The sequence below is a fragment of the Pseudomonas fluorescens genome (assembly GCF_902497855.1).
GTDB classification, from domain to species: domain Bacteria; phylum Pseudomonadota; class Gammaproteobacteria; order Pseudomonadales; family Pseudomonadaceae; genus Aquipseudomonas; species Aquipseudomonas fluorescens_BI.
On record NZ_CABVHU010000002.1, the window covers coordinates 288,358 to 403,700 of the forward strand.

The following is a 115,343-nucleotide window of genomic DNA, read 5'->3' on the forward strand; positions in this document are numbered from 1 at the left end:
TACTGAATGATCTCGCGGTAGCTGTCGATGGCGATGCGCTCGGCGACCAGGTCTTCATAGACCATCTCTTTGAGCGAGTTGCCAGCCACGTACTGTGCGTGGGAGTTTTTCGACAGCAGGTCGGGGTTGAACTCGGGTTCGCCACCCAGTTGTACGATGCGTTCGGCCAGGCGGTCGGCGTGTTGGGCCTCCTGGGTGGCGTGCTCGAGGAATTCGTCGGCGGCGACCTGGGCTTTCAGGCCGTTGGCCATGAAGTAATGGCGCTTGTAGCGCAACACGCAGACCAGTTCGGTGGCCAGCGATTCGTTGAGCAGGCGCAGTACTTCTTCGCGGTCGGCGCTGTAGCTTTCGGTCACTGCGCCGTTTTCGACGTTTTTGCGGGCACGTTCGCGCAAGGTTGTTACATCAGACAAATGCATGTCGCTCATATCGATCTCCTGGAGGCTAATCCGGTTGGCGCCACGCCTCTGAGGACGTGATCGCTACTTAAGGTGTGAGTGACGGGCGCGGCGAAAAGTTTTATGCAAATGATCAATCGCAAAAAACCGAAGTAGAGGGATGTCATAGACTGGTCGTCCAGTTGTCACCTTCGATGTCGAAGCTTGGCGGATGTATTGCATCGCGCCTTGCTTCATCTCACCGATCACAAGGATGTTTGCCCATGTCGCAAGGTTCTGCCACGCGCTATCCGTTGGTCCTGGTACCGGGAATGCTCGGATTTATCCGTCTGCTGCTCTATCCGTACTGGTACGGGATTGTTTCGGCGCTGCGCCGGGATGGGGCAACGGTGATTGCGGTGCAGGTCTCGCCGCTCAACTCGACCGAGGTGCGCGGTGAGCAACTGCTGGCACGGATCGAGGAGATTGTGCGGGAGACCGGGGCCGAGAAAGTCAATCTGATCGGCCATAGCCAGGGCTCGCTCACCGCCCGTTATGCCGCCGCCAAACGCCCGGATCGAGTTGCCTCGGTCACGTCGGTGGCGGGGCCCAATCACGGTTCGGAGCTGGCGGACTACCTGCACCAGCACTACCCGGCAGACAGTGCCAAGGGGCGCCTGCTCGCTGTTTTGCTGCGACTGGTCGGCGCGGTGATGAGCCTGCTGGAAACCGGCTACCGCGGGCCGAAGCTGCCGGTGGATATCCCGGCCTCGCATCAATCGCTGACCACTGAAGGCGTGGCGCTGTTCAATCAGCATTATCCGCAGGGGCTGCCGCTGACCTGGGGCGGGCAGGGGCCTGAAGTGGTCAACGGCGTGCGTTATTACTCCTGGTCCGGAACTTTGCAACCGGGGAAAACCGATCGGGGGACCAACCTGTTTGATGGGACCAATCGAAGTTGCCGATTGTTTGCCAGGACCTTCGTGCGTGAGGTCGGGCATTGCGACGGGATGGTCGGGCGTTACAGCTCGCATCTCGGGACGGTGATTGGCGATGAGTACCCGCTGGATCACTTCGACATCGTCAACCAATCGCTGGGATTGGTCGGCAAGGGCGCGCAACCGGTCCGGTTGTTTGTCGAGCATGCGGCGCGGTTGAAAGCGGCCGGGGTTTAGCAGGTCGATAGAGTCGTTCTTCGTCGGAACGCCGCCCGGAGCCTGCTCGCGAAAGACGTCAGATCAGGCGGCGCTGACTTTTCGGCCCAACACGGTGGTCCAGCGCTCCGAAACAATCACCCCGCCCAAGGTCAGCACCCCGCCCACCAGGTGATACATCGCCAATTGCTCTTGCAGCACCACCGCCGCAATCAGCGCCGTAATCAACGGCAGCAGGTTGAAAAACAGCGTGGTCCGGCTCGGCCCAAGGCGCACCACGGCCTGCATCCACGCCAGCGGCGCAATCATCGAGGCGAGCAGGCAGGCGTATAACACCAGCGGAATGTTCTGCAGAGTCAGGCCGATTTTCGGCGAGGCGACAAACAGCGGAAACAACACAACTACCGCCACCAGGACCTGCAAATACAGCAACACCAGCGGCGGTAAGCGCAGTTGCCACTTTTTCAGCAGGGTGCTGTAGATCGCATAGGCCAGGGTGGCGATCAGCATCATCGCGTCGCCCAGGTTGACCCCGTGCTCGAGCAATGCCCTGAGGCTGCCAGACGACACCACCACCAAAACTCCGGCAAACGACAGTACGGCACCGGCCAACGCACCCGCGGTCAGGCGCTGGCCGAGGCTGATGATCGCCATGGCCAGCGACATCAGTGGCATCAGCGACAGGATGATCCCCATGTTGGTGGCCGAGGTCATGCTCGCGGCGAAGTACGCCAGGCTCTGATAGACCGCCATGCCCAGTACGCCGAGGATGAAGATCTTGCCCAGGTTTGGGCGGATCGCCGGCCAATGGGTGATCACCGGTTTGAGCATGAATGGCGTGAACAGAATCCCGGCCAGCAGCCAGCGGTAGAAGCCGATCTCGGCGGGGAAGATCGCTCCGGCCGACATTTTGGTGATCACGGTGTTGCCTGCCCAGATGAAAATGGCCAGCAGGGGATACGCGTATTGCATTGGGAAAAACCAGAACATTGATGAGGCGTGATTATCCCCTGTCTGGATGCAAGCCTATACTGCGATCCGGACAACCTGACTCTGATGACGGACAGCATGCACAGCAAACACATTGAGCTGCTGGATTTCAACGAACTGCCTTCGCCGGTGTACTTCCGTTATGCCGACTTTGATGCGCACCGCTACGCTTCGGCTCACCGTCATCCCTGGGGCACGCTGGAGTATTCGGCCCATGGCGTATTGCAGATGGAAATCGGCGGCAGTCGCTTCATGTCGCCGCCGCAATACGCAGTGTGGGTGCCGCCGCAGACCGAGCACAGTTTCTACAGCAATCAGCCGATCAATTATCGTGCAGTCTGTCTGGCTCCGGTCTTGTGCCACGACCTGCCGCAACAGGCCTGTACGCTGGCTATCAGCGACATTGTCAAAGCGATCCTCAAGGATTTTGCCGCTCGGGATGTGAAAATGCCCGAGCATGAAGCCGACAGGCGTCTGGCCCAAGTGCTGGTGGACCAGCTGCAACAGGCACCGGTGCATGAGTGCTACTTGCCCTATGCCAGCAGCCCCGGATTGCTCGGGATACTGGAATCCTTGCAAGCGGAGCCGGGTGACACTCGACCTTTGGCGCACTGGGCGGCGCAGATTCACGTCAGCGAACGGACCCTGGCGCGGCAGTTCGTTCGCGAATTGGGCATGAGTTTTGGCGAGTGGCGCCAGCGCTTGCGCTTTCTGGCGGCGATCGAAGCGCTGGATAGCCATCGCAGCATCCAGGAAATCGCTTTCGATATGGGCTACAGCACTGGGTCGGCATTTATCGCGATGTTTCAACGCCAGGCCGGATGCACACCGGAGCAGTATCGACGCAGCCACTTGGAGAGCCGATGAAGATGTAACAGGTGTTGTCTACACTGCAGAACGAGGCCGCGCCCCTCGCTGCGGCAACAAGGAGAAAACACCATGAAGATGTTGCATGTCCCTTTGTTGATGATCGGTGTACTGATGTGCGCCCAAGGTTTCGCCGCCACGGACCAACAGAACAAGATGACCACCTGCAACGCCGACGCCACCGCAAAAAGCCTCAAGGGCGATGAGCGCAAGGCCTTCATGAGCACTTGCCTCAAAGCTGCGCCGGCAGCGGATGCCGCCAAACCCATGACTCCCCAGCAGGAAAAGATGAAGACCTGCAACGCCGATGCCGCGACTAAAGCCCTCAAGGGTGATGAGCGCAAGGCGTTCATGAGTGACTGTCTGAAGAAAAAATAAACATTGGGTTGGGATGTGCTGTCACCGGAACGCTGGCAGACTGCCAATCCTTTTACGCCGTTCGTTTTGAGGCTGTATGCCAACGTTTTCTCAACGCCAAGTCTTGCTGATAATCAGTTGGGTCATCATCTTTGGTGGTTTGCTGCTGGTGCTGCCGTTGCGACTGCTGCCCAGCCTGCTGGCCGGGTTGCTGGTGTTCGAACTGGTCAACATGCTCACCCCGCAGTTGCAACGGTTGATCGAAGGCCGGCGCGCGCGCTGGCTGGCGGTGGCGTTGCTGGGCACATTAGTGGTGAGTGTGCTGGCGTTGATCTTTGCAGGCGCCATCAGTTTTCTGCTGCACGAGGCGGAAAACCCTGGCGCTTCCCTCGACAAGTTCATGGGCGTAGTCGACCGGGCGCGCGGGCAACTGCCGCCGTTCATCGATGCCTATCTGCCTGCCAGTGCCGCGGAATTCCGCGTGGCGATCGGCGAGTGGATGAGCAAGCACCTGAGCGACTTGCAACTGGTGGGCAAGGACGCGGCGCACATGTTCGTGACGCTGCTGATCGGCATGGTGCTGGGGGCGATCATAGCCTTGCAGCGGGTGCCGGACGTGACCAAGCGCAAGCCTCTGGCCGCAGCACTGTTCGATCGTCTGCACCTGCTGGTCCAGGCGTTTCGTAACATCGTGTTCGCCCAGATCAAGATTTCCCTGCTCAATACCTTCTTCACCGGGATTTTCCTGGCGGTGGTCCTGCCGATGTTCGGCATCAAGCTGCCGCTGACCAAGACCCTGATCGTGCTGACCTTCCTGCTCGGCCTGTTGCCGGTGATCGGCAACCTGATGTCGAATACCCTGATCACCATTGTCGGTTTGTCGCTGTCGATCTGGGTGGCGGTGGCGGCGCTGGGTTATCTGATCGTTATCCACAAGCTCGAATATTTTCTCAATGCGCGCATCGTTGGCGGGCAGATCAGTGCCAAGTCGTGGGAGTTGCTCTTGGCAATGCTGGTGTTCGAGGCCGCGTTCGGCCTGCCGGGGGTCGTGGCGGGGCCGATTTATTATGCGTATTTGAAGAGTGAGTTGAAGCAGGTGGGGATGGTTTGATCAGGTAGAGATGTGTTGCCTGATCTGACGCTTTCGCGGGCAAGTCGGATCGCCGCATCGCTCGCTCCTACAGGAATCGCATCATCCCGTAGGAGCGAGGCTTGCCCGCGATGGGGGCGCCTCGTTTTTGGATCAATCCATGGTGCCGTAACGCTTCATCGCTTCAATCGCCAACCCGCTACCGATGCTGCCAAAAATGTTCCCCTCCACATGCCGCGCCTTCGGCAACATCGCCGAAACACTGTTGCGCAACGCCGGGATCCCGCTCGAGCCACCGGTGAAGAACACCGTATCCACCTGATCGACCCGCACATTCGCATCGTTGAGCAACTGCGTGACGCTGTTGCGCACGCGCTCGAGCAGGTTGTCGATGGCCGATTCGAACAGCGCCCGGCTCAGTTCCACGCTCAGCCCCGGTTCGATGCGGTCCAGCGGCACGTGGCGGCTGTCGGCGTGGGTCAGCTGGATCTTGGTTTCTTCCACTTCCATGGCCAGCCAATGCCCGGCGCGCTGCTCGATCAGCTTGAACAGGCGGTCGATGCCGCCCGTGTCTTCGATGTCGTAGCGCATACTGCCCAGGGCCAGGGTCGACTTCTGCGAGTACACCGAGTTGATGGTGTGCCAGGTCGCCAGGTTCATGTGGTGGCTGGTGGGCATGTAGGCGCCGCTCTTCATGCGGCTGCCGTAGCCGAACAGCGGCATCAGGCCCTGCAGGCTCAGTTGCTTGTCGAAATCGGTCCCGCCGATGTGCACGCCACCGGTGGCGAGGATGTCGTCGTGACGGTTGTCGTGGTTGCGACGCTCGGGCGACAGGCGCACCAGGGAGAAGTCGGACGTACCACCGCCGATGTCGACGATCAGTACCAGCTCTTCCTTTTCGATGGTCGACTCATAGTCGAACGCCGCCGCAATCGGCTCGTACTGGAACGACACATCCTTGAAACCGATGGCGCGGGCCACATCCACCAGGGTGTTTTCCGCTTCCTGGTCGGCCATCTCATCGTCGTCGACGAAGAACACCGGACGACCCAGCACCACTTCATCGAACTCCCGACCGGCGGCCGTTTCCGCGCGCTTCTTCAATTGGCCGATGAACAGCCCGAGCAGGTCCTTGAACGGCATCGCGGTGCCGAGGACGCTGGTATCGTGCTTGATCAGCTTGGAGCCCAGCAGGCTCTTGAGCGAGCGCATCAGGCGGCCTTCGTAGCCTTCCAGGTACTCGTGCAGCGCCAGCCGGCCGTATACCGGGCGACGTTCTTCCATGTTGAAGAACACCACTGACGGCAGGGTGATCTTGTCGTCCTCCAGCGCGATCAGCGTTTCCATGCCGGGGCGCAGCCAGCCGACGGTGGAGTTGGAAGTGCCGAAGTCGATACCACAGGCACGGGCTGGAGATGCGTTTTTCATGTCTTTCAGGTTCCGGTTAAAAAACGGCCGCGCAGTGTATGTCACCGCGGCACAGATTCGAAGGCCGACTATCCGCTAAATCTCAGCTATTAGCGCCTTGAAAGACTATCCTTTGCCCCAAACTTGTCTGCATTGGGCCTGGCAGCCACAGGACGGTCGCAAGAACCGCCCACCGCTGCCGATAAACTTCTGATGCGCTGCCCGGTCACAACCTTGAGATCGGTCAAACCCGGTGATGCAAATCAAGTGCATGCTCTGGCAGGTGGCGCGATATCGATAATGGATGGTGATTCCCACGATGGACTTCAAAGATTATTACAAGATTCTCGGTGTGGAACCGACCGCGGACGATAAGACGATCAAGGCCGCTTATCGCAAACTGGCGCGCAAATACCACCCCGATGTCAGCAAGGAAAAGGACGCCGAGGCCAAGTTCAAGGATGCGTCGGAAGCCTATGAGGCGCTGAAAAGCGCCGACAAGCGCGCCGAATACGACGACTTGCGCAAATACGGCCAGCACGGCCAACCGTTTCAGGGCCCGCCGGGTTGGCAGGGGCGTGGTGCTGGCGGTTTCGGTGGTGGTCAGGACACGGGCGATTTTTCGGACTTCTTCAGTTCGATCTTCGGCGGCCGTGGCCCTGGTTTTAATGGTGGACAGTCGCGTCGCAGCACCGGACGTCGAGGGCAAGACGTGGAAATGGAATTAGCGGTTTTTCTGGAAGAAACCCTCTCGAACGAGTCGAAAAAGGTCACCTTCCAGGTGCCGCAGTACAATCCTGCGGGCCAGCATGTCAGCAATACCAGCAAAAGCCTGAACGTGAAGATCCCGGCCGGCGTGGCCGACGGCGAGCGTATCCGCCTCAAGGGCCAGGGTGCACCGGGTGTCGGTGGCGGCGCCAATGGCGACCTGTACCTGATCATCCGTTTTGCGCCGCACCCGAAATACGATGTGGAAGGCGAAAACCTGATCATCACGCTGCCGCTGGCACCTTGGGAGCTGGCGCTGGGCACTGAAGTCGCGGTGCCGACCCTGACCGGCAAGATCAACCTCAAGGTCCCGGCCGGCAGCCAGAACGGCCAGCGCATGCGCGCCAAGGGCCACGGCTTGATGAACAAGGCCGGCGAGCGCGGTTACCTGTTCGTGCAACTCAAGGCCGTCATGCCTAAAACCTCGGACGACGAGGTCAAGGCGCTGTGGCAGGAACTGGCGAAAAAAGCCGCTTTCAATCCCAGAGAAAACTTCTGATCCAAGAGACGGAGTAGCCCATCATGAGCAACCCCCTGATCGTTCAACTGGACATGGCAGAATTCTGTGAGGCGACCGATTTGTCGGACGTCTACGTGATCGAAATCGTCGAACACGGCATCCTCGAACCTCAGGGCACGCAGCCCAAGGATTGGCGTTTCAACGATTATGAGCTGGCACTGGCCAAGCGTGCCGCGAAGCTGCGGCACGACCTGGAGCTGGAGTGGGAGGGGGTTGCCCTGGCGCTGGACCTGCTTGAAGAGGTCCAGCAGTTAAGGGCGGAGAATCGGATGTTGAAGCAGCGGTTGGGGCGGTTAGTGGTTGAATAACCCTGCTTGCACAAGCCCTGTTTCAGATCCGCCGGGGCAACACCACGGTAAACAGCGTGCCATCGGCCTCACTGGAGCTGACCTCGATCGTCCCGGCATGGGCGTTGACCACTTCCTTGACGATAAACAGGCCCAGTCCGAGGCTGGTGGAGGGCTGGCCCAGTTCTTCGTCGGCACTGCGTACCAAAGGATCGAAGATAGTGCCAATGGCATTCTCGGGAATCGGCGTGCCGTAGTTGTGCACCGTGAGACGAACCGTATCCGGCTCGCCAATGAGGTTTATCCTCACATCCCGCTTGTTCAAACCATGCTGTAGTGCGTTGCCGATCAGGTTCTGCAGGAGTTGATCCAGGCGCCCGGCATCCCAGACCCCGCGGGTGTCGCCCGATACATGAAGCATCGGATCGCATTCCGGGTTGCCGGCACAGGCTTCGGCGATCGCGGCATGGGCTGCGTCCGCCAGGTCCATGGGGACAGGCTCGATCGGCAGGCTCTTGCCCAGGCGACTGCGCACCAGCTCCAGCAGATCGCCGACCATCACCGCCATGTGCCGCGCGCCGCGCTTGATGTTGATCGCGCAGGTCAGCGCATCGCCTTCGAGGGTCACCTTGCGCAGCAGCAGTTCGGTGGACATGCTCACCGCTTGCAGCGGCGCACGCAGGTCATGGCCGAGGATCGCCAGAAAGATGTCCCGCGAACGATTGACCTGTTCGGCATAGGCGGCGGTGGACTCGGCAAGGGCTTCGTCGATGGCTTCATTGAAGCGAATCATGTCCTGGAAATACGCCATGTCCGGCGATTCCAGGCTGTCGACCCACAGACGGATCACGCAGGCGCGCAAATGGCGGAACTCGGACGTCATTTGCACCAGGTCGAACCCGACGTTGTGGCGCAGCTCGCCATGACAGGCCGCGGCCTGGTCCAGGCTCGGGGTCTTCTCCGGGCCTTCGCCTTTGGCCTTGGCCGCCTGTTCGCTGGCGGTCTGTGCCTTGCACATATCGGCTGACGCGGCCAACAGGATCGACTTCGCGTGATCGCGCAAGGTTGTGCGGTCCAGCGAATCGTCGGCGCTGATGGCTTCGGCAAATGTTTCCCATTCGTCAACGATGCGATCCACGTGCTGCGCGATGAATTCAGATAAACGCATGGCTGGGTTTCTGCATGGCAATGATAGCCAATGAGTGTGGCGCATCCGGGCGCCTTTGTCCTGTCCCTGCTGCACGCGCCGATGAAGCGGCATGGAGGCGCAGACAAGGTGGTAATTAATTATATTTTGATGCTGTTAATTGAATGGTTATGACCCGTTACTCGGTCATTGGACGGCGTATTTTTGATTATTGTTTCAGGTCTGTAGTGAGTAGATTGGACGTTCAATTGAATTGCATACGGATCATGCGATATGTCTGAATCTATCATGGAAAAAACGCCGGTCGATGAACCCGTTGAGGATGAAAAGGGTCGTCACTTCGACTTCATAAAAAGCACTATTCCCGAATGCCTTGTTCAGGCCTCGCCGCCACGGCGCAAAGTGCTCAGGGACACTAAACCTGGTGTTGCGCAGTGGTATGAAAACAGTTCGACGCAGCAGCGCACTGTCCTGAAAACGCTGATGGAAGCTGATTGTCATGCGCAGAACGAATGGGACAAGACTATTGCTGCCGTGGACTGTGTTGCCACCTATGCCAAGCCCTTATTGACCACTGCCCTGGCCAAAGCGGGTATTGACCTGGATGTCGAGAAAACCTGGGTACGTCTCTACTACCCGATAGATTACAAGTTTTTCGGTATTGCGACGGGCGTGAACACTGGCGATGTGCGTAGCAGGACCTTCTCGTTGCTCCAGGCGGCATTGCATAACTTCGAAGCCTTCGAGGCCGATGAGCGTTACTTTGATGAAGACTCTACGTTCATTACCGAGCCCGACCCACAGGGTCGCTTCGAGGTTGTTTCTTCCAGCCTGAACATTTCGCAGTTCGTCACGATCTGTCGAAACCTGGATATAGGTGGCCAGTATGAAACCTATATCAAGGACTTTCTTTATGAAGGTGGCACTGCGCATCAGCAGGCGTTAAGCCAAGCGTTCATCGATAGTAAAAAAACCGCCATGAAGGCCGCCGCCTATGCCGCCCTCCTGAAAAGTGATATCGAACTCGCACATTACGAAATGTTAGTCGAGCTGATCAACGAGCAGGATATCGTCAGGGATAAAAGCAGCCGACGCCCCATCAGCTACAGCCCGCTTCGGTTGATGGGGTACGAAATCGCCGAGTGTGCAGTGTTCTTCCCAACCCACGCCAATCGTTACGATACCAGCTATGTCATTGCCTGGATTCCGGACGATCCCGAACACCCGATAAAAAAATACGCCTCATTCGCTGACTTCGAAGGGCAACTGACCCATCAATTGATGTACCGGCCACCGGGCAGCCGAATCGATAGCGCCAGGGACGCGCTCACCGACTATCAACGCTTCTTCAGCCGGTTCATCGGTGAAAAGGACCGGGGCGGTTTTTTTCTTCGGTTTACCCAAAAGGTTTTGGACGCGCCGTCCGGTATTTACTGGAAAGACCAGGTGCGCGGTTATCTGAAGTATGTGAGCCCGGCATCAAGGTTGGTCGGCCCCATAGCGGATCGGCACTGGCGGCACGACCCGCGAGAGAATATCGATTTGCATGCCGAGCTTTCGCTGAATTTTCAGTGGGTCGGCATGGCTGGCATCTGGACCGAGATGTTTCGTCAGAAACGTCGGCACATGCGAGAGGACGCGCAGGTACTTGCCGTTTCCACGGCCGCCGAGGATGACATCACCCGCGAGCGTCGGCTCTCCAATTACCTGAATATCGGCATGTCTGTCGTCGGTATCGCCGCGTTTTTTGTGCCGCCGGTCGGCGCCGCGCTGTTGCTGGTTACCGCGGACCAGTTGTTGTTCCAGACGATCGAGGGCGCGCGCGAGTTGAGCCAGGGCGACAAGGAAGCGGGCTGGGCGCACATCACCGATGTACTGGAAAACCTGGCGACGATGGCGGCACTGGCGCCGGTGTTTCACTACACGGTTTCGCCGTTCATCGAAGGCTTGAAGTCGGTCACCCTGCCCAGTGGCAAGACGCGGTTGTGGAAACCCGATCTCAAACCCTACGAACGCAACGTCGAATTGCCAGCGAATGCCAGGCCCGACAAGTTGGGGCTGCATCGGCATTCCGGGGAGAATATTCTGCCGCTGGAGGGCAAGCATTACGCGCTGAAAGAGCAACCGCACTCCGGAACATACCGGATCAAGCATCCGACTCGGGAGGACGCCTACCAACCGGTGTTGAACCATAACGGCAACGGGGCCTGGCATCATGAGGTGGAGGCACCACTGGAATGGTCGAAACACACCTTGTTACGGCGCTTGGGACACTCGGTGGACGCCTTCACCGAGAGTGAACGCGAACACATGCTAAAGGTCAGCGGCACACATGAGGACGCGCTGCGTCGCATGCATGTCGAGGGTGAGCCTACGCCACCAATGCTGACCGACACCATCGCGCGGTTTCAAGCCTATGCCGATGCCGGCGAAGTCGGCAGCCAGATCCGTCGCGGCCAGCTGCAGAATGACCTTTGCGGCTATGCCGCTTCCTTGATGGTCGAGCTGCCAGGCTGGCCTCGCAGCAAAGCGATAGAGGCGTTCGAAGGCCCTGATTCAAGCAGCGACTCCGTTCAATATGGCGATAGCGCCGCACCGGCTTCGGACGTCATCAGGGTCAGCCGGGCCGAGCTGATGGCGGGGCAATTGCCGGAGCGTGTACTCACCTTTCTCAGCGAGGAACAAATCAAGCGCCTGGTCGGCCAGCATGTCGCGCCGGACCAGCAGGCCCTGACGTTGAAAACTCGATTGGCCGACCATGCGGATCAGGCCAGGGCGCGGATATTCCAAAGTCTGTCCAAGGAACGGGAGGAACTGGGCACTCCCCGGACTCAGCTGATCCAGCGTAGCTTTCCCTCGGTGTCGACCCCCCTCGCAAACGAACTGTTGGAGGAGGCGACGCCCGACGAGCTGCGGCAGATGAAAACCACCCGGCGCCTGCCGTTGCGATTGGCGCAAAAAGCTCGTCTGGCGCAGCAAGCGGTGCGCTTGTCGCGCGCTTATGAGGGGCTTTTCCTGGAAGCGCTGGCTGCGCCGGACACTGAAAGCCTGGTCCTGCATACCTTGGGGAAATTACTCGACGAGCCAGGCAATTTGCGCATCGAGGTCCGGGATGGCGCATTCACCGGAGCGATACGGGCCAGCGTCGGCCCCGAAGATGCCCTTGAGCGCAAAGTGCTGGTTCGTACCGGGGGTGGGCAGTACGAAGCACGCGACGCCAGCGACAATCATTTACACGCAAGGGATGACCTGTATGCCTCCCTTCAGCACGCCTTGCCGGATGCTCAACGACGATCCTTGGGTTTGCCCCAGGTGAATCAAGGTGCCGAGCTCAAGGCACTGATCCAGCAACAGGCACTGGCGCGAGATGAGCTGCGTTCGGTCCTGAACATGCAGGCGCCGCGTCAACCGTTCTTCAAGCCACTGACGCTGTTGCCCGATGGTCGGCGCGGCTATCCGCTGAGCGGTCGCGGTCAGGGGATAGGGGAGGGGATTATCGAGGAGCGGGTCAGAAGGCTCTACCCCGACTTTGTCCGAGAAGAAATCGATGAATTCGTTGCCGCGCTGAATGCTCAAGACGACTCGCCTGAGGACCAGCTGAAGCAACTGAAGCGGGAATACAAGCAACTGGATGACAGCCTGCAAGCCTGGTTGAGGGCGCCGAACGAGTGGTCTGGCGTAAGAGACAGCCCGCAGTACATCAGGGAGTGGGGCGCGAGGATAAAAATCGTCAGAGCCCTCAAGCAGGCCTGGCAAAGGACCGGTCCTAAAGACTATGACGCCTATGGCAATTATCGTGGCCAGAGCATCGATCTGAGCGATACCTCGTTGCAATACCAGCTGCGCAGCTTGCCGGCGCTGGAAGCGAATTTCGACCATGTCACCCGGCTCAGATTGAATCGTTCGCAATTTGGCAATGAAGTAGAAGGGTTCCTTGGACATTTTCGCCAGCTTCGCGCCCTGGATCTATCCAGCAACCCATTGACCCACCTTCCCGCAGCGATTGGCGACATGCCACATCTGCTTGAACTGCATGTGGGCAATAACCAGATCATGTTGACCGGGCCCGCCATCGACAGCATCAAGAACCTGACCCGGTTAAAAGTTCTCGGGATGGAAAACAATCCACTGACCTTATCGCCCGATGTCAGCCGCATGCCAGACTTGCACATCGTGAACCTCTCGAACACCGGCCTCGCCACTTGGCCTACCGGGACCTTTGCCCTGCCCAGACCCCGGCACTTCGATTTGAGACTGGTCGATAACCCCATTACCGGGATTCCCGTGGTGGCCCCCGGCTCCATCCGGGCGGAAATTGTGGCGCGCACGCTGATCAGTCGCGATCCGCCCTGGCTGTCGCCAGAAAATCTCACCACGCTCAGAACCTACATTGAATCGGTAGGGCTCAATCCTGACCGTGGTTCGCCCAATTCGGTGATGTCCGACAGCAGTTTCTGGATCAAGGCGTTGCCGCCGGAGGAGCGAGCGACCCCTGAGTTACGAGGGTTAAAACGTGATCTGTGGGGCGCGGTGGCGGACGAGTTCGGCTCCGAGGCATTTTTTGCTGAGATCCAGAAACTTGCCGGCTCCTCGGATACGGTGGCCGAGTATCGAACCGAGCTGGCGGACAAGGTCTGGCGAATGCTGCAGGCGGTCGCCGAAAACACCGAGCTGCGCGAGCGGCTGTTCAAAGAAGCGCTTGTTCCTTCCACCTGTGTTGACTCCGGCGCGCAACTGTTTAACGCCATGGGCGTCGAAGTGCTGGTGCATGAGGCCTACGGTCTGGTCAGCAAGGATCTGGTGGAAGCGGAACTGGTGAGCCTGGCCAGGGGCAAGTCACGTCTGAATGAACTGGGCAGGATAGCCCGCAAGAGGATCACGGACCTGATGGAGCAAGGCCGCAAACTTCCCGAATATGATCAGGACGGCGGCATGATCATGCAGCGGGATGAGGAGGGGAACTTTGTCAGGTCTATCGATGAAGTGGAAATTTATCTTTCCTATGTAACGGCGCTGGCCGAACGCCTGGATTTGCCTTGGCAGTCGCGCAGCATGTTGTTCGAGGAGGAGGATGTCACGTCGTGGATGATAGAGGCTGCCTACCGGCAAGTTCTGGCGCTCGAGACGGGTGATGACCTGACTGATTTATTGCTCGAGCAGGATTTCTGGAGCAAACATATCCAGGGTGCCAACCGGCAGGTTTTCAAGCACTTGCGGCGCCGAACCCACGCGGCATTAGCCCTGCAAACCGCACAAAAAGACTGGACGCAAACCTCCGATCCATCGGCGCGTACACAACTGCGCAAGACCATCACGGCATTGGCGACGACGCTTGGCAAACAGCCAGCCGATGTCCCTCCCGGTCGCGTGATGACGGATGAGGAGTACTGGGCAGAGTGTGAGGTGATCAATACCGAAACGACCACCCTGCTGAGGAAATTGACCCGGGAAGCGATGGCCAGGGCCAAACTTCAAAGAGTCGAAATGCCCTTTACGGTGCAGTCGAACACAACGCTTGAACACGGCGAGTAGCGTTGAGGTTTTTTCGCAACAAGCGATACATATATAGGGCTTTTACAACAGGGTCGCTCGCTAGACTGGAGGCTTCATAACCCGTCAAGGATGACCCTGTATGCCAGCCTCTCTCACACCCGTTACCCCCCCCGCAGGTACGTTCAATGCCGACCTGCGGGGTGTCCACTACGACTTCCTGAAAGACCGCGTGCCTACGTGGTTTACGGGGGCTTCGACGCAACGCCAGATGGAACTAGCCCAACATGAAATGGAACTGCCCAGCTGGTACCTGACCGCCATGCCCGAGGCCAGGACCGCGCTTGCCGACAGTCATATCCGGTATCGCGAAGCCTTGAACAACATCGAAGACAAGCTCGGCGGCATCGAAGATGTGTTGGCCTTCGCCGAACAGCCGCTCAAGGACGCGATCAAGAAAGAATTCAATCTGGATCTGGACGTCAGGCAGACTTATTTCGCGCGCAAATACGCCGTCAAGGATCGAAATGACTTGTATGGTTTCTTTGTCTTCGACCAGCAAGACGATCCGGCGCTGAAGTACGAGTATCGCGGCATATCGCTGCTCGAGGCCGCCCTGGCCAACTTCGAACCGGACGAAGAACAAAGCGGCCCTTGCACGGATTGTCAGATCATTACCACTTGGAGCGACTATGACGGCGAAGTCATACCGACGTTCAACGCGGTCAATGGTCAGGCCGTGTCCATTGCGCCGCATGCCTTTGCCAGGCTTTGTCGCACGCTGGATCTGGGCGAGCTGTATCAGAAGCACCTGGAGGCTATCCTGCAGCCCAGGGGTGTGGTCGAACGCAAGGCGCTCAACGACAAGATGGAGGCGTACCAGCGACAACAGCTGGCGCTGAGCACCGAGATCGGCCGCCGCCAGGCCGCCATGGGCACCGGCAACAGCCCATGGGGCGTCAGTGTCGAGGCCTGGCAGATGCTCAAGCAAGTGGTAACCGATCAAGGCGATGTCACCCTGGACGGCAAGCCTGTGACGTTCGCGGCGCTGAAGATCTTTGGCTCTACGCTGGTCGGCCCTTTGCTGATCGGTCCGGACCGCAAGAACAGTGACAAGGTCGAGCGCCTGCTGGTGTATATCCCCAATGACCCGCAACAGCCGCTCAAGGAGTATGCATCCAGCGCCGACTTCATGAATGAGCTCAGGACGCGCTTGCACAGTGCCTCTTATCGACGTTTTTTCAGCCGGTTCGTGCCACAGCGTGAACAAGGCATTTTCTTTCAACGCTTCAATGCGGTGTATCAGCCCACCGGTGCTGGTGCGGCAGCCGACTTTGCGCTCCAGCCAGATCCGGTGAAACTGCCGCTGGATGAGGCCGCCATTACCGGCAATCTATGGGAGCGGTTGCGCCAGGCCCATGTGAACAAGATTTTTGCCGACGCCAGGGCTGTCGCCGTGCCGACCGGGGACGAGGACCGCAAGGCTCGAATGGAGCGGCTGGAGAGCTTCCTGGACGCGGTGAACAGCGTGTTTAACCTGGCGGCTTTCGTGGTACCGGGGCTGGGACCGATCATGCTGGCCGTGGGCGCCGCACAGATGGGCTCGGAAGTATTTGAAGGCATCGAAGCGTACGAGCAGGGCGACGTCAAAGCCATGTGGGCGCACTTTTCCAGCGTGGCCCTCAATGTGGCCTTTATCGGTGTCGGGGCCAAGGTGCTCCCCGAAATCAAACTGTCGAGCAGGGTGGATACGCTCAAGCCCGTCACGCTGTCGAATGGCAAGCAAGCGCTGTGGAACCCTGATCTTTCGCGCTATAAGGTGCCCGTTGAACTGGAACCGAATGCAAAGCCCGATCAATTGGGCCTGTTTCAGAACAACGGCCAGAGCCTTCTTGCCCATGAGGGTGATCACTACGGCATCGTTGAGGACGCTGGTCAGTATCGCATCCAGCACCCGAGCCGGCCCGAGGCCTATCGGCCTGTTGTCGAGCACAACGGCGCGGGGGCCTGGAAGACCGAACTCGATGAGCCGCTGACGTGGGACAGGGCGCGCTTGTTACGCCGGCTAGGGCCTTCAACCCAGGACTTTACGGATGAAAAGCTTGAGCAGATCCGGACCGTGGCGGGTGTTTCGGAAGACGAACTGCGACGGTTGCACGTCGAGCTCGATCCGCCGCCGATCATGCTGGACGATACGCTCCAGCGTTTCAGGCTGCATGCCGAAGCGGGTAAGGTCGGCCAACAGATACTGGCCAATCAAGTGCCCGAGAGATTGCTGGAGGATGTGGCAAGACTCACGACCGACTTGCCTCGCTGGCCGGAAAGCCGGTCCGTGGAAGTCTTTGATGGCCCTGAGCTGAAGGGGCCGTCGACCCTCATCGGCAACATTGACGTGGCCAGCGCGAACCGGATCAAGCTGACCCGATCCGAATTGCGCGACGGTCAGTTACCGCAACGCACAATCGAAACCCTCGGCGAAGATGAAATCCATCAACTGTTGGGGCAGGCCATTTCCAGTAACAAGGAAGTGCGCATCCAGGCTTTGAAGGAAGCGCTGGCGGAGCAGGCGACGCTAATACATAAGCGACTCTTTGATTCGCTGTACAAACAGCACCAACTCGACGCCGGAGAGCAGGTGCAGCGGCTGACCAATGAGTATCCCGGGTTGCCGAACGCTGTCGCCGCACGTCTGCTGCAAGAGGCGACCCCGGCCGATCTCGAACACCTGACGCAAAAGCGCACCGTCCCTTTGCGCCTGCGTGAACAGGTCCGCCAGGCCACGCAGCGCGTGCGGGTCAGCCGCGCCTATGAAGGGTTGTATCTTGATGGGCTGGAGAATAACGACACGCGGCGATTGGAGCTGGCATCGCTGGCCAGACTGCCGGGCTGGTCGAGCGATGTGCGCATTGAAATTCGTGAGTATTCGTTCACTGGCAAGCTTCACGCCAGTGTCGGTCCCGAAAGCGCAACCATTCGCAAAGTGCTTGTTCTTGAAGACCGGGGCGGTTATCAGGCACGTGATGAGAGTGATCAACACCTGCACGGTAGCGATGACTTTTTTGCCTCGGTGTTGCATGCGTTGCCGGACACTGAACGCAAGGCGCTGGGGTATGACATTTTCGAGGGCGAGCGGCTCAAGTCCGACCTGCAACGTTCACCTCTGGCGTTCGAGCAATTCGAATCGGTCCTGGATGAACATCCGCTGCGTAAACCGGCTTATGACCCGGTAACGATGCGCCTGCGTGGCGGCATGCAGGGCTATCGCCAAGTGCTCGACGAGCCGATGTTAAAGCGCCGGATCTGGGCGCTTTATCCGAATTTTTCCGAGGCGCAGGTCGCCTCGATGCTGGCGGAATTCGGCGAGGCGGCGCCTGCGCGACTCCTGGCCCTGGAGACCGAGTTCAGCGACTTGGACAATGCACTGAAAGGCTGGTTGAACTCTGCGACGATGCACCATCGCTTCAGCGTCCTGGGGGCTCGGCAGTGGGAATCACGAAACTTGCTGTACAAGGCACTCAAGCAATGTTGGCAAAGGACAGGACCGGCGGGTGTCGAAGTTCCCGGTATCGTTGGCGCGCAGCGTCTGCATCTGGACGGTTTTGCAATGGGGCGCAACCTGGTGGACTTGCCGAGACTGACCGCCAATTTCGATCACGTGACGAGTCTGAGCATGCGTAGAACCAGTGCACTTGCCAGCCAGGGGAAGTTTCTTGAAAAATTCCCGCAACTTCGTGAGTTGGATCTGGAAGGAAACCTGATGAACCGCTTGCCGCCGGCCATAGGCGAGCTGCGTCAGCTGACCCATCTGATGCTGGATAACAATCAAATCATGCTGACACCGCAAGCGGTCGCGCGGTTGAGAAGCTTGACCCGGCTTGAGGTTTTGCGGCTGCAAGGCAATCCGCTGGGGCTAGTGCCTGACATCAGTCAAATGCCTGATCTGGCGATCCTCGATCTTGAACGGACAGGCATCGACCAATGGCCCACCGGACTGTTTGGCAAATCCCGTCCGCGGCACATCTATCTCAACCTGAAACATAATCGATTGGCAATCATTCCAGACGTCGCTCCTGGCTCTTTCCGTGCGGAGCTGTTGGTCCGGACCATCGTCAGCCGTGATCCCGCGTGGATGCCGGAGCGTGTTCTGAATAAGTTGAGGGGTTATGCGGAATCGCTAGGCATGGATCCTGACCGTCCCTACCCCCCAAGGGGATTGATGGACAGCCACAAATGGGCTCAGGGCCTGTCTGAGTCAGTGTTCCGGGAAAAGCTGACTATCTGGGACGGGGTTGAAGATGAGATCGGTTCCGAAAAATTCTTCGACATGGTACGAAGGCTTACCGAGTCGGCTGACTTCAATTCGCCGCAGCTGTCCTACCGCGCCGAGCTGACAGCCAGGCTCTGGCGAATGCTCGAGGCCATGTACGACGATGCGCAGTTGCGGGAAACGGCCTTCTCCGAATCCGTTGTGGTGACCGAGTGTTCCGATGGTGCAACCCAATTGTTCAATGCATTGGGCGTCAAGGTTCTGATCAAGGAAGCCTACGCTCTGCAGCATCCGGGACTTATCGAGGCGGAACTGGTGGAATTGGCAAGGGGCAAGTCTCGGCTGGATGAACTGGGCGCTATTGCGCGCCGACGAATCGCCGCGCGTTTCGAGAGCGGAGAACGATTCAGACGTGTCGATGCCAATGGCAACGTTACCGGTACGATCGACGAAGTGGAGGTGCAGCTCGCCTATATGACCGATCTGGCGGAAAAACTGGATCTGCCATGGCAAGCGCGTGGCATGTTGTTCCGGGCCATTAGCGGGGTGACGTCCGAGATGATAGAGGCTGCTCGCCTGCATGTGCTGGGGCTTGAACTGGGTGACCTGCTCGAGGAGACCATTCTTGAGCAGACTTTCTGGAACGACTACCTGGAAAACACTTATCGTGATGAGATCGCCAGGAAAAAGCTCGAGCTGGGCAACGAGGACGAGATGGCCCAGTTCACCGCGATCAAGGCGCTGAAGAAAACCTGGACCAGTCAAGCTATCGAGCGTGCCAAGCTGCGAAGGACGGAAGTACCGTTCACCGTGCAGGCCGATAGTTGATTGATGATGTGACCAGCCCCGACTGCGATGTCGCCTTCGGGGCTTCTTTTTGAGCGTCCGTCAGAACAGGAAATAACGCTGTGCCATCGGCAAGGTATCGGCCGGCTCGCACCACAACAATTCGCCGTCGGCTTTCACCTGATAGGTCTGCGGGTCGACGTCGATCGTCGGCAGGTAGTCGTTATGAATCAGGTCGGTTTTCTGCACATCCCGACAGCCTTTGACGACCGCAATGGTCTTCTTCAGGCCCAAGGCTTCCGGCAGCCCGGCTGCGTGTGCCGCCTGGCTGATAAAGGTCAGGCTGGTGGCGTGCAGCGAGCCGCCGTAACTGGCGAACATCGGACGGTAGTGCACCGGTTGTGGTGTCGGGATCGAGGCGTTGGCGTCGCCCATCAGGCTCGCCGCGATGGCGCCGCCCTTGAGAATCAGGGTCGGTTTCACACCGAAAAAAGCCGGGCGCCAGAGCACCAGATCGGCCCATTTACCAACCTCCACCGAACCCACTTCATGGCTGATGCCATGGGTGATCGCCGGGTTGATGGTGTACTTGGCGATGTAGCGTTTGGCGCGGAAGTTGTCGTTGCCAGCACCGTCGCCCGGCAGCGCGCCACGCTGTTTTTTCATCTTGTCGGCGGTCTGCCAGGTACGGGTGATGACTTCGCCGACGCGGCCCATGGCCTGGCTGTCGGAACTGATCATCGAGAACGCGCCGAGGTCGTGCAGGATGTCTTCGGCGGCGATGGTTTCGCGGCGGATGCGGCTTTCGGCGAAGGCCACGTCCTCGGCGATGCTCGGGTCCAGGTGGTGGCAGACCATCAGCATGTCGAGGTGTTCGTCGATGGTGTTGCGGGTGAACGGCCGGGTCGGGTTGGTGGAGCTCGGCAGCACGTTGGGGAAACCGCAGGCCTTGATGATGTCCGGCGCATGGCCGCCGCCTGCGCCTTCGGTGTGATAGGTGTGGATGGTGCGGCCCTTGAAGGCGGCGAGGGTGGTCTCGACGAAGCCCGACTCGTTGAGGGTGTCGGTGTGGATCGCCACCTGCACGTCGTATTGGTCGGCGACGTTCAGGCAGTTGTCGATGCTCGCTGGCGTGGTGCCCCAGTCTTCGTGGAGCTTGAGGCCGATGGCGCCGGCCTTGACCTGCTCGATCAAAGGTTCGGGCAGGCTGGCGTTGCCCTTGCCGGTGAAACCGATGTTCATCGCGAAGGCATCGGCGGCCTGGAGCATCCGTGCCAGGTGCCACGGGCCGGAGGTGCAGGTGGTGGCGTTGGTGCCGGTGGCCGGGCCGGTGCCGCCGCCGATCATGGTGGTGACGCCGCTCATCAGCGCTTCTTCGATCTGCTGAGGGCAAATGAAGTGGATATGGGTGTCGATGCCGCCGGCGGTGAGGATCATGCCTTCACCGGCGATCACTTCGGTGCTGGCGCCGATCGCGATGGTGACGCCGGGCTGGATGTCCGGGTTGCCCGCCTTGCCGATGCCGGCGATGCGTCCGTCCTTGAGGCCGACGTCGGCCTTGACGATACCCCAGTGGTCGATGATCAGTGCGTTGGTGATCAGGGTGTCGACCACTTCGGCGGCCAATAATTGGCTTTGGCCCTGGCCGTCGCGGATGACTTTGCCGCCGCCGAATTTCACTTCTTCGCCGTAGGTGGTGAAGTCCTTTTCCACTTCGATCCACAGCTCGGTGTCTGCCAGTCGGACCTTGTCGCCGACGGTGGGGCCGAACATGTCGGCGTAGGCTTGACGGGAAATCTTCATTGCAGTTCCTTCATTGATCGTTCCCACGCTCTGCGTGGGAATGCCGCCATGGACGCTCTGCGTCCGCCGTTATGTGACGCGGAGCGTCACGGGATGCATTCCCACGGGGACCGTGGGAACGATCAGTCAGTCGAGGTCACCCATGATCCTGCCGGCAAACCCGAACACCCGGCGATGCCCGGCCAGGTCGACCAGCTCGACCTCGCGGCTCTGCCCCGGTTCGAAGCGCACGGCGGTGCCGGCGGGGATGTTCAGGCGCATGCCGCGGCTGGCGGCGCGGTCGAAGGTCAGGGCGTCGTTGGTTTCGAAAAAGTGGTAGTGCGAGCCGACCTGGATCGGCCGGTCGCCGCTGTTGGCCACCTTCAGGCTGAGCGTGCGGCGGCCGACATTGAGTTCGATGTCGCCGGGTTGGATCTGGTATTCACCGGGAATCATCAATGGGCCCCCTGGAGGATCTTGTAGTAGAGCGCGGTGGGTTTGTAACGGCCGCTCGGATCGCAGGCATAGTCGGGGATTTCACCGGCGCGGGTGTAACCCAAAGCCTTGTAGAAATCCTCGGCGGGGGAGCCGGCTTCGGTGTCGAGGTAGAGCATGCCGCGCTTGTGCTGGAGGGCGGCCGTTTCCAGTGCGCTCATCAACTGCTGGCCCAGCCCCCGGCGACGCGCGTGTTCGCGTACCAGCAGTTTCTGCACTTCGGCACGGTTCAGGCCATTGGCTTTCTGGCACAGGGTCAGTTGTACGCTGGCCTGTACCTGTTCGTCCTTGACCACCACCCACAGCAGCACGTTGCCTTGGTTCAGGTTCTCTTGAACGTCATCGAAGTAAGCGCGTGCTTCAGTAGCATCCAGATTGGCCATGAACCCGACGCTGGCGCCATAACCCACGGCATCGAGCAGCAGATCGATCAAACCCTGGCGATAGTGCGCAAAGCTTTCAACATTGACGCGGCGCAGTTGGGCGGCGTTCATCGGGCGTTACTCCTTATTGGCGGCAGGTGGCTGCGCGCCAGGATTGAGGGTCAGCTGCATGAAGGTCAGGTCCAGCCAGCGGCCGAACTTGGTGCCCACCTGGGGCATCTGGCCGGTGGTCACGAAACCGGCTCGTTCATGCAGACGGATGGACGCGGCATTACCGCTTTCGATGGCGGCAACCATCACATGCTTGTCGCAATCTCTGGCGCGGTCGATCAGTACGTCCATCAGTTGTGGGCCCAGGCCATTGCCGCGCTGATCGCTGCGGACATAGACCGAGTGCTCGACGGTGTGACGGAAACCGTCGAACGGCCGCCAGTCACCGAATGACGCGTAGCCCAGCACGGTGTTATCGCTGTCGAGGATCACCAGAATCGGATAACCCTGGGATTCCCGGGCGCTGAACCAGGCCTGGCGGTTGCCCAGGTCGACGACCTTCTCGTTCCAGATCGCCGTGGTATTGAGTACGGCATCGTTGTAGATATCGCGGATCGCCGCCAGATCGGCATGCACTGCATCGCGGATGTGGTAAGTCATGGCGCGACCTCAGGCGATCGGTTGGTGAACGGTGACCAGTTTGGTGCCGTCGGGGAACGTCGCCTCGACCTGGATCTCGGGGATCATTTCCGGGATGCCTTCCATCACTTGTTCGCGGCTGAGCAGGGTGGTGCCGAAGTGCATCAGGTCGGCCACGGTCTGGCCGTCACGGGCGCCTTCGAGCAACGCGGCGGAAATGTAGGCCATGGCTTCCGGATAGTTGAGTTTCACGCCGCGGGCCAAACGCCGCTCGGCCACGAGGCCGGCGGTGAAGATCAGCAGCTTGTCTTTTTCGCGTGGGGTCAGGTCCATCGTTTGAAATCCATAATCGGCAGTAAAAAGGTATTGGAGCTGTTAATGCGGACCCCTGTAGGAGCTGGCTTGCCAGCGAAGGCGTCCATTCAGGCGATAAATATGTCGACTGAAACACCGCCTTCGCTGGCAAGCCAGCTCCTACAGGGGAATCGGTGTTCAGGTGCTCCATATTCGTGGGGCGACGGCTTCTCGCCCAAGCAACGCAGGCCTGAGCAAGCGCCACACATCAATCAACCACCCCCGCGCCAACAGTGCCTCACTGGCCAGGCATCGAGCCACCAGAAGCCCCGGCAGCTGGGTCAGGTCTCCCCGCACCTCATTAGTCAGCGATCGGCACTTTTCCAGCAGATCACTATCAATTTCGCCGGTCACCAGCAGGGTCGCAAACACCGGCTGCCCATCCAGGCCAATTGGCGAATCGAGCAAGCCATCCCCGCCGACAATGCGCTGACGTTCGTGCCAGAGCAACCGGCCATCGCGACGGATATCGAGTTGCGCCTGAAAATACCCGAGGTCGAAGCACTCGCCGCTGGCCGGTCGGCCCAGCGCCACCACGTCCCAGTAAAACAACCGGGCATCGCCTTCAAGCTCGATGCAGGTGCTGAGTTCGGCCTGCGCAGCACTGAAAATAATGGTCTCCTGCGGCAACCATTCCAGTGTCGCACCGCTCGCCACTTTCAAGGTCAGCTGCTGATAAGCGGGTCCGGCCGCGCGATACCACTTGGCCGCGCCGGGGCTGGTGATTTGCGCCCAGGCATCGGGGCCGACACTGGCCGAGATGTCCAGCCGGTCACCCCCGGCAATCCCGCCTGGCGGATGAACGATGATGTGCTGGCACACCTGTGGCCCTTCGGCGTACAAATGCTTCTGCACCCGCAGCGGGCCTTTGTGCCGGCGCTGAACCGGGCGCGTGCTGTCGCCGAATCTGGCGTAGCCCAGTTCCAGCTCGGCGTGCCAGCTTGGGGTAAACAGGACGGTGGGGGCAGGTAAATTCATGGTTTCCAGTTATCGTCAGACGCTGCAGATCAGATCGTAGCCTTACATCGCAGCCTTATATGGTAACCAGGCCGCGCACACCCTCGGCTTCCATATTTTCGCCACGGCCCTGCTGCACGATCTCGCCCCGGGACATTACCAGGTACTGATCGGCCAGTTCAGCGGCGAAGTCGTAGAACTGCTCGACCAATAGAATCGCCATATCACCACGGGCGGCCAGTTGCTTGATGACGGCCCCGATCTCCTTGATCACCGAGGGCTGAATGCCTTCGGTGGGTTCGTCGAGAATCAACAGCCGTGGACGGCTGGCCAACGCCCGGCCGATCGCCAGTTGCTGCTGCTGACCCCCGGACAAATCGCCGCCACGGCGTTGCTTCATTTGCAGCAGTACCGGGAACAGTTCGTAGATAAACGCCGGGACCTCCTTGGCTTCTGATCCGGGAAACCGCGACAGGCCCATCAGCAGATTCTCTTCCACGGTCAGGCGGCCGAAGATCTCGCGACCCTGGGGTACGTAGGCAATCCCTGCATGAACCCGTTGGTGCGGCTTGAACGTGGTGATCGGTTTGCCTTCCCAGTTCACCGCGCCTTCCTTGGCCGGCAACAAGCCCATCAGGCACTTGAGCAGGGTGGTCTTGCCGACACCGTTGCGCCCGAGCAGACAGGTGACTTCTCCGACCTTCACGTCAAAGCTCAGGCCCCGCAGGATATGGCTACCGCCGTAGTACTGGTGCAGCTTGTCGACTTGCAACATATTCAAATTCTCCTCAATCCCCCCTGTAGGAGCTGGCTTGCCAGCGAAAGCGTCCTTTCAGGCGATAAATACGTCGACTGATCCACCGCCTTCGCTGGCAAGCCAGCTCCTACAGGGGGGTGTGTTTGCAGGTCTATCGGCCGAGATAAACCTCGATCACCCGCTCGTTGTCCTGCACCTGTTCCAGCGACCCTTCGGCCAGCACGCTGCCCTGATGCAACACGGTGACGTGGTCGGCGATCGACCCGACAAAACCCATGTCGTGCTCCACCACCATCAGCGAATGCTTGCCGGCCAGGCGTTTGAACAGTTCGGCGGTGAATTCGGTTTCGGCATCGGTCATGCCCGCTACCGGCTCATCGAGCAGCAGCAGTTGCGGGTCCTGCATCAGCAACATGCCGATCTCCAGAAACTGCTTCTGACCATGGGACAACAAGCCCGCCGGGCGATTGACCGAGGTGGTCAGGCGAATGGTGTCCAGTACCTCGCTGATGCGATCTCTTTGCTCGCCACTCAGGCGAGCGCGCAGGCTGGCCCAGACCGACTTGTCGGTTTTCTGCGCCAGCTCGAGGTTTTCGAACACGCTCAAGGCTTCGAACACCGTCGGCTTCTGGAACTTGCGCCCGATCCCGGCCTGGGCGATCTGCACTTCGCTCATCTGCGTCAGGTCCAGGGTTTCGCCGAACCAGGCCTTGCCGTGACTGGGCCGGGTCTTGCCGGTGATCACGTCCATCAGCGTGGTCTTGCCCGCGCCGTTGGGGCCGATGATGCAGCGCAATTCACCCACGCCGATGTACAGGTTCAGATTGTTCAGGGCCTTGAAACCATCGAAGCTGACGCTGATGTCCTCCAGGGTCAGGATGGTGCCGTGGCGGGTGTCCAGGCCAGGGCCGACGCTTTGACCGAGGCCGATGACGTCGCGGCTGCTGCCCGCATCCTTGTTGGGCTCCACCGGGAAAAACGCCGGTTCGAGCATGAATTCAGCCGTCGCAGTGACTCTCATTGCTCACCTCTCTTTTTCAGCAGGCCGATCACGCCTTTGGGCAGATACAAGGTCACGACAATGAACAGCGCGCCGAGGAAGAACAGCCAGTATTCGGGGAAGGCCACGGTGAACCAGCTCTTCATGCCGTTGACCACACCGGCACCGAGCAGCGGACCGATCAAGGTGCCGCGACCACCCAGCGCGACCCAGACCGCCGCCTCGATGGAGTTGGTCGGCGACATCTCACTCGGGTTGATGATCCCGACTTGTGGCACATACAGCGCGCCGGCCAATCCACACAACACCGCGCTCAACACCCAGACAAACAGCTTGAAGCCACGCGGATCATAGCCGCAGAACATCAGGCGGTTTTCCGCATCCCGCAGGGCGGTCAATACCCGGCCGAACTTGCTCCGGGCCAGGCGCCAGCCGATGAACAGGCTCGCCACCAACAACACTACCGTGGCGAAGAACAGCACCGCGCGGGTGCCGGGTTCGGTGATGCCGAAACCGAGGATGGTGCGGAAGTTGGTGAAGCCGTTGTTGCCGCCGAACCCGGTTTCGTTGCGAAAGAACAGCAGCATCCCGGCGAAGGTCAGGGCCTGGGTCATGATCGAGAAATACACGCCCTTGATCCGCGAACGGAAGGCGAAGAAGCCGAACACCAGCGCCAGTAGTCCCGGGGCCAATACCACCAGGCACATCGACCAGAGAAAGCTGCTGGTGCCGGTCCAGTACCAGGGCAATTCGGTCCACGACAGGAAGGTCATGAACGCTGGCAAACCATCGCCCGAGGCCTGGCGCATCAGGTACATGCCCATCGCGTAACCGCCGAGGGCGAAGAACAGGCCGTGGCCCAGGGACAGCAGGCCGGCGTAACCCCAGACCAGATCCAGCGCCAGGGCGACGATGGCATAGCACAGAATCTTGCCCACCAGCGTCAGGGTATAAGCCGAGACGTGAAACACGCTGTCCGGTGACAACAGCGAAAGCAGCGGCAGTGTCAGCAGCAGAACGAGGACCACCGCGCCGACAGCGAGAGTGACCTTGGGGCCGGCCTTTTGGCTGGCGGTAAGCATCAGGGGCTGGTTCATCAGTCGATCACCCGTCCTTTCAGTGCGAAGAGGCCTTGCGGACGTTTCTGGATGAACAGAATGATCAACGCGAGGATCAGGATCTTGCCGAGCACCGCACCGATCTGCGGCTCGAGAATCTTGTTGGCTACCCCCAGGCCGAACGCGGCCAGGACACTACCGGCCAACTGACCGACGCCGCCGAGTACCACCACCAGGAACGAGTCGATGATGTAGCTCTGGCCGAGGTCCGGGCCGACGTTGCCAATCTGGCTCAGGGCGACGCCGCCGAGACCGGCAATACCCGAACCGAGGCCGAAGGCGAGCATGTCGACGCGCCCGGTGGGCACCCCGCAGCAGGCGGCCATGTTGCGGTTCTGGGTGACGGCGCGCACGTTCAAGCCGAGGCGCGTCCTGTTCAGCAGCAGCCAGGTCAGCACCACCACAAACAGGGCGAAGGCGATGATCACGATGCGGTTGTAGGGCAGTACCAGATTCGGCAGAACCTGAATCCCACCGGATAACCAGGCCGGGTTGGCCACTTCGACGTTCTGCGCGCCGAACACCAGTCGCACCAGCTGGATCAACATCAGGCTGATGCCCCAGGTGGCGAGCAGGGTTTCCAGCGGACGGCCATAGAGGTGGCGGATGACTGTGCGCTCAAGGGCCATGCCGATCGCGGCGGTGACGAAAAAAGCCACCGGCAAGGCGATCAATGGATAGAACTCGATGGCTTGCGGTGCGAAGCGCTGAAACATCAACTGCACCACGTAGGTCGAGTAGGCACCGAGCATCAGCATCTCGCCGTGGGCCATGTTGATCACGCCGAGCAGGCCAAAGGTGATCACAAGCCCGAGTGCCGCGAGCAGCAGAATCGAACCCAGCGACATGCCGCTGAAGGCTTGCCCAAGCATCTCGCCGATCAGCAGTTTGCGTTTGACCTGGGCGAGGCTGGTTTCGGCGGCGGTGCGTACCGTGGTATCGGCTTCCACACCGGGTTCGAGCAAGCCTTCGAGGCGGGTGCGGGCCAGCGGGTCGCCGGTTTCACCCAGCAGCCGGACAGCGGCGAGGCGCACGCTCGGGTCGGTATCGACCAGTTGCAGGTTGGCCAAGGCCAGGCTTAACGCCGCGTGAACGCTTTCATCTTTTTCGCTGGCCAATTGCCGATCGAGGAACGTCAGCTGCGCCGGTTTGGCGCTTTTCTGTAATTGCTGTGCGGCGGCCAACCGGACGTTGGCGTCGGCGGCGAGCAATTGGTGGCTGGCCAGCGCGGTATCGATCAGGCCTCGCAGGCGATTGTTCAGGCGCAGTGTTTTCGGTTGGCCATCGATGGTCAATTCACCTTGTTGCAGGGCATTGATCAGTTCGACACGGACCGGATCGGGCTGCGCGGCCCAGGACTCCAGGAGTTTGGCTTGTTGCACGGGGTTGGCCGTGACGAAGTCTTCGGCGTCGCCTGAATGTGCGGCCATCGGCAACAACAGCGCGATGGCAAGGATGAAGCGGTAAAGGGCGGTGGGCATGTCATTGGCCTTGCGTATTGATCGTTCCCGCGCTCCGCGTGGGAATGCCTCACCGGACGCTCCGCGTCCGCTTTTGGGACGCGGAGCGTCCCTGGCTGCATTCCCACGCAGAGCGCGGGAACGATCAGGCTGTGCGGAGGTGGCTTAGTTGCTCTTCACCGCATACTCCGGCTTCTTGTCGTTGCCCGGAATGAACGGGCTCCACGGCTGGGCGCGGATCGGGCCTTCGGTCTGCCACACCACGTTGAACTGACCGTCCGCCTGGATCTCGCCGATCATCACCGGCTTGTGCAGGTGGTGGTTGGTCTTGTCCATGGTCAGGGTGTAGCCGGACGGCGCAGCAAAGGTCTGGCCAGCGAGGGCTTCGCGGACTTTGTCGACATCGGTGGACTTGGCTTTTTCCGCCGCTTGCGCCCACATGTGGATGCCGACATAGGTGGCTTCCATCGGGTCGTTGGTGACCGCTTTGTCGGCGCCCGGCAGGTTGTGTTTCTTCGCGTAGGCTTTCCAGTCGGCGACGAACTTCTTGTTCGCCGGGTTCTCGACCGACTCAAAGTAGTTCCACGCCGCCAGGTTGCCCACCAGCGGTTTGGTGTCGATGCCGCGCAGTTCTTCTTCACCGACCGAGAACGCCACGACCGGAACGTCGGTGGCTTTCAGGCCCTGGTTGGCCAGTTCTTTATAGAACGGCACGTTGGAGTCGCCGTTGACGGTGGAGATCACCGCCGTCTTGCCCCCGGCGGAGAATTTTTTGATGTTGGCCACGATGGTTTGATAGTCGCTATGGCCGAACGGGGTGTAGACCTCTTCGATGTCCTTGTCCGCCACGCCTTTGGCGTGCAGGAACGAGCGCAGGATCTTGTTGGTGGTGCGCGGGTAGACGTAGTCGGTGCCCAGCAGGAAGTAGCGCTTGGCGCTGCCGCCTTCTTCGCTCATCAGGTATTCCACCGCCGGAATCGCTTGCTGGTTCGGTGCGGCACCGGTGTAGAACACGTTCGGCGACATCTCTTCGCCTTCGTATTGCACGGGGTAGAACAGCAGGCCGTTGAGTTCTTCGAACACTGGCAATACCGATTTGCGCGACACCGAGGTCCAGCAACCGAACACCACGGCCACTTTGTCCTGGGTCAGCAACTGCCGGCCCTTTTCGGCGAACAGCGGCCAGTTCGACGCAGGGTCCACGACAACAGGTTCGAGCATCTTGCCGTTCACGCCGCCCTTGGCGTTGATCTCGTCGATGGTCATCAAGGCCATGTCCTTGAGCGAGGTTTCGGAGATCGCCATGGTCCCGGACAACGAATGCAGGATACCGACCTTGATGGTCTCGGCGGCCTGGACAGTCCAGGCCATGCCCATCGCGGCAATGCTTGCCGATAGTGTGAAAGCCTTGATCAAGCTGCGACGCTTCATTGTGCGATCTCCATGAACGTAGATATTTTTCTTGGTTGGCAGATGCGGACTACTGAAGGGTCTTTAGCAAGGGCTGTGCCTGGTCGGCAAAAGGCAGGAAAATGTCGTATTAGAGCGGTTGCGCCATTTTATGGCGCACCATGAAGGATCGCGTCTGGCGCGCTGGTGCGCAGCGGTGCGCCAGATTGGGGCGCAGCACTCACTATCCCTGATCCCCGTGTAGGAGCTGGCTTGCCAGCGAAGGGGCCATAACATTCAACATCTATGTTGGCTGTTATACCGCCTTCGCTGGCAAGCCAGCTCCTACAGGGGGGCGGGGGTGATTCAGGAAGATGAGGCGGATGCGGTTTGCCGGTTGAAGCGCGACAGCACCAGCCGATCCAGCAGCCACACCACCACCAGCGAAGCACCCACCAATGGAAACGCAACCGCCAGCCCGAACATGATGACCATCGCGGTCTTCCATTTCGGCAGGTCGTGACGCAGGGGCGGAACCCCGAGCTTGCCTTGAGGACGACGCTTCCACCAGATCACCACGCCGCTGACGGCGCTGAGCAGAATCATCAGGCAGATCAGCAGCACGATGATCTGATTGAACACACCGAACATCTTGCCTTCGTGCAGCATCACCCCCATTTCCGTAGCCCGGGCGACATTGCCATAATGCTCCCAGCGTACGTCGGCGAGGACGTCGCCGGTGTATTGATCGACGTGCAGGGTGGCGTCGTTGCGCGGGTCGTCGGCGAATACGGCGATGGTGAAGACCCCAGTGGCCGTGGTCGGGAAAGTGATGCTGTAACCCGGTTCGACCTTGCGTTGTTCGGCGATATTTTGCACGTCTTGCAGGCTGATGGTGGGTGCGGCAGGGCCGGCTTGCGCGCCGCCGTGGGCCATGTGTTCGGCATGGTCGCCGGACATCGGCATCGGCGTGTTTTCCATGGCCCATGGCACGGTCTGGCGGGTGGCGCTGTTGAGGCTGCGCGCCTCGACGTCGGACTTGGGCATGTCATTCCACATCGCATCCGGAAACACGTTCCACACGCCGGCGTATTGCTTGCCCCAGAACCCGGTCCAGGTCATGCCGCTGAGCAGCATCACCAGCAGGAACGCCGCGCCCCAGAAGCCGGTGACCGCGTGCAAGTCACGCCAGAGCACTCGACCGCGACTGCTCAGGCGCGGCCACAGGATGCCGGCGGCCTGGCCTCGTGGCCACCACAAGAATACGCCGGAAACCACCAGCACGATGCCCCAGCCGGCGGCGAGCTCGACCAGTCGATCACCGACCGTGCCGATCATCAATTCGCCGTGGATGGCGCGCGCCACCGCTTGCAGGTTCTTCTTGGCGTCTTGCTCGCCGAGGATGTCGCCGTGGTAGGGGTCGACGAACACGTTGAGTTCGTTGCCGGCATTGAGTACGACAAACTGGGCGCTGCGTTCGGCGTTCACCGGTGGCAGGTACTGCTTGATCGTTGCTTGTGGATAAGCATCTTTTACCCGCTTGAGCAGTTCGTCGGCCGGGACGCTGTGGTGACCGGCCGGGACGTTCAGCAGGCTGCCGTACATCAACGGATCGAGTTGCGGTTTGAACAGGTAGATGACGCCGGTCAGGGCCAGCATCACCATGAAGGGCGCGACGAACAGACCGGCATAGAAATGCCAGCGCCAGGCCAGGTTGTAGAAATTCACTTTGGGCTGTTTCATCGGTTGTGCTCCGCTTGGCGTGGTTCTTTGTTGTTGTCGGGTGACTGCTGCGCAGTCATTCGCGAGCAGGTTCGCTTCCACAGGTTCAACACTGTCCATGCGGGAGCGAGCCTGCTCGCAATGCGCTTAGAAACTCATGTCGACCTTGGTCCAGAGCGTTCGCCCTGGTTCTTTAATGGCCTGCGGGTCATTGGCCGGATAACCGAAGCCCGCGTTTCCGGCCAGGTTCAAATGCTCGGCGTAAGCCTTGCCGAACAGGTTGTCGACGCCGCTGCTGATCTTCCAGTTCTGGTTGATCCGATAGGCGCCGTTAAGCGAGAACACGCCGAACCCCGAGGTTTTGTCGAAGTCCTTGCCGACCACGTTGCCTTTGTTCCGGTCGATCCGGTTTTGGGCGGCGACCACTCTCCACAGTGCCCCGGCACTCCAGTTGTCTGCGCTGTAAGTCAGGCCGAAACGTGCGTCCAGCGGTGGCATTTGCGGCAACGCCGTGCTGTCGCTGCTGTTCTTGCCCCAGGCGTAGGCCAGGGTCGCGTCGGTTTTCCAGTTATCGGTCAGCTTGTAGGCTGCGCCGAGTTCGCCGCCCATGATCCGCGCGTCGATGTTCTCGGCCTGCGAGGTCATGCCCATCATTGCGGGCGTGTAGTTGAACAGGATGTAATCGCGCACCTGCCCGACGTAGCCCGAAGCCCAGGCCTCCAGGGCTTCGGTCTTGTATTGCAAGCCGAAGTCGAGCTGAGTGGTTTTCTCGGGCTTGATCGAATCGAAGGCGTTCACCGAGCCTGCGGGACCGGAATTGGGCGAAAACAGCTCCCAGTAATCTGGAAAACGCTGGGTGTGGCCGAGGCCGGCATACAGCGTGGTCGGACTGTCGGCCAAATCATGCTCGTAGCGCACGAAGCTGCTCGGCAGGGTGTCCGCGCGGGTATCGTCCGCTGTCGGGTTGGGGCGCGTCATCATCCCGGACCCGATGGTCTGCCGATAATCCCTGGCCGAAGCCCGGTCCAGGCGCGCACCGGTAATCAGCCGGTCACGATCGGCGGCGTACCAGGTCAGTTCGCTGAACACGCCGTAGTTGTGGAAGTCGGCGTCCTTGTTGCGTGGCAGGTCTTTGTAGGCGTCGATACCCATGGCACTGCGCTGGCGATGCTCGTTGGTTTGCGCATCGATGCCGCTGATCAACTGCACGTCGGCCCAGCGCCAGGTGGCTTTGATCCGCGCACCCAGGGTTCGGCGGTCGACATTGGAGGCCATGGGGCCGGCCATCATCCCGGTGCCGGACGGCGTGCGTAGCGTGTAGTTGTCCATGACATGGTCGGCATAGTTGTAGTAGATCTGTGCTTCGACCTTATCCAGCACGTCGCCGATATTGGACCGCTCGAAGCGCAGGCCCAGGCTCTCGCGCTTGAACTGTGAGCCGTCCATGCCGCGTCCGGCGTAACGCGCTTCGCCGTCGCCCTTGCCGGCAGTCAGTTCCAGCAGGGTATCGGCGTCCGGCGTCCAGCCCAGGGCCACGTCGCCATTCCATTTGTCATAGCGCGACGGCACGGTGTCGTTGTTGCCATCCTGGTAATCGTCGGAATGTGCGGTGTTGCCGATCACCCGCACGTATCCCAGCGGCCCGCCAGCTGCGGCGTCCACCACTTTGTCGAAACGGCCGTTGGAACCGGCCAGTACGCTGGCATTCACCCGCGTTCCGAGTTCGCCGAAGCTTTCGGGCTCGCGGTCGAACAGGATGGTGCCGGCCGAAGCGCCCGGTCCCCAGAGCACTGTCTGCGGCCCTTTGATGACGGTGAGTTTGTCGTAGGTTTCCGGCGAGATGTACGAGGTCGGCGCATCCATCCGGCCGGGGCAGGCGCCGAGCATCATGCCGCCATTGGTGAGGATGTTCAGCCGCGAACCGAACATGCCCCGCAGCACCGGGTCGCCGTTGGTGCCGCCGTTACGCACCAGGGCAAAGCCGGGAATGGTCTTCAGGTAATCGCCACCGTCGCTGGCCGGCACCGGTTGGCGCGGGTCCTTGGGGTTGGTGACGATGGTCAAGGGCGAGCTGGGTGCGATGGCGGTGATGACCGTCGGGCTGAGTTCTTCGCTGTGACCGGCGTGCTCATCGGCCAGCGACATGGGGGTTAGCAGTGCGCCGCACAGGAATGCGGTGGCGTGCCTGAAACGAATGCTGGATTCGTTCGGGGCAAAAGTGGCTTGGGCAGCGCTCAAGCGTGTGTCAGCAGAAAACCTGGACATGACAATTTCCATCGAACAGTCGTAAACGACACGGCCGGCAGCCGGGGGCTGTCTTCTGAACCGTGCGGGATCGGGGGCGGGTGTTTACGCGACGATGGGTGGGGCGCGTGTGCGGGCGCCGGGGAAGACGGTTGCCCGGGCATGACCCAGGCGGGGGGAGGGGGTGGTGTGGGTCGTGGCTTTGGGGGTATCGAATGCGACGAAGGACTGGCCGCCGGTGAGTGCCGGGCAGTTGAACAGCAGGCTGCAATAGCCGCATTTTTCCCACAGTGCGTGATGGTCTGCCTGGGGTGGGCAGTGCTCGGCATCGGGTTGCTCGTCGTGGTCGGCATGCGCCATCGCCGACCTGTCCATGTCCATGCCCATGTCCATCGACAGGCTCATGGAGGTTTTCATCAGTGCAGAGGCGCGTTGATCCATCGGCATCGACTGAGAAATCAGCGGGCCGATAAAGATCATCAACATGGCAAACAAGCCGATCCAGCGGCCGCGGGTCAGGCTCAATGGCTGACGACGGCGTGCGGATGACCTGGCGCTAAGCGGACGCATGGGCGTGTTCAGCGCTTCAGATTACTGGACGTGCGCATGGGTTGGCGTGCCATCCGGTGCCTTTTTCTGCACCGTGACTTCAACGGTCACATCGCCGGACTTCTCGAAATGCATCGTCAGCGGGAATCGTTTGCCATCGCTCAGCAGGCTGCGATCTTTCAGCTCCAGCAGCATCACGTGATAGGCCATCGGGGCGAAAGTGACTTCGCCACCCGCCGGAATTTCGACGCTTGGCACCTGCTGCATTTTCATCAGATCGTTCTGCTTCACATGCTCGTGCAACTGGGCAAGGCCGGCAATGGGCGAATCGACACTAAGCAGCCGGTCGGCGGATTTGCCGCTGTTGTGGATCACGAAGTAAGCCGCGACGGTCGGCGCGTTGGGCGGCAACTCCTGCGACCAGGGGTGAGCGATTTCCAGTTCTGCGACCTTGTATTCGTGGGCATTGGCAAAGCAGGCAGGCAGCAGCAACACCGCCAGAACGATGAGTTTGTTCAACATGGCAATTCTCCGGAACGATTCAAGACGCAGTCAGTTGCGAGAAGGAATCACACCAGGGGAGAAGCGCGGGGGTTGAGACTCGGCCATTGCTGGCGCGGAGTGGGCGTTTCAAGCGTGGCCGCGGGACGGCTTCGATTGGCCTCGAAACGGGTGTAATACAGCTGCGGCACATGCCCGGGCAACGCCACCAGTGGTGCGGAGCCGGAACAGCACCAGCAATGCTGCATGTTGGAATGATCGTCGCCCTGCGGGGCTTTCTGCTGGGTGTCGCCCAGGGAAATCGCGACCATCTTCGTGCCATTGGACGAACAGAAACTGCCCCACAGCAACTGTTCGGCAGGCGATTTCGCCGTTTGCGCCATCGCTCCGGTCATCGGCATGGCGAGCATGTTGAACAGCACTGCGAAGCAGGCGATCCAGGCAATTGCAAGCCGTTGTCGGGACATGGGACGAATCCGGTGGGTGGGCGATCAGGCGCGGCTATTTAGCCTGATCAGGGCCGATAAGTAAAAAAGCGGCGTGCGGTGTGGTGTCGCAGCGCCTGAGTTAGTAGATGCAACATCCTGAGAGCCATTTCTGGCTCGCCATTATGGAAGAGTGTAGCGACTTCAATTCGGTATGCCTGAGCAAATTGTGGATCGCTCTGGATTCGTGCGCGGATGGTGTGTTTGACGTCTCTGAACGCCAAACGAATGAAACGCCGGTCTCCTGAATCTTCCTCCTCGCTGGCCTTGATGTAGTTCCACATATCGGCAGGTGTCAGGAGAAATTCCGCAATATCGAAACGAGTGAATTTTTCGGGCATTCGGGCCTCCGCGCTCTTAGCTCAAAGAGCCCGCAAACATAAAGGTTGTGTACTGGCTCAGCCAGTCGGTCGTTTTGGAGGATGTTGTACGAATGGTCTTGTTGATTTGTAGGTCTTTGCCCTTACGCTGCCATTCAGGCCGCTTTCGCGAGCAAGCTCGCTCCCACATTTGATCACCAGTGAACACAGACTTTGTGTACGACAAGTTCAAGTGTGAAAGCGGGCTTGCTCGCGAAGACGGCCTAAGGCGTTCACAGCTTTCAGCGTTACCCTCGCTCCGTCATGGCACGCAGGACTTCACCCACCGAACCAAACTCCCGATCAACCCCCGGCAACACCGGCCGCTTCAGAACCATCACCGGCACCCCGCGCTCCCGCGCCACTTCCAGCTTGGGCTCGGTGGCCGTGCTGCCGCTGTTCTTGCTGATCAGCACATCAATCTGGCGACGTTCAAACAGCTCGCGTTCATCCTCGATCAGAAAGGGGCCACGGGCGCCGATCACTTCACAGCGCTCGTTGCCCGGATAAACCTCCAGTGCGCGCAAGGTCCAGAATTGCTTCGGCGGGATTTCATCCAGGTGCTGCAAAGGTTCGCGGCCGAGGGTGAACAGCGGTCGCTGGAAGGGTTTGAGTGCTTCGATCAGCTCGGCCCAGTCGCTGACTTCGCGCCAGTCGTCCCCAGCTTGTGGTTGCCAGGCTGGACGCCTCAGCGCCCAGCAGGGAATACCGCTCGAACAAGCGGCGGTCGCCGCGTTCTGACTGATTTGTGCGGCGTAGGGGTGAGTCGCATCCAGCAACAGATCGATCCCTTCATCGCGGATGAACTGCGCCAGCCCGTCGGCGCCACCATAGCCGCCGACGCGAACCTGGCAGGTCAGGTCGGTCGGTACGCGACCGACCCCGGCCAGGCTGTAGATGTGTTCCGGCCCAAGGGTTCGGGCGATGGCCAGGGCCTCCGTCACACCGCCCAGCAACAAAATGCGTTTCATTGGAAAGCTCCTGCGTGGCCGACTATCCCGCCTTGGCGATCGATGGCGAATACTTCGACCTGAACCTGCGCCGGCACCACGCTGCGGGCGAAGTCCAGGGCATGCTGGCAGACCGCGTCGCCGAGGCCGATTCCGGCGGCGCTGGCCATGGCCAGGGCTTGCTGGCTGGTGTTGGCTTCCCGGATCGCTTGTCGCAATGCCTCATCGGCGCCGATGGCAGCGGCCCACTCGGCCAGCTGCGGCAGGTCGATGCTCGAATGCCGACTGTGCAAATCCATGTGCCCGGCCGCCAGCTTGCTGATCTTGCCGAACCCGCCGCACAGGCTGAGCTTGGCCACCGGCACCTTGCGCAGGTGCTTGAGCACAGCGCCAACGAAGTCGCCCATTTCGATCAAGGCGATTTCCGGCAGGTCGTAGACCCGGCGCATGGTGTCTTCGCTGGCGTTGCCGGTACAGGCGGCGATGTGCAGGTAACCGTTGGTTTTGGCCACATCGATACCCTGATGGATAGAGGCAATGTAGGCGGCGCAGGAGAAGGGCCGGACGATGCCGCTGGTGCCGAGAATCGACAGCCCGCCCAGAATGCCCAGGCGCGGGTTCATGGTTTTCAGCGCCAGCGCCTCGCCGCCCTCGACGTTCACCGTGACCTCGAAACCGCCGCGATAATCGAGTTCCTCGGCGAGCTGGGTCAGGTGGTCGCTGATCATCTTGCGTGGCACCGGATTGATCGCCGGCTCGCCAACGCCCAGCACCAGGCCTGGCCGGGTGACGGTACCGACGCCACGGCCGGCATTGAAGCGAATGCCCGGCGCGGCATCGAGGCGAACCTGCGAATAGAGCAGGGCGCCGTGGGTAACGTCCGGATCGTCCCCGGCGTCCTTGAGGGTTCCGGCTTCGGCACCCTCATCCAGCAGTCGACAGAACTCCAGGCGCATCTGTACCTGCTTGCCTTTGGGCAAAACGATCTGCACCGCATCCGCGCTCACTCCGCAAAGCAGCAGTCGAGCCGCCGCGAGGCTGGTGGCGGTGGCGCAGCTGCCAGTGGTCAGGCCGCTGCGCAGCGGTGCGGGTTGTTCGGCGGTTTCGTCACGCATCGAAGGGCTTGACCACGTCCAGCAGGGTGATCGGCAACGCCTGGCGCCAGGTATCGAAGTCGCCCAACGGCTGCGCCTGAGCGATATGGATGCGCGTCAGCTCCCCGCCGTGCTGCTCGCGCCACGCCATGAGGGTCATTTCGCTCTGCAGCGTCACGGCATTGGCGATGAGTCGGCCCCCGGGTTTCAGCGCGGCCCAGCAGGCGTCGAGCACTCCGTCGCGGGTCACGCCGCCCCCGATGAAAATCGCGTCCGGGCATTCGAGCCCGGCCAGGGCTTGCGGCGCACTACCGCGAATCAGTTGCAGGCCGGGCACCCCGAGGACATCGCGGTTGTGCTCGATCAATTGCTGTCGGCCTTCATCGGCTTCAATCGCCAATGCGCGGCAGCTGGGGTGTGCGCGCATCCACTCGATGCCGATCGAACCGCTGCCCGCGCCGACATCCCACAACAACTCGCCAGGAGTGGGGGCAAGACGGGCGAGGGTGATGGCGCGTACGTCGCGCTTGGTCAATTGGCCGTCGTGCGTGAAGGCCGAATCCGGCAGGCCGGCCAGGCGTGACAGGCGCGGTGTACCCGGTTCGGCGATGCATTCGATGGCAACAAGGTTCAAGTCGGCGATGGCCGGGTCAGTCCAGTCGCTGGCGATGCCGTCGATGCGCCGCTCGGCATCACCGCCCAAGTGTTCCAGAACGCACAGGCGACTCGGCCCGTAACCACGATCGCGCAGCAGCTCGGCGATGGCCGCCGGACTGCGCCCGTCGTTGCTCAACACCAGCAAACGCACGCCGCTGAATAACTGGGCATTCAGGGCCGCGAGGGGTCGCGCCACCACTGATAGCGTTATCACCTCTTGCAATGGCCAACCCATACGGGCGGCCGCGAGCGAGCAGGACGAGGGCGCCGGCAGGATCAGTAGTTCATTGACGGGCAACTGACGGGCAAGGCTTGCACCAACGCCAAACAGCATCGGATCGCCGCTGGCCAACACGCACACCGGTACGCCACGCAACGCCAACAACGCGTCCATGGAAAACGGACTGGGCCACAGTTGGCGTTCGCCGCGGACGCACACGGGCAGCAAATCCAGTTGGCGCTGGCTGCCAAAGATACGGGACGCACGCAGTAATGCGTGCCGGGCATTCTTGCCCAAGCCCTTGAAGCCGTCTTCACCAATGCCTGTTACTGTCAGCCAAGGGGCCATGCTGTTCCTCTTCAATCAAGCCAAGCCAAATTATCAACGCGCTCAGGCCTGCATCGGCCTGCACGGTTGCGCATCATAGCGCGGTGTTGATTGAGCTCGCCCGTGGTCAGCCGGTGGAATGAAATTATTACGATAGAATTCTTTGATGTGAGCGGGAATATAATTCGTTTGTCCTGTCGTTTTTTACATGCGAAATCTCTTCGCACTTATCTTGCGGCGCTGGCTGTCAATGAGCGCTCTTTTGGTGTCGAATACATTTTTATCCAGTTTCAGGTAAGTGCCTTGCTGGATAATCCTGGCGGGATGCTCTTCCCAATCAAAGAATAGGAAGTTGCTTTTTTTTGTATGAGATATCAATTCAAGGTTAAAAACGGCAATGGTCAGGAAACCCTTGGAGTCGTAGCGGGCAGGTATGACCCGGAAGTGCTCGCCCATTAGACTTTCTTGATCCAGTGAGAGCTGCGCCGGCTTGTTCGGTTTCAATGCCTCAAGCAGGTCAATCATGGCGTTCCCCTGGCGGGCGTCCGGCATGGCTTGAGCGCTCTGGACCAGGAAATCCGCGACACTTCTCGATATGTCATATCGCGTTCGGGTGAAAATGGCATCTTGAAAGACAGACCAGCCGAGGAAATTCAATGTGGATACATATTCATCCAGCCACTTCGCCGAGTCGACAGTACGGCTAATGACCCTGTCGGCGGACCGGGTGGCGAGTTCTGTGCTGTGGGTCAAGTCATCATAATCCTGCAGTGCCAATTCCTCGACGCACGATATCAAGTTGGGTCCAGTCAATGTGCCGATTGGTTTTTCATTTCTCATAGAGGTTCCTTGTATAAGCATACTGAGTAAATTATTTGTTGCTTGAGAAAATACAAGAGAGGGCGTGAGGATGGAATAAGAGCAGCATGCGAAATTAATTCTTGCTGTTAGGTTTCTCGAAAAAATTGTTTTTCATGCTGAGTTCTGAAGGCGGGTTCCACACTGCGAGCGAAACTGTCGACGTTCGGCTGGCGCGTTTCGTCGTCAATCTGCCTGAGCTTTTCATCCGACGGGGCAAAGCAGGCATAATGCCGCCCTTCGTCCCGATATCGGTCATCCCGTGCATTCACGCCAGACAACCACTCCCGTGCGCCCTTCGGCCTGTCCCGGATTGTTGCGTGTCGTTCAGGCATTAGACGGCGGTATTTGCCGTATCAAGCTTGGAGGCGGCTCCATCCACGCCGATCAGGCCGTCGCGGTCGCTGACGCCGCCGAACGATATGCCGGGGGCGTCATCGAGGCGACCAACAGAGCAAATCTGCAAATTCGCGGTATTGGTGAACAGGCACCTGCGTTGATCGACAGTCTGTTGGCTGCGGGATTGGGGCCTGCAACGGTCGCAGGTGACGACGTACGCAACCTGATGCTCAGCCCCAGCGCCGGGGTAGATCGACACATGCTTATCGACAGTCGGCCTTTGGCCCGGCAAATTCTCGATACCTTGCAATCCCATGAACGCTTCCATGAGTTATCGGCCAAGTTCTCTGTGCAGCTGGATGGCGGTGAATTACTGGCAATGCTCGAGCATCCTCATGACCTCTGGCTGAGTGCGGTGCAGAGAAACGGCGAGCTGCTACTGGCATTCGGTCTGGCAGGGTGCCCGACTGACACACCGGCCGCAGCGGTGGCGCTGCGTGACGGACATGCCCTGGTGGTAGCGGTGCTGGAATTGTTTCTTGAACTTGCACGACCGGATCAGAGCCGGATGCGACATCTGTTGTCCGGGATTTCGCTCCATTCGCTGCTGCAAAGGTTGTCCGAACGTGTGCAGCTACTCACCATTGAGCAATGGCAGCGCCCGGTATCGCCTCCGGGATTGCATATCGGCAGTTATCCGCAGCGCCAGGAAGGTCTCGTCTATATCGGCGCCGTGCCACCTCTGGGGCGGCTGTCCCCGGCGATGCTCAAGGGGGCGGCTCGCCTGGCCGAGACATTCGGTGATGCCAGTTTGCGCTTGACCCCTTGGCAAAGCCTGTTGCTGCCCAGCATCCGCCTCGCGGACGCTTCAGTTGTCCGTAAGCAATTGCGGGCCTTGGGGTATCTGGTCGACGCGGTTGATCCTCTGACCCATTTCCTGGCCTGCACCGGGTCGGCCGGTTGCGGCAAAGGATTGGCGGACACCAAAAGAGATGCTCGGCAACTGGCGATGCAGCTGCACAGTCAACCCGGACAGGTTCATTTGTCAGGGTGTGCGCGCTCCTGTGCATGCGCGCACACCGCGCCCGTTACATTGCTGGCGGCCGGTCCTGGTCACTACGACCTCTATTTTCGCGATGCAGCGCAGCCGGGTTTCGGTCGCCTGCATGCACGCAACCTTACTATTGAAGCGGTCGCAGCCTTGCTTGACGCCCGTTCACGGAGCTCCCTTGATGCTTGATTACATCCGCGACGGTCAGGAGATCTATCGCAACTCCTTCGCAATCATCCGCGACGAGGCCAATCTCGCGCGAATCCCGGCCGATCTGGAAAAACTCGCGGTACGGGTGATTCACGCCTGTGGCATGGTCGACGCCATCGACGGCTTGCAGTTCTCCGAAGGCGCGGGCAAGGCCGGGCGCGATGCACTGGCCGCAGGCGCACCGATCCTGTGTGATGCGCGAATGGTCTCCGAAGGCGTGACCCGCGCGCGTTTGCCGGCGAACAACCAGGTGATCTGCACCCTGCGCGATGAGGGTGTTCCAGAGCTCGCCCGCGAGCTGGGCAACACCCGCTCCGCCGCCGCACTGGAATTGTGGCGTCCGCACCTGGAAGGCAGTGTGGTGGTGATCGGTAATGCGCCGACAGCGTTGTTTTATTTGCTGGAAATGCTCGACGCCGGCGCGCCGAAACCGGCGCTGATCCTTGGTTTCCCGGTCGGCTTCGTCGGCGCTGCCGAATCCAAGGCAATGCTCGCCTCCGACAGTCGCGGCGTGCCCTTCGTCATCATGCAAGGTCGGCTTGGCGGTAGCGCCATGGCCGCCGCCGCTGTCAATGCCCTCGCCACGGAGATCGAATGATGCAGCAACCTGGACGTTTGATCGGCTTGGGCGTTGGTCCCGGTGACCCGGAACTGATTACCATCAAGGCGCTGCGCCTGCTGCGCGAATCGCCGGTGGTGGCTTATTTCGTCGCCAAGGGCAAGAAGGGCAATGCTTTCGGCATCATCGAGGCGCATTTGCAGGAGGTGCAAACCTTGCTGCCGCTGGTATACCCGGTGACTACCGAGGCGTTGCCGGCACCGCTGTCATACGAACAAGTGATCAGCGATTTCTACGACACCGCCAGCGAGCAACTGGCCGAACATCTCAATGCAGGTCGCGACGTGGCGGTGATCTGCGAAGGCGATCCGTTTTTCTACGGCTCGTACATGTACCTGCACGATCGGCTGGCTGAGCGCTATCAAGCCGAAGTCGTGCCTGGGGTGTGCTCGATGCTAGGTGGTGCATCGGTGCTTGGGGCGCCGCTGGTGTATCGCAATCAGAGTTTGTCGGTACTCTCCGGCGTGCTACCCCCCGAAGACCTCAAACGTCGCCTGACAGATGCCGATGCGGCGGTGATCATGAAGCTGGGGCGCAACTTTCCCAAGGTGCGTCAGGTGCTCGAAGAACTCGGTTTGGCGGAGCGCGCACTGTATGTCGAACGCGCGACCATGGCCAATCAGAAGATCGTGCCGCTGGATCAGGTCGAGCCGATGTCTTCGCCATACTTCTCGTTGATCATTGTGCCAGGTGAACGGTGGCAAGGTTGATGGCCCGTCCTGCACCGGCCATTGTCATCTTGGGCAACGGCAGTCTGGCCACGGCACGGCGGATTCAGACGTGCTATCCACAGTCCCGAATTCATGGTCTGGCCGAGCGGGTCGTCGGCGCGGACCATACCTACCATGAGTTCGGTGTGACGTTGCGTGAACTCTATCAAGGTGACACTCCGATCATCGCCTTGTGCGCGGCCGGCATTGTCATTCGCACCTTGGCGCCGTTGTTGCTGGAGAAAGGCGCGGAGCCCCCGGTGTTGGCCGTTGCCGAAGACGGTAGCGCTGTCGTGCCTCTGCTCGGCGGGTTGGGTGGGGTGAATGTCATGGCGCGTGAAATCGGGGCCGCGCTAGGTGTAGCGGCTGCAATAACCACCAGTGGCGAACTGCGTTTCGGTACCTGCCTGCTCAAGCCGCCCAGCGGTTATGCCTTGGGAGATCTGGAACTGGGCAAGCGCTTCGTCTCGGATTTGCTTGCCGGTGAAACAGTGCGCATCGAGGGTTCGGCACCTTGGTTGGCCGAAGCGCAACTGCCGGAAGACCAGCAAGCGCGTCTCGCGATCCATGTCGGTCATGCCGAGCGCCTGCCTGATGCCAATGAATTGCTGATCTATCCGCGCAACGTGGTGGTAGCCGTGACGACGGCAACACCTGATTTGGCCAACGTTATTCGTACTTCGCTGCATCGGGCGGGCATTGCGCTGCAATCCCTTGCTTGCCTGTTGGCGGACGAGCGTGACATGACCGACATGGAGTTGCGAGGCGCCGCGTCGGATCTGGCCGTGCCGCTGCGTTTCAGTACTCGAGCCGGCAGTGTGCTTGAACATGTGAAGAGCGCGGTGTCATCGCTGCTCAACGTGATCGAGATCAACGGTGATATGGCTGTTGCGGTCGCTGCCGAGCCTGTCGATCCACTATCGATCGGTCGTCCTCGCGGACGTCTGGCGGTCATCGGTCTAGGGCCGGGTGCTGCCGACCTGATGGTGCCGGCGGTCAAGGCGGAACTGGCCCGCGCCAACGATATTCTTGGCTACGAAACCTACGTGCGCATGGCAGGCTCGTTCCGTGCCGATCAAATCCTGCACTGCACCGATAACCGTGAAGAAATGCAGCGTGCGCGTCATGCTTTCGAGCTGGCGGCGCAAGGTCGATGCGTGGTGGTGGTTTCCTCCGGCGATCCCGGTGTGTTTGCCATGGCGGCGGCGGTGCTCGAGGCGCTGCATGAGTCGCGCGATCCGGCGTGGCATGACGTCGATCTGGAAATCCTGCCAGGCGTTTCGGCTTCGCTCGCGACAGCTGCGCAGGCAGGCGCACCTTTGGGGCATGACTTCTGCGTGCTGTCGCTGTCGGACAACCTCAAGCCATGGGCGATCATCGAGAAGCGCCTGGACCTGGCGGCACAAGCCGATCTGGCGATGGCGTTCTATAACCCGATTTCGCGTTCCAGGCCTTGGCAATTGGGACGAGCGCTGGAGATCGTCGCGCAACACCGCGTACCTGCAACTCCGGTCGTGCTGGGGCGTGATGTCGGGCGCCCGGGTCAGACGTTGCGAGTCACGACGCTCGGTCAATTGACGCCAGATCAAGTCGACATGCGAACCATGGTGTTGATCGGTTCATCCACGACTCGTGTGTTTCCCCGGGGGCAAGGATTGTCGTGGGTATACACACCACGCAGTTATGGAGATAAGTTGGTCGATATTAGCTGAATTGTTTAGATGTTTATGGGGTGTCAGATCTTTTGAGGTCTGATTCCGGCAGTTTCCGCTCTGGTATAGACGCCGGTGCGGATTTACATATGTCGACATTTATTGAGTTTGTTGTTCGTTATGGGTTGAGTTAGATTCGTTTGTGCCCCTGAGGGGCGTAAATTAATTTAAATGGATGTTTCGCATATGGAAAAGTTTGAAGAGTCTGTAACGCTCAAAAAGTGCACTGATATGGGGAGGGCGCGTCTTGTCAGGTCCAGGGCGCTGTTAGCTGAAACTTCTCATGCAAGAAGCTTTATGTCGTCGGGTACTTCGACTGATGCCGGGCAAGATGTTGCTACCAGCCCTACCAAGGAGTTGGATGCCCTGATACTTGGTAATTCCCTGGTTGGATATGGCGATAATATTTCGCTTGAGAATATGACGGTCATCGAAAATCTCATAAAATACTCGAGGCTGGAGGCTGATCGTGAAGCCGGGCACAGCAGCAATCCTGCCGCCTGGCATCGAGAGTTTCTCAGTTGCATGAGGGATATGGGGTGCTCCGTTCCCATCGAGGCGAGTGTCGAGTACAGCAAGACCTCTGTAGCGGGGACGATGAAAAATGTCATGACCGATATTGTCAAGGCTGGTGTAAATGCGGCAAAGGCCGCCATTCCTGGCGCTGCGGTGCTGGGGGCCATCGCGGACTCCACGGTCGCTGCGTTGGAAAAAGAAACTGAAACAATCAATTTTTTCAATTACGAAGTTACGAAGACCAAAGGTGTGAAGCTAGCCATACTGCCCTGCGACCAGACGAAGAACGGTTTGATCGTTGTGTCATTCTCATCGGTTAATCATGATGGAAATAAAATCGATGGCAAAGCCTTGTTTCTTGATCTGAATATTTCAACGCTCGACGTTTATCAAGGGTCGAATTTTCTCACCTTTAATCCTTCTGCTTACGCGGAAGTAAAAGAGGATATTGAATACGTCCTCGGATTACAACGGCGCGCAGTGTTGGCTAAAAGGTTTTCACGGCGTAAGTAACCATTATGGTCAAGCCGAGGCCAGAGACAGCTTTTCTCTGGTCTCTTTAACGGGTTATGGGTATGGAATATTTAGTTTGCATCAATGGATGTTGCGTGTTGGCTTTGTCGGAAAAGTTAATGCCTGCCACACGGCAAGATGTGATTGATACGTTGCTTTTTGCGCAACTTGCTGCCGATGAAGATTTTCCTGAGGATCCAAACGGCCAGGATTGGATCGAAGTATACAAAAACACCTTCTCTGAGTGTGGCTGGACCTTTGATCTGCAAAAAACGACTGCCGGGGAATTTTCATCTACTGGACAAAAGGCATTTTCACTGCGGGATGTCTTCGCGGCGGTCTCTGAAAACAATCTGACTGCCAATCAGGTGGCTATTATTTCAGCGGCGCTGGATACGGTTGCCGAGTTGCCAGATGAGTCAGAAGTGAAGCAAGCCTTTCGCAAGCACGCAGTGCTGAGTGTGGAAGGGCATAAGCGGATCAGGGTTAGGGTCGCAGTGGTCGATGGGAGTGGCTCCTTGAGTATGGCTTCAGTCTTTTTCGATACCCGTGGATCCGTCGGCAGGCTTTTCTCTGAGCGCGAATTTGCTTTTGACGAAATGAGTGGCGCCATGAATGCAAATTTTTACACCGCTCGCTTCAGTGTCCGCGCTTACAACGAGTACAGGAAGGACACAGTGCAATGGTTAGGTACACGGAGACAGGCTGGACGACCTGAGGTCGCCCGCCTGAGTATTTAGTGGTTTTGGCGGGCGCCGGGTGCATCAGGGGACCAGATAACCCCTGACACCGGTAAAGATGATCTGCGCCGCCAACGCACACACAAACAACCCCATCAACCGACTGACAATCTGCAGCCCCTGGTCACCCAGAATTCGCTCGATCCGGTTCGACAGGTACAGCACCACGCCCACGGTGAAACTGGCCAGGGCAATACTGATAATGGCCATGAGCTTATCGTCCCAGTGCGGCTGGCTCACCCCCATCACCAGCAGGGCGCCGATGGTGCCGGGGCCGACCGTCAGGGGAATGGTCAGCGGAACGATGGTCACGTCCTGCTGCACGTTGTCGGTCTGTACCGCCGACTTGCCCTGCGCCATGCCCAATGCCGAGATGAACAGCACGCTGCCGGCGCCGATACGGAAGGCATCCACGGTGATGCCGAAGACATTGAAAATTACCCTTCCGAACAGGTACAGCAAGACGCTGGACACCAGCGTGGCAGTCGCCACTTTCCAGGCCAGCCGGCGTTGTTCCTTGCGCGAATAACCGCGGGTCAGGCTGATGAAGCAGGACAATACGAAGAACGGGCTGTAGAGCACCAGCATCTTCAGGTAAACGCTGAACAACACATGGAGCATGGTGCAAGCTCACTGGCGAGGGAAGTCGAGGGGGGAGTCTATCAGGCACTATGGAGTCTGTCGGCTCAGGACGTTTGCGCCGCCGCCCGGTTCTGCTCATCGCGCTGGGCAACCCAGTGTTCGATCAGCTCGCGCAACTGCGACAGCTCGACCGGTTTGGCCATGTGCCCGTCCATGCCGGCCTGACGCGCGCGTTCCTTGTGCTCGGCGAGGATGTGCGCGGTCAACGCGACCACGGGGGTGCGGGTTCGCTGGTTGCCGACTTCCCAGGCCCGCAATTGCTGGGTGGCGGAGAAACCGTCGAGGATGGGCATTTCACAATCCATCAATACCAGGTCGTAACGTTGGGCTTTCATCGCCTGCAAGGCCTCTTCGCCATTGCTGGCGGTATCGGGTTGCAGGTTGAGTTTGCCCAGCATGCCGCGGATCACCTTGGTCGAAATGCTGTTGTCTTCGGCCACCAGAATGCGGAAGTCGCTGGGCACCTTGACCGGCAGGGCAGGGCCGGGAGGCAGCTGATGCGAAGCGACGAGACCTTTGTCACGCTGGTTCAGTTCATCCGCCAGTGTCGTCTTGAGGGTGTAGCCGGCCACCGGCTTGGCGAGGATGCGCTTGATCCCGGAATTGCGCGCGATGATCTTGCTCGGCGCATTGCTGATGCCGGTGAGCATGATCAGCAGGATGTCGTGGTTGAGGCTCGGGTCCTCCTTGATCTTGGCCGCCAGTTGCATGCCGGTCATGCCGGGCATGTTCTGGTCGAGCAGGACCACGTCGAAGTAATCGCGCAGGTGGGCCTTGGTGCGCAGCAGCGCGAGGGCCTCCTTGCCGGAGGGCACGGCGCTGACGTTCAGGCCCCAGGCGCTGCACTGCTGCACCAACACCTTGCGACAGGTGTCGTTGTCGTCTACCACCAACACCCTTGCGCCCTGCAGCGGCCCGTCGAGATCGGAGGTCGGGTGTTCGAGACGGTCAGGGTCCAGCGGCAAGGTCAGCCACAAGGTACTGCCTTGGGTGCTGCCGCTCTTGATGCCGAACTCCCCGTGCATCAAGCGGATCAGCTGACGGGCGATCACCAGTCCCAGGTTGCCCCCCAGGCGAGGCGCCGAGAGAAAGTTTTTGCTGTGCAGTTCGGCGTGCATCAGCGCGTCGCGTTCTTCGGTGTCCATGGGCTCGCCGCTGTCCTGTACGGCAATGCGCAAGCGGGGTGTGGCGCTGCGCTCGTCGAGGGCGACGACGATCAGGATTTCGCCTTCATCGGTTTTCTTCAGGGCGTTTTCCAGCAAGCTCAGCAGGGTCTGGCGCAGGCGCGTCGGGTCACCGCTGATCACCCGCGGTACTTGCGGCTGGATAAAGCTGATCAACTCGACGTTCTGCTGCTCGGCCTTGGCGCGGAAGATGCTCAGGCAGTCTTCGATCAGCGCGTTGAGATCGAACTGGACGTCATCCAGCTCGATCTGCCCGGATTCGAGCTTGGAGATGTCGAGGATCTCGTTGATCAGTGTCAGCAGTTCGTTGCCGGCACTGTGGATGGTTTGCACGTAGTCGCGCTGCTTGACCGAGAGTGGCGTGCCCAGCAACAGTTCGGTCATCCCCAGCACGCCATTCATCGGGGTGCGGATTTCGTGGCTGATTTTGGCCAGGAATTCGGCCTTGGCATTGATCTCGGCATTGCTGGCAGCCAGGTCGCGACTGAGGCTGAAACGGTCTTCGGTGATGCTGCGCTGGCGTTCGCTGAGGGCAATGCTCATCAGCAGGCCGCTGATGCAGATGAACACCAGCAGGGCGGTAATCAGGCCTTGCGGCTCGACCAGGGTCAGGCCCAGCAGGGCGGGCAGGATAATCAGCGTGCCGACGTTGAAGACCACCATCGCCACCACGAACAGGCGTGCGGGACGATAGCCTTTTTGCCAGTGATTGGCGCTGACGAACAACATGCTCAGGCCCGCCAGGGCGACCAGTGCGTAGGTGATGATGTTCAGTGGCAGCGTGTTGACGAACAACAGCAGCAGGCCGCAGACGATGATGACCACGATGTCGCCGAGCAACAGTTTGTTCAACGGGTGCGGGCCGAGCGGGGCGAAAAAGCGATAGGCAAACATCAGGCCGCACGGGGCGGTCAGCAGCAGGGCGAGGTAAGCGCCAGGCGTCTGGATCGCATGCCAGTCCGGCAACCAGGGCCCCGCGAGGTTCAGCAGCAGCACCAGGCTGAGCATCAACAAGGCTTCACAGGCAGACAACCACAGGCAGCTGCGCGACCGGGTGTATGCGTAGCGGATCAGGTTGTGCAGGATCAGCATCCCGAGGCAACCGAACAGCAGGCCGTAGATCAGGGTCTGGTTCTGATTGGCCGCGGTCATGATGGCGGACTGCAGGGTGATGTAAGGCCGCATCTGGTGCTCGGACACCAGACGCAGGTAAACGTCGAGGGGCTTGTCGCTTTGGGGTAACGGCAGCAGGAAGTCGCTGTTGGGCAGTGGCCGGTCAGCCCCAGGTTGCTCCGCGCCGCTGTCCAGCTCCTCGATCAGGCTGTCGCCTTCCAGTACATAAAGATCGAGGTCGGAAAGGTCGGGAGCGAACACCCGCAGCAACTGTTCATGCTTGCCGGGCGCAAGCCTGAAGCGTAGCCACATCGCACCATCGGGCTCGGCCGCAGTGAGGTGATCGAGTTCGATGGGGCTGAATTGATTGGTGTAGCGAGCGGAACGGATGTCGCTCAGTTGCAGGTCGCCCTGTTCGTCGAGCAATACCGCCCAGCCACTGCCTTGCGCGGCCTGGGCCGGTAGCGTGCAGAGCAGCGTCAGCAGCGTGACAGTGAGACCTATGGCAATCCTGAGCCAGCGCACGGCGAAATCCCTTCGTAGGTTGATGCCAGATTATAACTATGCGCGGCGCCGGAATAGCCCGGCAAGGGCCTGAGGCCCTTGCCCTGCCGAATGGATGGCTTATTCCTGATTTTCGCCACGCTCACGGGCAATGGCGCGGTAGCCAATGTCCTTGCGATAGAAACAGCCTTCCCAATCGATCCGGGCCGCCAACTTGTAAGCCTGCTGCTGCGCAGCATCGACGCTGGCGCCCATGGCCGTAGCGCAGAGCACCCGGCCACCGGCCGTCACCACTTGACCGTCCTTGAGTGTAGTACCGGCGTGGAAGACTTTGCCTTCCAGTGTCGCGGCTGCATCCAGACCGTTGATGGCCGCGCCTTTGGCGTAGTCACCAGGATAGCCGCCAGCGGCCAGCACGACGCCGACGCTCGGACGTGGATCCCATTGTGCTTCGACCTTGTCCAGGGCTTGCGCCAGGGCAGCTTCGACCAGCAGCACCAGGCTCGACTGCAGGCGCAGCATGACCGGTTGGGTCTCGGGGTCGCCGAAACGGCAGTTGAACTCGATGACTTTCGGGTTGCCCGCCGGGTCGATCATCAGGCCGGCGTACAGGAAGCCGGTGTAAACGTTGCCTTCCTCGGCCATGCCGCGCACGGTAGGCCAGATCACCAGGTCCATGACGCGCTGGTGCACTTCGCTGGTGACTACCGGTGCCGGGGAGTAAGCACCCATGCCGCCGGTGTTCGGGCCGGTGTCGCCATCGCCGACGCGTTTGTGGTCCTGGCTGGTGGCCATCGGCAATACGTTCTTGCCGTCGACCATGACGATGAAGCTGGCTTCTTCGCCGTCCAGAAACTCTTCGATGACGACGCGCGAACCGGCGTCGCCGAATGAATTGCCGGCCAGCATGTCACGCACGGCGTCTTCGGCTTCGACCAGGGTCATGGCCACGATCACGCCTTTGCCGGCGGCCAGGCCATCGGCCTTGATCACGATCGGTGCGCCTTTTTCACGCAGGTAAGCCAGGGCTGGCTCGATCTCGGTGAAGTTCTGGTAGTCGGCCGTCGGGATTTTGTGGCGAGCCAGGAAATCCTTGGTGAAGGCTTTCGAACCTTCCAGCTGCGCGGCGCCAGCGGTCGGGCCGAAGCAATCCAGGCCGCGGGAGCGGAACAGGTCGACGACACCGGCGACCAGCGGCACTTCCGGGCCGACGATGGTCAGGGAAACGTTCTTCTCGGCGAAGTCGGCCAGCTGCTCGAGGGCCAGCACGTCGATAGCGACGTTCTCGCACTTGGCTTCAATGGCGGTGCCGGCGTTGCCAGGCGCCACGAAAACCTTCTGCACGCGCGGATCCTGAGCCACTTTCCAGGCCAGGGCGTGTTCACGGCCACCGCTGCCAATGATCAAAACATTCATTTCAAAACCTCGGGATGACGCTAATTCTGTGGAGGGCGATGGTTCCCACGCTCTGCGTGGGAATGCCTCTGCGGACGCTCCGCGTCCGAGGGACGCGGAGCGTCCCGGGCTGCGTGCCCACGCAGAGCGTGGGAACGATCAAGCAAACAAATCAGTGACGGAAGTGGCGCATGCCGGTGAATACCATCGCGATGCCTGCCTCGTCGGCTGCTGCAATTACTTCGTTGTCACGCATCGAGCCGCCCGGCTGGATCACCGCAGTGATGCCGACCTTGGCCGCATTGTCCAGACCATCGCGGAACGGGAAAAAGGCGTCGGAGGCCATCACCGAGCCTGCAACCTGCAACCCGGCGTGTTCAGCCTTGATCGCGGCGATACGCGCGGAGTTCACGCGGCTCATCTGGCCGGCGCCGACACCGATGGTCTGGCGGTTCTTGGCATAGACGATGGCGTTGGACTTGACGTACTTGGCCACTTTCCAGGCGAAGATCAGGTCGTGGATTTCCTGTTCGGTCGGCGCACGCTTGGTCACGACTTTCAGGTCGTCGGCGCTGATCATGCCGATGTCGCGGCTCTGTACCAGCAGGCCGCCATTGACGCGTTTGTAGTCCCAGGCAGCGGCGCGATCAGCCGACCATTCGCCACAAGCCAGCAGGCGTACGTTGGCTTTGGCAGCCACGATGGCGCGGGCTTCTTCGCTGACGCTTGGGGCGATGATCACTTCGACGAACTGACGCTCGACGATGGCCTTGGCCGTTTCAGCATCCAGCTCGCGGTTGAAAGCGATGATGCCGCCGAACGCCGACTCGGTGTCAGTGGCGTAAGCCAGTTCGTAGGCCTGACGGATGCCGCCCTCGGCGTCCGGGCTGACAGCCACGCCGCACGGGTTGGCGTGCTTGACGATCACGCAGGCCGGCTTGACGAAGCTCTTCACGCATTCCAGCGCGGCGTCGGTGTCGGCCACGTTGTTGTACGACAGCTCCTTGCCTTGCAGTTGGGTTGCGGTGGCGATGCCCACTTCGGCAGGCTTGGCCTCCACGTAGAACGCCGCGCTCTGGTGCGGGTTCTCGCCGTAGCGCATTTCCTGGGCCTTGACGAACTGGCTGTTGAAAGTGCGCGGGAATTCGCTGCGACCTTCGGTGCTGAGGGTGTCGGCGGCCTGGTTCACGGTGCCCATGTAGTTGGCGATCATGCCGTCGTAGGCGGCGGTGTGTTCGAAGGCCTTGAGCATCAGGTCGAAGCGCTGAGCGTAGGTCAGGCCGCCGGCTTTCAGGCTTTGGAGGACGCTGGCGTAGTCGCCGGCATTGACCACGATGGCCACGTCTTTATGGTTTTTTGCAGCCGAGCGGACCATGGTCGGGCCGCCGATGTCGATGTTCTCGATCGCGGTCGGCAGGTCGCAGCCTGGCTTGTTGATGGTGGCTTCGAACGGGTACAGGTTGACCGCTACCAGGTCGATCGGCTTGATGCCGTGCTCGTTCATGATGGCGTCGTCGATACCGCGACGACCGAGGATCCCGCCGTGGATTTTCGGGTGCAGGGTTTTCACCCGACCGTCCATCATTTCTGCGAAACCGGTGTAATCCGCGACTTCCACTGCGGCAACACCGTTGTCACGCAGCAGCTTGAACGTCCCGCCGGTGGAGAGGATCTCGACGCCCAGGGCTTCAAGCTCCTTGGCGAATTCGAGGATCCCGGTCTTGTCGGAAACGCTGATCAAAGCGCGGCGGATCGGCAGGCGGGTAGTCTGGTCGGTCATTTCAATTTCCATCAAAAGCAAAGGAGTCAGCAAAAAAGGCGACCGTTTCTACGCGGGCGCCTTTCTGGTTTGATTGAATGCTTACAGCAAATCGTACTGCTTGAGTTTCTTGCGCAGGGTGCCCCGGTTCAGTCCGAGCAGCTCGCTGGCCTTGGTCTGGTTGCCCTTTACGTAGTTCATCACGCACTCGAGCAGGGGCGCCTCGACTTCGGACAGCACGAGGTTGTACACATCCGTGACGGCAGCGCCCTCAAGGTGGGCGAAATAATTGTGCAGCGCCTTCTCGACACTCCCGCGAAGGGTCTGGCCTTCTTCGCTCGGCGTGTTGAGGTGCTGTTTCAAATTCACGTTGTCGCTCACGGGTGTTGTTCCACTCACTAAAGTCTCGGTCATCATCGTCATGCGGCCACCCACTCTCCGTCCCCTGTCAGGCTCTTGTAACGTTCGGCGAAGAAGCCCTGAACGTTGGCGCATTGTGCTTCCGTATCTTCCAAACGATTGAAGTGGGCGCGAAATTCCCTGGCGCCCGGCAAGGTTGCGAGATACCAGCCCACATGCTTTCGAGCGATGCGTACGCCCATGACGTCTCCGTAGAAGACGTGCAGCGCGGCCAGATGCTCAAGCAGAATGCGTTCCACCTCGATCAGGTCCAGGGCCGGGAGTTTCTCGCCGGTACGCAGGAAATGATCGATCTCACGAAAAATCCATGGCCGCCCCTGGGCAGCCCGGCCTACCAAAAGGCCATCGGCACCGGTCGCATCGAGCACGTACCGGGCCTTCTCGGGTGAATCGATATCGCCGTTGGCGAAGACCGGGATCGACACCGCCTGCTTGATCGCGGCGATGGTGTCGTACTCGGCAACACCGGTGTACAGATCGGCACGGGTGCGGCCATGAACCGCCAACGCCGTGATGCCTGCCTGCTCGGCGATCTTCGCCACTGTCAGGCCGTTCTTGTTGTCCCGGTCCCAGCCAGTGCGGATCTTCAGGGTGACCGGCACATCAACCGCAGCCACCACGGCCTGCAGGATCTCGGTCACCAGTGCTTCATCTTTCAGCAGCGCGGAGCCGGCGGCCTTGTTGCAGACCTTCTTGGCCGGACAGCCCATGTTGATATCAATAATCTGCGCGCCCAGTTCGACGTTGGCCCGGGCCGCATTCGCCAGCATCTGTGCATCACCACCGGCGATCTGTACCGAGCGTGGCTCGGGATCACCTTCGTGGATCATGCGCATGCGCGATTTGCGGGTGTTCCACAAACTCATGTCGCTGGTGACCATTTCCGAGACTACTAGCCCCGCGCCGAGCCGCTTGCACAGCTGACGAAAGGGTTGGTCCGTGACACCCGCCATCGGGGCGAGAATCAAGCCGTTGTGTAATGTATATGGACCGATGCGTACCGCCGACATAGGGCTTCCCTGTTGTGGGGCCGGATCATGAGACTTCGAAAAAGGGTTGGCATGATACCCGCTCTCGATGACTGGATAAAGGCTGAATTGAACAAAATCTGAACAGCGATTCTGTTATTACCAGCGGTTTGGTACGAGCGGTCGAAGTCAGAAATATGCCGTCAAAGCCGTAACACTGAACCGTTTCACTCGGGCGAATGGAAGCTCAGGCTGTAGTTCACTGCTTTGGCGCCTGGATCGAGAATATCCAGCGCGATGTGAATCGGCGTTTGCGGAGGCATTTCCAGCAGGCCTTCCAGATCGCCATTAAGGTACTCGCCCGGCTTGAAGCGACGGCTGGCGATCAGGTGACCGTTGAGGTCGGCAAAGCGCAACTCCAGCAGCGGGAAAGGCTGGGAGAAGGGCGCGCGGTTGTAGATGATCGCGTCGACCACCAGTGCGCCGCTGAAATCCGGGTGGCTGCGCACCACCAGGTTGCTGCTTTTGATTTTCGCGATGTCGACCTTGGACGGCACGGTGCAGCCGATGTGCGGGCACACCTGCTGGAACCACGGGCGGTACTGGTCCTGGCGTGCCAGTTCGTCGAAGTGGTAAGCGATGTACTGGCCGGCGAGCGCGGCGGCACCAGACAGGACCAGCAGCAGCCAGAAAAGCCGTCGGCCCCAAGGGGCGCGACGTTTCTGCCAATCCAGTTGCAGCGGGTCGTCGGTCAGGTCCTGCAAGGCCTCGACACGTTCGGTCGACTCGCTGCGTTCGTGTCGCTTGCGCAGGGGGGCAATCGGGGGCAGGTCGTCGTCAGGTGCATCGGTTGCCGACAGACGATCATGGCGCAGGGGCATGTCGAGCGGATCATTCAGGCGCAGTTGCGGCACCTGGGGCTCGTCGTCCAGATCAACCGGTTCCAGCGAGAACGAAGGTTCGGTGCGCGAGTGCTTGCCCGGTTCTGGCGGCGTTTCCCGTTTGTCGGCTTCGACCGCCTGCGCGCGATCGGCGGCCGATTCACTGAACAGGCTGTCGGACCACGAAGCTTCGTCGTGCTCGGCAGTATCCCGGCGCGCGCTCAGGCTGTCTTCGCGGTGCCGCACAAATTCCATTGTCGGCTGGATTTCCCGCTGTTCGAGCCGGGCGAGTTCTTTATCCAGGTCGAGGCTGTCCAGGTCGAGCTCGGCGGCGCTCCATTGCTTTTGGCTGACGGCCCGTCGCGCAGGTGTCTCAACGATGACCGGGGCAACCGGCACGACCGCTTCTTTGCCGGTCCGTTGCTCAAGCAACTGCTTGGCGGCGTTGAACACCTGCAAGCACGAGCCGCAACGAACCACTCCGCGGGCAACGCTCAACTGAGCATGGCTGACGCGGAAGCTGGTTTGGCAATGCGGGCACTGAGTGACAAAACTGTCGGTCATGCGGCGATCCGGTTCATGCAGAGGCTCATTCTAGCGCCGACGGCCGGTAATGCGCACCCAGCCATCGCGATTGGCGATCGGGTCCAGGTCGAAGTCCCGGGCGTAGGCGTTGGCAACGTCTTCACCTTGTTCGGCGAGGATGCCCGACAGCGCCAGGCGACCGCCCGGCTTGACCAGGCCGGACAATTGCGGCGCAAGGGAAACCAGCGGGCCGGCGAGGATGTTGGCCACCAGCACATCGGCCTGAACCTGGGGCAGATCTTCCGGCAGATACAGCGGGAACAGCTCTTCGGCAATGTTGTTGCGCCCGGCGTTATCGCGGGAGGCTTCCAGCGCCTGCACGTCGATGTCGGTGCCGACGGCTTCCCTGGCACCCAGCAGCAGGGCGGCGATGGCCAGGATCCCCGAGCCGCAGCCGAAGTCCAGTACGTTGCAACCTTTGAGGTCCTGACCGTCGAGCCATTCCAGGCACAGCGCGGTGGTCGGGTGGGTGCCGGTGCCGAACGCCAGGCCCGGGTCCAGCAGCAGATTGACGGCGTCGGGTTCCGGCGCGGCGTGCCAGCTCGGGACGATCCACAGCCGCTGACCGAAACGCATCGGCTGGAAACCGTCCATCCAGCTGCGCTCCCAGTCCTGGTCTTCGATGACTTCGCTGTGATGCTCGGGCAGCGGGCTGCCGGTCAGCAATTCCAGGTGAGCCAGCACGGTGGCGGCTTCGGTGCCGCCTTCGAACAGGGCCAGCAGGTGCGTGTGCGACCACAGCGGCGTGGTGTTGAGTTCCGGTTCGAAGATCGGCTGATCTTCGGCATCCATGAAGGTCACCGACACGGCGCCCACTTCGAGGAAAGCGTCTTCGTAGGTTTCGGCTTGTTCTGGGCTGATGGCGAGACGGACTTGCAGCCAAGGCATGGCGGGCACCTTTGAAAAATATTGATTGCAGCCTAGCGGGCTGCGAGAAGCGCGCAAGTTTACGCGAGCGCGCAGTGTTTGTGGGAGTGGCATGACCTGCATCCGCCGCACGATTCCTGAAAGACGCGGACCCCTGTAGGAGCTGGCTTGCCAGCGAAGGCGTCGTGTCAGGCGACACAGTTCGTGTCTGACCTGGCGCCTTCGCTGGCAAGCCAGCTCCTACAGGGGGGTATGGCGGCACGACGGGTGAAATGTCCAGAAACAACAAAGCCGCCCGAAGGCGGCTTTGTCGAGCAGGCTAAAGCTTAGTGCTTGTCGCCAGCCAGCTTGTGTTCCAGGTAGTGGATGTTGATTCCACCTTTGCAGAAGCCTTCATCGCGGACCAGGTCGCGGTGCAGCGGGATGTTGGTCTTGATCCCGTCGACAACGATTTCGTCCAGCGCATTGCGCATGCGCGCCAACGCTTCGTCACGGGTTGCGCCGTAGGTGATCAGCTTGCCGATCAACGAATCGTAGTTCGGCGGAACGGCATAGCCACTGTACAGGTGCGAATCGACGCGAACGCCGTTGCCGCCTGGTGCGTGGAAATGCTTGACCGTGCCAGGGCTCGGCATGAAGGTTTTCGGGTCTTCGGCGTTGATCCGGCATTCCAGCGCGTGACCGCGGATGACCACGTCATCCTGGGTGTACGACAGCTTGTTGCCAGCGGCGATGCTGAGCATCTCCTTGACGATGTCGATGCCGGTGACCATTTCCGAAACCGGGTGCTCAACCTGAACGCGGGTGTTCATTTCGATGAAGTAGAACGCGCCGTTCTCGTACAGGAACTCGAAAGTACCCGCACCACGGTAGTTGATGTCGATGCAGGCCTTGACGCAGCGAGCGAGGACTTCAGCGCGTGCTTTCTCGTCGATGCCCGGTGCCGGCGCTTCTTCGAGAACCTTCTGGTGACGACGTTGCAGCGAGCAGTCGCGGTCGCCCAGATGGATCGCCTGGCCCTGGCCATCGGACAGGACCTGGACTTCCACGTGGCGTGGGTTGGTCAGGAACTTTTCCAGGTAGACCATCGGGTTGCCGAACGCCGCGCCCGCTTCGGAACGGGTCAGTTTCGCCGAGGAGATCAGGTCTTCTTCGTTATGCACAACGCGCATGCCGCGACCACCGCCGCCGCCAGCGGCTTTGATGATCACCGGGTAACCGACTTCGCGACCGATGCGCAGCGCGGTTTCTTCGTCTTCAGGCAGCGGGCCGTCGGAACCCGGAACGGTTGGCACGCCAGCGGCGATCATGGCGTGCTTGGCCGATACCTTGTCGCCCATCAGGCGAATGGTCTCGGCTTTCGGGCCGATGAAGGCGAAGCCGGAGTTTTCCACCTGTTCGGCGAAGTCGGCGTTTTCCGCAAGGAAGCCGTAGCCTGGGTGAATGGCGGTGGCACCGGTCACTTCGGCCGCGGCGATGATTGCCGGAATGTGCAGGTAAGAATGAGCGGCCGATGCCGGACCGATGCAGACGGATTCGTCTGCCAGGCCCAGATGCATCAGTTCCTTGTCGGCCTTGGAGTAAACGGCGACAGTCTTGATGCCCATTTCTTTGCAGGCGCGCAGGATCCGCAGGGCGATCTCACCGCGGTTGGCGATCAGAACTTTTTCCAACTTCGCAGTCATCAAAGGCTCTCCGCGGTTCAAACGATGGTGAACAGCGGTTGGTCGTACTCAACCGGCTGGCCGTCTTCGACGAGGATGGATTCGATCACACCGCTGGTTTCAGCTTCGATGTGGTTCATCATCTTCATGGCTTCAACGATGCACAGGGTGTCGCCTTTCTTCACGGTCTGGCCGACTTCAACGAAGGACGGCGAGCTTGGCGAAGACTTGCGATAGAAGGTGCCGACCATAGGCGAACGAGCTACGGTGCCGTTCAGAACTGGCGCGGCCGGAGCAGCAGGAGCGGCAGCGGCAACCGGGGCGGCAGCAACAGGCGCAGGCGCCGGAGCATGCATCGGAGCCGGTGCGTAGTACTGCTGGGCAGGCGTCTTGCTGTGGCGGCTGATGCGTACGGACTCTTCGCCTTCCTTGATCTCGAGCTCGTCGATGCCGGACTCTTCCAGCAATTCGATCAGTTTCTTAACTTTACGGATATCCATGAATCATCAACTCCCAAGGGTCGGTCAGGGGCGTTTAACGCTTGTAGTTCAAGTCGTTGCCTGTGTTTCAAGCTGTTCTAGCGCGGCCTCCAGGGCCAGTCGGTAACCGCTGGCGCCAAGGCCGCAGATCACTCCCACCGCTACGTCGGAGAAGTAAGAGTGATGGCGGAAAGGTTCGCGTTTGTGCACGTTAGACAAATGCACTTCGATGAATGGGATGCTCACCGCCAGCAGCGCGTCACGTAATGCGACGCTGGTGTGCGTAAAAGCTGCCGGGTTGATCAGAATGAAGTCCACACCTTCGCTGTGGGCGGCGTGGATGCGGTCGATCAATTCGTACTCGGCGTTGCTTTGCAGGTGCAGCAAATGGTGGCCGGCTTCACGGGCACGGCGTTCCAGGTCCTGGTTGATCTGCGCCAGTGTCGTAGCGCCGTAGGTGCCCGGTTCACGGGTGCCGAGCATGTTCAGGTTGGGGCCGTGCAGAACCAATAGCGTCGCCATCTGCTGTTCCTTGTTATCTGTGAGCAAGTGTCAGAACCCGGCGACTATGCCGCAAAGCCTTTGTGACTGTCCAGTTCTATGCAATAGCCCGCACGATGGCCGATGTTTGCGCGAAATATATGACCGGTTTATTTATTCCGGTCATTTGCTTGCGCAACACGTTCGGCGAAGTCCGCTGCGTTGATCTCGCCGATCACCCGCACATCGGCCTGTTCGGCGCCGTCCTTGCCGAAAAACATCAGCGCTGGCGGGCCGAACAGTTTGTAGCGGTCGAGCAGGGCACGTTGCCCGGCATTGCTTTCGGTGATGTCGAAGCGAATCAATCGATAACCCTTGAGCCTTTCCATGACCGTGGCATCGTTAAGCACCTGGTGTTCGATGACTTTGCAACTGATGCACCAGTCGGCGTACCAGTCCAGCAGCAACGGAACGCCGGTGGATTTGGCTTGGGCAAGCACGCGATCGAGCTCTGCCGGGGTGCTGATGGTTTGCCAGGCGCTGCTGTCCTGCGCTTGCTCGGTGCTCGTGACAATGCGCGGCTGGCCGATCGGATTGAGCGGATCGGTCTGGCCACTGAATGCGCCATACCAGCAGGCCAGCGCGTAAAACAGCAGAAACATCCCGAGTAACTGGCCCAGGCGTTTTCGAGGAGGTTTGTAGACGAACTCCAGCGCGCCCATGAACAAGCCGACACCGCCGGTGAGCAAGCCGATCAGCAGCAAAGTGATCTGGCCCGGCAACACCCGGCTGAGCAGGCCGATTGCCAAGCCCAGCAACAAAACCCCGATCGCGTTTTTCACATGGATCAGCCATGGCCCGCTTTTCGGCAGCCAGGCAGCGCCTCCGGTCGCCACCAGCACTAGCGGTGCACCCATGCCGAGGCCGAGCATGAACAGTTTCAAGCCGCCGCCGAGTGCATCGCCGCTGGCGCTGATGTACAGCAGCGCACCGGCCAGTGGTGCCGATACGCAAGGCGAGACCAGCAGGCTGGAGACGACGCCAAGTACCGCCGCGCCCCACAACGAGCCGCCTTCGGTGCGGCCGGCGATTCGGTCGAGCCGACTGCTGATGGCGTGCGGCAGCTTGAGTTCGAATACCCCGAACATGGCCAGGGCAAACAGCGCAAAGAACGCCGCAAACGGCACCAGCACCCAGGCCGATTGCAGGCGCGCCTGGAGATTGAGCTGCGCGCCGAACATGCCCATCAGCGCACCGAGCAGGGCGAAACAGATGGCCATTGGCAAGACGTAGGCCAGCGACAGGTTGAATCCGCGCCAGCCGCCGACCTTGCCGCGCAACACCACGCCGGACAGGATCGGCAGCATGGGCAGTACGCAGGGCGTGAACGTCAGGCCAACACCGGCGAGGAAGAACAGGGCAAGTTCCCGCCAGCCCCAGCTCGTGGTGCCGGCGCTGCCCTCTATGTCCAGGCGCTCGGTCTCGGGCGGATAGCACAGGCCCTTATCGGCGCAGCCCTGATAGGTAACGGCCAGGGTGAAGGCGCGTTGATCGGTGCGCGGCACCTCTACCTCGAGAATGCCGTGGTAGACCTCGACATCGCCGAAATACTCGTCGTGCTTCTGTTCGCCCTTGGGCAACTGCGCGGCGCCGAGGCTGACATCGGCGGGCTCGGCGCGAAACTGGAAGCGGTGGCGGTAGAGGTAGTACCCCTCGGTGGCGACAAAACGCAGTTTGATCGACTGGGGCGTGCTGTCTACCAGGCTTAATTGAAAGGCTTCGCGTACCGGCAGGAAGTCGGCGCTGTTGTTGATCGAGCCCAGGGTGGAACTGGGCCGACTCTCCAGCAAACCGGCGGCGGAGGCCGGCAGGGCGAGCACTAAAAACAACAGGCAAAGCAAGCGGCGCATGACAGTCTCGCGTGTTGAAAGTGAGGGCATGATAGCGGACAGTCGCGCAGATTGCCCTGTACCTGTAGGAGCGAGGCTTGCCCGCGAAGAACGATAACGCGGTCTGCTTGAAAGACCGCGTCGCGCTGATTCGCGGGCAAGCCACGCTCCTACAGGTACGGGGCGGTCTGTCAGACGCGGAAGGCCTGAACGGCCGTATGCAACCGACCACCCAGCACCAACAGCTGCTCCCCTTGCTCACGCCCCTGGCCAATGCGCAGCAGGTTATCCCCCCCCAACTGGTGAATCCGCTCACTGTGATCGCGGATTTCGCTGACGGCGCCGCTCTGCTGGGCGGTGACATCGGCAATGCGCACGGCGGTGTCGGAAATGGTCTGGATCGCCCCGACGATTTTATCCAGCGCGCCGTCCGCCGCTTGCGCCTGATTGGCGGTGGTTTCGGCGTGCTCGACCTGGGTGCGCATGCCCTCCACCGATTGCCGTGCGGCGGTTTGCAGGCCGGCGATCAAGGTCTGAATCTCTGCGGTCGCCCGGGCAGTGCGTTGCGCCAGCGAGCGAACCTCTTCGGCTACCACCGCAAACCCACGACCCATTTCTCCGGCACGGGCCGCTTCGATGGCGGCGTTAAGGGCCAGCAGGTTGGTCTGGTCGGCAATGGAGCGGATGACCGTCAGCACGCCACCGATGGTTGCCGACTCCTCGGCCAACTGTTCGATCATCTGCGCGTTGCCCTGCACTTCACCCACCAACGCATGCAGGCCGGTTAGGCTCAGGCCGATGACTTGCTGCCCGTGCGTCACCGCCAGTCCGGCATGCCGACTGGCTTCGGCGGCCTGGCTGGCATCGCCGGCAACTTGTTGAATGGTCGCCTCCAGTTCGCCGAGGGAATCGCGGATCATCGCGGTGTCGCCGGCCTGATGCTCGGCGCCGCTGTGCAGGTCGTTGCTCAACTCCGCCAGGGTACGGCTGCTGCCGGCGACCTGTTCGGCGTTGAGGCGAATGGTGCCCACCAGATCCACCAGATAGGCCCGCAGGTGATTGAGCGAGGCTTGAATGTCATGCAATTCGCGATTGGTCTTGCCCAATTCAATGTCCTGGCTGAAGTCGCCCTCGGCCCAGGTCGACAGGGCTGGTGCCAGGTTGGTCAGGGTCCGGGCCAGGCGTCGTTGCAGGGTATCGATCAGCAGCGCGATCAACAGGATCAGGCCGATCATTACCCCCTGCATCAGCCGCACTTCGCTCTGGATCTGCCCGTGTTGGGCGCGGACCACCGGCTCCAGCTTGGCAATGGCCTGCTGCACGGCGGCGATTCTCAGGTGCGTGGCGGCGCTGAGGTCGGCGCGTTGGCGAATCTGTTCACGGGTGCGGGCAAGTTCCGAAGGGTAGCGGGACAACAGGTTATTGAGTTCACGCTTGAGGCCGACGCCCGCCTCTTCGGCGACGGCTTTCCCGGTGTTCTCCAGGCCCATCATCGCGGCGAAATCATCCGTGTTCGATTGACTGCTGGTGGTGATGCCCAGCAGTGGCAAGGCGTCCAGTTGTTCAGCTTGAATGCGCAGGTTGCCGACTTCGCGCTCGACATTGGTGGCCAGTTCGCTGCGACCGCTGCTGACCAGTTTGTCCCGGGCCAGCGACAGTTTGCCCAAGTGCAGGGACGCGGCGAGCAATGGCGTCAGATAAGCAACATTAACACCGGCGTATTGGCTGAGCTGATCAAGGCTGGCCCCCAATTCGCGTTCGGCTTGCAGCAGCAGCGCCTGTGGATCGCCCGCGAGCTTACCGGCAGCCAACAGGTCGGTTTTGCTGAACTCATCCAGATTCGACAGGCTCGGGCGCAAGGTATCGGCCAATGCCGGCGGCAACTCACCCAGTTCCTTTTGCAGGCGGTCGATGGCTTGACCGCCGCTGCTCAGGCGCAGGGCATCACCGCTGGCAAGGTAATCCTCGATGTTGCGCGCGACGTCATCCTGAAATTGCCGGGACAGGCCCAGGTAGCGCTCCATCAACAGGTAGGGGCGTTCCAGAGCCTTTTGCGACCACCACAGGGTGGCGCCCAGGGCCACGCACACGGCGACTAGCAGGAGGGTATTGAGATTGGTCAGCAACTTCAGGCGCATCGCGGGACTACCAGCGGCAGAATCGTAAGTGCCTGAAGTTATTGCGTTTGTGTTACAGGGTCATGACCGGTTAGGTCGGTTCCGGTGAAAAGGTGGCACTTTGCTTTAATGTTCGCGCTGCCTGTACGCGGTTGCGTCCCGCATGTTTGGCGCGGTACAGCGCTTCGTCAGCCTGGTTGGCCATCATCAGCCCGTCGGAGTTTTCCCACAGCTCGACCACCCCGGCACTGAAGGTGCACCGCAGGTCCTGGGGCTGGGCCGGATAATGAATTTCAGCAAAACGCTGACGGATTTCTTCAAGCACTTTGTAAGCCGATTCGAGGTCGGTGTCCGGCATGACGATGGCAAACTCTTCACCGCCGTAGCGGCCGATGAAGTCGGTCTTGCGCAAGCGTTGCTTGAGGAACAGTGCCAGGCTTTTGATCACACGGTCGCCCATGGGGTGACCATGGCTGTCGTTGACCCGTTTGAAGTGGTCGATGTCGAGCATTGCAAAGCTCAGGGGCTTGTTTTCACGACGGGCGCGCAAGCTGCAGTCTTCGAGCAATTGCAGGATGTGGGTGTGGTTGTAGAGGCCGGTGAGGCTGTCGCGAACCATCCGCGCCTTGAGGTTGCGCGCCCGCGCCGCGCGATTACGCACGGTGGTGATCAGGTGTCGGGGCTTGATCGGTTTGGTCAGGAAGTCGTCACCGCCCTCGCTCATGGCGTCGAGTTGCTTGTCCAGATCGTCTTCGGCGGACAGGTAAATGATCGGCACGCTCACGTAGCGATCATTGTGGCGGATCACCTTGGCCAGTTCCGTCCCGGTGCAGGCCGGCATGTACATGTCGAGGATGATCAGGTCCGGCTGGAAGTCTGCCAGCTCGGCCATCGCCTGAATCGGCTCGATCAGCGTCCGTGTGACGATCCCGGCGCTGTTGAGCAAGCGTTCGGTGTGCAACGCCTGGGCGCGGGAGTCATCGATGATCAGCACTTTATAAGGTTCGTACTGGGCGACGCAGGTCAGGACTTCGATTTTCTCCAGCAGACTCGACGCCTCGAGGGTGCCGGTCAGGAACTCCTGGCCACCGGCGCGCACCGCGGCGAGGCGGGTAGGCGTGTCGGTTTCCTGCAGGCTGAAAAACAGCAGCGGCAAGGGTTCTTCCATACCGACCTGGGCTTCGGCGGCCAGTTTCAGGCCGATGCCGGCACCGCTGAAGTCCACGTCCATGACGATCGCCGCGGGCGAGCGCTCGACCATTGACGAGCGAAACGCCGTCACGCTGTCCAGGGATTGGGCGCTGAGCCCGAAAAACTCCAGCTGCCTGGCCAGTCGCTCCGCGCGGTCGTGATCCTGCAGCATCACATAGATGGGCTTGCGCAATGGCGGCAGGAAGGTTTGTTCGAGCTGATCGCCATGGCGCAGGCCGGTGCGCGACAAGCACTGCATCAAGCGATTGAGGTCATTGATCAGACCGCTGTTCAGGCGTCCGCGATTGGCGTCGACTGCCTGCAGCGAATGGCCGATGTGGTGCGCCAGCTGGATGTGTTCCGGTTGTTCGAAGCGCTCGGCGAAACGCAACAGGCGCAGATTGGCCTCGCTCAGTTCCGCCAAGTCGGTGTTGGACCACTCGCTGTGTTGCAGGCGCTGCCATATTTCAAGAATTTGACGTGCCTGATGAATCACCCGCTGGGCAAAGTGCTGCTTGAGGCGCTCACGGCTGGGGTCTTCTGGCTCGGTCATATCCTGACTACTAGTGAGGGTGCATGCTGAGGTCGATGGTGGCGCTATGCTAGCACCCCTTTTCATGTGCATGAGTGTCGCACGTCGATAATCTGCAAAGCGACCTCATTCAGTTTCTGGCCGACGGGTCGGATAGGCTGGCGGCCGTGCTTCATTTATAGTGGCCGCTCGATCGCGCCCGTTGCGCGGCTCGCCCCTTGCGCCGGATTTAATGCGCGGCAAACGAGGCACGATGGCGTAGGGTTGTGGTCGAACCGATGAACTCAAGTGATTGAAAGGATATCGCCATGCTGGACTGGAAGAACCGCGCGGGCAGCGCGCCTGAACGTGCCGCTGAACCGAAATCGGCCACCCGCAGTTATTTTGGCGGCCTGCTGTTCAGCCGGGCGCTGGCCACGCTGATCGGCCTTTACCTGCTGGTTGCGATTGCGCTGGGCTGGTACTGGAGCCAGGAGCCTGCGCTGTTCCCGGTCCAACAGAATGCCCAGGTGGCTGCCGAGAAAGAAGGCAAGCAGATGGTCATCGGCTATACCACGGTGGAAACGCTCAAGACCGTCGCCGATACCTTGCTGACCAAACCGGGCGGTTACATTTCCAACGACCGGTTCCCGCCGGGCCTGTGGATGGATAACACGCCGAGCTGGGAATATGGCGTGCTGGTCCAGGTCCGCGACCTGAGCCGTGCGCTGCGCAAGGACTTCGCCCGCTCCCAGTCGCAGTCCACCGAAGACGCCGACCTGGCCAAGGCCGAGCCGCGTTTCAATTTCGACAACAAAAGCTGGGTGCTGCCATCCAGCGAGTCTGAATACCAGGAAGGGATCAAGTCCCTGAGCCGTTATCAGGCACGCTTGTCCGATCCGAGTCAGAAAAGCGCATTGTTTTACGCCCGCGCCGACAACCTGAACAACTGGCTGGGCGATGTCGGCACCCGCCTGGGCTCGTTGTCGCAACGACTGTCGGCCAGCGTTGGCCGGGTCAAACTCAACACCGCGCTGAAAACCGAAGTTGTCGCGCCAGGTCAGGTACCGCAGGTCGACGAGGAAATCGTCGAAACCCCGTGGATGCAGATCGACAACGTGTTCTACGAAGCCCGTGGCCAGGCCTGGGCACTGTCCCATCTGCTGCGCGCCATCGAAGTCGACTTCGCCGACGTGCTGGCCAAGAAGAACGCGACGGTCAGCGTGCGCCAGATCATTCGTGAACTGGAAGCCTCGCAAGAACCGGTGTGGAGCCCGATGATCCTCAACGGCAGCGGCTTCGGTGTGCTGGCCAACCACTCGCTGGTCATGGCCAATTACATTTCCCGGGCCAACGCCGCGGTCATCGATTTGCGTCAGTTGCTCAATCAGGGCTGAGTCATGGTCGATAGCTCCATCGATAGCCTGCGCGAGGCCGCCCATCGTGCGGCCTCGGATGCCGAACAGATCGCCTGGGTCGACGAGCAGGACAACCTGCTCGGTGCGCTGGTCCGCTCCGAGCTGCGCGAGCGCGGGCTGATCGGTCGCGGCACCTACATCATGCTGTTCAATAGCGCCGGTGAACTCTGCGTGCACCGACGCACCCTGAGCAAAGCGATATACCCGGGTTACTGGGACGTGGCGGCCGGCGGCATGGTGCTGGCCACCGAGACTTACGCCGAATCGGCGGCCCGTGAGCTGGAAGAAGAGCTGGGCGTGAGCGGTGTGGAACTGATTGCCCATGACCACTTTTTCTTCGAGGACACCGGCAATCGCCTGTGGTGTTCAGCCTTTTCGGCGGTGTGGGATGGCCCTTTGGTCCTGCAACCGGAAGAGGTGCTCGAAGCGCGCTTCATACCCATCGATCAGGTCATGCTGGAAATCCAGCAAAAGCCTTATTGCCCGGACTCTCTGGCGGCCTTGCAGCGCTATCTCCGGGCTCGTGGGCCGGACGTCGCATAAGCGGCATAAATTGGCGCCGATTGGCTCTTAGCAAGTCGGCTTTTTGCCGTTACACTGCGCGACCTTTTTCAAACTGAACCGGTATTGCTCTTCTGTAGGAGCGAAGCTTGCTCGCGAAGGACATTAACGATAACGCGTGCATTCAGATTGTCCGCATCGTCCTTGCGTTCTTCGCGAGCAAGCTTCGCTCCTACAGGATTGTACCGGTTCAGTAGCGCTGCCCCTGCCTGAGTGGGGCTTCGCGGTCGATGGCTCCCTCCCGGGTTGCCGCGACCAGTCTTTGTCCTCCCAAGAGGATTGCCGGTGGCCAAAAAAGCCGCATCCTTCGCCGCCCTAGGTGGCCTGGTATTTTCCACCGACGCAGGTCGTCATTGCCCGGATTGCAGTAAACCGGTGGATGCCTGTATCTGCAAACAGACCGTTCTCCCGGCCGGCGACGGCATCGCTCGCGTGCGTCGCGAAAGCAAGGGGCGTGGCGGCAAGACGGTGACCACCATCACCGGCGTGCCGTTGAACGAAGACGCGCTCAAGGACCTGGCGACCACGTTGAAAAAACGTTGCGGGACCGGCGGGGCGCTGAAAGACGGCATCATTGAAATCCAGGGCGATCATGTCGAGCTACTCTTGGCCGAGCTGATCAAACACGGTTTCAAGGCGAAGAAGTCCGGCGGCTAGCAGCCTCTGTGAAACCCACCCTCGGCTTGATCCGGTCCTGACCCAGGTCCGGCGTCGTCTACATGGTTTTCACAGAGCCTGTTCTGACCGGTTTCTAAACTCATCGCGGTCAGCGAGGTCTATCCCCTCGTTGACGAACCGTCATTTTCATTCTTTAGACTGCGCCGGCCTGAACCCAGGCGACGCTCTATGACTTCTTAATAGGGGACTTCAATGTCCGTACGACGCACACGCAAAGACGATGGCAGCCAATGGACAGTTGCGGACAGCCGCAGTGTTTACGGGATCCGCCATTGGGGGGCCGGGTATTTCGCGATCAATGACGCCGGTCGCGTCGAAGTTCGTCCGAACGGTCCGGCCAGTTCGCCTATCGACCTGTTCGAGCAAGTCGACCAGCTGCGCCAAAGCGGCCTGTCCTTGCCGTTGCTGGTGCGTTTCCCGGACATTCTGCAAGACCGCGTGCGTCAGTTGACCGGTGCTTTCGACGCCAACATCGAACGCCTGGAATACCAGAGCAAGTACACTGCGCTGTACCCGATCAAGGTCAACCAGCAAGAAGCGGTGATCGAAAACATCATTGCCACCCAGAATGTTTCCATCGGTCTGGAAGCCGGTTCCAAGCCTGAGCTGCTGGCGGTGCTGGCGCTCGCACCGAAAGGCGGCACCATCGTCTGCAACGGTTACAAGGACCGAGAGTTCATCCGTCTGGCGCTGATGGGGCAGAAACTTGGCCACAACGTGTTCATCGTGATCGAGAAAGAGTCCGAAGTCGCCCTGGTGATCGAAGAAGCCGCCTCGCTGAAGGTCAAGCCTCAGGTCGGGCTGCGCGTGCGCCTGTCATCCCTGGCGTCGAGCAAGTGGGCGGACACCGGCGGCGAAAAATCCAAATTCGGTCTGTCGGCGGCGCAACTGCTGTCGGTGGTCGAGCGTTTCCGCGCCGCGGGCCTGGATCAGGGCATTCGCCTGCTGCACTTCCACATGGGTTCGCAGATCGCCAACCTGGCGGACTACCAGCACGGCTTCAAGGAAGCGATCCGTTATTACGGCGAGTTGCGCAACCTCGGCCTGCCGGTGGATCACATCGACGTCGGCGGTGGACTGGGCGTGGATTACGACGGTACCCACTCGCGCAACGCCAGCTCGATCAACTACGACATGGACGATTACGCCGGTGTAGTGGTCGGGATGCTCAAGGAATTCTGCGACGCGCAGAGCCTGCCGCACCCGAACATCTTCTCCGAGAGCGGCCGCTCCCTGACCGCGCACCACGCCATGCTGGTGGTGCAGGTGACCGACGTCGAGAAACACAACGACGACGTACCGCAGATCGAGAACAAGGAAGCGCTGCCGGAAACCGTGCAGTGGCTGGTTGACCTGCTGGGTCCGACCGACATCGAGATGGTCACCGAAACCTACTGGCGCGCCACGCACTACATGAGCGACGTGGCCACCCAGTACGCCGACGGCAAGCTGACCCTGGCCGAGAAAGCCCTGGCCGAACAATGCTACTTCGCCGTGTGCCGTCGCCTGCACAACTCGCTGAAGGCCCGTCAGCGTTCGCACCGCCAGGTGCTCGACGAGCTCAACGACAAGCTGGCCGACAAGTACATCTGCAACTTCTCGGTCTTCCAGAGCCTGCCGGACACCTGGGCCATCGGCCAGGTGCTGCCGATCCTGCCGTTGCATCGTCTCGACGAGGAGCCTTTGCGTCGCGCGGTGCTGCAGGACCTGACCTGCGACTCCGACGGCAAGATCAAGCAATACGTCGACGAGCAGAGCATCGAAACCAGCCTGCCGGTGCACGGATTGAACGAAGGCGAAGACTACCTGCTGGGTATCTTCCTGGTGGGCGCCTATCAGGAAATTCTCGGCGACATGCACAACCTGTTCGGTGACACCGATTCGGTGAACATCTACCAGAATGCCGACGGCAGCGTGTACCACGCGGGTATCGAAACCCACGACACCATCGAAGACATGCTGCGTTACGTGCACTTGTCGCCGGAAGAGTTGATGACCCACTACCGCGACAAGTGCGCCAGCGCCCGCATCACTGCCGCCGAGCGCACTCAGTTCCTCGACGCACTGCGTTTGGGGCTGACTCGTTCGTCTTACCTGTCCTCTTGAGGTAAGTCGTCGTTCTCACCAGGTTGTCTGAAAATGTTCCGCGCACAGCAGAAGTTTCGGATGACCTGGTAGGACATTTCTCTATTTTCAAAGGAAATTTCCCCGCTTTCGGCTATTAAAGCCATTCGGTCTTCTTTTCGCGTAGGCCATTTCCTAAGTTGTATTTCGGCACTCTACTCGGCCATGTCTCTCGGCGAGAATCCCCGGCCGCCCCTCCTGTAGAGAATCGCCGATGTTCGATCCAGTCAACGAGCCTTCATTTCGTCTGGGTATAGCAGGTATGTCCGACGCCTTCGAAGTCTTGGCCTTTACCGGTAGAGAAGCCATCAGCGAGCCTTTTGTGTTCGATGTGGATCTGCTGATAGATGACCCGACGCTCGACCTTGCCAGCCTGCTCTACCAACCGGTCTCTCTGCACTTCGGGCCAGCGGGACACGCCATCCATGGCCAACTGCACGAACTCGTCCAGCGTGACCAGGGGCCGGCTGCCCGGCTCTGCCGCGTGCGGCTGGGGCCGAAGCTGGCGTGCCTGTCCCAGCGCTTCAGCCAGCGAATCTTCAGCGCCTGCCCGGTGCCGCAGATCCTCTGTCAAGTACTCAGGGAGCATGGCATTGCCGACAAGGATCGGCGCTTCGAGCTGAGCGGCGATTACCCGCCCCGTGATTTCTGTACGCAGTACCGGGAATCGGACCTGCAATTTCTCCAGCGCCTGTGCGCCCAGGAACGGCTTAACTTCCATTTCGAGCACCATGCAGATGGGCACTGCGTGGTCTTCGGTGATGGTCAGGCGCATTTTCGCCTTGGCGAACTGGCGGATTTCCGGGTCGACAGCGAGCAACCGGCAGTGCGGCAGTTTCAGCTTCAGGAGCAACGAACCGCGCAGCGTGCCGAAGGCCATACGGACCTGGCGACGCTGCGCAGTGGCCAACTGATGTCGCTGTCCGGCCATCCGATTGCCCATTGGAATCAATTGTGGCTGTTGACCCACATCGAACACCAGGGGAGCCAGGATCCCCTGACCCCCTACAGCAATCGGATCCGCGCGATTCGCCGGGAAGCGCCGCTGGTGTCGCCCGATTGCGCAACGAAACCACGCATGCACAGCCTGCAACGGGCCTGGGTCGTCAATGTCGAAGAGTCTGCGCCGGACCCCTCCAGGCCAATAGCCGTGCAGTTCGATTGGCTTTACCAGGGCGAAGGTGCGATCCCCACCCACTGTTGGCTGCCGTTGGCAACCGAGCTGGGCAGCGCAGTCGACTCGCCGCTGAGCGAGGGCGCCGAAGTGGTGGTGAGCTTTATCGAGGGCGATCCGGATCAGCCGCTGATTAGCGGTTTTCTGCACCTGCCAAAGGCTGTCGAAGAGGCCGAGGAGCCCTGCGCGACAAACGCCTGTCCGCCTGACGACGGCGTGCTCCGAATGCTGCGCTCCGGCGAACCCTTGGTGCTGCTGTGCCTGCTGCCGGGTGGCGGCAGTTTCACTCATTGCGCTCAGGATTTCTGCACCTGCCGGGCGGCGACGGGGTTTGGCCGGAGCGGTGCGGCATGATTGCCGCGAGCCCGCAATGGCTATTGCTGGATGTGCCGGGTGCGCCACGGGCGGGGGCGACACTGCGGCAGACCTTTGCCCATGCGCGGTGGTTCTGGTTGTTCGAAGATACGGAGCTGCATGCGTCGCGCGAACAGGGCCCGGTTCTGGTCGACCTGGGCTCATGCCCGGCGCTGGCCGAGTTGTGCTACAGCGAAGCGCAACACTGGCGTGGGCTGTTGGTCTTCAGCGGGGCGCCGTCGTCGTCGTTGCTGGCGCATTTGCGGCGTATGCTCACGGTCTCGGTGGGCGTGCATCACCGCGGGTTGTTGAATTACTACAACCCCAACACGGCCAGTTACTTTTTCGATGCCTGCGATGCCCGGGAGCTGAGTCGCTGGCTGGGGCCGATCCTGCAGTTACACTGGTTCGGCGGAACCTGGGCGGACCGCGCAATCGGCTGTCAGAGCTGGCAACAGCTGCACAACCCGGGGCTCGCCGTCCGCCCGTTAGCCGTCGAAGAAAGCCTCAGCCCCGGTCAACGGGAAAAGCTGCAAACCTGCCTGCTGGAACAGCACGCCTGGCGCTGGAGCCAATCCACCGGGACCGATTACAACAGCCTGTGGTCGCATCTGCAGGAAGGGTTGGCGCTGGGTTTCAACGAACGTCCGGTGCTCGATGACTGGTTATGGCTGCGCTTGCAATACCCCCGCGCTGCGTTGGTGCTGCCGTTGTCGGGACTGACCCAGCAAGAGCGTCTCGACAGCCTGCGCGACCGATGGCAGACCGATCGACACTGACCACGGCGTTCGTCACGGCCGCGCCGGATCAGTGCGTCCGGCCTGTGAACCAGCCGTCGTTCTTGCGCAGAAACCAGGCAAAAGCGCCAAGGGTCAAACTGCGCAAGGCCATGAACCACAGGAACGTTATCCACAGGCCATGGTTGCCCAGGCCTTGCAGTGCCCAGGCGAACGGCAAGACCAGAATCATCGTCAACAGCATGCCGTTGCGCATTTCCCTGGCGCGGGTGGCGCCGATGAACAGGCCGTCGAGCAGGTAACTCCAGACCGCGATCAGCGGCAGGGCGGCGAGGTAAGGCAGGTAGATGAAGGCGGTGTCGCGAACGCTTTGGATGTCGGTCTGCATCTCGATGAACAGATGGCCGGCGAACAGAAACAGCGCGGCAAAGCCCAGGCTCGCCAGCAACGACCAGCCACAGGCCACGACCAACGAACGGCGCAGGGCGTCCCGGTCGCGAGCACCGATGGCGTGTCCGCAAAGGGCCTCCACGGCGTGGGCCAGTCCATCCAGCGCATGGGCCGTCAGCAGCAGGCCGTTGAGCAATAGCGCGTTGGCGGCGACAGTGGCATCGCCCAGTCGCGCGCCTTGCACGGTAATGAGAAAAAACACCGATTGCAGGACCAGGCTGCGGATGAAGATGTCGCGGTTGACCGCCAGCAGCGGTCGCCAGCTCTGCCACAGCGCCAGCGCAGCCCAGGCGATATGGCCAGGGTAGGCGCGCAGGGAGTTGCGGGTCATCAGCAGGCCGATCAGTGCGCCGGTCCATTCGGCGATCACCGAGGCCCGGGCAGCGCCGACCACGCCCCACTCCAGCCCGAGGACGAACCACAGGTTCAAGGCAATGTTGACCAGGTTGGTGCTCAGCAGGATCGCCAGTGGCGCCCGGGCGTTCTGGGTGCCGAGGAACCAGCCGACCAGGGCATAACTGGCCAGTGCCGCCGGCAGGCCGAACAGCCGCGTGTGAAAAAATTCGCGGGTCAGTTGATCCAGTTCGGCCGAGGGTTGCATGAAGTGCAGCGCGACGCCGCTCAACGGTACGCCCAGCGCTCCCAGGACAATGGCCAATCCCATGGCCAGCAGCAAACCCTGCAACAAAATCTGGCGCAACGCCGCGCCATCCCCGCGTCCCGCCGCCTGGGCGGCAAAGCCGGTGGAGCCCATGCGCAGAAAGCCCATGGCCCAGGCGAGAAAGGTATACAGGCTGGCCCCGACCGCGACGGCGCCCAGTTGATGGGCGTGGGGCAGGTGACCGATGACCGTACTGTCGACCAGCGCCACCAGCGGTACGGAAATGTTCGACAGAATCATGGGGGCGGCGAGCGCCCAGACCCGGCGGTGAGTAGGGCGGTCGCGCCAGTCGGCGATCAGGTTGGACATGCAGGCTCCTTGGGGGAGCGGGCATTGTAGCGATACATTCGGAGTCTGCCGCGATCCATTGTAGGAGCAGCCGGTCGACGCTCGATTGCTCGCGAAGGACGTCAACGAAAACGCGTGCTGTCTGGATAAACGCGTTGCCCTTGCGTTTTTCGCGAGCAAGCTCGCTCCTACAGGGGGGGGGTGGTGGTGTTAGTGGATAATCCAGCTCAACAGCCAAAGCCCCAGCAGCAACCAGATGATCCCCATGATGATCGACGCACTCATGAAGGCGCGAATCGCCGCCCACAACAACATCAACCCCACGATCAACGCGAGAATGCTGATGATCGAAGCATCCATGCCCAGCGCCCGGGACAGTCCTTCGACAAAGTTGCTGCCGGCGTTGCTCAACAGATTGAACAGCCCGCTGAGGGCATCAACGATGAACCGGATGACCGAACCGAGTACCTGGCCGAGCCATTCGAAAAAACTTTCTACCTGCATGTCGTGAACGTCCTGTTGAAGTGGTTGAGCCTTGGGCCAGCGATCACAGTGGCGAGTTCCCTGAAGCCGGAATCGTTTGAGTATGACGCAAAGTTTCCAGTCTGTTGATGAACCCCCCTGTAGGAGCTGGCTTGCCAGCGAAAGCGGCCTCAAGCCTTGCACCGTCCATGAAGACGCCTTCGCCGGCAAGCCTGGCTCCTACGGTGAAAGCGGCCTCAAGCCTTGCACCGTCCATGAAGACGCCTTCGCCGGCAAGCCTGGCTCCTACGGTGAAAGCGGCCTCAAGCCTTGCACCGTCCATGAAGACGCCTTCGCCGGCAAGCCTGGCTCCTACGGTGAAAGCGGCCTCAAGCCTTGCACCGTCCATGAAGACGCCTTCGCTGGCAAGCCAGCTCCTACCAGGGGGCTAACGCCCCTTGCCATCCCCGGCCATCCACCGGAAGCTATACGCCTTCAGGAGAGCCCGATGAACCTTGTTGAACTGACCGAACGCCTGCATGCCATCCGTGACCGCAATGACTGGCGGCAATTTCACAGCCCGAAAAACCTGGCCATGGCCGCGAGCGTGGAGATGTCCGAGCTGGTGGAGATTTTCCAATGGCTGACCGAAGACCAGTCGCGCCAGTTGCCGGCGGACAAGCTGGCCCACGCCGGGCAGGAAGTCGGCGATATCGTGCTCTATCTTCTGCTGCTGTGCAGCGAGTTGGGGCTGGACATGAATGAGGTGGTGAACAGCAAGCTCGCCGACAGCGAACGGAGGTTCAGCTGATGAGCGACCGTCATTTCGATCAACTGGCGACCCGCTTCGCCGAAAAAATCTATGGCGGTGCCAAAGGCGCGATCCGTCTGGCCGTGCTTCAGGCCGACCTGGCCGAAATCCTGCCGGAACGGCCATTGCGGGTACTCGACATCGGTGCCGGCCTGGGCCACATGTCGTTGTGGCTGGCTCAGCGCGGTCATCATGTCACCCTCGCCGAACCCGCCGCGCCGATGCTTGAAGGCGCCCGCCAGCGCTTCGCCGACGCCGGGCAGACCGCAACCTTCATTCAGGCACCCTGGCAGGAACTGCTCGGACAACTCACCGAGCCCTACGACCTGGTGTTGTGTCACGCCGTGCTGGAATGGCTCGCCGAACCCCACGCGATCCTGCCGGTGCTGCATCAGCTGACTAAACCCGAAGGCTGGTTATCCCTGGCGTTCTACAACCGCGATGCGCTGATCTACCGCAATCTGCTCAAGGGGCACTTTCGCAAGATGCGCAAGAACGACATGGCCGGTGAGAAGCAGAGCCTGACCCCACAGCAACCCCTTGATCCGCGTGAGCTGGCAGCGCAACTTGAGGGCCTGTGGCGGGTCGAAACCCAGAGCGGGGTACGGGTTTTTCACGACTATATGCCGGTGGAGTTTCAGGCCCGTGCCGAACTGGTGGACTTGCTGGAAATGGAGCTCGCCCACCGTCGCCACCCAAGCTTCGCCGGGCTTGGGCGCTACTTGCACTGGATCTGTCGGCCGGTCTGATCGGAGCGCGAAATGAAAACTCGTTCAGGGTTATTGGTGATCTGTCTGGGGTTGGCGGCCTGTCAGGGCAGCAATCCTTATGTGGCGACATCCAACCCCTTGCCGCCGGCGCCGCCTCAGGCGGCCAACACCTTCGACCGCAGCGCCTACCCGGCGCCACCGCGTGACTATGGGCGCTACCGCAGTTGGACCTGGCTCGATGGACGACTGCCGCCTGGTACCGCCTGGGCGGACTCGGCGCAGGTGGCCGAAGCCGTCAGCAGCGCCCTCGACCAGCGCGGTCTGCGCCCCTTGCATGACAATCGCCAGGCTGACCTGTTTGTCAGCGCCGATCTGCGCCTGGAGACGCGTTTGCGTCAGGTCCGCGATGACTACGGTTACTACGGCGGTGGGTATGGCGGCTACGGCGGTTACAACCGCTACGGCAGTGGCTATGGCGTATACAACACCGTACCGATCGTTCGAACTTATCAGGAGCAGGTCGTGGTGGTACAGGTGGATCTGTTCGATGCCCAAAGCGGTCAACCGGTGTGGAGTTCCAGTGCCGAAACCAGCCAGCGCGGCAGCCAGGGCGCGCAGACCGACGCCATACGGGAGGCTGTGGAAAAGGCAATGTCGGCGTATCCTCCTAATTAGCTTCACCAAGAAGCCTTGCGCAGGTTCATGTCTTCAACCGGAGAAATATCATGTTCCGCCGTCTCGCTTTACTGGCCCTGGCCGCGCTGCTCAGCGCCTGCGCCACCCAGGTCAATCATGACTTCGATGCCAGCCGCGACTTCTCCGCCTATCGCAGCTGGAGCTGGAAAGAACCCGCCCTGCAATATCGACCCGATGACCCGCGGATCAAGAGCGACCTGACGGAACAGCGTGTGCGCCAATCGGTAGCCGATCAACTCGATCAGCGCGGTTTGCGGCCGGCCGCCTCCGGCACCCGGGGTGACTTGAGCGTGCAGACCTACCTGATCGTCGAAGAGCGCCAGCAACAAGTGACCACCAATTACGGCGGCGCTTGGGGCAACCCATGGAATGGCTACTGGGGCGGGCCGATGTACAACGAAACCCGCAACGTCAGCTACAAGGTGGCGACCATCCAGATCGACCTGCTCGATGGCAAGGACGGCAAGCTGGTGTGGCGCGGCAGTGATGAACAAATGCTCAGCCACTCACCGAATCCCGCTGATCGCAGCGCGGCGATACGCGAAACGGTTGGACGGGTACTGGCCAACTATCCACCCAGATAACCATCACGGCATTTGAGTTGTCTGGCCGCAAAGGCGCGACACGCTGCACAGGCGCAGCTGTTCACCGATCTTGCAGGGCGAATAACTGGCATTGTTCGCGCTTGCGCGGTCGTCGGCGTTCCAGTGATAAGGTGCCGACAGCCACTGTATCAGGGCCATGGTCGGGTCAGGCAACAGGCCGCCAATGGCCGACCATATGCTCAAGATCCCCGGCACCCACCAACTGGAAATCGCCACTGGAGCCGGCCGCGCTGGACAACAGTGTCACCTCGCTCGGCAGCCGCACTGGCTTCCTGAACTGCACCGCCAGCTCGACATTCGCCGCCGGCAAGTGCTCACTTAACGCCGCGATCGTCCGGGCCTTGTTCCACAAGCCATGGGCGATGGCGGTCGGGAAGCCGAACAGCTTGGCGCTGACAGCGCTCAGGTGAATCGGATTGTAGTCGCCGGACACCTTGGCGTACTGCCGGCCAATGTCCGCTGGCGCCTGCCATCGGGTCACCTCCATCAGCTCCAGCGTCGATGCCAGCACTTCCTCGACAGGGTCGCCGTCCAGTTTTACGCCCCGGCACAGCATCTGGCTTTGCGCTTCCCACAGCACACCCAACTGATCGTCGAGGGTGGTCACCAGGTCGAACGTTGCGCCCTTGGCATGGGGTTGCAGGTTCTGCACCTGCACGCTGACCCGCGCGCGATTGACCCCGCCCATTGGCCGCAGGATGCGAATGCGGTTGCTCAGGTGTATCAACCCCAGCAGCGGAAACGGAAATGTCTTGTCAGTGAGCAATTGCATTTGCAAGGCAAACGCCAGGATGTGCGGATAGGTAGGTGGCAGCAAGCTGTTGTCGGCAAAGCCGCAGACCTTGCGATAGGCCGCCAGGCGCTTCGGCTCGACATCGACCCAGCAACGCAGGCCTGAATCGGGCAGCGTGGTGCCGGTGATTTTGCGTCGCGTCGCGGCCTTTACATAGAGGTCCGGCAGGCTCGGTTCGCGGTTGAGTGTGTGCCAATCGATGATCATGCCTAAGCCCCCAAAACACTTTGTCCACAGACACGCAATGCTTGCCCGGTGAACGCCCCGGTGCCCGGTTGCGCCAGCCAGGCCACCGCTTCGGCGACGTCTTGCGGCAGGCCGCCCTGGCCGAGGGAACTCATGCGTCGCCCGGCTTCACGCAGGCCGAAGGGCAGGTGCGCGGTCATCTGGGTTTCAATGAACCCTGGCGCCACCGCATTGATGCTGATACCGCGCGCCTTCAACAATGGTGCCCAGGCCTGAGCCAGGCCGATCAGCCCGGCCTTGCTCGCCGCATAGTTGGTTTGCCCGCGATTGCCGGCGATGCCGCTGATGGAGGCCAACAGAATCACCCGGCCGTCGTCCTGCAAGGTGCCGCTGTCGAGCAGCGCCTTGGTCAGCACCTGCGGTGCATTGAGATTGACCGCCAGCACGGCGTCCCAGAATTCCGGGGTCATGTTGGCCAGGGTTTTGTCCCGAGTGATGCCGGCGTTGTGCACGACAATGTCGATGCCGTCGGGCAATTGTTCGATCAGCTGCGCTGCGGCGTCTTCGGCACAGATGTCCAGCGTGATGCCACGCCCGCCGAGGCGGGCGGCGAGGGCTTCGAGGTCGGTCTTGGCCGGCGGCACGTCCAGCAGGATCACGTCGGCCCCGTCACGGGCGAGGGTTTCGGCGATGGACGCACCGATGCCGCGTGCCGCGCCGGTGACCAGGGCCTTACGGCCTGACAGCGGGCGAGTCCAGTCAGTTACCTGCGTGTTGCAGGCGTCCAGGCGAATCACTTGTCCGGAAACGAAAGCGCTTTTGGGCGAAAGGAAAAACCGCAACGGGCCTTCCAGTTGATCCTCGGCACCTTCACCGACCTGAATCAGTTGCAAGGTACCGCCGCCGCGCAGTTCCTTGGCCAGTGACCGGCTGAAACCTTCCAGGGCCCGCTGGGCACTGGCGGCGAACGGGTCGCTCATGGCCTGCGGAGCCCGCCCCAGGATCACCAGGTGGGCGCCGTGATCAAGGTTTTTGATGAGCGGCTGGAAGAATTCGCGCAGCTGTTTGAGCTGGTCGGTCTGCACCAGATCGCTGGCATCGAACACCACGGCCTTGAGTTTCGGTCCGTGACCGGGAATCCACGCCGTGGCCATCGAAGGGTCGGTTCCGTAGCTGTAAATCGCGTCGGTCAGGCGGTTGGCGAAGGCGCTGACTTTTTCCGCCAACGGCCCGCCGCCAATCAGCAACGCTCCCTCCACCGGGCGCAGCCTGCCGGCTTGCCAGCGCTCCAATCGTACCGGCGACGGCAGACCCAGGGCCCCGACCAGGCGATGGCCGATGGACGAATTGGCGAATTCGATATAGCGGTCAGACATGGAACGCGCTCCAGCAGCTGGGGTTCAAAGTGTGGACCACGAATGGCAATCAGTCGTTCGATCCACGGGATTAGGCCTACGCTTGTGTAGGAGCGAAGCTTGCTCGCGATGGCAGTGTGTCCGTTGACATCAATGTAGCTGACGCACCGTCATCGCGAGCAAGCTTCGGTCCTACAGGGGGCGGTGTTCACAGTTGGATATTTTTATCAGGAGCTTTTCATGACTCAACCGCGCCGCGTCGCGATTATTGGCGGTAACCGTATCCCTTTCGCCCGCTCCAACGGGCCTTACGCCACTGCCAGTAACCAGGCGATGCTCACCGCCGCGCTCGAGGGCCTGATCGAACGCTACAACCTGCACGGCCTGCGCATCGGTGAGGTGGTAGCCGGGGCGGTGCTCAAGCATTCCCGGGATTTCAACCTGACCCGCGAGTGCGTACTCGGCTCGCGGCTGTCACCGACCACCCCGGCCTACGACATCCAGCAAGCCTGCGGCACCGGCCTCGAGGCGGCGCTGCTGGTGGCGAACAAGATTGCCCTTGGCCAGATCGAATGCGGTATTGCCGGTGGCGTCGACACCACATCCGACGCACCGATCGGCGTCAACGAAGGCTTGCGCAAGATTCTGCTGCAAGCCAATCGCGCCAAAACCACCGGCGACAAACTGAAAACCTTTCTCCAACTGCGCCCCCATCATTTGATCCCCGAACTGCCGCGCAACGGCGAACCGCGTACCGGCCTGTCCATGGGCGAGCACTGCGAACTGATGGCCCAGACCTGGGACATTCCACGGGGCGAGCAGGATCAACTGGCCCTCGAGAGCCACCGGAAAATGGCCGCCTCCTACAGCGAAGGTTGGCACAACGATCTGATGACACCCTTCCTCGGCCTGACCCGCGACAACAACCTGCGCCCGGACCTGACCCTGGAAAAACTCGCCTCGCTCAAACCGGCGTTCGAGAAAAGTGCCAGGGGCACCCTGACCGCGGGCAACTCCACGCCGCTCACCGATGGCGCATCGCTGGTGTTGTTGGGCAGTGAGGAGTGGGCGAAGGAACGTGGCCTGCCGATCCTCGCTTACCTGCGCGATGGCGAAGCGGCGGCGGTGGATTTCGTCAAGGGTGCCGAAGGGCTATTGATGGCGCCGGTCTATGCCGTGCCGCGATTGCTGGCGCGCAATGGCCTGACCTTGCAGGACTTCGATTACTACGAAATCCACGAAGCCTTCGCCGCACAGGTGCTCTGCACCTTGAAGGCCTGGGAAGATCCGCACTATTGCCAAACCCGCCTTGGCCTCGCCGCGCCGCTCGGTGCAATCGACCGCAGCCGGCTCAACGTTAAAGGCAGTTCTCTGGCGGCCGGGCATCCGTTTGCCGCCACCGGTGGGCGCATTGTCGCCAACCTGGCGAAGTTGCTCGATGCCGCAGGCAAGGGGCGGGGCTTGATTTCGATCTGCGCCGCGGGTGGCCAGGGTGTGACCGCGATTGTCGAGCGCTGAGGCTGGAGACATAACACCTGTGGGAGCAATAGGTTTGTAAGGCAGTGAGACTTGGCCTACTGTCCGCCTTAATAGCATCTTGCGACATAAGGTCTGTCAATGCCGACTAACGGACAACTTACCCTCGAGCGGACGATTCCGACGCTGACGGCATTACCGCGTCCACTGTTCGCCCGGGCGGAAAGCCTCAATGCCGGCTCCTGGACACCGTCTCATCGCCACGACTGGGTGCAATTTTCCTACGCCATCAGCGGCGTGCTTGGCGTACACACCGCCGAGGGCAGTTTCTTTGCTCCGCCGCAGTGGGGCATCTGGATTCCCGCGGATCTCGAACACCAGGTGGTGACTTCGATGCGCGCCGAAATGCGCAGCCTCTATGTGCGTCGCGAGGATTGCGCATGGGCGGACGGGCGTTGCCGGGTGCTGGAGGTGACGCCGCTGGCCCGGGAGCTGATCAAGAGCTTTTGCCTGCTGCCCGTGGAATACCCACAGGGTGATAGCCAGGAAACGCGCTTGGTGAATGTGCTGCTGGACCAGTTGGCGAGTCTGCCGGAGGTGGCGTTTTCCCTGCCATTGCCGCGTCATGAGCGGTTGCTGGGGTTGTGCAACGAGCTGCTCGAAAGCCCTGACCGGAACGTGACCTTGCAGGAGTGGGCGCAGCGGTTGGGTATGTCGGAGAAAACCCTGATGCGGCTGTTTCAGCGGGAAACCGGGCTGAGCTTTCGAGGGTGGCGTCAGCGAATGCGGCTGCTGTCGTCATTGAGTTTGCTGGAGGAGGGGAACAGCGTGACCAACGCCGCGCTGTCTTGCGGGTATGACTCGACGTCGGCGTTTATTGCGGCGTTCAAGGGGTTGTTCGGGTTCACCCCTGGCGAACTCTTCAAGCAGTGACGAGCGGTTGACCTTATTCAGCAGGCAACGACAATCGTTGTCCCGCCATCAACAACGACAACCGACTCAAACTCATCCACGGTGAGCCCGCGGCCTGGCCTTTGATCTGTGCATCAATGCGCTGCGCTTCCAGCAACAACTGCGCCCAGCGTGGCGCCGAGTAGCGTTGCAAGGCTTTGCTCATCAGTGGTTTGCGTTTGTCCCAGATCGGCGGTCGCGCAGCGCTGAAGGCCTTGTCCAGCGGCACGCCCTGGCTGTACTGCAATGCCAGGTTTGCCAACAGGCGCAGCTCCCGGGCCAGGGCCCAGAGAATCACCGGCGGCTCGACGCCTTCACCCCGCAGTCCTTCAAGCATGCGCAGGGCATGCGCCGCTTCGCCATTGAGAATGGCATCGGTCAGCCCGAAGACATCAAAGCGCGCACTGTCGGCCACCGCTGCTTGCACGGTTTCCACGCTGATCTGGCCACCCTCGGCCATCAGCTTGAGTTTTTCGATTTCCTGGGCGGCAGCCAGCAAGTTGCCCTCGACCCGGGCAGCGATCAGTTCCACGGCGTCCTGGCTGGCGGACAATCCGGCTTGGGACAACCGTTGACGGATCCAGCTCGGCAACTGGTTGGCATCTATCGGCCAGATCTGCACGAACTGGGTGTGCTGGCCTTCAACCAGTGCCTTGCCCCACTTGGTTTTCTGCGCGCTGCCGTCCAGCTTGGGCAGGCTGATCAACAACACTGTGTCTTCGGCCGGACGCGAGCAGTACTCAATGAACGCGGCCGCCCCTTTGTCACCGGGTTTACCGGATGGCAGGCGCAATTCCAGCAGGCGTTTTTCGGCGAACAACGACATGCTCGCGCCGGCCTGCAACAAGGTCCCCCAGTCGAAACTGGCATCGGCGGCGAAGACCTGTCGTTCGTCGAAGCCCTGTTGGCGAGCGGTGGCACGAATGGCGTCGGCGGCTTCCTGACACAGCAATGGGTCGTCGCCACTGATGATGTAGACGGGCGCGAGGGGGCCTTGCAGGTGCTTGGCGAGTTGGGCGGGAGCGAGTTTCATAGGAAAGGGCGAACGGGGCGCCGAGGCGCCCCGCAACGCTTACTGCCGCGGCAGTTCGACAGGTGACTGACGCGGCGTTTGCGCTTCAGCCTTCTGCGCTGCTTCCAATGCCGCGGCTTCAGCCCTGGCACGGGCCTCGGCGGTCTGTTGCATCTGATCCAGTTGGGTCGGGGTCAGCTGCTGCAGACGCAGCATCATGCGTTGCACCAATTCACGACGTATGTCCTTGCGAGCGTCATTGGCTTCCTGATCGGAGCCCACCAGGTTGTTACCGTCGTGGATGAAGACTTTCTGCACTTCGAGCTTGTCGCTCATCAGTGGCAAGTTGCCCTGGCCATTGATGTCGTAGCTGAGCACGGTGCTGAGTTGATACTCGCCAGTGCGGCCGGCACCGGCGTAGCTGAGGATGCGCTGGCTTTCCTGTTCGCCGGTCAGCACCAGTTTGTAAGGGGCGCCGCTGTAGAGCTTGACGCCGCTGCTTTCCAGCACCTGACGCATTTGGGTGACGGTCGGACCGTAGGCATCACGGGCGCTCAGGTCGAGTTCCTTGATCGCCAGCTCGGTAGTGCCGGTGCCGCGCAGCTGGAAACCGCAGGCGCTCAGCAGAACGGCGAGGCCCATCACCAGCAGATTGCGTTTGATCATCTTGTGTTCCCCTTGAAACCAGGTGGGCCGATCATGCGACCCGAAAGGTTTTACTCGGCGCCAGGCTGGACCTGGCGCCTGATCCACTTAGCTGGCGACGATATTGACCAGTTTCCCGGGCACTACGATCACTTTACGAATAGTCAGACCGTCGACAAAGCGCAGCACGTTCTCGTTGGCCCGTGCGGCGGCTTCGACTTCTTCGCGGCTGGCGCTGGCGGGCATTTCGATGTGGCCGCGCAATTTGCCATTCACTTGAATGACCAGCTGCAGGCTGTCCTGTACCAGGGCGCTTTCGTCCAGTACCGGCCAACCGGCGTCGATCACCGGATCGGCGTGACCCAGGCGATGCCACAGCTCATGGCTGATGTGCGGAGTGATCGGTGCCAGCAGCAGGACCACGGTCTCCAGGCCTTCGTGAATCAGTGCGCGATCCTGTTCGGTGCCTTGCGGGGCTTTTTCCAGCACGTTCATCAGCGTCATCACCTGGGCGATGGCGGTGTTGAATTTGTGGTTCTGGCCGACGTCGTGGCTGGCCTGCTTGATGGCCTGGTGGATCGAGCGGCGAATGGCTTTGTGCTGGTCGTTCAGGTCGGCGACGTCCAGTTTGCCCGGCAGGCCCTGGGTGACGTGCGCTTGAGCCAGGCGCCAGACGCGCTTGAGGAAGCGGTGCGAACCCTCTACGCCGGAGTCGGACCATTCCGCGCTCATGTCGGGCGGAGAGGCGAACATCATGAACAGGCGGCAGGTGTCGGCGCCGAACTGGTCAATCATCGACTGTGGGTCGACGCCATTGTTCTTCGACTTGGCCATCTTCTCGGTGCCGCCGATTTCCACCGGCAGGCCGTCTGCGATCAGCTTGGCGCTGACGACCTTGGCCTTGCTGTCGCGTTCGAGTTCGACGTCCGCCGGGTTGAACCAGGTGTAGGCACCATTGGCTTCGCGACGATAGTAGGTCTCGGCGATCACCATGCCCTGGGTCAGCAGGTTCTTGAACGGCTCGTTGGAGCTCACCAGGCCTTCGTCGCGCATCAGCTTGTGGAAGAAGCGCGCGTAGAGCAGGTGAAGAATCGCGTGTTCGATACCGCCGATGTACTGGTCCACCGGCAACCAGTGGTCGGCCGCGGATTTTTCCACCAGGCCGCCTGCATAGTGCGGCGAGGCGTAACGGGCGTAGTACCACGAGGACTCGACGAAGGTGTCCATGGTGTCGGTTTCACGCTTGGCAGGCTGGCCGCATTTCGGGCAGCTGCACTCGTAGAACTCGGGCATGCGCGCCAGTGGCGAACCGGCACCGTCCGGTACCACGTCTTCCGGCAGGACGACAGGCAGTTGATCTTCCGGGACCGGCACATCACCGCAGGTAGTGCAGTGGATGATCGGGATCGGGCAGCCCCAGTAGCGCTGGCGGCTGATGCCCCAATCGCGCAGGCGGAACTGGGTACGCGAGGCGCCGAGGTTTTTCTTGATCAGCGCCACTTCGATGGCGTCGAAGGCGCCTGCGAAGTCGAGGCCGTCGAATTCGCCGGAGTTGATCAGCGTGCCGTGCTCGCCGTACGCATCCTGCCAAGGGGCCGGGTTGGTGTCACCGGAACTTGTGCGCACCACGGATTTGATCGGCAGGTTGTACTTGGTGGCGAACTCGAAATCACGTTCATCGTGAGCCGGAACGGCCATCACTGCGCCATCGCCGTAATGCATAAGTACGTAGTTGGCGACCCATACCGGGAGTTTCTCACCGGTCAGCGGGTGCTCGACGAACAGCGAGGTCGGCAGACCTTTCTTCTCTTGAGTGGCGACATCGGCTTCGGCGACGCTGCCGCCCTTGCATTCAGCGATGAACGCTTGCAGCTCAGGGTTATTCTGCGCGGCCAGGGCGGCCAAGTGGTGTTCGGCGGCCACGGCAACGTAGGTCGCGCCCATCAGGGTGTCCGGACGGGTGGTGAAGACTTTCAGTGCGCCGGCTTCGCCGATCGAATCGACGTTGTACGGGAACTGCACTTCCATGCCGCGGGATTTGCCGATCCAGTTGCGCTGCATGGTCTTGACCTGTTCAGGCCAGCCAGTCAGTTCGTCGAGGCTCTCCAGCAGCTCATCCGCGTAAGCGGTGATCTTGAAGTAGTACATCGGGATTTCGCGCTTTTCGATCAGCGCGCCGGAACGCCAGCCGCGACCGTCGATCACCTGTTCGTTGGCCAGCACGGTCTGGTCGACCGGGTCCCAGTTCACGGTGCCGCTTTTTTTGTAGATCACGCCTTTTTCGAACAGGCGAGTGAACAGCCATTGTTCCCAGCGGTAGTAATCCGGCTTGCAGGTGGTGACTTCGCGGGACCAGTCCACCGCCAGGCCCAGGCTGCGCAGCTGGGTTTTCATGTAGGCGATGTTTTCGTAGGTCCACTTGGCGGGTGCTACGTTGTTCTTCATCGCGGCGTTCTCCGCCGGCATGCCGAAGGCGTCCCAACCCATGGGTTGCAGGACATTCTTGCCCAGCATGCGCTGGTAGCGGGAGATCACGTCGCCGATGGTGTAGTTGCGCACGTGCCCCATGTGTAGCTTGCCGCTGGGGTAAGGGAACATCGACAGGCAGTAGAACGTCTCCTTGCCTGGCTGTTCACTGACTTCAAAGGACTTTTGCTCGTCCCAGAACGACTGGGCGGCGGCTTCGATTTCACGGGGCTGATATTGTTCGTGCATGGCTACTTTTTGAACTGAATAGGGGTGGCCTAGTCCTCTTCGATACACGCTGGACGGTGAGTGCGCCAGATCGGCGCTTCGGTGTCCAGACGAGCTGGAAGTGGAGTTACAGGAAGCCCCGTAGCATACATGACCGCACTCTACCGAGGGAAACCCTGATTACTGCCCAAGGCCTGGCAAAACCCGCTGCGAGGGCCGTTGGTCGCGGCACCCAGCCGGTTTGTTCATGGAAGCTAAGCTCTAAAAGGGGAGCGAGTCTTATCTTCAATGAGGTGAGGGATGGTTGAGTCACGGCAAAAAGTTACAAAACCGGAGTTGTACGAAAGATTGATCGATCGTCTGGGCATGGCCCTGGACGCGGCCAAAACCGCTGACCGGCTGCGCGATGAGCGCCCCTTGGAGCTGGAACTGCGTGGCCTGAGCCCCGCAGAGTTTGCACTGGTCAAAGCATATCTGGATCGCAGTGAACGTGAATCACACGGATACTTGTCAGAGGCAGTGAAGCAACTCGACGCACCACGTTCGGCCAAGATCATCTGGCTCAAGGACAAGGTACCTGGCAGGGACGCGGTAAAGGTCCGGTCTTTGCAATTCAAGTAAGGTCACCTGAAGCCATGACCCATGGTTTTTTAAAGCATATACCTTCCGCATTTGTTGTCGCATCGCGTCAACCCACTTAGGCTTCGGGCATCTTTAGGAGATGCTCGATGCCTTTTCGCTATTTCATCAAACAACTTCTACTGCCTCCCGGTGTTCTGTTGCTGCTGTTGCTGCTTGCCTGGTGGTTGCGCCGCTCAAGGCCGCGACTGGCGGCTCTGTGCTTTACCTTGGGCGTTGGCGGCTTCTGGCTGATGAGCCTGCCGATAGTGGTGGAGTGGAGCGCCAGGGCGCTTGAGCGTGAACCGCCGCTGGCTGGCCATGAATGGGCAACATTGGGTCGGCAGGCGGATGCGATCGTGGTGCTGGGGTCGGGGCGCGAGCGTGGCGATCCGGCCTGGGGCGCCGACCAGCCGACCGGCATAGGCCTGGAGCGCCAGCGCTATGCGGCGCGGCTGGCCAAGGCGTCGGGCTTGCCGATCCTCACCAGTGGTGGCCTGCATTACGGTACCCCGCCAACCGAAGCCAGGTTGATGGCGGACTCCTTGCTCGATGATTTCGGCGTGACCGTGCGTTGGCAGGAAGGGCGCAGCCGCACGACCTGGGAGAACGCGCAGTTCAGTGCCCAAGTGTTGCTGCCCCAGGGCATCAAGCGGGTCGTGCTCGTGACGCACGCCTCGCACATGCCGCGGGCGGTCTGGAGTTTCCAGCAGGCAGGGTTCGAGGTGGTGCCGGCGCCGATGGGGTTTCTAGGGGTGGACAACGCGCGGCCACTGGGCGGCTGGCTGCCGGAGTTCAAGGCGCTCTGGCAGAGCGGGCAGTTGATGAATGAGGCGGTGGGGCAGATCGGGTATTCGCTGTTTTACCGATAACCGAATGGTTATCCACGCCCTGTAGGAGCTGGCTTGCCAGCGAAGAGGCCCTTCCGGTCGACATCATTGTTGGCTGAAAGGGCCTCTTCGCCGGCAAGCCGGCTCCTACAGGTTTGATGCGGTGTCAGTTCAGACGGTCTTGGCCATTCGATTCGCAATCAACGCCCAGCCAAACAACAACACGCAAACAACGATCAGCGGCCACGAACGCCATTGCAGGTAAGGCGTCAGGTTGTGCATCGGCACCACTTCGCCATACAAGATGCCGCGTTCGAACTGCGGGATCTGCACCGTGATCTGCCCGAACGGGTTGATCAGGCCGGTCACGCCGTTGTTGGTGGCGCGGATCATCCAGCGTCCGGCTTCCAATGCGCGCATCTGCGCCATCTGCAAATGTTGCAGCGGGCCGATGGAGGTGCCGAACCAGGTGTCGTTGCTGATGGTCAGCAGCAAATCGCTACGGGCCGCGAGACTGGCGGCGAATTCCGGATACACCACTTCGTAGCAGATGTAAGGCGCGATCTGATAACCCTTCGCCTGCAGCATCGGCTGATCGGCAGGGCCGCGGGCGAAGTCCGACATCGGCAAGTCAAAAAAGGCGATCAGCCCGCGCAGCACGTCCTGCAACGGCACATATTCGCCAAACGGCACCAGCTTCTGCTTGAGGTAGGTGCCATCGCCTTCGCCGACCACGGTGATACCGTTGAAAAAGCGTTTCTGTTGATGCATTTCCTGACGGATCGGTACGCCGGTAATCAGGGCGGATTTACGCTCTGCGGCGAAGTCGCCCATCATGTTCAGGTAGCCCTCGGCGGACTCCTTGAGTACCGGGACCGCGGTTTCCGGCCAGATCAACAGGTCGACCGGTTTGGAGCTGAAGCTCATGTCGCGGTACAGCGCCAGTTGCGCGTTGAGCTGCGCCGGGTCCCACTTCATGCTCTGTTCGACATTGCCCTGGATCGCCGCGACGCTCAGTGGCGCCCCCGCCGGGCTGGTCCAGGCATGCTCCTTGAGCGCCATGCCGGCCACCCATGGGCCGATCATCAGCAGCACGCCAGCGGCGATGAAGCCTTTACGAGCGGTTTTCACCAAGGGTAACGCGTTGTAGAGCAGCGCAGCGGTCAGGGCCAGGGTAAAGGAAATCAGCCACATCCCGCCGACGGGCGCGAGCCCGGACAGTGGGCCATCGAGTTGGCTGTAACCGGAATAGAGCCATGGGAAGCCGGTGAGAAACCAGCCACGAAAGGCCTCCTGGGCGACCCACAGCGCGGCGAACGCCAGGGCATCGGCCAGCGGCGCTTCGTTGCGGCGCAGCCAGCGCACCCAGATCCAGGCGGGCAGGGCGAAGAACCAGGCAATCGCCGCCGTGAAGATCAGCATCAGGAAGCCGGCCAGTAGCACCGAAGCGCCACCGAAGTGGTGGATGCTGTAGTAAATCCAACTGGTACCGGCGCCAAACAGCCCAAAACCGAAACACCAGCCGCGGCCCAGGGCCTGGCGGGGGTTCAGTTCACGTAAACCGGCATAGAACAAACCGACCGCCAGCAATGCCAGTGGCCAGATATCGAACGGCGCCAGGGCCAGGGTGGTGATTGCACCGGCCGCCACGGCCAGCAGGTTACCGGGCCAGCCGGGGCGGGTGATCCAATGCATTTCTATCCTTAGGTGTTACCGGGCAATAGGCGTCAGGCGCAGCAAGTGAATCCGACGGCTGTCGGCGTTCAGGATGCGGAAGCGATAAGGGCCGATTTCAGTGATTTCGTTGCGTTTTGGCAGATGCCCGAACGCACTCATCACGAGGCCGCCGACGGTGTCGAACTCGTCATCGGAGAATTGGCTGTCGAAGAACTCGTTGAAGTTCTCGATCGGCGTGAGGGCCTTGATCAGGAAGTCGCCGCTGGGCAGTGGCTTGATGTAGCTGTCCTCTTCGACGTCGTGCTCGTCTTCGATGTCGCCGACGATCTGTTCCAGCACGTCTTCGATGGTTACCAGGCCCGCCACACCGCCGTACTCGTCGATGACGATGGCCATGTGGTTGTGGTTGGCGCGGAACTCGCGCAGCAGCACATTCAGGCGCTTGGACTCGGGCACGAAAGTGGCCGGGCGCAGCAGGTCCTTGATGTTGAAGTTGTCGCCGTTCTCCTTGAGGATCAACGGCAGCAAGTCCTTGGCCAGCAACACGCCCATCACGTCATCGTGGCTTTCGCCGATGACCGGGTAGCGGGAGTGGGCCGAATCGACCACGGCAGGCAGGAACTCGCGGGGAGTCTGGGTCGCCTTGATGCTGATCATCTGCGAGCGCGGGACCATGATGTCCCGTACTTGCAGGTCTGCAACCTGGATGGCTCCTTCGACGATGGCCAGCGCTTCGCTGTCCAGCAGTTTGTTCTGGTGTGCATCGCGCAGCAGCTCCAGCAGCTCCTGGCGGTTCTTCGGCTCGTGGGCAAAAGCCTGGGTGAGCTTACCCAGCCATGACTTTTGCCCGTTGCTCGATCGATCTTCGCTCATAGCGATTACTCTGAATCCTTTGTTGTGACGATAGGGGGTGCGTCTGTTTCGTCGTCCGCATACGGGTCCGGGTGACCCAGCTCTGCAAGCAACGTTCGTTCCAGTGCTTCCATTTCTTCAGCCTCGTCGTCATCCATATGGTCGTAACCCAGCAGATGCAAGCAGCCGTGGATGACCAGATGCGCCCAGTGGGCGTCGAGCGCCTTGCCCTGTTCGGCGGCTTCGCGCTCGACCACGGCCACGCAGATCACCAGATCGCCGAGCAGCGGGATGTCGAGAAACTCGTCGGGCACATCGGCAGGAAACGACAGGACGTTGGTGGCGTAATCCTTGTGTCGCCAGGTGCTGTTCAGTTCGCGGGCCTCTTCTTCATCGACCAGGCGAATGGTCATTTCGGAATCGGCAGTACGCTGGCGCAGGGCCAGTTCGCACCATTGGCGGAACTTGGCTTCACTGGGGGCGGTGCCCCGGCTTTCAAGCTGCAGATCAAGCTCAAGCATCGTGGCGATTGTCCCTGGAAGAGAACTTCGCCGGTTCATCGGCCACGCGATTCTCGAAGCGCTCGTAGGCTTCGACGATACGCTGCACCAGTGGGTGGCGCACGACGTCCTTGGGCTGGAAGTGGGTGAAACTGATGCCCGGCACGTCCTTGAGCACCTCGATCACGTGGTGCAGCCCGGACTTGGTGCCTTTCGGCAGGTCGACCTGGGTGATGTCACCGGTGATGACCGCGGTGGAACCGAAGCCGATCCGGGTCAGGAACATTTTCATCTGCTCGACCGTGGTGTTCTGGCTTTCGTCGAGGATGATGAAGCTGTTGTTCAGCGTACGACCGCGCATGTAGGCCAGCGGCGCGACTTCAATGACCTGGCGCTCGATCAGCTTGGCTACATGTTCGAAGCCGAGCATTTCGTAGAGTGCGTCGTAGAGCGGGCGCAGGTACGGGTCGATCTTCTGCGACAGGTCGCCGGGCAGGAAACCGAGCTTTTCGCCCGCTTCCACTGCCGGGCGCACCAGCAGGATGCGGCGAATCTGCTCGCGTTCCAGCGCGTCTACCGCGCAGGCAACGGCCAGATAGGTCTTGCCGGTACCGGCCGGGCCGATGCCGAAATTGATGTCGTTCCCCAGTACTTCCTTCACGTAGCGCAACTGATTCAAGCCGCGAGGGCGAATCATGCCTTTTTTGGTGCGCAGGGCGACGGACGGTTCGGCGGGGGAGTGGTTGTCCAGCTCTTCGACGGCCGATTCCTGCAGGAACAGGTGAACCATGTCCGGCGACAGCTCGGTACCCTTGGTTTCCCGGTACAGGCGACGCAGCAGGTTTTCCGCGGAGGTGGTGTGTTTGGGCTCGCCGATCAGTTCGAACTGGTTTCCGCGGTTACGGATCTCGATGGTCAGGCGCTGTTCGATCAAGCGCAGATGCTCGTCGAATTGCCCGCACAGATTGGCGAAGCGGCGAGCTTCAAAGGGCTCGAGGATGAAACGATGTGGTTCTATGGGTGCGTTCAAGGTCGTATTTAGCCGCCCTGGGGCAATTGAGATGAAATCAAGGATAACGCCAGTGGGCTGGGTGCGAAAGCTCTTAAATAATCCAGCGCCAATCACCATCCCTTGTAGGAGCGAGGCTTGCCCGCGAAGAACGTTAACGCGGTCAGTCAGGTAGAACAGCAGTGTTGCCTTCGCGGGCAAGCCTCGCTCCTACAGGTCAGGCGGCGGTTATTGGATCAGGGAACCCCGCAGCGAGTGCGGCTGTGCGGCATCGATGTGCACATCGGCGAACTGCCCGATCAAGGTAGGAGTGTCGCAGCGGAAGTTGACGATACGGTTATTCTCGGTCCGGCCTTGCAGTTCGCCAGGGTCTTTTTTCGAATAATCGGTCACCAGGATCCGCTGGATCGATCCGACCATTTGTCGGCTGATCTCGAAACCTTGCTGGTTCAGGCGATGTTGCAGGGTGTTCAGGCGCTCTTTTTTCAGGGCTTCCGGCGTATCGTCGGCCAGGTCGGCCGCCGGCGTCCCCGGACGCTGGCTGTAGACGAACGAGTAGGAGAAGTCGAAACCGACGTCTTCGATCAATTTCATGGTCTGTTCGAAGTCTTTTTCGGTCTCGCCCGGGAAGCCGACGATGAAGTCCGAGCTGATGCAAATCCCCGGCACGGCGGCCCGCAGCTTGCGCAGTTTGGATTTGTATTCCAGCGCGGTGTGGTTGCGCTTCATTGCCGACAGAATGCGGTCAGAGCCCGATTGCACCGGCAAGTGCAGGTGTTTCACCAGTTCCGGCACGTCGGCATGCGCCTGGATCAGGCTGTCGGAGAACTCCAGCGGGTGCGAGGTGGTATAGCGGATGCGGTCGATCCCATCGACGGCGGCCACCACCCGGATCAGCTCGGCCAGATCCGCCAGGCGACCATCGTGGGTTGTTCCGCGATAACCGTTGACGTTCTGACCCAGCAGCGTCACTTCGCGCACGCCGTTTTCGGCCAGGTGAATGATCTCGGCAATCACGTCGTCGAACGGGCGACTGACCTCTTCGCCTCGGGTATAGGGCACCACGCAGAACGTGCAGTACTTGCTGCAACCTTCCATCACCGACACATAGGCGCTCGGGCCATCGATGCGCGGCTCGGGCAGGTGGTCGAATTTTTCGATTTCCGGGAACGAGACGTCCACTTGCGGCAACTTGGTGGCGCGGGCGGCGTCGATCATTTCCGGGAGACGGTGCAGGGTTTGCGGGCCGAACACCACGTCGACATACGGCGCCCGGTCACGGATGGCGGCGCCTTCCTGGCTGGCCACGCAACCGCCGACGGCGATCACCATTTCAGGGTTGGCCAGTTTCAGTTCGCGCCAACGGCCGAGCTGGGAGTACACCCGGTCCTGGGCGCGTTCGCGAATCGAGCAGGTGTTGAGCAGGATCACGTCGGCGTCTTCAGCGCGGGCGGTGACTTCCAGGGCCTGATGTTCACCCAGCAGATCGACCATGCGCGAGCTGTCGTACTCGTTCATCTGGCAACCGTGGGTTTCGATGTAAAGCTTCTTGGCCATGGATAGAGTCATCACGTGATTCAAAGAACCGCGCATTATAGGGAACATGTCCCAAGGTTCCTACCGCTGTGCGTCCGGTGGCTATGCTATAGTTCGCGCCCTCATTTCTATCCCCGATGTGTTTCGCCTGCCATGACCAAACGTGAAGCTCCAATCTACAAGGTGATTTTCCTCAATCAGGGCCAGGTGTACGAAATGTACGCCAAGCAGATCTATCAAAGTGATCTGTGGGGCTTCCTGGAAGTGGAAGAGTTCGTCTTTGGCGAGCGCACCCAGGTGGTCGTCGATCCTAGCGAAGAGAAGCTCAAGGCTCAGTTCGAAGGCGTCGTGCGCAGCTTTGTGCCGATGCATTCGATCGTGCGCATCGACGAAGTCGAACGCCTAGGTACACCGAAAATCAGCGAAGCCCGCGGCGCGGTCGGCAATGTCATGCCGTTTCCGATGCCGATGCCTGAGAAGTAGTAGTCAAGACCGAGTCGCCTCATTCGCTGGCAAGCCAGCTCCTACATGACCGCATTCTCATGAAAGAACGCGATCCCCTGTAGGAGCTGGCTTGCCAGCGAAGGGGCCAGAAAGATCAATACAAAAATCAGGGCAGTGGCGAGAAAGGCGTACGCCCATCGGCGCTCTGCAATTCCATCAGGTATTTACGGAAAATCTGCCCGAGCACCTGGGTTGCCACCTCAAGTTCTTCCCGAGGCATCTTCTCGGCCACTTCATCCGCCGTATCCAGCGCCTCTTCAGCGCCATTGACCGCCGCCATTTTCAGCACGATATACGCCTGGACGTTATTGGCCGGCACGCCTTCGCCGTGGAAAAACATGGTGCCCAGTTTGAACTGTGCCTGGGCGTGGCCTTGCAGCGAGGCTTTTTCGAAGTAGCTCAGGGCTTTTTTGAGGTCGCGCGGCGAATTTTTTCCGTCGTAGTAGAACTCACCCAGCTCGTATTGCGCTTGCGCATCCCCTTCATCCGACGCTTTCTGGCAGGCCGCGAGTGCCTGAGCCAGATCTTGTGGCTGAGTATTGAGGGTGCAGCGACCCATCGCTGGGATTAACAACGAGTTGCCGCCTGCCTGTGCGAGCGCGAGCAGGGGCTGAAGGAGCAACAGGCAGCCCAATGCAAGGGTGCGGCCGGTGCGGTTCATGGGTATCGACTTACCTCTGGAGGGGCGCGCGGACCCATCGAGGGGGATCCAATAAGCGCGCATTATGAAATAAGCAGGGCCAACCTTACAAAGTCTTTACTCGTTTTTCTGCTGCGCGGGGAATATATCGATCACTTTGCCGGGGATTATTAGCAGGTGCGTAGGAAAAAGGGTGGAAGTGTAGGAAAAAGCTGACGCTGGCAATGGCCAACGTCAGCGGCCCCGGGTTATTTCAAGGCGGCGAATGCGCGCTCGGCAGCATCCAGCGTCAATTTCAGCTCGGTTTCGCCATGGGCGATCGACGTGAAGCCGGCTTCGAACGCACTTGGCGCCAGGTACACGCCACCTTCCAGCATCAGGTGGAAGAAACGCTTGAACAGATTGGCGTCGCTGGACATCACGTCATCGAAGGTCACGATGTCATCGGCGCCGCTGAAATACAGACCGAACATGCCACCGGCCTGGGTGGTCACGAACGGGATGCCTGCTGCATCGGCACGTTGTTGCAGGCCATCGAGCAGGCGGCTGGTGTAGTCGCTCAATTCATCGTGGAAGCCAGGACGGCTGATCAGGCGCAGCGTCGTCAGGCCGGCCGCCATCGCCAGCGGATTACCCGACAAGGTGCCCGCCTGGTAGACCGGGCCCAGTGGCGCGATGTGCGACATGATTTCGCGTTTGCCGCCGAAGCAACCGACCGGCATGCCGCCTCCGATGATCTTGCCAAAGGTGCTCAGGTCTGGCGTTACGCCGTAGTGGGCCTGGGCACCGCCGAGGGCGACACGGAAACCGGTCATCACTTCGTCGAAAATCAGCACCACGCCGTGCTTGTCGCACAGGGTCCGCAGGCCTTCGAGGAAACCCGGTGCGGGCGGTACGCAGTTCATATTGCCGGCCACCGGCTCGACGATGATGCAGGCCACGTCCTGGCCGACTTCGGCGAGCAGGGTTTCAACGGCGTCGATGTCGTTGAACGGCAGGGTCAGCGTATGTTTGGCGAAGGCTGCCGGCACACCGGCGGAGCTCGGCACGCCCTGGGTCAGCGCGCCGGAGCCGGCCTTGACCAGCAGGCTGTCGGAGTGGCCGTGGTAGCAGCCTTCGAACTTGATGATGCTGTCGCGACCGGTGAAACCACGGGCCAGGCGAATGGCGCTCATGGTCGCCTCGGTGCCTGAGCTGACCATGCGCACCATTTCCATCGATGGCACGATCGAGCAGACCAGGTCGGCCATCTGGGTTTCCATCTCGGTCGGGGCGCCGTAGGACAGGCCGTGCTCAAGCTGTTTACGCACCGCGTCCAGTACATCCGGGTGGCTGTGACCGAGAATCATCGGCCCCCAGGAACCGACGTAATCCACATAGCGCTTGTCGTCTTCGTCGGTGACGTAGGCGCCTTCGGCGTGTTTGAAGAACAAAGGCGTGCCGCCAACGCTCTTGAATGCGCGAACAGGCGAGTTCACGCCACCGGGAATGTGTTTCTGGGCATTGGCAAACAGCGTTTCGGAACGAGACATGATCGGGCTCTCAAAAAATCAGGATTTGAACAATTCGTTGAATGCGCGGGCGCGGCGTGTCACTTCAGCCGTGCTCTCGGCGCCAAACAGGCCATGGACCACCGCCAGCAGATCGACCCCATGGGCCACCAGTGGGCCGGCATTATCCAGGGTGATGCCGCCAATCGCGCAGATCGGCAGGTGCAGTTTGCTGCGAGCCTGGTCGAGCAGTTCGAGGCTGCAGGTCGGTGCGCCGGGTTTGGTGTTGGAGTTGAAGAAACGACCGAAGGCGACGTAACTGGCGCCTTCCTTCGCTGCTTGCTCAGCGAGGTCGAGTTGCGCATGGCAGGTGGAACCGATGATCGCCTGGCGACCGAGCAGCGCGCGGGCCGGGGTCAGTGGCCCGTCGGTCTGGCCCAGGTGCACCCCGACGTTCAGGCGTGCGGCCAGTTCGGCGTCGTCATTGATGATCAGTCGGGTCTTGTAGCGTTCGCACAGATCGCGCAGGGCTTGGGCTTCACGCAGGCGGCGGGCCTCGTCGCTGCTCTTGTCGCGGTATTGCAGCAGGGTGACGCCGCCTTCCAGCGCCGCCTCCACGTACGACAGAAATCTACCGGCCAGCAACTGGCTGTCGGTAATGGCGTAAAGGCCACGTAGTTTCATCGGACAAGCCTCTGCGCTTCACGCATCAAAAGTTACGAACAGTAATCCAGCGGCAGGCGGCGCGGCACGAACTGGCCTTTGCCCAGCTGCTCTGCGTCACGCAGCGTACGCCAAGTGTAGTCAAGCGCGCTGCGCACGGCGCTGGAGAGGTTTTCACCCAGGGCCAGGCGACCGGCCAAGGCGCTGGCCAGGGTGCAACCGGAACCGTGATAACTGCCCGGCAGGCGCTGGCAGGTAAAGGTTTCACGGCTGCCGTCACGGCTGTACAGACGATTGTGTATGTCGTCTTCGTCGCCATGACCGCCGGTGATCAGCAGGTGCTTGACGTACGGCAAGAGTTTTTCAGCGCACTGGTCCGCGGTGCCTTCTGGCAGTTCGGCAAGAATGCGTGCTTCGGGAAGGTTGGGGGTGGCAATGATGGCCAGGGGCAGCAGACGTTCGCGCATGGCATAACCGACTTCATCCTTGCCCAGGCGTCCGCCGCCACCGGCGCGCAGCACCGGGTCGCAGACCATCGGCAAATGCGGGTGCGCCTGCAGCAGTTCGACCACGGTGTCGACCATTTCCAGGGAACCGAGCATGCCCAGTTTGACTGCCGCGACTTCGGCATCGTTGAGCACGGCATTGGCCTGGGCCAACACCCACTCACGGTCGAGGACGCGGAAGTCAGTGACGTTGACCGTGTCTTGCACGGTCAGGGCGGTGACGGCCGGAGCCGCATGGCAACCCTGAGCGAGCAGGGCTTCGATATCTGCCTGCAAGCCGGCGCCACCACTTGGGTCGTGGCCGGAGAGACAGAGGACAACGGGGCGAGAGCTGTAGATATTCATGGTGCGCGAGCTTACCACCAAACATCGTTTTTCGGGTGCCGTCCGATCAACCTTGCAGGAGGAAAAACTGTGCACGTTCAAGCCATTGTCACAATCTGACCGGGAAAACAGCTCTAGCTCAGGGTGTGCAGCCGGAACGCCCGTGCTAGAGCCTTTGTAGGATAAATTTCCATGGTGCTTAATGGCCACCCACGGCTATGCTAGAGTGGATCCAAGCCAAAACAGGTAATACCGGTTTACGTCTGCTCAAAGGGAATGAGGGGCTTCCTGAGATAACCGGACAGGCCACGCTGGGGCTTAAATGCGCTATTTGCTGATGTTGCTGTTGTGCTTGCCCCTCATGGCGAGCGCCGTCGAGTTCGATGAATTCACCCAGCGCCTCCCGCTGGGCCGGACCTTGCAAGTGTTCGAAGACGCGAGTGGTCAGGCGAGGATTGGCGATATCCGCGCGCAAGCCGCAGCGGGGCATTTCAAAACCCACGATAAAGACACCCTCAACGCCGGTTATTCACGTTCGGCGTTCTGGCTGAAAATCGATCTGCAGTACCGCCCCACCCAGCCTTCGGCACAACGGACCTGGCTGCTGGAACTGGCCTATCCGCCCCTTGATCACCTTGATCTGTACGTGCCCGATACGGCCGGGGGCTACCGGTTGGCCCGGCAGACCGGCGACGCCTTGCCGTTCGCCAGCCGCGAGTTTCGCCAGAACAATTACTTGTTCAATCTGAATGTCGCGCCTGATCAATCGCAAACCGTCTATCTACGCCTGGAAAGCGAAGGTTCGATCCAGGCGCCGGTGACGTTGTGGTCGAGCACCGCTTACCTCGAAGACCAGCCGGTGCGTCTTTATGTGCTGGGCGTGATCTATGGTGTATTGCTGGGGATGCTGGTCTACAACCTGTTCATCTACCTCAGCGTGCGTGACACCAGTTACCTGTATTACATCTTCTACATCGCCTCATTTGGTTTGTACCAGCTGTCGGTGAATGGCGCGGCTGTGGAGTACTTCTGGCCGGACAATCCCTGGTGGGCCAACGCGGCGACGCCATTCTTCATCGGTTGTGCAGGGCTGTTCGGCAGCCAGTTCGCCCGCAGCTTCCTGCAGACCGCGACCCACAGTCGCTGGCTCGACCGCTTGCTGTTGGCGCTGATTGCATTCGGGGCGCTGGTGGTTGGGCTGTCCTTGATGGCCAGTTATGCCCTGGCCCTGCGTCTGGCGACGACCCTGGCGCTGACGTTCACCCTGGTGATTTTTGCCGCGGGGATTTTCGCCTGGTTGCGCGGCCTGCGGGTGGCGCGGTATTTCATCATCGCCTGGTCGGCGTTTTTGCTCGGGGGCATCATCAATACGCTGATGGTGCTGGGGTATCTGCCGAACGTGTTCCTGACCATGTATTCCAGCCAGATCGGCGCGGCGATCGAAGTCGCGCTGCTGTCGCTGGCCCTGGCCGACCGCATCAACGCCATGCGCGAGCAGCAGGCGCAGACGTTGCTTGACGCCGGGCAAAAGCTCGAAGTGCTGAACCAGCAACTGGCGCACGGCAACAAGCTCAAGGATGAGTTTCTGGCGACCCTGACCCACGAACTGCGCACCCCCATGAACGGTGTGATCGGTTCGCTGGAACTGATGCAGACCGTCGAGATGGACGCCGAGCTGGAGCAATACCAGCAAACGGCGGCGGGCTCGGCGCGTGACATGATGCGCATGGTCAATGGCATCCTGACCCTGACCGAACTGCAGGCCGGCAAGCTCAAGGCCGTTGCGGCCCTCTGCAGTTTGCGCGGCGTGGTCGACGCCTTGCGAGTGCAGTTCGAGGGCAATGCCTCGGGCAAGTCGCTGGATTTCAAGGTCGACGTGGCGCCGGGGCTGCCGGATCGTCTGCACGGTGACAGTGCCAAGTTGGTGCAATGCCTGGAGTGTCTGCTGGATAACGCCATCAAGTTCACCCGGATCGGCGGGGTGGCGCTGCGGGTGACGGGTAAACCCGTGGGGCCCGACCGACTGGCATTGTCCTTTGTGGTGATCGACACCGGCATCGGTTTCACCGACCTGGGAGAGGCGACGATGTACCAGCGGTTTTTCCAGCTCGACGGTTCGATGACCCGTGCATACGGGGGCCTGGGCATCGGCCTGGCGATCTGTCGGCAACTGATCGAATTGCTGGGCGGGCGTCTGACCCACCGCTCCGAGCCCGGGCGCGGCAGCCGCTTTCAGCTCGACGTCGAATTCCAACTGCCCGCGATGGAACGGTCTTCAGTGCCTTCGACGACCCGGGCGTTCCCTCGCCTGCGACTGCCTCAGGACTGCACCGTGCTGTTGATCGATGACAACAGCCTCAATCAACTGGTGATGCGTGGCATGTTGCTCAAGTTGGGGTTTCGGGTGCGCACGGCCGACAACAGTAGCGCTGCGCTTGATCATTTGCAGCGTGAAGCCTTTGACGCCGTATTGCTCGATGGCCAGTTGCCGCCACTCAATGGCATGTCCGTGCACTGCCGGATCCGCGCGGTGCCGGGTTGCGCCGAAGTGCCGGTATTCGTGGTTGCCCCGGGCGCTGCTCGGGACCGTTGCCCGAGCGGCGCTTTGATCGATTACCTGAGCAAGCCGGTGAAATTCGAGGACCTGCAGGCCGCGCTCCATCGTCGGGTGCTTTGCCCTGGGCAAGGCGAAAGCGCCGACAGTTAGGCAGATATGACACTTTGTTCAGCCATGGGGCGGTGCTTAACTGAAATCCCTTGGCTGACCTAAGGAGCCCCGTCATGAACCTGCATCAGTTCGCCGAAACCCACGAAGTCACCAACCAGCCACCCTCGCTGGACGGCACCAACCTGTATCGCATCGACCTGCCCCTGCAGGAATGGTCGCGGCGTTTTGGCGCCGGTTGGGCCGCATCGCGGATCGACGCCTACGGCGCACTGGCCGGCGGGCCACTGATGGAGGCGGGTTTTTTGGCCAACCAGAACAAACCGGTGTTCAGCAGTCACGATCGTTATGGGCATCGCGTCGATCTGGTGGAATTTCACCCGGCGTATCACCAGTTGATGCGCACGGCGGTCGAACACGGCTTGACCTCATTGCCCTGGGCGCACCCGCAGTCCGGCGCCCACGTCGCCCGCGCCTCCATGACGTATCTGCACAGCCAGGCCGAAGCCGGCAGCGGCTGCCCGTTGACCATGACGTTTGCCAGTGTCCCGGCGATGCGCCTGCAACCGGATCTTGCCGAGCAGTGGTTGCCGAAAATCCTCGCCACCGAATACGACCCGCGTAATGTCGGCATGGCCCACAAGGCCGGAGTCACCATCGGCATGGCGATGACCGAGAAGCAGGGCGGCACTGATGTGCGGGCCAACACCACCAAGGCCTATCCGGTCGGCGCCAGCGGGCCGGGCCAGGCTTATGAACTAGTGGGCCACAAGTGGTTCTGTTCGGCACCGATGTGCGATGCCTTCCTGACGCTCGCCCAGACTGACAAGGGGTTGACCTGTTTCCTGCTGCCGCGCCATCGCCCGGACGACACGCGCAATCAGTTCTATATCCAGCGCCTGAAGAACAAACTCGGCAATTGCTCCAACGCCTCCAGCGAAGTGGAGTTCCGGGGCGCCCTGGCCTGGATGGTGGGCGAAGAAGGCCGAGGGGTGCCCACCATCATCGAAATGGTCGCCATGACCCGCTTCGATTGCATGGTCGGCTCCAGCGCCTTGATGCGCCAGGCGTTGACCCAGGCCAGCCATCACTGCGCTCATCGCCGGGTCGGTGGCAAACTGCTCAGCGAACAACCCTTGATGCAAAACGTATTGGCCGACCTGGCGTTGGAAAGCGAGGCGGCCCTGGCCTTGAGCCTGCGCATGGGGCAGGCGCTGGATCATCTGGATGACAGCCACGAAGCGAAATTCGCCCGGCTGGTCACGGCGGTGGGCAAGTACTGGATCTGCAAGCGCGCGCCCGCCATGATCAACGAAGCCGCCGAGTGCATGGGCGGCGCCGGCTATGTCGAAGACAGCATCCTGCCGCGGTTGTACCGTGAAGCGCCCGTCAACTCGACGTGGGAAGGTTCCGGCAACGTGCAATGCCTCGACGTGCTGCGCGCGTTGTCCAAGGAGCCGGGTGTACTTGATGTGTTGTTCAGCGAATTGGGTGATGGCCATGGCGATAAACGCCTGGCCGCGCATATCAGCCAATTGCAGGCCGCGTTCAAGGACACCGACGATATTCAGTACCGGGCCCGGCAGTTGACCGAAGACATCGCGTTGGGGCTTCAGGCCAGGCTGTTGCTGGAGGCGGGCAATGGGGCGGTCAGCGACGCCTTCATCGCCAGCCGCCTGGGGTCGGCCGGTCGGGTGTATGGCGCGTTGCCACGAGGGCTGGATGTGGAAGCGATTGTGGCGCGGTCGACCCCGCAAGGCTTCTGACTACGACTCGTGAACGACACCGAACCAATGTGGAACACTGAGCCAATGTGGGAGCGAGCCTGCTCGCGAAAGCGGTCCAACTGTCAACATCTCTGTTGACTGATAATCCGCTTTCGCGAGCAGGCTCGCTCCCACAGGGAATTGCGGCGCATCGGGATTGGCGTGTAGCCACACGCCACTGTTCCCGTGAAGCGATGTTGCAGGCAAGATGAAGGCCTGCAAGTCAGAACACAGGATGCTGATCGTGACCGAAGCTTTTATTGTCGTTCAAACCGCCGAGCAAGCCGTGGATCGGCTTGCGCTCTTGCACAATCGTGCAACCACCGCGCTGAACCAGGCGCTCAAGCGTTACCTCAAGGATCGAGTCGAACCGGACGCCGAACAGCGTGCAATGTTTCGTTATCCCGAATTGCGTCTGACCTACCACTGCCAGGGCGAAGTCCCGCAGACCACGCGCGCTTATGCCAAGGTTCAGTTGCCCGGAACCTACAGCGTCACCGTCACTCACCCGGCCGCTTTCCGCAAATACCTGCTGGAACAACTGGTTCCGCTGATGCACGACTTCACCGTGACCGTGGAAGTGGGCATCAGCCAGCAGAACATTCCTTATCCCTACGTGGTCGAGCAGGGCGATGAGTTGGCCGGCTCCGGCGTCACCGCCGCCGTGCTGGCGCGGGTCTTCCCCAGTACCGACCTGTCGGCCGCGACCGATGGCATTGCCGATGGTCTGTACGATTGGGAAAACACCGACCCGCTGCCGCTGGCGCTGTTCGATGCCGCGCGGGTGGATTTCTCCCTGCGGCGCCTGGTGCATTACACCGGCAGCGACTGGCGGCATGTGCAGCCGTGGATTTTGCTGACCAACTACCACCGCTACGTCGACCAGTTCATCGTCCATGGGCTGGAGCAGCTGCGCAGCGATCCGCGTTTCGTGCGCATGGTCTTGCCGGGCAACGTGATCATCGAAAAGAGCATGGACCACGGCGAAGCCTCGGCGATTGCCGCGGGTGTGGTCTGGCACCGTTACCAGATGCCGGCCTATCACCTGATCGCCAGCGATGGCCACGGCGTGACCCTGGTGAACATCGGCGTAGGCCCGTCCAACGCCAAGAACATCACCGACCACCTGGCCGTATTGCGCCCGCATTGCTGGCTGATGATCGGTCACTGCGGCGGCTTGCGTCAGTCCCAGACCATTGGCGACTACGTGCTGGCGCACGCTTACATGCGCCGCGACGGGATTCTCGACCGCGTGGTGCCGCCAAACATTCCAATCCCGGCCCTCGCCGAAGTGCAGATGGCCTTGCAGCAAGCCGCGGCGAACATCACGGGCGAGAAGGGCGACGAGCTGAAGAAACGCCTGCGCACCGGCACCGTCCTCACCTATGACGACCGGAACTGGGAATTGCGCTGGGCCCAGGAACGGCCGTTGATCAACCTGTCCCGCGCGGTGGCGGTGGACATGGAAAGCGGCACCATCGCTGCCCAGGGTTATCGCTTGCGGGTGCCGTACGGTACGTTGCTCTGCGTGTCCGACAAACCCTTGCACAGTGAAATCAAGCTGCCGGGCTCGGCCAACGCCTTTTATGAGCGCGCGGTCAGCCAGCACTTGAAGATCGGCATCGAGGCGGTGGACCTGTTGCGCACCGAACTCAACTCGCTGCACTCGCGCAAACTGCGCAGCTTCGACGAGCCGCCGTTCCGCTGATAGCGCGTTGTCATGGTCATTTGACGGTCAGGGCACTAGCATTAGCAGCCCTGACCGTTAGATGTTCACTTCGCCATGTCCCGTCCACCTCGTCCCATTTCCCGTCGCCCTGGCGTGAAAGCCGCGCCATCCTCATCAGCCCCGCGCCGAGTCGCCAAAGCGCCGCCGGCCGAACCCAAGCTGATTCTGTTCAACAAGCCCTTTGATGTGCTGACGCAATTCAGCGACGGCGAGGGGCGGGCGACGCTCAAGGATTTTATCGATATCCCCGGGATTTACCCGGCAGGACGGCTGGACCGCGACAGCGAAGGCCTGCTGTTGCTGACCAACGACGGACAGCTGCAGGCGCGGATCGCCGACCCGAAACACAAGCTGGCCAAGACTTATTGGGTACAGGTCGAAGGCGAGCCGAGCGCCGAGCAATTGCAGCGTTTGCGCGATGGTGTCGAGTTGAACGACGGCATGACTTTGCCCGCCGAAGCGCGGCAGCTTGAAGAGCCGCAATTATGGCCACGCAATCCGCCGGTGCGCTTTCGCAAGAGCGTGCCTACCAGCTGGCTTGAGCTGGTGATTCGCGAAGGCCGCAACCGTCAGGTGCGGCGCATGACAGCGGCAGTCGGCTTGCCGACGTTGCGCCTGGTACGGGTCAGAATCGGCGACTGGTCGATCGAAGGGCTCGATCAGGGCCAGTGGAAGGAAGTGCCGGCGCGTTTAAATTGAGCCGGATTCGATCAGGCCGATGACCACGCTTTTGATCACGAATGCGGCCACGCCCAGGCCGAGCACGAAGAACAGAATGAACGAGCCAAAGCGCCCGGCCTTGGATTTTTTCGCCAGATCCCAGACGATGAAACCCATGAAAATGATCAGGATGCTGACCAGTCCGGTCATCATCCACTCTTCGAATACTGCAGGATCCATTGGACATCTCCAGTGCGGGCGGGGCTAAAAGGCGCTGGAGTATACGACATGGGGGAGGGGTGGGGGATTGACCTGCGGCAGTGTGTCGCAGCTATTCGTCGCCTGTAGCGGCCCCTTCGCTGTAGGAGCGAGCTTGCTCGCGAAAAACCTGAGAACGCCGTGGGGTGTCAGGTCCACAGCGTTATCGTTGACGACCATCGCGAGCAAGCTCGCTCCTACAGGATAGGGGTGAGATCCCCGTAGGAGCGAGGCTTGCCCGCGAAGGCGTCATCAGCTACGCAGATGAGTCAACGGCAATTCGGTGCTGTTGAGCACCTGATTCAACACAAAACTCGAGCGCACACTGGTCACCCCTTCAATCCGGGTCAGATGCCCCAGCAGCAGTTTCTGATAGTGATCCATGTCCGGCACCACCACCTTGAGCTGGTAATCCGCATCCATCCCCGTCACCAAGCTGCATTCCAGCACCTGAGGCAATGTCCGGATCGCCGCTTCGAAGTTCTCGAAACGCTCCGGCGTGTGCCGGTCCATGCCGATCAGCACATAAGCCGTCAGGCTCAGGCCGAGCATTTTTCGGTCCAGCAGCGCCACCTGGCGGGTGATGTAGCCGTCGTCTTCCAGTTGCTTGACCCGGCGCGAGCAAGGCGAGGGTGACAGGCCGATGCGTTCGGCCAGCTCCTGGTTGGAAATGCGCGCGTCGCGCTGCAATTCCGCCAAAATGCTCAGGTCGTATCGGTCGAGTTTGCTCATCAATCAGGCCTTTGTCATATCAATTGCGGCAGATTATCTATCCAGGGTTAAAAATTGCGCAAGTCATGTTTATTTGAGCAATCTTCGCAATCCTCTGTCGCGGCGTCCGGCCTATTCTTATCACCAGAATCACTGCTCGGACAAACAGTCCACAGCGGCTCGCCCGATCAGGCCAGCCGCGGTCGCCACCCCCACAGGGGATGAGCCGGCCCCCGAGCTGCACACTGTCCAGAAGACGGCGTGAGGTGAGCCGACGTCAAAAGCGTCGAGCACGGACGAAGTTCTCAAAGGGAGGCCGACGGGTCTCCCTTTTCTTTTGCCCGCAATTTACCTTCCGTCCCGCCCCCCTGTAGGAGCTGGCTTGCCAGCGAAAGCGGCCTAAAGATCGATACAAGTCTCCAGGGCCTCTCCGCCAGCAGCCGGCAAATATGTTTCGTGACTGATAACCTGTCGCAGAACCGGCCGCTGCTTTCCCAGTCTCATGTACAAGCCCTGACCCGCAGTGAGGAAAAGCATGAAGTCGCGCATCTGGCGTTTGGCCGGAGTTGGTTTGCTGTGTGTCAGTGTCACCGCGCAATCGTTGGCCGATGAGCCGCAAAACCGGGGTCCCGACGGCGGACAACGGGGCTCGGATAGCCATCAGGGCAACAATCAGGGCCATGGCGGCAACAATCAGCCGCGCCCGCAAAATAATCAGCAACAAAATCAGCCGCGTGCACAGAACAACGACAACAGTCGTCAGTACGAGCACAACGGCCAGAATCAACAAAAGCGTCAGCCGCCCGACTACAACAGCCCGGTGCGGCCGCCACCACCGCCGCCGCAGCTACCGGCCAACGACCTGCCGATTCAAGGCCGGCCGGACACCGTGCGCCAGAACCAACAACCGCAGCGCGGCTACTATCAAGATGCTCCGCGGTACAACGACAACAACCCCCATTGGCAAAATAACGCTCCGCGCCCCGATGACCGTCGCTGGCCCGGCCGTCCGGACGGACATGGCAACGGCTGGGGCCCAGGCCCGCAGTACCGCCCCGGTCATGTGATCGATCGCTTCCCGGACCGCGACTACCGCGTGCCCTATGGTGGTCGGGACTATTTCTATTCCGGTGGCTACTGGTATCGCCCCCAGGGGCCGCGTTATGTCGTGGTGCAACCGCCGCGCGGGATTCGTGTCAGCTACCTGCCCGATTACGCCCGTGAAGTGTGGATCGGCGGTGCGCTGCTGTTCCTGGCGGCCGGTTCCTATTACGCCTATCAGGAGAGCACTCAGGATTACGTGGTGGTCGAGCCGCCCGTGCAGCCGCAACCGCAACCGGTCAGTCAGGGTTATGACGTAGTGGCGTATCCGGCCAACGGCCAGTCGCCGGAGCAGGTCAACCAGGACGGTTACGAGTGCTATCAATACGCGGTGCAGCAGAGTGGCTTCAACCCACGGACGGCCACCTACCAGCCGGACCCGTCGGTGGTGCAAGTCTACCGCCAGGCCCAAGGCAACTGCCTGAGCAGTCGCGGTTATCAAGTCAACTACTGAGCCCTGGCTGCCAGCACCACTTCCTGCGGGTCGGCGTGCACCAGCACTTCGGCTCGCGGATAAGCGGCGTGAATCGCATCGGCGGCCTGGTCGCTGATGCCGTGGGCGACTGACAGCGTCAACTCGCCCGGCAATTCCAGGTGCAATTGCACAAACCACTGGTTACCGGACACCCGCGTGCGCAAGTCATGGGCGCCCAATACGCCCGGCACGCTGCAGGCCAGTTCGAGCATGTGCTGGCTGACATCCGGTGGCAGTTCTTCATCCATCAGCACCGTAAAACTTTCCCGGGCGATCTGAATCGCGCTCCAGAGAATGTAGGCGGCAATCCCCAGGCCGAACCAGGGGTCGACCTGGTGCCAGCCAAACCCGGCCAGTACCAATGCCACCAGAATGCTGCCGTTGAGCAACAGGTCCGAACGGTAATGCAGGGAATCGGCACGCACCGCGGTGGAGCCGGTGGCCTTGACCACCCGATGTTGCAGCATCAGCAGCGCCAGGGTCAGCGCCAGGGAAAATATGATGACCCCGATGCTGATCCATGGCGCTCCCACCGGTTCCGGATGTTTCAACCGGTCGACGGCCTGCAAGGCAATCAGCACCGCGCTACCGCCAATGAATAGCGCCTGTGCCATCCCCGCCAACGACTCGGCCTTGCCATGCCCGTACCGGTGATCCTCATCGGCGGGGCGCAAGGCGTAATGCACCGCCAGCAGGTTGAGCAGCGAGGTGACGCCGTCGAGGGCCGAATCGGTCAGCCCGGCGAGCATGCTCACCGAACCGCTCAACCACCAGGCGATGGCTTTGGCGACGATCAACGTACAGGCCACCGCCACCGAGGCACGGGTCGCCAGCCGCAGCAGGCGGGCGTGTTCGGAGCTGGAGATCATAGGTGTGGCGTATCCTTTCAGTGCGCGAGTTATGCGGCGGGTTGCAGGCCGAACATCGCCAATTGCTGGGCGCTGCCTTTGTGCTGGATCAGGCGTGGGTCGTCCAGCGGGAAGCTGCGGCCCAGTTCGGTTTCGAGAATAGTCTGCAACTTGTGGTTATCGACCTTGCCGTCGGCACCGATAGCTTCCTGGAGTTTTTCCGGGGCCACCTGGGCGGTCTTGCCTGGCTCGAAGTAAATCGCGCCGGTGGCGAAGTCCACGGCAAAGGCAATCAGGCCGGGGATGATGTAGAACAGCAGGCCCACGGCGTCCAGCGCGGCAATGGCCGGGTCGATCTTGCCGTCGATCTGGCCACGACGGTCAGGGTAGAAAATCGAACCGCAGGCGCTGACCTGGGTCAGCAACGTCGCGATCAGTACACCGCCAATCAAGCGAAAGGGAGCACGCATAAGGAAATCTCCTGGGTAATTTCAAAACGAAAAGGCGCCTATATGAATTAGGACCCTGATAAACGCCGGGCAGTTCGCCGTTATACTCGGCGCGGCAGGGCGTGCCCACAGTAAATTGCGGCCGCGTCTCACCCCCACTGGAATAGCTGAGGATTGATGTTGTTTTTTCCAGATCGACAACTCGTAATGGCTGATGGATGTTATCGGGGTTCGGCCCTCCGGGCTGAAGCTGTGGACGCGCCATGCTGCGTTGCGGGACTTGGCAAGGAAACGACCCTTACCCGCGTCCCGCGCCTTGCCTGGCACGTCCACAACTTCAACGCGACTCGCAATTTACTGTGGGCACGCCCTGTGGAGCCAGCATGATTTCTTTGCCGATTGATGAAGTTTTACCCGCCCTGCGTGAAGCCTTGGCTACACGCGACGAAGCCGTGCTCGAAGCACCGCCCGGTGCCGGTAAGACCACCCGCGTGCCTTTGGCCTTGCTCAACGAGCCCTGGCTGGCCGGGCAGACCATTCTGATGCTCGAACCACGCCGGTTGGCCGCGCGGGCGGCGGCGGAGCGGCTGGCCAGTGAGCTCGGTGAGAAAGTCGGCGAAACCGTTGGCTATCGCATCCGGCTGGACAGCAAAGTCGGCCCCAACACCCGCATTGAAGTGGTCACCGAAGGCATTCTCACCCGCCGTTTGCAGGACGACCCGGCGCTTGAAGGCGTGGGCCTGCTGATCTTCGATGAATTCCACGAACGCAGCCTCGATGCCGACCTGGCGTTGGCCCTGAGCCTGAATGGCCGGGAATTGTTTCGCGACGATCAGCCGCTGAAAATCCTCTTGATGTCGGCAACCCTGGAAGGCGAACGCCTTGCCGGGCTGCTCGATGACGCGCCGATCCTGCGCAGCGAAGGGCGCATGTACCCAGTGGCGATGCGCTGGGGCCGGCCGTTCCAGCCTGGCGAGTTCATTGAACCGCGCCTGGTGCAGACCATTCTTGACGCCTTGAACGATGAAACCGGCAGTGTGCTGGTGTTTTTGCCGGGCCAGGCGGAAATCCGTCGGGTGCATCAACAACTGGCCGATGCGTTGGGTGAAAGCACGCAAGTGTTGCTCTGCCCATTGCACGGTGAGCTGGACCTGGCGGCCCAGCGCGCTGCCATCGATCCAGCCCCGGCAGGCCAACGCAAAGTGGTGCTGGCGACCAACATTGCCGAGACCAGCCTGACCATCGACGGCGTGCGCGTGGTGATCGATGCCGGCTTGGCGCGAGTGCCGCGGTTCGATCCCGGCAGCGGCATGACCCGGCTCGACACCCAGCGCATCTCCCGGGCCAGCGCCACGCAACGCGCGGGCCGGGCAGGGCGGTTGGAGCCAGGCGTGTGTTATCGATTGTGGTCGCAGGATCAGCATGAACAATTGGCGGCCTATGCCAGTGCGGAAATTCTCTCGGCGGACCTCGCCGGCCTGGCCTTGCAACTGGGTCGCTGGGGGGTGGCACCGGGGCAACTGGTGTGGCTCGATGTGCCGCCGGCCGCCGCTTATGCACAGGCCCAGGACTTGCTTGAGCGCCTGGGCGCCCTGGACGGTGACGCGCTGACCCGTCACGGCCAGGCCATGGCCGAACTGCCGGCGCATCCGCGTATCGCGCATTTGCTGTTGCGCGGTCAGGCACTCGGCCTGGCCGACATGGCGTGCGATGTCGCGGCACTGCTCGGCGAGCGGGATATCTTGCGCGGCGCCGGGGCGGATCTGCACAGTCGGTTGGCGCTGTTGTCCGGCGAAGAACGCGCCGCACGCGGCGCCCAGGGCGGGGTGCAACGGGCCCGGCAACTGGCGCGGCAGTATCGCGGTTACCTGCGGGGCAAGGCAGCGCAGCCGGTCAGCGATCCGGATCATCCGCGCTGGCTCGGCGCGTTGCTGGCGCTGGCTTATCCGGATCGGGTTGCGCAACAGCGCCGGGCCGGTGGCGCGGAGTATCGTCTGGCCAACGGTCGTGCGGCGCTGTTCGCCGAAGCCGACAGCTTGATGAAGCAGCCCTGGCTGGTGATCGCCGATCTCGGCAGTCGTCAGGGCCAGCGTGAGGAACGGATTTACCTGGCGGCGGATTTCGATCCGGCGCTGTTCGACTCGGTATTGGCGGAGCAAGTGCGCTGTGTCGATCAACTGGATTGGGATGAACGCGAAGGCGTGTTGCGCGCCGAACGCCAACGCAAGGTCGGGGAACTGATCCTCAGCCGTGAACCCCTGACCGGCCTCGATGAAAACGCCCGCAGCCAGGCACTGGTGAATCTGGTGCGGCGCAAGGGCCTGGAACTGTTGCCGTGGACCCCGCCGTTGCGTCAGTGGCAGGCACGGGTGGCGTTGTTGCGGCAGTTGGACCTTGGCGGCAAGGCCGAGAGTGAATGGCCGGATGTCAGCGACGCCGCCCTGCTCAAGAACCTTGAACACTGGCTGATGCCGTACCTGGGCAAAGTCTCGCGGCTCAGTCACTTCGCCAATCTGGACCTGTCGAGCATTGTGCATAACCTGTTGCCGTGGCCGCTGCCGCAACGGCTCGATGAGCTGGCGCCGCATCATTTGAGCGTACCCTCGGGATCGTCGATTCGCCTGGATTACAGCGAGCAGCCGCCGATTCTGGCGGTGCGTTTGCAGGAGCTGTTTGGTCTGGCTGACACCCCGCGCATTGCCGGTGGCCGGCAAGTGGTCAAGTTGCACCTGTTGTCCCCGGCGCGGCGGCCGGTGCAGGTGACCCAGGACCTGGCGAATTTCTGGCGCAGCACCTATGCCGAGGTGAAGAAGGATTTGAAGGGGCGGTATCCGAAGCACTACTGGCCGGATGATCCGCTGGTGGCCGAGGCGACGGCGCGGATCAAACCCCGCAAATAATCCCGCCAGTACCGCCTGACCGGCTGGAACACAACTCTGTAGGAGCTGGCTTGTCGGATCGCCGCACCGCAGCGAAGGCGCCCGAAAGATCGACGCAAATCTCAAGGATGCCTTCGCCGGCAAGCCGGCTCCTACAGGGTGTTGTGTGATTTTTCGGCCTTCGCGGTGAGTTGCTCCCTGCAGTAATCGGCAAACAACTGCGCCGGTTTGGTCAGTTGCCCACGCTTGAGCCACGCCGCCACCAACCCCGAGCCCGTGACGTCTTCGACGATGTCCACGCACACCACGTTCTTCCCGTCATAGGTGCACTCCGAATGCGGCCGGGTGACCAGGATCGAAAAGCCGAATCCTTGCCCGACCATCCCCCGCACCATCTCGATCGACGGCGAACTGAAGGCAATGTGCGGCGTCAGGCCCAACTCTTCGAACAGGCTGACGAAGTAGGTCCGGCTCGGTTGCACATCGAGCAGAATCATCGGCTCCAGGCACAGGTCGCGCAAAGACACTTGCTTGAGCCCGGCAAAACGGTGATCCGCCGGCAGCAACGCGTAAGGGCGTTGCGCCGGCATCAGCGGCTCGGTCTGGATGGTGGCGTCGAGGTCGTGTTCGTACAGGATCGCCAAGTCGAAAGTGCCCGAGGTCAGGCCTTGCACCAGCTCTTGCTGCTCGCCGTCGCGAATGCGGATTTTCACCCCCGGGTACAGTGCCGAGAATCCGGCAATCAACTGCGGCAGGTACAGCGGTGCGACCGTTTCGAAGCAGCCGATATCGATTTGTCCGGCCACCACGTCGTTATCGGCCAAGGCGTTCTGTTCGAACTCCTTGGCCATGCGCAGCAGTTCCTGGGCCTTGCGGTAGAAGCGCGCACCGCTGGGGGTCAGGGACACGCCCTGGGCGTGATGGCGGATCAGCAATTGCACGCCGAAGCTGTCTTCCAGGCCTTTGATCGCCGTGGAGATCGCCGGCTGGGCGATGTACAGCTTGCGTGAAGCCTCGGCCACGCTGCCGCATTCGACGGTGGTGATGAAGTATTTCAGTTGACGCAGGTTATAGGCAGCCACGGCAAACCTCGGGGCGGATGGATTCGACATCCAGGCAAATTTCGCGCCGACTGCATCCGTTCTGACGACGGTGTTGTTGTGCCTGAACAATAACCATATACCGCCCGGCCGGGGAGATTGGCTGCCCAGTTTTTTCATGGTCTGCGAAGACATTTTTACTATTTTTCCTCGACACGGGCCTGGGCCACCATCCGATACACAAGAAAAGCCCATGGAGCATCTGAACGTGTTCGAGCTTGCATATTGGCAAAACAAAGCCGCTGCGCTGCAGTTTCCCGATCAGGCCGTGATCGACGGCAAACCCCGTGCGGCTCAGTCGGGGCAGACCTTCACCGCGGTCAACCCCGCCACCGGCCAGTGCCTGGCCAACGTGTCCGCTTGCGGCGATGAAGACGTGGACGCTGCGGTATGCAATGCGCGGCACGTGTTCGAAGCCGGCACCTGGTCTGCGCGTTCGCCGAGCGAGCGTAAACAAGTGCTGCTGCGCTTGGCTGATCTGATCATGGATAACCGCGAAGAACTGGCGCTGCTCGATTCGCTGAGCATGGGCAAACCGGTGATGGACGCCTACCACATCGACGTGCCAGGCGCCGCCGGGGTGTTTCGCTGGTATGCCGAAAGCCTCGACAAACTCTACGACCAGATCGCCCCCAGCGCGCCGAATGTGTTGGCGACCATCACCCGCGAAGCGCTGGGTGTGGTCGCAGCAGTCGTGCCGTGGAATTTCCCGCTGGACATGGCCGCGTGGAAACTCGCTCCAGCGTTGGCGGCAGGTAATTCGGTGATCCTCAAACCCGCCGAGCAATCACCGTTCTCCGCCCTGCGTCTGGCCGAGCTGGCGCTGGAGGCCGGCTTGCCGGCAGGCGTATTGAACGTGCTGCCGGGCCTCGGCGAGCAGACCGGCAAAGCCCTCGGTTTGCACCCGGACGTCGATTGCCTGGTGTTCACCGGCTCCACCGAAGTCGGTAAATATTTCATGCAGTACTCCGCACAATCGAACCTCAAGCAGGTGTGGCTGGAGTGCGGCGGCAAGAGCGCCAACCTGGTGTTCGCCGATTGCCAGGATCTGGATCTGGCCGCGGAGAAAGCGGCATTCGGTATCTTCTTCAACCAGGGCGAAGTCTGCTCGGCCAACTCGCGGTTGCTGGTCGAGCGCTCGATTCATGATGAATTCGTCGAACGCCTCAAGGTGCAGGCCGAGCGCTGGCGGCCGGGTGATCCACTGGACCCGTCGAGCAGCGCCGGGGCAATCGTCGACAGCCGTCAGACCGCGCGCATCATGAAGTTCATCGAGCAGGCCGGATGTCAGGGGGCGACAAAAGTGTGCGGTGGCCGGCAATCGATCTTCAACGGCTCCGACAACTTCATCCAGCCAACGATTTTCACTGGCGTGAGCCCCGATATGTCGCTGTTTCGCGACGAAGTCTTCGGCCCGGTGCTGGCCGTCACGGCCTTCGATGACGAGGCCCAGGCCTTGCAACTGGCCAACGACAGCGTCTACGGTCTGGCTGCCTCGCTGTGGACTGACGACCTCAACCGCGCGCACCGCGTGGCGCGGCAATTGCGAGCGGGCACAGTGTCAGTCAACAGCGTCGATGCGCTGGATGTGACGGTGCCTTTCGGCGGCGGCAAACAGTCCGGTTTCGGCCGCGACCTGTCGCTGCACTCACTCGATAAATACACCCAGTTGAAGACCACTTGGTTTCAGCTGCGCTCATAACAGCCGCTAATAACAAAACGGAGAACTGGCGATGACCACACCACGTGAAACCCGCGACTACCAGGCCGCCGACGCTGCGCACCACATCCACGCATTCGTCGACCAGAAGGCACTCAACGACGAAGGACCGCGGGTGATGGTCCGTGGCGAGCGCCTGCACCTGTGGGACAACGATGGCCGACGTTATCTCGACGGCATGTCCGGGTTGTGGTGCACCAACCTCGGTTACGGGCGCAAGGACCTGGCGGCTGCCGCGACCCGCCAGCTGGAACAGTTGCCGTACTACAACATGTTTTTCCACACCACCCACCCGCAGGTGATCGAGCTGTCGGAGTTGTTGTTCAGTCTATTGCCGGGGCACTACAGCCACGCGATCTACACCAACTCCGGCTCGGAAGCCAACGAGGTGCTGATCCGCACCGTGCGCCGTTACTGGACGATCCTCGGCAAGCCCGAGAAGAAGATCATGATCGGGCGCTGGAACGGCTACCACGGCTCGACCCTGGCGGCGACGGCGCTCGGCGGCATGAAGTTCATGCACGAAATGGGCGGCATGCTGCCCGACATCGAACACATCGACGAACCGTATTTCTTCGCCCACGAGGGCAACCTTACGCCTGCCGAATTCGGCCTGCGGGCGGCGCAGCAACTGGAAGCGAAGATTCTCGAACTGGGCGCGGACAAGGTCGCCGGGTTTATCGCCGAGCCGTTCCAGGGCGCGGGCGGGATGATCTTTCCGCCAGAGAGTTACTGGCCGGAAATTCAGCGGATCTGCCGCAAGTACGACGTGCTGTTGTGCGCCGACGAAGTGATCGGCGGCTTCGGTCGTACCGGCGAATGGTTCGCCCATGAGCACTTCGGTTTCGAGCCGGACACGCTGTCGATCGCCAAGGGCCTGACCTCGGGTTACATCCCCATGGGCGGGCTGGTCCTGTCGAAGAAAATGGCTCAGGTGCTGGTGGAGCAGGGCGGGGTATTTGCCCACGGCCTGACCTATTCCGGGCACCCGGTGGCGGCGGCGGTGGCCATCGCCAATCTCAAGGCATTGCGTGATGAAGGGGTGGTGACGCGGGTCAAGGATGACATCGGCCCGTACCTGCAACAGTGCTTGCGCGAAGTGTTCGGCAATCACCCGTTGGTGGGGGATATCCAGGGGGTCGGCATGGTGGCGGCACTGCAGTTGGCCGAGGATAAAACCAGCCGCAAGCGCTTTGCCAACGAGAATGATATCGCTTGGCGCTGCCGCACGATCGGCTTCGAAGAGGGCGTGATTATCCGTTCGACGCTGGGGCGGATGATCATGGCGCCGGCGTTGATTGCCAGTCGTGAGGAGGTTGATGAACTGGTGGGCAAGACCCTTAAAGCGGTCGATCGTACGGCGCAGGAATACGGCCGGCTCTGACATGGCAGGAAGGTCCTTCGGACCTCTTCGCGAGCAAGCCCGCTCCCACATATGATCTATATCGGTCACAGAGTTTGTGCACGACACCGATCCAGTGTGGGAGCGGGCTTGCTCGCGAAAGCAATAGCCCATTCAACACACCAATCAACTTTTGCACCCACCCCGAGCACCCCCGCCAGCACCGCCCTTTCGCAGTACGCACTACCCAGTTTTTTCATCACTCCCATCGACATATTTCCTAATTTTCCTATTCCCGGGCTTGGGCCAACATCGACCTCGCCAGTCAGCCAACCGCTGACCACCGAAAGGTCCACCAGAGACCACCGGTGATAACTGCTCCAAGGCCACTGGCCGTACTGCCCATGACAAAACTAAATCAACAGCTTTGGGAGTGCTCCATGATCAAGTCCTTGCTTACCCGTTTCACTCATCCCCTGGCGGTCACCGCCATCGCCGCGACGGTCGCCACCGGTACCCAGGCCGGTACCCTGTCCATCGGTCACACCACCTGGGTTGGCTACGGCACCCTGTACCTCGCCCAGGACCTGGGCTACTTCAAGGAAGGCGGTCTGACCGTCGAACTGCCGGTGGTCGAAGAGGCCTCGATGTATATGGCCGCCCAGGCCTCGGGGAAACTCTCGGGCTCGGCGTCGACCATCGACGAAGTGCTCAAGTACCGCCCGCAATTCTGCTTCAAGGCGGTGGCCGCGCTGGATGACAGTCACGGCGGCGATGGCGTGCTGGTGGGCAA

General features: G+C 60.9%; 98 protein-coding genes and 2 pseudogenes (2 of these 100 only partly in view). 38 read left to right on the forward strand and 62 right to left on the reverse strand.

Annotated elements, in window-relative coordinates; genetic code table 11:
* Positions 1-428, reverse strand: the 5' portion of a protein-coding gene (locus tag F8N96_RS06205) for a ferritin-like domain-containing protein (RefSeq protein WP_150763626.1). It extends 103 nt beyond the left edge of the window; only the first 428 of its 531 coding nucleotides appear in the window; its start codon is at positions 426-428; its stop codon lies beyond the left edge, outside the window.
* A gap of 233 nt (positions 429-661) precedes the next feature.
* On the opposite strand from F8N96_RS06205, the gene F8N96_RS06210 reads away from it, so the two are divergent.
* On the forward strand, positions 662-1,552 hold the full coding sequence (locus F8N96_RS06210) for an esterase/lipase family protein (RefSeq protein WP_150797066.1): 891 nt from the start codon (positions 662-664) through the stop codon (positions 1,550-1,552).
* Positions 1,553-1,615: 63 nt separating this feature from the next.
* On the opposite strand, the gene F8N96_RS06215 is transcribed toward F8N96_RS06210, so the two are convergent.
* Positions 1,616-2,503 (reverse strand): DMT family transporter, encoded by an 888-nt coding sequence (locus tag F8N96_RS06215; RefSeq protein WP_150797067.1) that lies wholly within the window; start codon positions 2,501-2,503, stop codon positions 1,616-1,618.
* A gap of 96 nt (positions 2,504-2,599) precedes the next feature.
* Between F8N96_RS06215 and F8N96_RS06220 the strand changes: the two genes are divergently transcribed.
* From F8N96_RS06220 to F8N96_RS06230, 3 genes are all read left to right on the forward strand, one after another.
* On the forward strand, positions 2,600-3,388 hold the full coding sequence (locus F8N96_RS06220; protein WP_191630707.1) for an AraC family transcriptional regulator: 789 nt from the start codon (positions 2,600-2,602) through the stop codon (positions 3,386-3,388).
* Between the two features lie 72 nt (positions 3,389-3,460).
* The gene (locus F8N96_RS06225) at positions 3,461-3,766 is read left to right on the forward strand and encodes a PsiF family protein (protein ID WP_150797069.1); all 306 of its coding nucleotides are present in this window, start codon (positions 3,461-3,463) and stop codon (positions 3,764-3,766) included.
* A gap of 76 nt (positions 3,767-3,842) precedes the next feature.
* Positions 3,843-4,856, forward strand: a complete 1,014-nt coding sequence (locus F8N96_RS06230; protein WP_150767964.1) for an AI-2E family transporter — start codon at positions 3,843-3,845, stop codon at positions 4,854-4,856.
* Between the two features lie 132 nt (positions 4,857-4,988).
* On the opposite strand, the gene F8N96_RS06235 is transcribed toward F8N96_RS06230, so the two are convergent.
* Positions 4,989-6,263 (reverse strand): Hsp70 family protein, encoded by a 1,275-nt coding sequence (locus tag F8N96_RS06235; protein WP_150797070.1) that lies wholly within the window; start codon positions 6,261-6,263, stop codon positions 4,989-4,991.
* Positions 6,264-6,561: 298 nt separating this feature from the next.
* Between F8N96_RS06235 and F8N96_RS06240 the strand changes: the two genes are divergently transcribed.
* Together F8N96_RS06240 and F8N96_RS06245 are read left to right on the forward strand one after the other, a co-directional pair.
* A complete protein-coding gene (locus F8N96_RS06240) occupies positions 6,562-7,509 on the forward strand; it encodes a DnaJ C-terminal domain-containing protein (RefSeq protein ID WP_150797071.1) in 948 nt (315 codons plus the stop codon).
* A 23-nt stretch (positions 7,510-7,532) separates the two neighbouring features.
* Positions 7,533-7,838 carry a chaperone modulator CbpM gene (locus F8N96_RS06245; protein WP_150797072.1) on the forward strand — a complete coding sequence of 102 codons (306 nt, stop codon included), beginning with the start codon at positions 7,533-7,535 and terminating at the stop codon, positions 7,836-7,838.
* Positions 7,839-7,860: 22 nt separating this feature from the next.
* Here F8N96_RS06245 and F8N96_RS06250 read toward each other — a convergent pair whose 3' ends face one another.
* Positions 7,861-8,985, reverse strand: coding sequence for a sensor histidine kinase (locus F8N96_RS06250; RefSeq protein ID WP_150797073.1), 1,125 nt, complete (start codon positions 8,983-8,985; stop codon positions 7,861-7,863).
* A gap of 252 nt (positions 8,986-9,237) precedes the next feature.
* Between F8N96_RS06250 and F8N96_RS35685 the strand changes: the two genes are divergently transcribed.
* Both F8N96_RS35685 and F8N96_RS06260 read left to right on the forward strand, forming a co-directional pair.
* Positions 9,238-14,496: an NEL-type E3 ubiquitin ligase domain-containing protein gene (locus F8N96_RS35685; RefSeq protein ID WP_150797074.1), complete on the forward strand. Its 5,259-nt coding sequence runs from the start codon at positions 9,238-9,240 to the stop codon at positions 14,494-14,496.
* A gap of 280 nt (positions 14,497-14,776) precedes the next feature.
* Positions 14,777-19,549 (forward strand): NEL-type E3 ubiquitin ligase domain-containing protein, encoded by a 4,773-nt coding sequence (locus tag F8N96_RS06260; protein ID WP_318187369.1) that lies wholly within the window; start codon positions 14,777-14,779, stop codon positions 19,547-19,549.
* Positions 19,550-19,609: 60 nt separating this feature from the next.
* Here the strand turns inward: F8N96_RS06260 and ureC are convergent, their stop codons facing one another.
* The 21 genes from ureC to F8N96_RS06365 form a co-directional block, all read right to left on the reverse strand.
* Positions 19,610-21,310, reverse strand: coding sequence for an urease subunit alpha (gene ureC / locus F8N96_RS06265; RefSeq protein ID WP_150797076.1), 1,701 nt, complete (start codon positions 21,308-21,310; stop codon positions 19,610-19,612).
* Between the two features lie 126 nt (positions 21,311-21,436).
* Positions 21,437-21,745: an urease subunit beta gene (locus F8N96_RS06270; protein ID WP_008011171.1), complete on the reverse strand. Its 309-nt coding sequence runs from the start codon at positions 21,743-21,745 to the stop codon at positions 21,437-21,439.
* Positions 21,745-22,278, reverse strand: a complete 534-nt coding sequence (locus F8N96_RS06275; protein ID WP_064675671.1) for a GNAT family N-acetyltransferase — start codon at positions 22,276-22,278, stop codon at positions 21,745-21,747. The genes F8N96_RS06270 and F8N96_RS06275 overlap by 1 nt, the downstream gene beginning before the upstream one ends.
* A 6-nt stretch (positions 22,279-22,284) precedes the next feature.
* Entirely contained in the window at positions 22,285-22,818 is a 534-nt protein-coding gene (locus tag F8N96_RS06280) for a GNAT family N-acetyltransferase (protein ID WP_150797077.1), read from the reverse strand.
* Positions 22,819-22,827: 9 nt separating this feature from the next.
* Complete coding sequence (locus F8N96_RS06285) at positions 22,828-23,130, reverse strand: urease subunit gamma (RefSeq protein WP_128874348.1); 303 nt, start codon at positions 23,128-23,130, stop codon at positions 22,828-22,830.
* A 159-nt stretch (positions 23,131-23,289) separates the two neighbouring features.
* Positions 23,290-24,129, reverse strand: coding sequence for an urease accessory protein UreD (locus tag F8N96_RS06290; RefSeq protein WP_150797078.1), 840 nt, complete (start codon positions 24,127-24,129; stop codon positions 23,290-23,292).
* Positions 24,130-24,184: 55 nt separating this feature from the next.
* Complete coding sequence (urtE, locus tag F8N96_RS06295; RefSeq protein ID WP_150767976.1) at positions 24,185-24,883, reverse strand: urea ABC transporter ATP-binding subunit UrtE; 699 nt, start codon at positions 24,881-24,883, stop codon at positions 24,185-24,187.
* A 133-nt stretch (positions 24,884-25,016) separates the two neighbouring features.
* Complete coding sequence (gene urtD / locus F8N96_RS06300) at positions 25,017-25,886, reverse strand: urea ABC transporter ATP-binding protein UrtD (protein WP_150797079.1); 870 nt, start codon at positions 25,884-25,886, stop codon at positions 25,017-25,019.
* Complete coding sequence (gene urtC / locus F8N96_RS06305; protein ID WP_150797080.1) at positions 25,883-26,962, reverse strand: urea ABC transporter permease subunit UrtC; 1,080 nt, start codon at positions 26,960-26,962, stop codon at positions 25,883-25,885. The genes urtD and urtC overlap by 4 nt, the downstream gene beginning before the upstream one ends.
* Positions 26,962-28,464, reverse strand: coding sequence for an urea ABC transporter permease subunit UrtB (urtB, locus tag F8N96_RS06310; RefSeq protein ID WP_150797081.1), 1,503 nt, complete (start codon positions 28,462-28,464; stop codon positions 26,962-26,964). The genes urtC and urtB overlap by 1 nt, the downstream gene beginning before the upstream one ends.
* A 144-nt stretch (positions 28,465-28,608) precedes the next feature.
* Positions 28,609-29,874 (reverse strand): urea ABC transporter substrate-binding protein, encoded by a 1,266-nt coding sequence (urtA, locus tag F8N96_RS06315; protein ID WP_150797082.1) that lies wholly within the window; start codon positions 29,872-29,874, stop codon positions 28,609-28,611.
* Positions 29,875-30,198: 324 nt separating this feature from the next.
* Positions 30,199-31,575: a PepSY-associated TM helix domain-containing protein gene (locus F8N96_RS06320; protein WP_150797083.1), complete on the reverse strand. Its 1,377-nt coding sequence runs from the start codon at positions 31,573-31,575 to the stop codon at positions 30,199-30,201.
* A gap of 126 nt (positions 31,576-31,701) precedes the next feature.
* Positions 31,702-33,819, reverse strand: coding sequence for a TonB-dependent copper receptor (locus F8N96_RS06325; RefSeq protein ID WP_150797084.1), 2,118 nt, complete (start codon positions 33,817-33,819; stop codon positions 31,702-31,704).
* A gap of 84 nt (positions 33,820-33,903) precedes the next feature.
* The gene (locus tag F8N96_RS06330) at positions 33,904-34,368 is read right to left on the reverse strand and encodes a DUF2946 domain-containing protein (RefSeq protein WP_150797085.1); all 465 of its coding nucleotides are present in this window, start codon (positions 34,366-34,368) and stop codon (positions 33,904-33,906) included.
* 21 nt (positions 34,369-34,389) lie between these two features.
* The gene (locus tag F8N96_RS06335; RefSeq protein ID WP_150797086.1) at positions 34,390-34,869 is read right to left on the reverse strand and encodes a copper chaperone PCu(A)C; all 480 of its coding nucleotides are present in this window, start codon (positions 34,867-34,869) and stop codon (positions 34,390-34,392) included.
* A 47-nt stretch (positions 34,870-34,916) separates the two neighbouring features.
* Complete coding sequence (locus F8N96_RS06340) at positions 34,917-35,315, reverse strand: DUF2946 domain-containing protein (protein ID WP_150797087.1); 399 nt, start codon at positions 35,313-35,315, stop codon at positions 34,917-34,919.
* 47 nt (positions 35,316-35,362) lie between these two features.
* The gene (locus tag F8N96_RS06345; protein ID WP_150797088.1) at positions 35,363-35,674 is read right to left on the reverse strand and encodes a hypothetical protein; all 312 of its coding nucleotides are present in this window, start codon (positions 35,672-35,674) and stop codon (positions 35,363-35,365) included.
* Positions 35,675-35,940: 266 nt separating this feature from the next.
* Positions 35,941-36,663 (reverse strand): cobalt-precorrin-6A reductase, encoded by a 723-nt coding sequence (locus tag F8N96_RS06350; protein ID WP_150797089.1) that lies wholly within the window; start codon positions 36,661-36,663, stop codon positions 35,941-35,943.
* Positions 36,660-37,757 carry a cobalt-precorrin-5B (C(1))-methyltransferase gene (locus F8N96_RS06355; protein WP_150797090.1) on the reverse strand — a complete coding sequence of 366 codons (1,098 nt, stop codon included), beginning with the start codon at positions 37,755-37,757 and terminating at the stop codon, positions 36,660-36,662. Before F8N96_RS06355 ends, F8N96_RS06350 begins: the two co-directional genes overlap by 4 nt.
* Positions 37,750-38,961 (reverse strand): precorrin-6y C5,15-methyltransferase (decarboxylating) subunit CbiE, encoded by a 1,212-nt coding sequence (cbiE, locus tag F8N96_RS06360; protein WP_150797091.1) that lies wholly within the window; start codon positions 38,959-38,961, stop codon positions 37,750-37,752. The genes F8N96_RS06355 and cbiE overlap by 8 nt, the downstream gene beginning before the upstream one ends.
* A 183-nt stretch (positions 38,962-39,144) precedes the next feature.
* Positions 39,145-39,780, reverse strand: coding sequence for a hypothetical protein (locus F8N96_RS06365; RefSeq protein ID WP_150797092.1), 636 nt, complete (start codon positions 39,778-39,780; stop codon positions 39,145-39,147).
* A 280-nt stretch (positions 39,781-40,060) separates the two neighbouring features.
* On the opposite strand from F8N96_RS06365, the gene cobG reads away from it, so the two are divergent.
* The 6 genes from cobG (at position 40,061) to F8N96_RS06395 (ending at position 46,208) form a co-directional block, all read left to right on the forward strand.
* A complete protein-coding gene (gene cobG / locus F8N96_RS06370) occupies positions 40,061-41,377 on the forward strand; it encodes a precorrin-3B synthase (protein WP_150797093.1) in 1,317 nt (438 codons plus the stop codon).
* A complete protein-coding gene (locus F8N96_RS06375) occupies positions 41,370-41,996 on the forward strand; it encodes a precorrin-8X methylmutase (protein WP_150797094.1) in 627 nt (208 codons plus the stop codon). The genes cobG and F8N96_RS06375 overlap by 8 nt, the downstream gene beginning before the upstream one ends.
* Positions 41,996-42,727 carry a precorrin-2 C(20)-methyltransferase gene (locus F8N96_RS06380; protein ID WP_150797277.1) on the forward strand — a complete coding sequence of 244 codons (732 nt, stop codon included), beginning with the start codon at positions 41,996-41,998 and terminating at the stop codon, positions 42,725-42,727. The genes F8N96_RS06375 and F8N96_RS06380 overlap by 1 nt, the downstream gene beginning before the upstream one ends.
* Positions 42,727-44,439 carry a precorrin-3B C(17)-methyltransferase gene (gene cobJ / locus F8N96_RS06385; protein ID WP_150797095.1) on the forward strand — a complete coding sequence of 571 codons (1,713 nt, stop codon included), beginning with the start codon at positions 42,727-42,729 and terminating at the stop codon, positions 44,437-44,439. The genes F8N96_RS06380 and cobJ overlap by 1 nt, the downstream gene beginning before the upstream one ends.
* 186 nt (positions 44,440-44,625) lie before the next feature.
* A complete protein-coding gene (locus F8N96_RS06390) occupies positions 44,626-45,468 on the forward strand; it encodes a hypothetical protein (RefSeq protein ID WP_150797096.1) in 843 nt (280 codons plus the stop codon).
* Between the two features lie 62 nt (positions 45,469-45,530).
* A complete protein-coding gene (locus F8N96_RS06395; RefSeq protein WP_150797097.1) occupies positions 45,531-46,208 on the forward strand; it encodes a hypothetical protein in 678 nt (225 codons plus the stop codon).
* A gap of 24 nt (positions 46,209-46,232) precedes the next feature.
* On the opposite strand, the gene F8N96_RS06400 is transcribed toward F8N96_RS06395, so the two are convergent.
* The 14 genes and pseudogenes from F8N96_RS06400 to F8N96_RS06465 form a co-directional block, all read right to left on the reverse strand.
* Complete coding sequence (locus F8N96_RS06400; RefSeq protein ID WP_150797098.1) at positions 46,233-46,829, reverse strand: MarC family protein; 597 nt, start codon at positions 46,827-46,829, stop codon at positions 46,233-46,235.
* Between the two features lie 65 nt (positions 46,830-46,894).
* Positions 46,895-49,672 carry a hybrid sensor histidine kinase/response regulator gene (locus tag F8N96_RS06405; RefSeq protein ID WP_150797099.1) on the reverse strand — a complete coding sequence of 926 codons (2,778 nt, stop codon included), beginning with the start codon at positions 49,670-49,672 and terminating at the stop codon, positions 46,895-46,897.
* Between the two features lie 99 nt (positions 49,673-49,771).
* Entirely contained in the window at positions 49,772-51,067 is a 1,296-nt protein-coding gene (gene purD, locus F8N96_RS06410; RefSeq protein WP_150797100.1) for a phosphoribosylamine--glycine ligase, read from the reverse strand.
* Between the two features lie 151 nt (positions 51,068-51,218).
* Positions 51,219-52,826, reverse strand: coding sequence for a bifunctional phosphoribosylaminoimidazolecarboxamide formyltransferase/IMP cyclohydrolase (purH, locus tag F8N96_RS06415; RefSeq protein WP_150797101.1), 1,608 nt, complete (start codon positions 52,824-52,826; stop codon positions 51,219-51,221).
* A gap of 81 nt (positions 52,827-52,907) precedes the next feature.
* Complete coding sequence (gene fis / locus F8N96_RS06420; protein ID WP_007907419.1) at positions 52,908-53,228, reverse strand: DNA-binding transcriptional regulator Fis; 321 nt, start codon at positions 53,226-53,228, stop codon at positions 52,908-52,910.
* On the reverse strand, positions 53,225-54,235 hold the full coding sequence (dusB, locus tag F8N96_RS06425; RefSeq protein ID WP_150797102.1) for a tRNA dihydrouridine synthase DusB: 1,011 nt from the start codon (positions 54,233-54,235) through the stop codon (positions 53,225-53,227). Before dusB ends, fis begins: the two co-directional genes overlap by 4 nt.
* Positions 54,236-54,420: 185 nt before the next feature.
* Positions 54,421-55,638: a DUF3426 domain-containing protein gene (locus F8N96_RS06430; RefSeq protein ID WP_150797103.1), complete on the reverse strand. Its 1,218-nt coding sequence runs from the start codon at positions 55,636-55,638 to the stop codon at positions 54,421-54,423.
* Positions 55,639-55,668: 30 nt separating this feature from the next.
* The gene (prmA, locus tag F8N96_RS06435; protein ID WP_150797104.1) at positions 55,669-56,547 is read right to left on the reverse strand and encodes a 50S ribosomal protein L11 methyltransferase; all 879 of its coding nucleotides are present in this window, start codon (positions 56,545-56,547) and stop codon (positions 55,669-55,671) included.
* Between the two features lie 305 nt (positions 56,548-56,852).
* Positions 56,853-58,211: an acetyl-CoA carboxylase biotin carboxylase subunit gene (gene accC / locus F8N96_RS06440; protein ID WP_150797105.1), complete on the reverse strand. Its 1,359-nt coding sequence runs from the start codon at positions 58,209-58,211 to the stop codon at positions 56,853-56,855.
* Between the two features lie 17 nt (positions 58,212-58,228).
* On the reverse strand, positions 58,229-58,690 hold the full coding sequence (gene accB / locus F8N96_RS06445) for an acetyl-CoA carboxylase biotin carboxyl carrier protein (RefSeq protein WP_054044024.1): 462 nt from the start codon (positions 58,688-58,690) through the stop codon (positions 58,229-58,231).
* Positions 58,691-58,738: 48 nt separating this feature from the next.
* The gene (gene aroQ, locus F8N96_RS06450) at positions 58,739-59,191 is read right to left on the reverse strand and encodes a type II 3-dehydroquinate dehydratase (RefSeq protein WP_150765016.1); all 453 of its coding nucleotides are present in this window, start codon (positions 59,189-59,191) and stop codon (positions 58,739-58,741) included.
* A 128-nt stretch (positions 59,192-59,319) separates the two neighbouring features.
* Positions 59,320-61,059 carry a protein-disulfide reductase DsbD gene (locus tag F8N96_RS06455; protein ID WP_150797106.1) on the reverse strand — a complete coding sequence of 580 codons (1,740 nt, stop codon included), beginning with the start codon at positions 61,057-61,059 and terminating at the stop codon, positions 59,320-59,322.
* 170 nt (positions 61,060-61,229) lie between these two features.
* Positions 61,230-61,736 (reverse strand): annotated as a pseudogene (locus tag F8N96_RS35855) (methyl-accepting chemotaxis protein); the annotation flags it as partial.
* Between the two features lie 1,510 nt (positions 61,737-63,246).
* Positions 63,247-64,899, reverse strand: coding sequence for a response regulator (locus F8N96_RS06465; protein ID WP_150797108.1), 1,653 nt, complete (start codon positions 64,897-64,899; stop codon positions 63,247-63,249).
* 287 nt (positions 64,900-65,186) lie between these two features.
* Between F8N96_RS06465 and F8N96_RS06470 the strand changes: the two genes are divergently transcribed.
* The 6 genes from F8N96_RS06470 (at position 65,187) to F8N96_RS06495 (ending at position 71,945) form a co-directional block, all read left to right on the forward strand.
* A complete protein-coding gene (locus F8N96_RS06470) occupies positions 65,187-66,254 on the forward strand; it encodes a DUF2333 family protein (RefSeq protein ID WP_150797109.1) in 1,068 nt (355 codons plus the stop codon).
* Between the two features lie 3 nt (positions 66,255-66,257).
* Complete coding sequence (locus F8N96_RS06475; protein ID WP_150797110.1) at positions 66,258-66,818, forward strand: NUDIX hydrolase; 561 nt, start codon at positions 66,258-66,260, stop codon at positions 66,816-66,818.
* Between the two features lie 303 nt (positions 66,819-67,121).
* Positions 67,122-67,493 (forward strand): translation initiation factor Sui1, encoded by a 372-nt coding sequence (locus tag F8N96_RS06480; RefSeq protein ID WP_150765010.1) that lies wholly within the window; start codon positions 67,122-67,124, stop codon positions 67,491-67,493.
* Between the two features lie 213 nt (positions 67,494-67,706).
* Positions 67,707-69,620: an arginine decarboxylase gene (gene speA / locus F8N96_RS06485; protein ID WP_150797111.1), complete on the forward strand. Its 1,914-nt coding sequence runs from the start codon at positions 67,707-67,709 to the stop codon at positions 69,618-69,620.
* 232 nt (positions 69,621-69,852) lie between these two features.
* Positions 69,853-71,166: a type VI secretion system Vgr family protein gene (locus F8N96_RS06490; protein ID WP_150797112.1), complete on the forward strand. Its 1,314-nt coding sequence runs from the start codon at positions 69,853-69,855 to the stop codon at positions 71,164-71,166.
* Positions 71,163-71,945 (forward strand): DUF4123 domain-containing protein, encoded by a 783-nt coding sequence (locus F8N96_RS06495; protein WP_150797113.1) that lies wholly within the window; start codon positions 71,163-71,165, stop codon positions 71,943-71,945. The genes F8N96_RS06490 and F8N96_RS06495 overlap by 4 nt, the downstream gene beginning before the upstream one ends.
* Before the next feature lie 28 nt (positions 71,946-71,973).
* Here F8N96_RS06495 and F8N96_RS06500 read toward each other — a convergent pair whose 3' ends face one another.
* On the reverse strand, positions 71,974-73,323 hold the full coding sequence (locus F8N96_RS06500; RefSeq protein WP_150797114.1) for an MATE family efflux transporter: 1,350 nt from the start codon (positions 73,321-73,323) through the stop codon (positions 71,974-71,976).
* Between the two features lie 189 nt (positions 73,324-73,512).
* Positions 73,513-73,806, reverse strand: coding sequence for a hypothetical protein (locus F8N96_RS06505; RefSeq protein ID WP_150797115.1), 294 nt, complete (start codon positions 73,804-73,806; stop codon positions 73,513-73,515).
* Positions 73,807-74,272: 466 nt separating this feature from the next.
* Here F8N96_RS06505 and F8N96_RS06510 point away from each other — a divergent pair, with 466 nt between their 5' ends.
* The 4 genes from F8N96_RS06510 to F8N96_RS06525 are packed head-to-tail and all read left to right on the forward strand — an operon-like array spanning position 74,273 to position 76,565.
* Positions 74,273-74,575, forward strand: a complete 303-nt coding sequence (locus F8N96_RS06510; protein WP_150797278.1) for a MazG-like family protein — start codon at positions 74,273-74,275, stop codon at positions 74,573-74,575.
* A complete protein-coding gene (locus F8N96_RS06515; protein WP_150797116.1) occupies positions 74,575-75,324 on the forward strand; it encodes a methyltransferase domain-containing protein in 750 nt (249 codons plus the stop codon). Before F8N96_RS06510 ends, F8N96_RS06515 begins: the two co-directional genes overlap by 1 nt.
* 12 nt (positions 75,325-75,336) lie before the next feature.
* Positions 75,337-75,960 (forward strand): DUF4136 domain-containing protein, encoded by a 624-nt coding sequence (locus tag F8N96_RS06520; RefSeq protein ID WP_150797117.1) that lies wholly within the window; start codon positions 75,337-75,339, stop codon positions 75,958-75,960.
* Positions 75,961-76,010: 50 nt separating this feature from the next.
* Positions 76,011-76,565, forward strand: a complete 555-nt coding sequence (locus tag F8N96_RS06525) for a DUF4136 domain-containing protein (protein ID WP_150797118.1) — start codon at positions 76,011-76,013, stop codon at positions 76,563-76,565.
* A 3-nt stretch (positions 76,566-76,568) separates the two neighbouring features.
* Here the strand turns inward: F8N96_RS06525 and F8N96_RS06530 are convergent, their stop codons facing one another.
* The 3 genes from F8N96_RS06530 to F8N96_RS06540 are packed head-to-tail and all read right to left on the reverse strand — an operon-like array spanning position 76,569 to position 78,941.
* A complete protein-coding gene (locus F8N96_RS06530) occupies positions 76,569-76,724 on the reverse strand; it encodes a hypothetical protein (protein WP_191630711.1) in 156 nt (51 codons plus the stop codon).
* A gap of 7 nt (positions 76,725-76,731) precedes the next feature.
* Positions 76,732-77,586, reverse strand: a complete 855-nt coding sequence (locus F8N96_RS06535) for a MaoC family dehydratase (protein WP_150797120.1) — start codon at positions 77,584-77,586, stop codon at positions 76,732-76,734.
* A gap of 2 nt (positions 77,587-77,588) precedes the next feature.
* Positions 77,589-78,941 (reverse strand): 3-oxoacyl-ACP reductase, encoded by a 1,353-nt coding sequence (locus F8N96_RS06540; protein ID WP_150797121.1) that lies wholly within the window; start codon positions 78,939-78,941, stop codon positions 77,589-77,591.
* 219 nt (positions 78,942-79,160) lie between these two features.
* Between F8N96_RS06540 and F8N96_RS06545 the strand changes: the two genes are divergently transcribed.
* Entirely contained in the window at positions 79,161-80,438 is a 1,278-nt protein-coding gene (locus F8N96_RS06545) for an acetyl-CoA C-acetyltransferase (protein WP_150797122.1), read from the forward strand.
* A 99-nt stretch (positions 80,439-80,537) separates the two neighbouring features.
* Positions 80,538-81,329, forward strand: coding sequence for an AraC family transcriptional regulator (locus tag F8N96_RS06550; RefSeq protein ID WP_150797123.1), 792 nt, complete (start codon positions 80,538-80,540; stop codon positions 81,327-81,329).
* Positions 81,330-81,342: 13 nt separating this feature from the next.
* Here the strand turns inward: F8N96_RS06550 and holA are convergent, their stop codons facing one another.
* From holA to leuS, 3 genes are all read right to left on the reverse strand, one after another.
* Complete coding sequence (gene holA / locus F8N96_RS06555) at positions 81,343-82,380, reverse strand: DNA polymerase III subunit delta (protein WP_150797124.1); 1,038 nt, start codon at positions 82,378-82,380, stop codon at positions 81,343-81,345.
* Between the two features lie 39 nt (positions 82,381-82,419).
* On the reverse strand, positions 82,420-83,025 hold the full coding sequence (gene lptE, locus F8N96_RS06560; protein WP_150764996.1) for an LPS assembly lipoprotein LptE: 606 nt from the start codon (positions 83,023-83,025) through the stop codon (positions 82,420-82,422).
* An 87-nt stretch (positions 83,026-83,112) separates the two neighbouring features.
* Positions 83,113-85,719: a leucine--tRNA ligase gene (leuS, locus tag F8N96_RS06565; RefSeq protein ID WP_150797125.1), complete on the reverse strand. Its 2,607-nt coding sequence runs from the start codon at positions 85,717-85,719 to the stop codon at positions 83,113-83,115.
* 279 nt (positions 85,720-85,998) lie between these two features.
* Between leuS and F8N96_RS06570 the strand changes: the two genes are divergently transcribed.
* Both F8N96_RS06570 and F8N96_RS06575 read left to right on the forward strand, forming a co-directional pair.
* A complete protein-coding gene (locus F8N96_RS06570; protein WP_150797126.1) occupies positions 85,999-86,319 on the forward strand; it encodes a hypothetical protein in 321 nt (106 codons plus the stop codon).
* A gap of 107 nt (positions 86,320-86,426) precedes the next feature.
* Complete coding sequence (locus F8N96_RS06575) at positions 86,427-87,188, forward strand: YdcF family protein (protein ID WP_150797127.1); 762 nt, start codon at positions 86,427-86,429, stop codon at positions 87,186-87,188.
* Positions 87,189-87,317: 129 nt separating this feature from the next.
* Here F8N96_RS06575 and lnt read toward each other — a convergent pair whose 3' ends face one another.
* From lnt to miaB, 5 genes are all read right to left on the reverse strand, one after another.
* On the reverse strand, positions 87,318-88,841 hold the full coding sequence (gene lnt / locus F8N96_RS06580) for an apolipoprotein N-acyltransferase (RefSeq protein WP_150797128.1): 1,524 nt from the start codon (positions 88,839-88,841) through the stop codon (positions 87,318-87,320).
* A gap of 15 nt (positions 88,842-88,856) precedes the next feature.
* On the reverse strand, positions 88,857-89,696 hold the full coding sequence (locus F8N96_RS06585; protein WP_064675727.1) for an HlyC/CorC family transporter: 840 nt from the start codon (positions 89,694-89,696) through the stop codon (positions 88,857-88,859).
* 5 nt (positions 89,697-89,701) lie between these two features.
* The gene (gene ybeY, locus F8N96_RS06590) at positions 89,702-90,196 is read right to left on the reverse strand and encodes an rRNA maturation RNase YbeY (protein WP_150797129.1); all 495 of its coding nucleotides are present in this window, start codon (positions 90,194-90,196) and stop codon (positions 89,702-89,704) included.
* Positions 90,189-91,205, reverse strand: a complete 1,017-nt coding sequence (locus tag F8N96_RS06595; protein ID WP_150797130.1) for a PhoH family protein — start codon at positions 91,203-91,205, stop codon at positions 90,189-90,191. The genes ybeY and F8N96_RS06595 overlap by 8 nt, the downstream gene beginning before the upstream one ends.
* A 207-nt stretch (positions 91,206-91,412) precedes the next feature.
* Positions 91,413-92,741 carry a tRNA (N6-isopentenyl adenosine(37)-C2)-methylthiotransferase MiaB gene (miaB, locus tag F8N96_RS06600; protein WP_191635338.1) on the reverse strand — a complete coding sequence of 443 codons (1,329 nt, stop codon included), beginning with the start codon at positions 92,739-92,741 and terminating at the stop codon, positions 91,413-91,415.
* A gap of 132 nt (positions 92,742-92,873) precedes the next feature.
* Here miaB and F8N96_RS06605 point away from each other — a divergent pair, with 132 nt between their 5' ends.
* Positions 92,874-93,203 (forward strand): DUF1820 family protein, encoded by a 330-nt coding sequence (locus F8N96_RS06605; RefSeq protein WP_007894425.1) that lies wholly within the window; start codon positions 92,874-92,876, stop codon positions 93,201-93,203.
* A 127-nt stretch (positions 93,204-93,330) separates the two neighbouring features.
* On the opposite strand, the gene F8N96_RS06610 is transcribed toward F8N96_RS06605, so the two are convergent.
* The 4 genes from F8N96_RS06610 to F8N96_RS06625 form a co-directional block, all read right to left on the reverse strand.
* Complete coding sequence (locus tag F8N96_RS06610; protein WP_150764988.1) at positions 93,331-93,885, reverse strand: tetratricopeptide repeat protein; 555 nt, start codon at positions 93,883-93,885, stop codon at positions 93,331-93,333.
* Positions 93,886-94,112: 227 nt separating this feature from the next.
* Positions 94,113-95,396, reverse strand: coding sequence for a glutamate-1-semialdehyde 2,1-aminomutase (hemL, locus tag F8N96_RS06615; RefSeq protein ID WP_150797132.1), 1,284 nt, complete (start codon positions 95,394-95,396; stop codon positions 94,113-94,115).
* Positions 95,397-95,414: 18 nt separating this feature from the next.
* Positions 95,415-96,038, reverse strand: coding sequence for a thiamine phosphate synthase (gene thiE, locus F8N96_RS06620; protein ID WP_150797133.1), 624 nt, complete (start codon positions 96,036-96,038; stop codon positions 95,415-95,417).
* A gap of 32 nt (positions 96,039-96,070) precedes the next feature.
* The gene (locus F8N96_RS06625) at positions 96,071-96,868 is read right to left on the reverse strand and encodes a hydroxymethylpyrimidine/phosphomethylpyrimidine kinase (protein ID WP_150797134.1); all 798 of its coding nucleotides are present in this window, start codon (positions 96,866-96,868) and stop codon (positions 96,071-96,073) included.
* Between the two features lie 301 nt (positions 96,869-97,169).
* On the opposite strand from F8N96_RS06625, the gene F8N96_RS06630 reads away from it, so the two are divergent.
* The 4 genes from F8N96_RS06630 to F8N96_RS06645 all read left to right on the forward strand — a co-directional run bounded on the left by F8N96_RS06630 (position 97,170) and on the right by F8N96_RS06645 (position 103,706).
* Entirely contained in the window at positions 97,170-99,554 is a 2,385-nt protein-coding gene (locus F8N96_RS06630; RefSeq protein ID WP_150797135.1) for a hybrid sensor histidine kinase/response regulator, read from the forward strand.
* 74 nt (positions 99,555-99,628) lie between these two features.
* Entirely contained in the window at positions 99,629-101,278 is a 1,650-nt protein-coding gene (locus F8N96_RS06635; protein ID WP_150797136.1) for an acyl-CoA dehydrogenase family protein, read from the forward strand.
* 208 nt (positions 101,279-101,486) lie between these two features.
* The gene (amn, locus tag F8N96_RS06640; protein WP_185753236.1) at positions 101,487-102,986 is read left to right on the forward strand and encodes an AMP nucleosidase; all 1,500 of its coding nucleotides are present in this window, start codon (positions 101,487-101,489) and stop codon (positions 102,984-102,986) included.
* 75 nt (positions 102,987-103,061) lie between these two features.
* Positions 103,062-103,706, forward strand: a complete 645-nt coding sequence (locus F8N96_RS06645; protein WP_150797137.1) for a pseudouridine synthase — start codon at positions 103,062-103,064, stop codon at positions 103,704-103,706.
* Here F8N96_RS06645 and F8N96_RS06650 read toward each other — a convergent pair.
* The 3 genes and pseudogenes from F8N96_RS06650 to F8N96_RS06660 form a co-directional block, all read right to left on the reverse strand.
* Positions 103,698-103,907: a DUF2788 domain-containing protein gene (locus tag F8N96_RS06650; protein WP_064675738.1), complete on the reverse strand. Its 210-nt coding sequence runs from the start codon at positions 103,905-103,907 to the stop codon at positions 103,698-103,700. The two genes, F8N96_RS06645 and F8N96_RS06650, sit on opposite strands and share 9 nt — an antisense overlap.
* 120 nt (positions 103,908-104,027) lie before the next feature.
* Positions 104,028-104,105: pseudogene (locus F8N96_RS35305) on the reverse strand (outer membrane lipoprotein carrier protein LolA); the annotation flags it as partial.
* Positions 104,106-104,177: 72 nt separating this feature from the next.
* Positions 104,178-104,657, reverse strand: coding sequence for an Lrp/AsnC family transcriptional regulator (locus tag F8N96_RS06660; protein ID WP_007894448.1), 480 nt, complete (start codon positions 104,655-104,657; stop codon positions 104,178-104,180).
* 514 nt (positions 104,658-105,171) lie between these two features.
* Between F8N96_RS06660 and F8N96_RS06665 the strand changes: the two genes are divergently transcribed.
* Complete coding sequence (locus F8N96_RS06665) at positions 105,172-106,191, forward strand: DUF6515 family protein (RefSeq protein ID WP_150797139.1); 1,020 nt, start codon at positions 105,172-105,174, stop codon at positions 106,189-106,191.
* Here the strand turns inward: F8N96_RS06665 and F8N96_RS06670 are convergent.
* A complete protein-coding gene (locus F8N96_RS06670; protein ID WP_150797140.1) occupies positions 106,185-107,081 on the reverse strand; it encodes a cation diffusion facilitator family transporter in 897 nt (298 codons plus the stop codon). The two genes, F8N96_RS06665 and F8N96_RS06670, sit on opposite strands and share 7 nt — an antisense overlap.
* A 29-nt stretch (positions 107,082-107,110) precedes the next feature.
* The gene (locus F8N96_RS06675) at positions 107,111-107,530 is read right to left on the reverse strand and encodes a polyribonucleotide nucleotidyltransferase (protein WP_150764979.1); all 420 of its coding nucleotides are present in this window, start codon (positions 107,528-107,530) and stop codon (positions 107,111-107,113) included.
* 362 nt (positions 107,531-107,892) lie between these two features.
* On the opposite strand from F8N96_RS06675, the gene hrpB reads away from it, so the two are divergent.
* Positions 107,893-110,409 (forward strand): ATP-dependent helicase HrpB, encoded by a 2,517-nt coding sequence (gene hrpB, locus F8N96_RS06680; RefSeq protein ID WP_150797141.1) that lies wholly within the window; start codon positions 107,893-107,895, stop codon positions 110,407-110,409.
* Positions 110,410-110,540: 131 nt separating this feature from the next.
* Here hrpB and F8N96_RS06685 read toward each other — a convergent pair whose 3' ends face one another.
* A complete protein-coding gene (locus F8N96_RS06685) occupies positions 110,541-111,470 on the reverse strand; it encodes a LysR substrate-binding domain-containing protein (RefSeq protein WP_150797279.1) in 930 nt (309 codons plus the stop codon).
* A gap of 226 nt (positions 111,471-111,696) precedes the next feature.
* Here F8N96_RS06685 and F8N96_RS06690 point away from each other — a divergent pair, with 226 nt between their 5' ends.
* From F8N96_RS06690 to F8N96_RS06700, 3 genes are all read left to right on the forward strand, one after another.
* Complete coding sequence (locus F8N96_RS06690) at positions 111,697-113,190, forward strand: aldehyde dehydrogenase (RefSeq protein WP_150797280.1); 1,494 nt, start codon at positions 111,697-111,699, stop codon at positions 113,188-113,190.
* 31 nt (positions 113,191-113,221) lie between these two features.
* Positions 113,222-114,592, forward strand: a complete 1,371-nt coding sequence (locus tag F8N96_RS06695; RefSeq protein WP_150797142.1) for an aspartate aminotransferase family protein — start codon at positions 113,222-113,224, stop codon at positions 114,590-114,592.
* A 398-nt stretch (positions 114,593-114,990) separates the two neighbouring features.
* Positions 114,991-115,343 carry the start of an ABC transporter substrate-binding protein gene (locus F8N96_RS06700; RefSeq protein WP_150797143.1) on the forward strand. Its footprint extends 634 nt past the window's final position, so 353 of the gene's 987 nt are visible here — the first part of the coding sequence; its start codon is at positions 114,991-114,993; its stop codon lies off the right edge, out of view.

Bases quoted from the DNA above. Each gene is read 5' to 3' on its own strand.
- F8N96_RS06210 (WP_150797066.1), top strand. From the start codon at position 662: ATGTCGCAAGGTTCTGCCACGCGCTATCCGTTGGTCCTGGTACCGGGA.
- F8N96_RS06215 (WP_150797067.1), bottom strand. From the start codon at position 2,503: ATGCAATACGCGTATCCCCTGCTGGCCATTTTCATCTGGGCAGGCAAC.
- F8N96_RS06220 (WP_191630707.1), top strand. From the start codon at position 2,600: ATGCACAGCAAACACATTGAGCTGCTGGATTTCAACGAACTGCCTTCG.
- F8N96_RS06225 (WP_150797069.1), top strand. From the start codon at position 3,461: ATGAAGATGTTGCATGTCCCTTTGTTGATGATCGGTGTACTGATGTGC.
- F8N96_RS06230 (WP_150767964.1), top strand. From the start codon at position 3,843: ATGCCAACGTTTTCTCAACGCCAAGTCTTGCTGATAATCAGTTGGGTC.
- F8N96_RS06235 (WP_150797070.1), bottom strand. From the start codon at position 6,263: ATGAAAAACGCATCTCCAGCCCGTGCCTGTGGTATCGACTTCGGCACT.
- F8N96_RS06240 (WP_150797071.1), top strand. From the start codon at position 6,562: ATGGACTTCAAAGATTATTACAAGATTCTCGGTGTGGAACCGACCGCG.
- F8N96_RS06245 (WP_150797072.1), top strand. From the start codon at position 7,533: ATGAGCAACCCCCTGATCGTTCAACTGGACATGGCAGAATTCTGTGAG.
- F8N96_RS06250 (WP_150797073.1), bottom strand. From the start codon at position 8,985: ATGCGTTTATCTGAATTCATCGCGCAGCACGTGGATCGCATCGTTGAC.
- F8N96_RS35685 (WP_150797074.1), top strand. From the start codon at position 9,238: ATGTCTGAATCTATCATGGAAAAAACGCCGGTCGATGAACCCGTTGAG.
- F8N96_RS06260 (WP_318187369.1), top strand. From the start codon at position 14,777: ATGCCCGAGGCCAGGACCGCGCTTGCCGACAGTCATATCCGGTATCGC.
- ureC (WP_150797076.1), bottom strand. From the start codon at position 21,310: ATGAAGATTTCCCGTCAAGCCTACGCCGACATGTTCGGCCCCACCGTC.
- F8N96_RS06270 (WP_008011171.1), bottom strand. From the start codon at position 21,745: ATGATTCCCGGTGAATACCAGATCCAACCCGGCGACATCGAACTCAAT.
- F8N96_RS06275 (WP_064675671.1), bottom strand. From the start codon at position 22,278: ATGAACGCCGCCCAACTGCGCCGCGTCAATGTTGAAAGCTTTGCGCAC.
- F8N96_RS06280 (WP_150797077.1), bottom strand. From the start codon at position 22,818: ATGACTTACCACATCCGCGATGCAGTGCATGCCGATCTGGCGGCGATC.
- F8N96_RS06285 (WP_128874348.1), bottom strand. From the start codon at position 23,130: ATGGACCTGACCCCACGCGAAAAAGACAAGCTGCTGATCTTCACCGCC.
- F8N96_RS06290 (WP_150797078.1), bottom strand. From the start codon at position 24,129: ATGAATTTACCTGCCCCCACCGTCCTGTTTACCCCAAGCTGGCACGCC.
- urtE (WP_150767976.1), bottom strand. From the start codon at position 24,883: ATGTTGCAAGTCGACAAGCTGCACCAGTACTACGGCGGTAGCCATATC.
- urtD (WP_150797079.1), bottom strand. From the start codon at position 25,886: ATGAGAGTCACTGCGACGGCTGAATTCATGCTCGAACCGGCGTTTTTC.
- urtC (WP_150797080.1), bottom strand. From the start codon at position 26,962: ATGAACCAGCCCCTGATGCTTACCGCCAGCCAAAAGGCCGGCCCCAAG.
- urtB (WP_150797081.1), bottom strand. From the start codon at position 28,464: ATGCCCACCGCCCTTTACCGCTTCATCCTTGCCATCGCGCTGTTGTTG.
- urtA (WP_150797082.1), bottom strand. From the start codon at position 29,874: ATGAAGCGTCGCAGCTTGATCAAGGCTTTCACACTATCGGCAAGCATT.
- F8N96_RS06320 (WP_150797083.1), bottom strand. From the start codon at position 31,575: ATGAAACAGCCCAAAGTGAATTTCTACAACCTGGCCTGGCGCTGGCAT.
- F8N96_RS06325 (WP_150797084.1), bottom strand. From the start codon at position 33,819: ATGTCCAGGTTTTCTGCTGACACACGCTTGAGCGCTGCCCAAGCCACT.
- F8N96_RS06330 (WP_150797085.1), bottom strand. From the start codon at position 34,368: ATGCGTCCGCTTAGCGCCAGGTCATCCGCACGCCGTCGTCAGCCATTG.
- F8N96_RS06335 (WP_150797086.1), bottom strand. From the start codon at position 34,869: ATGTTGAACAAACTCATCGTTCTGGCGGTGTTGCTGCTGCCTGCCTGC.
- F8N96_RS06340 (WP_150797087.1), bottom strand. From the start codon at position 35,315: ATGTCCCGACAACGGCTTGCAATTGCCTGGATCGCCTGCTTCGCAGTG.
- F8N96_RS06345 (WP_150797088.1), bottom strand. From the start codon at position 35,674: ATGCCCGAAAAATTCACTCGTTTCGATATTGCGGAATTTCTCCTGACA.
- F8N96_RS06350 (WP_150797089.1), bottom strand. From the start codon at position 36,663: ATGAAACGCATTTTGTTGCTGGGCGGTGTGACGGAGGCCCTGGCCATC.
- F8N96_RS06355 (WP_150797090.1), bottom strand. From the start codon at position 37,757: ATGCGTGACGAAACCGCCGAACAACCCGCACCGCTGCGCAGCGGCCTG.
- cbiE (WP_150797091.1), bottom strand. From the start codon at position 38,961: ATGGCCCCTTGGCTGACAGTAACAGGCATTGGTGAAGACGGCTTCAAG.
- F8N96_RS06365 (WP_150797092.1), bottom strand. From the start codon at position 39,780: ATGAGAAATGAAAAACCAATCGGCACATTGACTGGACCCAACTTGATA.
- F8N96_RS06375 (WP_150797094.1), top strand. From the start codon at position 41,370: ATGCTTGATTACATCCGCGACGGTCAGGAGATCTATCGCAACTCCTTC.
- F8N96_RS06380 (WP_150797277.1), top strand. From the start codon at position 41,996: ATGCAGCAACCTGGACGTTTGATCGGCTTGGGCGTTGGTCCCGGTGAC.
- cobJ (WP_150797095.1), top strand. From the start codon at position 42,727: ATGGCCCGTCCTGCACCGGCCATTGTCATCTTGGGCAACGGCAGTCTG.
- F8N96_RS06390 (WP_150797096.1), top strand. From the start codon at position 44,626: ATGGAAAAGTTTGAAGAGTCTGTAACGCTCAAAAAGTGCACTGATATG.
- F8N96_RS06395 (WP_150797097.1), top strand. From the start codon at position 45,531: ATGGAATATTTAGTTTGCATCAATGGATGTTGCGTGTTGGCTTTGTCG.
- F8N96_RS06400 (WP_150797098.1), bottom strand. From the start codon at position 46,829: ATGCTCCATGTGTTGTTCAGCGTTTACCTGAAGATGCTGGTGCTCTAC.
- purD (WP_150797100.1), bottom strand. From the start codon at position 51,067: ATGAATGTTTTGATCATTGGCAGCGGTGGCCGTGAACACGCCCTGGCC.
- purH (WP_150797101.1), bottom strand. From the start codon at position 52,826: ATGACCGACCAGACTACCCGCCTGCCGATCCGCCGCGCTTTGATCAGC.
- fis (WP_007907419.1), bottom strand. From the start codon at position 53,228: ATGACGATGATGACCGAGACTTTAGTGAGTGGAACAACACCCGTGAGC.
- dusB (WP_150797102.1), bottom strand. From the start codon at position 54,235: ATGTCGGCGGTACGCATCGGTCCATATACATTACACAACGGCTTGATT.
- F8N96_RS06430 (WP_150797103.1), bottom strand. From the start codon at position 55,638: ATGACCGACAGTTTTGTCACTCAGTGCCCGCATTGCCAAACCAGCTTC.
- prmA (WP_150797104.1), bottom strand. From the start codon at position 56,547: ATGCCTTGGCTGCAAGTCCGTCTCGCCATCAGCCCAGAACAAGCCGAA.
- accC (WP_150797105.1), bottom strand. From the start codon at position 58,211: ATGACTGCGAAGTTGGAAAAAGTTCTGATCGCCAACCGCGGTGAGATC.
- accB (WP_054044024.1), bottom strand. From the start codon at position 58,690: ATGGATATCCGTAAAGTTAAGAAACTGATCGAATTGCTGGAAGAGTCC.
- aroQ (WP_150765016.1), bottom strand. From the start codon at position 59,191: ATGGCGACGCTATTGGTTCTGCACGGCCCCAACCTGAACATGCTCGGC.
- F8N96_RS06455 (WP_150797106.1), bottom strand. From the start codon at position 61,059: ATGCGCCGCTTGCTTTGCCTGTTGTTTTTAGTGCTCGCCCTGCCGGCC.
- F8N96_RS06465 (WP_150797108.1), bottom strand. From the start codon at position 64,899: ATGACCGAGCCAGAAGACCCCAGCCGTGAGCGCCTCAAGCAGCACTTT.
- F8N96_RS06470 (WP_150797109.1), top strand. From the start codon at position 65,187: ATGCTGGACTGGAAGAACCGCGCGGGCAGCGCGCCTGAACGTGCCGCT.
- F8N96_RS06475 (WP_150797110.1), top strand. From the start codon at position 66,258: ATGGTCGATAGCTCCATCGATAGCCTGCGCGAGGCCGCCCATCGTGCG.
- speA (WP_150797111.1), top strand. From the start codon at position 67,707: ATGTCCGTACGACGCACACGCAAAGACGATGGCAGCCAATGGACAGTT.
- F8N96_RS06490 (WP_150797112.1), top strand. From the start codon at position 69,853: ATGTTCGATCCAGTCAACGAGCCTTCATTTCGTCTGGGTATAGCAGGT.
- F8N96_RS06495 (WP_150797113.1), top strand. From the start codon at position 71,163: ATGATTGCCGCGAGCCCGCAATGGCTATTGCTGGATGTGCCGGGTGCG.
- F8N96_RS06500 (WP_150797114.1), bottom strand. From the start codon at position 73,323: ATGTCCAACCTGATCGCCGACTGGCGCGACCGCCCTACTCACCGCCGG.
- F8N96_RS06505 (WP_150797115.1), bottom strand. From the start codon at position 73,806: ATGCAGGTAGAAAGTTTTTTCGAATGGCTCGGCCAGGTACTCGGTTCG.
- F8N96_RS06510 (WP_150797278.1), top strand. From the start codon at position 74,273: ATGAACCTTGTTGAACTGACCGAACGCCTGCATGCCATCCGTGACCGC.
- F8N96_RS06515 (WP_150797116.1), top strand. From the start codon at position 74,575: ATGAGCGACCGTCATTTCGATCAACTGGCGACCCGCTTCGCCGAAAAA.
- F8N96_RS06520 (WP_150797117.1), top strand. From the start codon at position 75,337: ATGAAAACTCGTTCAGGGTTATTGGTGATCTGTCTGGGGTTGGCGGCC.
- F8N96_RS06525 (WP_150797118.1), top strand. From the start codon at position 76,011: ATGTTCCGCCGTCTCGCTTTACTGGCCCTGGCCGCGCTGCTCAGCGCC.
- F8N96_RS06530 (WP_191630711.1), bottom strand. From the start codon at position 76,724: ATGGCCCTGATACAGTGGCTGTCGGCACCTTATCACTGGAACGCCGAC.
- F8N96_RS06535 (WP_150797120.1), bottom strand. From the start codon at position 77,586: ATGATCATCGATTGGCACACACTCAACCGCGAACCGAGCCTGCCGGAC.
- F8N96_RS06540 (WP_150797121.1), bottom strand. From the start codon at position 78,941: ATGTCTGACCGCTATATCGAATTCGCCAATTCGTCCATCGGCCATCGC.
- F8N96_RS06545 (WP_150797122.1), top strand. From the start codon at position 79,161: ATGACTCAACCGCGCCGCGTCGCGATTATTGGCGGTAACCGTATCCCT.
- F8N96_RS06550 (WP_150797123.1), top strand. From the start codon at position 80,538: ATGCCGACTAACGGACAACTTACCCTCGAGCGGACGATTCCGACGCTG.
- holA (WP_150797124.1), bottom strand. From the start codon at position 82,380: ATGAAACTCGCTCCCGCCCAACTCGCCAAGCACCTGCAAGGCCCCCTC.
- lptE (WP_150764996.1), bottom strand. From the start codon at position 83,025: ATGATCAAACGCAATCTGCTGGTGATGGGCCTCGCCGTTCTGCTGAGC.
- leuS (WP_150797125.1), bottom strand. From the start codon at position 85,719: ATGCACGAACAATATCAGCCCCGTGAAATCGAAGCCGCCGCCCAGTCG.
- F8N96_RS06570 (WP_150797126.1), top strand. From the start codon at position 85,999: ATGGTTGAGTCACGGCAAAAAGTTACAAAACCGGAGTTGTACGAAAGA.
- F8N96_RS06575 (WP_150797127.1), top strand. From the start codon at position 86,427: ATGCCTTTTCGCTATTTCATCAAACAACTTCTACTGCCTCCCGGTGTT.
- lnt (WP_150797128.1), bottom strand. From the start codon at position 88,841: ATGCATTGGATCACCCGCCCCGGCTGGCCCGGTAACCTGCTGGCCGTG.
- F8N96_RS06585 (WP_064675727.1), bottom strand. From the start codon at position 89,696: ATGAGCGAAGATCGATCGAGCAACGGGCAAAAGTCATGGCTGGGTAAG.
- ybeY (WP_150797129.1), bottom strand. From the start codon at position 90,196: ATGCTTGAGCTTGATCTGCAGCTTGAAAGCCGGGGCACCGCCCCCAGT.
- miaB (WP_191635338.1), bottom strand. From the start codon at position 92,741: ATGGCCAAGAAGCTTTACATCGAAACCCACGGTTGCCAGATGAACGAG.
- F8N96_RS06605 (WP_007894425.1), top strand. From the start codon at position 92,874: ATGACCAAACGTGAAGCTCCAATCTACAAGGTGATTTTCCTCAATCAG.
- F8N96_RS06610 (WP_150764988.1), bottom strand. From the start codon at position 93,885: ATGAACCGCACCGGCCGCACCCTTGCATTGGGCTGCCTGTTGCTCCTT.
- hemL (WP_150797132.1), bottom strand. From the start codon at position 95,396: ATGTCTCGTTCCGAAACGCTGTTTGCCAATGCCCAGAAACACATTCCC.
- thiE (WP_150797133.1), bottom strand. From the start codon at position 96,038: ATGAAACTACGTGGCCTTTACGCCATTACCGACAGCCAGTTGCTGGCC.
- F8N96_RS06625 (WP_150797134.1), bottom strand. From the start codon at position 96,868: ATGAATATCTACAGCTCTCGCCCCGTTGTCCTCTGTCTCTCCGGCCAC.
- F8N96_RS06630 (WP_150797135.1), top strand. From the start codon at position 97,170: ATGCGCTATTTGCTGATGTTGCTGTTGTGCTTGCCCCTCATGGCGAGC.
- F8N96_RS06635 (WP_150797136.1), top strand. From the start codon at position 99,629: ATGAACCTGCATCAGTTCGCCGAAACCCACGAAGTCACCAACCAGCCA.
- amn (WP_185753236.1), top strand. From the start codon at position 101,487: ATGAAGGCCTGCAAGTCAGAACACAGGATGCTGATCGTGACCGAAGCT.
- F8N96_RS06645 (WP_150797137.1), top strand. From the start codon at position 103,062: ATGTCCCGTCCACCTCGTCCCATTTCCCGTCGCCCTGGCGTGAAAGCC.
- F8N96_RS06650 (WP_064675738.1), bottom strand. From the start codon at position 103,907: ATGGATCCTGCAGTATTCGAAGAGTGGATGATGACCGGACTGGTCAGC.
- F8N96_RS06660 (WP_007894448.1), bottom strand. From the start codon at position 104,657: ATGAGCAAACTCGACCGATACGACCTGAGCATTTTGGCGGAATTGCAG.
- F8N96_RS06665 (WP_150797139.1), top strand. From the start codon at position 105,172: ATGAAGTCGCGCATCTGGCGTTTGGCCGGAGTTGGTTTGCTGTGTGTC.
- F8N96_RS06670 (WP_150797140.1), bottom strand. From the start codon at position 107,081: ATGATCTCCAGCTCCGAACACGCCCGCCTGCTGCGGCTGGCGACCCGT.
- F8N96_RS06675 (WP_150764979.1), bottom strand. From the start codon at position 107,530: ATGCGTGCTCCCTTTCGCTTGATTGGCGGTGTACTGATCGCGACGTTG.
- hrpB (WP_150797141.1), top strand. From the start codon at position 107,893: ATGATTTCTTTGCCGATTGATGAAGTTTTACCCGCCCTGCGTGAAGCC.
- F8N96_RS06695 (WP_150797142.1), top strand. From the start codon at position 113,222: ATGACCACACCACGTGAAACCCGCGACTACCAGGCCGCCGACGCTGCG.